The sequence below is a fragment of the Paenibacillus sp. FSL K6-2393 genome (assembly GCF_038002545.1).
Taxonomy (GTDB): domain Bacteria; phylum Bacillota; class Bacilli; order Paenibacillales; family Paenibacillaceae; genus Paenibacillus.
Genome location: NZ_JBBOCU010000002.1, coordinates 403,700 through 519,042 on the forward strand (window position 1 = coordinate 403,700; position 115,343 = coordinate 519,042).

109 protein-coding genes and 1 riboswitch (2 of these 110 running past the window's edge) are annotated in these 115,343 nt (G+C 46.9%); of the genes, 68 read left to right on the forward strand and 41 right to left on the reverse strand.

The annotated features are described in order from the left end of the window. From MHI14_RS29010 to MHI14_RS29035, 6 genes are all read right to left on the reverse strand, one after another. Positions 1 to 133, reverse strand: partial view of an Lrp/AsnC family transcriptional regulator gene (locus tag MHI14_RS29010; protein ID WP_062837151.1) — the 5' end (the start) only. 362 nt of this gene lie to the left of the window's left edge; the window shows 133 of its 495 coding nt (coding positions 1-133); it begins with the start codon at positions 131 to 133; its stop codon lies beyond the left edge, outside the window. 265 nt (positions 134 to 398) lie between these two features. Further along, positions 399 to 1,514 (reverse strand): PAS domain-containing sensor histidine kinase, encoded by a 1,116-nt coding sequence (locus MHI14_RS29015; RefSeq protein ID WP_341131875.1) that lies wholly within the window; start codon positions 1,512 to 1,514, stop codon positions 399 to 401. Beyond that, positions 1,507 to 2,157: a response regulator gene (locus MHI14_RS29020; RefSeq protein WP_017691068.1), complete on the reverse strand. Its 651-nt coding sequence runs from the start codon at positions 2,155 to 2,157 to the stop codon at positions 1,507 to 1,509. The genes MHI14_RS29015 and MHI14_RS29020 overlap by 8 nt, the downstream gene beginning before the upstream one ends. 121 nt (positions 2,158 to 2,278) lie before the next feature. Beyond that, positions 2,279 to 3,277: an ABC transporter substrate-binding protein gene (locus MHI14_RS29025; RefSeq protein WP_341131876.1), complete on the reverse strand. Its 999-nt coding sequence runs from the start codon at positions 3,275 to 3,277 to the stop codon at positions 2,279 to 2,281. A gap of 117 nt (positions 3,278 to 3,394) precedes the next feature. Continuing rightward, entirely contained in the window at positions 3,395 to 5,005 is a 1,611-nt protein-coding gene (locus MHI14_RS29030) for an AraC family transcriptional regulator (protein ID WP_339311832.1), read from the reverse strand. Between the two features lie 214 nt (positions 5,006 to 5,219). Next, positions 5,220 to 5,651 carry a GAF domain-containing protein gene (locus tag MHI14_RS29035; RefSeq protein WP_339311834.1) on the reverse strand — a complete coding sequence of 144 codons (432 nt, stop codon included), beginning with the start codon at positions 5,649 to 5,651 and terminating at the stop codon, positions 5,220 to 5,222. Positions 5,652 to 6,029: 378 nt separating this feature from the next. Here MHI14_RS29035 and MHI14_RS29040 point away from each other — a divergent pair, with 378 nt between their 5' ends. Continuing rightward, a complete protein-coding gene (locus MHI14_RS29040) occupies positions 6,030 to 6,806 on the forward strand; it encodes a Crp/Fnr family transcriptional regulator (RefSeq protein ID WP_339311836.1) in 777 nt (258 codons plus the stop codon). A gap of 119 nt (positions 6,807 to 6,925) precedes the next feature. On the opposite strand, the gene MHI14_RS29045 is transcribed toward MHI14_RS29040, so the two are convergent. Both MHI14_RS29045 and MHI14_RS29050 read right to left on the reverse strand, forming a co-directional pair. Next, the gene (locus tag MHI14_RS29045) at positions 6,926 to 7,480 is read right to left on the reverse strand and encodes a GNAT family N-acetyltransferase (RefSeq protein ID WP_091038066.1); all 555 of its coding nucleotides are present in this window, start codon (positions 7,478 to 7,480) and stop codon (positions 6,926 to 6,928) included. 328 nt (positions 7,481 to 7,808) lie between these two features. After that, positions 7,809 to 7,964 (reverse strand): hypothetical protein, encoded by a 156-nt coding sequence (locus tag MHI14_RS29050; RefSeq protein WP_017691064.1) that lies wholly within the window; start codon positions 7,962 to 7,964, stop codon positions 7,809 to 7,811. Positions 7,965 to 8,452: 488 nt separating this feature from the next. On the opposite strand from MHI14_RS29050, the gene MHI14_RS29055 reads away from it, so the two are divergent. The 4 genes from MHI14_RS29055 (at position 8,453) to MHI14_RS29070 (ending at position 14,499) form a co-directional block, all read left to right on the forward strand. Further along, a complete protein-coding gene (locus MHI14_RS29055; protein WP_240768295.1) occupies positions 8,453 to 9,967 on the forward strand; it encodes a DUF6359 domain-containing protein in 1,515 nt (504 codons plus the stop codon). 213 nt (positions 9,968 to 10,180) lie between these two features. Then, positions 10,181 to 10,810, forward strand: coding sequence for a sporulation-specific diadenylate cyclase CdaS (gene cdaS / locus MHI14_RS29060; protein WP_091038069.1), 630 nt, complete (start codon positions 10,181 to 10,183; stop codon positions 10,808 to 10,810). Positions 10,811 to 11,099: 289 nt separating this feature from the next. Next, positions 11,100 to 12,206 carry a Glu/Leu/Phe/Val family dehydrogenase gene (locus MHI14_RS29065; RefSeq protein ID WP_091038071.1) on the forward strand — a complete coding sequence of 369 codons (1,107 nt, stop codon included), beginning with the start codon at positions 11,100 to 11,102 and terminating at the stop codon, positions 12,204 to 12,206. 226 nt (positions 12,207 to 12,432) lie between these two features. After that, entirely contained in the window at positions 12,433 to 14,499 is a 2,067-nt protein-coding gene (locus MHI14_RS29070) for a methyl-accepting chemotaxis protein (protein WP_091038072.1), read from the forward strand. A 154-nt stretch (positions 14,500 to 14,653) separates the two neighbouring features. Here the strand turns inward: MHI14_RS29070 and MHI14_RS29075 are convergent, their stop codons facing one another. Continuing rightward, the gene (locus MHI14_RS29075; protein ID WP_091038074.1) at positions 14,654 to 15,517 is read right to left on the reverse strand and encodes a LysR family transcriptional regulator; all 864 of its coding nucleotides are present in this window, start codon (positions 15,515 to 15,517) and stop codon (positions 14,654 to 14,656) included. Positions 15,518 to 15,682: 165 nt separating this feature from the next. Between MHI14_RS29075 and MHI14_RS29080 the strand changes: the two genes are divergently transcribed. Further along, entirely contained in the window at positions 15,683 to 16,735 is a 1,053-nt protein-coding gene (locus MHI14_RS29080) for an oxidoreductase (RefSeq protein ID WP_341131877.1), read from the forward strand. 132 nt (positions 16,736 to 16,867) lie between these two features. Further along, the gene (locus tag MHI14_RS29085) at positions 16,868 to 17,236 is read left to right on the forward strand and encodes a VOC family protein (protein WP_091038078.1); all 369 of its coding nucleotides are present in this window, start codon (positions 16,868 to 16,870) and stop codon (positions 17,234 to 17,236) included. A 142-nt stretch (positions 17,237 to 17,378) separates the two neighbouring features. Here MHI14_RS29085 and MHI14_RS29090 read toward each other — a convergent pair whose 3' ends face one another. Further along, positions 17,379 to 18,587, reverse strand: coding sequence for an MFS transporter (locus MHI14_RS29090; RefSeq protein ID WP_091038356.1), 1,209 nt, complete (start codon positions 18,585 to 18,587; stop codon positions 17,379 to 17,381). A gap of 295 nt (positions 18,588 to 18,882) precedes the next feature. Between MHI14_RS29090 and MHI14_RS29095 the strand changes: the two genes are divergently transcribed. Further along, positions 18,883 to 19,461 carry a TetR/AcrR family transcriptional regulator gene (locus tag MHI14_RS29095; protein ID WP_091038080.1) on the forward strand — a complete coding sequence of 193 codons (579 nt, stop codon included), beginning with the start codon at positions 18,883 to 18,885 and terminating at the stop codon, positions 19,459 to 19,461. A 100-nt stretch (positions 19,462 to 19,561) separates the two neighbouring features. Here the strand turns inward: MHI14_RS29095 and MHI14_RS29100 are convergent, their stop codons facing one another. Next, positions 19,562 to 20,686 carry an LLM class flavin-dependent oxidoreductase gene (locus MHI14_RS29100; RefSeq protein ID WP_091038082.1) on the reverse strand — a complete coding sequence of 375 codons (1,125 nt, stop codon included), beginning with the start codon at positions 20,684 to 20,686 and terminating at the stop codon, positions 19,562 to 19,564. A 264-nt stretch (positions 20,687 to 20,950) separates the two neighbouring features. Between MHI14_RS29100 and MHI14_RS29105 the strand changes: the two genes are divergently transcribed. From MHI14_RS29105 to MHI14_RS29155, 12 genes are all read left to right on the forward strand, one after another. Further along, positions 20,951 to 22,336, forward strand: a complete 1,386-nt coding sequence (locus tag MHI14_RS29105) for a transcriptional regulator (RefSeq protein ID WP_341131878.1) — start codon at positions 20,951 to 20,953, stop codon at positions 22,334 to 22,336. 257 nt (positions 22,337 to 22,593) lie between these two features. Beyond that, positions 22,594 to 23,961, forward strand: coding sequence for a transcriptional regulator (locus tag MHI14_RS29110; protein ID WP_341131879.1), 1,368 nt, complete (start codon positions 22,594 to 22,596; stop codon positions 23,959 to 23,961). A 128-nt stretch (positions 23,962 to 24,089) separates the two neighbouring features. Further along, entirely contained in the window at positions 24,090 to 24,257 is a 168-nt protein-coding gene (locus MHI14_RS31175) for a Spo0E family sporulation regulatory protein-aspartic acid phosphatase (RefSeq protein ID WP_445670382.1), read from the forward strand. A gap of 40 nt (positions 24,258 to 24,297) precedes the next feature. Then, the gene (locus MHI14_RS29115) at positions 24,298 to 24,822 is read left to right on the forward strand and encodes a pyruvate kinase (protein ID WP_341131880.1); all 525 of its coding nucleotides are present in this window, start codon (positions 24,298 to 24,300) and stop codon (positions 24,820 to 24,822) included. Between the two features lie 310 nt (positions 24,823 to 25,132). Beyond that, positions 25,133 to 25,321 (forward strand): aspartyl-phosphate phosphatase Spo0E family protein, encoded by a 189-nt coding sequence (locus MHI14_RS29120; RefSeq protein WP_223868875.1) that lies wholly within the window; start codon positions 25,133 to 25,135, stop codon positions 25,319 to 25,321. Positions 25,322 to 25,594: 273 nt separating this feature from the next. Continuing rightward, the gene (locus MHI14_RS29125) at positions 25,595 to 27,418 is read left to right on the forward strand and encodes a sensor histidine kinase (protein ID WP_341131881.1); all 1,824 of its coding nucleotides are present in this window, start codon (positions 25,595 to 25,597) and stop codon (positions 27,416 to 27,418) included. Positions 27,419 to 27,423: 5 nt separating this feature from the next. Further along, the gene (locus MHI14_RS29130) at positions 27,424 to 28,191 is read left to right on the forward strand and encodes a response regulator transcription factor (RefSeq protein ID WP_341131882.1); all 768 of its coding nucleotides are present in this window, start codon (positions 27,424 to 27,426) and stop codon (positions 28,189 to 28,191) included. Positions 28,192 to 28,294: 103 nt separating this feature from the next. Further along, the gene (locus MHI14_RS29135; protein WP_341131883.1) at positions 28,295 to 29,590 is read left to right on the forward strand and encodes an ABC transporter substrate-binding protein; all 1,296 of its coding nucleotides are present in this window, start codon (positions 28,295 to 28,297) and stop codon (positions 29,588 to 29,590) included. A gap of 30 nt (positions 29,591 to 29,620) precedes the next feature. Beyond that, positions 29,621 to 30,331, forward strand: coding sequence for a hypothetical protein (locus MHI14_RS29140; protein ID WP_133386962.1), 711 nt, complete (start codon positions 29,621 to 29,623; stop codon positions 30,329 to 30,331). Positions 30,332 to 30,413: 82 nt separating this feature from the next. Beyond that, on the forward strand, positions 30,414 to 31,328 hold the full coding sequence (locus tag MHI14_RS29145) for a carbohydrate ABC transporter permease (protein ID WP_133386961.1): 915 nt from the start codon (positions 30,414 to 30,416) through the stop codon (positions 31,326 to 31,328). Then, positions 31,312 to 32,166, forward strand: a complete 855-nt coding sequence (locus MHI14_RS29150; RefSeq protein ID WP_036616638.1) for a carbohydrate ABC transporter permease — start codon at positions 31,312 to 31,314, stop codon at positions 32,164 to 32,166. Before MHI14_RS29145 ends, MHI14_RS29150 begins: the two co-directional genes overlap by 17 nt. A 41-nt stretch (positions 32,167 to 32,207) precedes the next feature. Then, positions 32,208 to 33,563, forward strand: a complete 1,356-nt coding sequence (locus tag MHI14_RS29155; protein WP_341131884.1) for an FAD-dependent oxidoreductase — start codon at positions 32,208 to 32,210, stop codon at positions 33,561 to 33,563. A gap of 503 nt (positions 33,564 to 34,066) precedes the next feature. Here MHI14_RS29155 and MHI14_RS29160 read toward each other — a convergent pair. From MHI14_RS29160 to MHI14_RS29175, 4 genes are all read right to left on the reverse strand, one after another. After that, complete coding sequence (locus MHI14_RS29160) at positions 34,067 to 34,717, reverse strand: amino acid ABC transporter permease (RefSeq protein ID WP_036673117.1); 651 nt, start codon at positions 34,715 to 34,717, stop codon at positions 34,067 to 34,069. A 224-nt stretch (positions 34,718 to 34,941) separates the two neighbouring features. Continuing rightward, positions 34,942 to 35,664, reverse strand: coding sequence for an amino acid ABC transporter permease (locus MHI14_RS29165; RefSeq protein ID WP_289390953.1), 723 nt, complete (start codon positions 35,662 to 35,664; stop codon positions 34,942 to 34,944). A gap of 101 nt (positions 35,665 to 35,765) precedes the next feature. Continuing rightward, on the reverse strand, positions 35,766 to 36,596 hold the full coding sequence (locus MHI14_RS29170) for a transporter substrate-binding domain-containing protein (protein WP_017691036.1): 831 nt from the start codon (positions 36,594 to 36,596) through the stop codon (positions 35,766 to 35,768). Positions 36,597 to 36,635: 39 nt separating this feature from the next. Next, positions 36,636 to 37,364 carry an amino acid ABC transporter ATP-binding protein gene (locus tag MHI14_RS29175; RefSeq protein WP_051449904.1) on the reverse strand — a complete coding sequence of 243 codons (729 nt, stop codon included), beginning with the start codon at positions 37,362 to 37,364 and terminating at the stop codon, positions 36,636 to 36,638. 480 nt (positions 37,365 to 37,844) lie between these two features. On the opposite strand from MHI14_RS29175, the gene MHI14_RS29180 reads away from it, so the two are divergent. Then, positions 37,845 to 39,458, forward strand: a complete 1,614-nt coding sequence (locus MHI14_RS29180) for a glycoside hydrolase family 28 protein (RefSeq protein WP_341131885.1) — start codon at positions 37,845 to 37,847, stop codon at positions 39,456 to 39,458. A 153-nt stretch (positions 39,459 to 39,611) separates the two neighbouring features. Here MHI14_RS29180 and MHI14_RS29185 read toward each other — a convergent pair whose 3' ends face one another. Further along, a complete protein-coding gene (locus MHI14_RS29185; protein WP_017691033.1) occupies positions 39,612 to 40,463 on the reverse strand; it encodes an AraC family transcriptional regulator in 852 nt (283 codons plus the stop codon). Between the two features lie 257 nt (positions 40,464 to 40,720). Here MHI14_RS29185 and MHI14_RS29190 point away from each other — a divergent pair, with 257 nt between their 5' ends. Then, entirely contained in the window at positions 40,721 to 41,182 is a 462-nt protein-coding gene (locus tag MHI14_RS29190; RefSeq protein WP_017691032.1) for a cupin domain-containing protein, read from the forward strand. A 147-nt stretch (positions 41,183 to 41,329) separates the two neighbouring features. Here the strand turns inward: MHI14_RS29190 and MHI14_RS29195 are convergent, their stop codons facing one another. The 3 genes from MHI14_RS29195 to MHI14_RS29205 all read right to left on the reverse strand — a co-directional run bounded on the left by MHI14_RS29195 (position 41,330) and on the right by MHI14_RS29205 (position 43,802). Next, positions 41,330 to 42,184 carry a hypothetical protein gene (locus MHI14_RS29195; RefSeq protein ID WP_341131886.1) on the reverse strand — a complete coding sequence of 285 codons (855 nt, stop codon included), beginning with the start codon at positions 42,182 to 42,184 and terminating at the stop codon, positions 41,330 to 41,332. Continuing rightward, a complete protein-coding gene (locus tag MHI14_RS29200) occupies positions 42,181 to 42,699 on the reverse strand; it encodes a sigma-70 family RNA polymerase sigma factor (RefSeq protein ID WP_091038104.1) in 519 nt (172 codons plus the stop codon). The genes MHI14_RS29195 and MHI14_RS29200 overlap by 4 nt, the downstream gene beginning before the upstream one ends. A 275-nt stretch (positions 42,700 to 42,974) precedes the next feature. Further along, a complete protein-coding gene (locus MHI14_RS29205) occupies positions 42,975 to 43,802 on the reverse strand; it encodes an aldo/keto reductase (RefSeq protein WP_249912974.1) in 828 nt (275 codons plus the stop codon). A 332-nt stretch (positions 43,803 to 44,134) separates the two neighbouring features. Here MHI14_RS29205 and MHI14_RS29210 point away from each other — a divergent pair, with 332 nt between their 5' ends. Further along, on the forward strand, positions 44,135 to 45,391 hold the full coding sequence (locus MHI14_RS29210) for a DUF445 domain-containing protein (protein WP_339311866.1): 1,257 nt from the start codon (positions 44,135 to 44,137) through the stop codon (positions 45,389 to 45,391). 84 nt (positions 45,392 to 45,475) lie between these two features. Here MHI14_RS29210 and MHI14_RS29215 read toward each other — a convergent pair whose 3' ends face one another. Genes MHI14_RS29215 through MHI14_RS29230 form a run of 4 tightly spaced genes read right to left on the reverse strand, consistent with a single transcriptional unit; the run spans position 45,476 to position 48,269 of the window. Next, positions 45,476 to 45,829, reverse strand: coding sequence for a YxeA family protein (locus tag MHI14_RS29215; RefSeq protein ID WP_091038110.1), 354 nt, complete (start codon positions 45,827 to 45,829; stop codon positions 45,476 to 45,478). Positions 45,830 to 45,858: 29 nt separating this feature from the next. Continuing rightward, positions 45,859 to 46,590: an ABC transporter permease gene (locus MHI14_RS29220; RefSeq protein ID WP_339311869.1), complete on the reverse strand. Its 732-nt coding sequence runs from the start codon at positions 46,588 to 46,590 to the stop codon at positions 45,859 to 45,861. 12 nt (positions 46,591 to 46,602) lie between these two features. Next, complete coding sequence (locus MHI14_RS29225) at positions 46,603 to 47,352, reverse strand: ABC transporter permease (RefSeq protein WP_091038114.1); 750 nt, start codon at positions 47,350 to 47,352, stop codon at positions 46,603 to 46,605. After that, entirely contained in the window at positions 47,352 to 48,269 is a 918-nt protein-coding gene (locus MHI14_RS29230; protein WP_341132037.1) for an ABC transporter ATP-binding protein, read from the reverse strand. The genes MHI14_RS29225 and MHI14_RS29230 overlap by 1 nt, the downstream gene beginning before the upstream one ends. Positions 48,270 to 48,425: 156 nt before the next feature. On the opposite strand from MHI14_RS29230, the gene MHI14_RS29235 reads away from it, so the two are divergent. The 8 genes from MHI14_RS29235 to MHI14_RS29270 all read left to right on the forward strand — a co-directional run bounded on the left by MHI14_RS29235 (position 48,426) and on the right by MHI14_RS29270 (position 58,982). After that, positions 48,426 to 49,139 carry a response regulator transcription factor gene (locus MHI14_RS29235; RefSeq protein WP_074093207.1) on the forward strand — a complete coding sequence of 238 codons (714 nt, stop codon included), beginning with the start codon at positions 48,426 to 48,428 and terminating at the stop codon, positions 49,137 to 49,139. Next, complete coding sequence (locus tag MHI14_RS29240; protein ID WP_341131887.1) at positions 49,139 to 50,521, forward strand: sensor histidine kinase; 1,383 nt, start codon at positions 49,139 to 49,141, stop codon at positions 50,519 to 50,521. Before MHI14_RS29235 ends, MHI14_RS29240 begins: the two co-directional genes overlap by 1 nt. Before the next feature lie 277 nt (positions 50,522 to 50,798). Then, on the forward strand, positions 50,799 to 50,981 hold the full coding sequence (locus tag MHI14_RS29245) for a type A2 lanthipeptide (protein ID WP_074093209.1): 183 nt from the start codon (positions 50,799 to 50,801) through the stop codon (positions 50,979 to 50,981). A gap of 104 nt (positions 50,982 to 51,085) precedes the next feature. Next, a complete protein-coding gene (locus MHI14_RS29250) occupies positions 51,086 to 54,433 on the forward strand; it encodes a type 2 lanthipeptide synthetase LanM family protein (RefSeq protein ID WP_341131888.1) in 3,348 nt (1,115 codons plus the stop codon). Beyond that, the gene (locus MHI14_RS29255; protein WP_341131889.1) at positions 54,426 to 56,645 is read left to right on the forward strand and encodes a peptidase domain-containing ABC transporter; all 2,220 of its coding nucleotides are present in this window, start codon (positions 54,426 to 54,428) and stop codon (positions 56,643 to 56,645) included. The genes MHI14_RS29250 and MHI14_RS29255 overlap by 8 nt, the downstream gene beginning before the upstream one ends. A 380-nt stretch (positions 56,646 to 57,025) precedes the next feature. Beyond that, positions 57,026 to 57,307 (forward strand): hypothetical protein, encoded by a 282-nt coding sequence (locus MHI14_RS29260; protein ID WP_091038121.1) that lies wholly within the window; start codon positions 57,026 to 57,028, stop codon positions 57,305 to 57,307. 15 nt (positions 57,308 to 57,322) lie between these two features. Continuing rightward, positions 57,323 to 58,657: a hypothetical protein gene (locus MHI14_RS29265; RefSeq protein ID WP_249912979.1), complete on the forward strand. Its 1,335-nt coding sequence runs from the start codon at positions 57,323 to 57,325 to the stop codon at positions 58,655 to 58,657. A gap of 52 nt (positions 58,658 to 58,709) precedes the next feature. Beyond that, complete coding sequence (locus MHI14_RS29270) at positions 58,710 to 58,982, forward strand: hypothetical protein (RefSeq protein WP_341131890.1); 273 nt, start codon at positions 58,710 to 58,712, stop codon at positions 58,980 to 58,982. Between the two features lie 227 nt (positions 58,983 to 59,209). Here MHI14_RS29270 and MHI14_RS29275 read toward each other — a convergent pair whose 3' ends face one another. The 4 genes from MHI14_RS29275 to MHI14_RS29290 form a co-directional block, all read right to left on the reverse strand. Further along, entirely contained in the window at positions 59,210 to 60,004 is a 795-nt protein-coding gene (locus MHI14_RS29275) for a YcnI family copper-binding membrane protein (protein ID WP_341131891.1), read from the reverse strand. A 387-nt stretch (positions 60,005 to 60,391) separates the two neighbouring features. Next, entirely contained in the window at positions 60,392 to 62,107 is a 1,716-nt protein-coding gene (locus tag MHI14_RS29280) for a copper resistance CopC/CopD family protein (protein ID WP_341131892.1), read from the reverse strand. A gap of 208 nt (positions 62,108 to 62,315) precedes the next feature. Then, the gene (locus MHI14_RS29285) at positions 62,316 to 62,972 is read right to left on the reverse strand and encodes a response regulator (RefSeq protein ID WP_017691021.1); all 657 of its coding nucleotides are present in this window, start codon (positions 62,970 to 62,972) and stop codon (positions 62,316 to 62,318) included. A gap of 1 nt (position 62,973) precedes the next feature. Further along, the gene (locus tag MHI14_RS29290; protein WP_341131893.1) at positions 62,974 to 63,804 is read right to left on the reverse strand and encodes a sensor histidine kinase; all 831 of its coding nucleotides are present in this window, start codon (positions 63,802 to 63,804) and stop codon (positions 62,974 to 62,976) included. Positions 63,805 to 64,109: 305 nt separating this feature from the next. Here MHI14_RS29290 and MHI14_RS29295 point away from each other — a divergent pair, with 305 nt between their 5' ends. Continuing rightward, positions 64,110 to 64,277, forward strand: a complete 168-nt coding sequence (locus MHI14_RS29295; protein WP_017691019.1) for a hypothetical protein — start codon at positions 64,110 to 64,112, stop codon at positions 64,275 to 64,277. 133 nt (positions 64,278 to 64,410) lie between these two features. Here MHI14_RS29295 and MHI14_RS29300 read toward each other — a convergent pair whose 3' ends face one another. From MHI14_RS29300 to MHI14_RS29310, 3 genes are all read right to left on the reverse strand, one after another. Beyond that, complete coding sequence (locus tag MHI14_RS29300; RefSeq protein WP_133386953.1) at positions 64,411 to 66,243, reverse strand: bifunctional diguanylate cyclase/phosphohydrolase; 1,833 nt, start codon at positions 66,241 to 66,243, stop codon at positions 64,411 to 64,413. A gap of 309 nt (positions 66,244 to 66,552) precedes the next feature. Next, on the reverse strand, positions 66,553 to 67,143 hold the full coding sequence (locus MHI14_RS29305) for a DUF5317 domain-containing protein (RefSeq protein ID WP_091038128.1): 591 nt from the start codon (positions 67,141 to 67,143) through the stop codon (positions 66,553 to 66,555). A gap of 242 nt (positions 67,144 to 67,385) precedes the next feature. Then, the gene (locus tag MHI14_RS29310; RefSeq protein WP_341131894.1) at positions 67,386 to 68,807 is read right to left on the reverse strand and encodes a hypothetical protein; all 1,422 of its coding nucleotides are present in this window, start codon (positions 68,805 to 68,807) and stop codon (positions 67,386 to 67,388) included. A gap of 276 nt (positions 68,808 to 69,083) precedes the next feature. On the opposite strand from MHI14_RS29310, the gene MHI14_RS29315 reads away from it, so the two are divergent. From MHI14_RS29315 to MHI14_RS29345, 7 genes are all read left to right on the forward strand, one after another. After that, positions 69,084 to 70,115: a BMP family lipoprotein gene (locus MHI14_RS29315; RefSeq protein ID WP_017691014.1), complete on the forward strand. Its 1,032-nt coding sequence runs from the start codon at positions 69,084 to 69,086 to the stop codon at positions 70,113 to 70,115. A gap of 293 nt (positions 70,116 to 70,408) precedes the next feature. Further along, positions 70,409 to 71,908 (forward strand): ABC transporter ATP-binding protein, encoded by a 1,500-nt coding sequence (locus MHI14_RS29320; RefSeq protein ID WP_249912983.1) that lies wholly within the window; start codon positions 70,409 to 70,411, stop codon positions 71,906 to 71,908. After that, on the forward strand, positions 71,905 to 72,972 hold the full coding sequence (locus MHI14_RS29325; RefSeq protein WP_062837193.1) for an ABC transporter permease: 1,068 nt from the start codon (positions 71,905 to 71,907) through the stop codon (positions 72,970 to 72,972). The genes MHI14_RS29320 and MHI14_RS29325 overlap by 4 nt, the downstream gene beginning before the upstream one ends. Then, positions 72,956 to 73,879, forward strand: coding sequence for an ABC transporter permease (locus MHI14_RS29330; RefSeq protein WP_062837194.1), 924 nt, complete (start codon positions 72,956 to 72,958; stop codon positions 73,877 to 73,879). The genes MHI14_RS29325 and MHI14_RS29330 overlap by 17 nt, the downstream gene beginning before the upstream one ends. Positions 73,880 to 73,925: 46 nt before the next feature. Beyond that, positions 73,926 to 74,597 carry a sulfite oxidase-like oxidoreductase gene (locus MHI14_RS29335; RefSeq protein ID WP_210109989.1) on the forward strand — a complete coding sequence of 224 codons (672 nt, stop codon included), beginning with the start codon at positions 73,926 to 73,928 and terminating at the stop codon, positions 74,595 to 74,597. Position 74,598: 1 nt separating this feature from the next. Continuing rightward, positions 74,599 to 75,357, forward strand: coding sequence for a nucleoside phosphorylase (locus MHI14_RS29340; RefSeq protein ID WP_341131895.1), 759 nt, complete (start codon positions 74,599 to 74,601; stop codon positions 75,355 to 75,357). Positions 75,358 to 75,611: 254 nt separating this feature from the next. After that, the gene (locus MHI14_RS29345; protein WP_221823887.1) at positions 75,612 to 76,223 is read left to right on the forward strand and encodes a hypothetical protein; all 612 of its coding nucleotides are present in this window, start codon (positions 75,612 to 75,614) and stop codon (positions 76,221 to 76,223) included. A gap of 65 nt (positions 76,224 to 76,288) precedes the next feature. Here the strand turns inward: MHI14_RS29345 and MHI14_RS29350 are convergent, their stop codons facing one another. Next, positions 76,289 to 76,474 carry a hypothetical protein gene (locus MHI14_RS29350; protein ID WP_091038138.1) on the reverse strand — a complete coding sequence of 62 codons (186 nt, stop codon included), beginning with the start codon at positions 76,472 to 76,474 and terminating at the stop codon, positions 76,289 to 76,291. A 162-nt stretch (positions 76,475 to 76,636) separates the two neighbouring features. Here MHI14_RS29350 and MHI14_RS29355 point away from each other — a divergent pair, with 162 nt between their 5' ends. The 9 genes from MHI14_RS29355 to nfsA all read left to right on the forward strand — a co-directional run bounded on the left by MHI14_RS29355 (position 76,637) and on the right by nfsA (position 85,114). Next, positions 76,637 to 76,822 (forward strand): hypothetical protein, encoded by a 186-nt coding sequence (locus MHI14_RS29355; protein WP_036616704.1) that lies wholly within the window; start codon positions 76,637 to 76,639, stop codon positions 76,820 to 76,822. Between the two features lie 177 nt (positions 76,823 to 76,999). Next, positions 77,000 to 77,434, forward strand: coding sequence for a GNAT family N-acetyltransferase (locus MHI14_RS29360; RefSeq protein ID WP_341131896.1), 435 nt, complete (start codon positions 77,000 to 77,002; stop codon positions 77,432 to 77,434). A gap of 56 nt (positions 77,435 to 77,490) precedes the next feature. Then, positions 77,491 to 78,642 (forward strand): phosphotransferase, encoded by a 1,152-nt coding sequence (locus tag MHI14_RS29365; protein WP_091038141.1) that lies wholly within the window; start codon positions 77,491 to 77,493, stop codon positions 78,640 to 78,642. Positions 78,643 to 78,742: 100 nt separating this feature from the next. Next, positions 78,743 to 79,144 (forward strand): metal-sensitive transcriptional regulator, encoded by a 402-nt coding sequence (locus tag MHI14_RS29370; protein WP_283945829.1) that lies wholly within the window; start codon positions 78,743 to 78,745, stop codon positions 79,142 to 79,144. A gap of 58 nt (positions 79,145 to 79,202) precedes the next feature. Further along, positions 79,203 to 79,403 carry a copper ion binding protein gene (locus MHI14_RS29375; RefSeq protein ID WP_017691004.1) on the forward strand — a complete coding sequence of 67 codons (201 nt, stop codon included), beginning with the start codon at positions 79,203 to 79,205 and terminating at the stop codon, positions 79,401 to 79,403. Between the two features lie 217 nt (positions 79,404 to 79,620). Then, the gene (locus MHI14_RS29380; protein WP_431523261.1) at positions 79,621 to 82,110 is read left to right on the forward strand and encodes a heavy metal translocating P-type ATPase; all 2,490 of its coding nucleotides are present in this window, start codon (positions 79,621 to 79,623) and stop codon (positions 82,108 to 82,110) included. Between the two features lie 352 nt (positions 82,111 to 82,462). Then, positions 82,463 to 83,623 (forward strand): YhgE/Pip domain-containing protein, encoded by a 1,161-nt coding sequence (locus tag MHI14_RS29385; RefSeq protein WP_091038143.1) that lies wholly within the window; start codon positions 82,463 to 82,465, stop codon positions 83,621 to 83,623. A 155-nt stretch (positions 83,624 to 83,778) separates the two neighbouring features. Then, positions 83,779 to 84,378 carry a TetR family transcriptional regulator gene (locus MHI14_RS29390; RefSeq protein WP_091038144.1) on the forward strand — a complete coding sequence of 200 codons (600 nt, stop codon included), beginning with the start codon at positions 83,779 to 83,781 and terminating at the stop codon, positions 84,376 to 84,378. After that, positions 84,371 to 85,114, forward strand: coding sequence for an oxygen-insensitive NADPH nitroreductase (gene nfsA, locus MHI14_RS29395; protein ID WP_341131897.1), 744 nt, complete (start codon positions 84,371 to 84,373; stop codon positions 85,112 to 85,114). The genes MHI14_RS29390 and nfsA overlap by 8 nt, the downstream gene beginning before the upstream one ends. A gap of 322 nt (positions 85,115 to 85,436) precedes the next feature. Here the strand turns inward: nfsA and MHI14_RS29400 are convergent, their stop codons facing one another. The 7 genes from MHI14_RS29400 to MHI14_RS29430 form a co-directional block, all read right to left on the reverse strand. Then, on the reverse strand, positions 85,437 to 86,267 hold the full coding sequence (locus MHI14_RS29400) for a TatD family hydrolase (protein ID WP_341131898.1): 831 nt from the start codon (positions 86,265 to 86,267) through the stop codon (positions 85,437 to 85,439). An 85-nt stretch (positions 86,268 to 86,352) separates the two neighbouring features. Beyond that, entirely contained in the window at positions 86,353 to 87,252 is a 900-nt protein-coding gene (locus MHI14_RS29405) for an ABC transporter ATP-binding protein (RefSeq protein WP_341131899.1), read from the reverse strand. 37 nt (positions 87,253 to 87,289) lie between these two features. Beyond that, positions 87,290 to 88,048, reverse strand: coding sequence for an ABC transporter permease (locus MHI14_RS29410; RefSeq protein WP_341131900.1), 759 nt, complete (start codon positions 88,046 to 88,048; stop codon positions 87,290 to 87,292). Further along, positions 88,048 to 88,338, reverse strand: coding sequence for a thiamine-binding protein (locus MHI14_RS29415; RefSeq protein WP_017690996.1), 291 nt, complete (start codon positions 88,336 to 88,338; stop codon positions 88,048 to 88,050). The genes MHI14_RS29410 and MHI14_RS29415 overlap by 1 nt, the downstream gene beginning before the upstream one ends. Positions 88,339 to 88,592: 254 nt before the next feature. Continuing rightward, the gene (locus tag MHI14_RS29420; RefSeq protein WP_341131901.1) at positions 88,593 to 89,633 is read right to left on the reverse strand and encodes an ABC transporter substrate-binding protein; all 1,041 of its coding nucleotides are present in this window, start codon (positions 89,631 to 89,633) and stop codon (positions 88,593 to 88,595) included. Between the two features lie 221 nt (positions 89,634 to 89,854). Further along, positions 89,855 to 89,967, reverse strand: a riboswitch (TPP riboswitch). 145 nt (positions 89,968 to 90,112) lie between these two features. Then, positions 90,113 to 90,868, reverse strand: coding sequence for an NAD-dependent epimerase/dehydratase family protein (locus MHI14_RS29425; RefSeq protein ID WP_091038153.1), 756 nt, complete (start codon positions 90,866 to 90,868; stop codon positions 90,113 to 90,115). A gap of 17 nt (positions 90,869 to 90,885) precedes the next feature. Then, positions 90,886 to 91,272, reverse strand: coding sequence for a VOC family protein (locus MHI14_RS29430; RefSeq protein ID WP_341131902.1), 387 nt, complete (start codon positions 91,270 to 91,272; stop codon positions 90,886 to 90,888). A gap of 173 nt (positions 91,273 to 91,445) precedes the next feature. Between MHI14_RS29430 and MHI14_RS29435 the strand changes: the two genes are divergently transcribed. Next, positions 91,446 to 91,955: a hypothetical protein gene (locus MHI14_RS29435; RefSeq protein WP_371129103.1), complete on the forward strand. Its 510-nt coding sequence runs from the start codon at positions 91,446 to 91,448 to the stop codon at positions 91,953 to 91,955. A gap of 427 nt (positions 91,956 to 92,382) precedes the next feature. Here MHI14_RS29435 and MHI14_RS29440 read toward each other — a convergent pair whose 3' ends face one another. Next, positions 92,383 to 93,618, reverse strand: coding sequence for an MFS transporter (locus MHI14_RS29440; protein ID WP_091038155.1), 1,236 nt, complete (start codon positions 93,616 to 93,618; stop codon positions 92,383 to 92,385). A gap of 387 nt (positions 93,619 to 94,005) precedes the next feature. Here MHI14_RS29440 and serS point away from each other — a divergent pair, with 387 nt between their 5' ends. Next, entirely contained in the window at positions 94,006 to 95,304 is a 1,299-nt protein-coding gene (gene serS / locus MHI14_RS29445; RefSeq protein WP_341131903.1) for a serine--tRNA ligase, read from the forward strand. A 64-nt stretch (positions 95,305 to 95,368) separates the two neighbouring features. Here the strand turns inward: serS and MHI14_RS29450 are convergent, their stop codons facing one another. Together MHI14_RS29450 and MHI14_RS29455 are read right to left on the reverse strand one after the other, a co-directional pair. Beyond that, positions 95,369 to 95,986, reverse strand: coding sequence for a hypothetical protein (locus MHI14_RS29450; RefSeq protein WP_091038159.1), 618 nt, complete (start codon positions 95,984 to 95,986; stop codon positions 95,369 to 95,371). Positions 95,987 to 96,002: 16 nt separating this feature from the next. Continuing rightward, entirely contained in the window at positions 96,003 to 96,206 is a 204-nt protein-coding gene (locus MHI14_RS29455) for a hypothetical protein (protein WP_076253873.1), read from the reverse strand. Between the two features lie 181 nt (positions 96,207 to 96,387). On the opposite strand from MHI14_RS29455, the gene MHI14_RS29460 reads away from it, so the two are divergent. From MHI14_RS29460 to MHI14_RS29545, 18 genes are all read left to right on the forward strand, one after another. After that, positions 96,388 to 97,494: an Ig-like domain-containing protein gene (locus MHI14_RS29460; protein WP_341131904.1), complete on the forward strand. Its 1,107-nt coding sequence runs from the start codon at positions 96,388 to 96,390 to the stop codon at positions 97,492 to 97,494. 375 nt (positions 97,495 to 97,869) lie between these two features. Further along, complete coding sequence (locus tag MHI14_RS29465; protein WP_339311903.1) at positions 97,870 to 98,421, forward strand: GrpB family protein; 552 nt, start codon at positions 97,870 to 97,872, stop codon at positions 98,419 to 98,421. Between the two features lie 52 nt (positions 98,422 to 98,473). Beyond that, positions 98,474 to 98,833 (forward strand): ribosomal maturation YjgA family protein, encoded by a 360-nt coding sequence (locus MHI14_RS29470; protein WP_340910838.1) that lies wholly within the window; start codon positions 98,474 to 98,476, stop codon positions 98,831 to 98,833. 28 nt (positions 98,834 to 98,861) lie between these two features. Further along, positions 98,862 to 99,419, forward strand: a complete 558-nt coding sequence (locus tag MHI14_RS29475; protein WP_133386932.1) for a GNAT family N-acetyltransferase — start codon at positions 98,862 to 98,864, stop codon at positions 99,417 to 99,419. Between the two features lie 51 nt (positions 99,420 to 99,470). Next, positions 99,471 to 99,800: a DUF952 domain-containing protein gene (locus MHI14_RS29480; protein WP_091038169.1), complete on the forward strand. Its 330-nt coding sequence runs from the start codon at positions 99,471 to 99,473 to the stop codon at positions 99,798 to 99,800. A gap of 68 nt (positions 99,801 to 99,868) precedes the next feature. Further along, positions 99,869 to 100,459, forward strand: coding sequence for a DUF1572 family protein (locus MHI14_RS29485; RefSeq protein ID WP_091038170.1), 591 nt, complete (start codon positions 99,869 to 99,871; stop codon positions 100,457 to 100,459). After that, a complete protein-coding gene (locus MHI14_RS29490) occupies positions 100,456 to 101,046 on the forward strand; it encodes a histidine phosphatase family protein (RefSeq protein ID WP_091038172.1) in 591 nt (196 codons plus the stop codon). The genes MHI14_RS29485 and MHI14_RS29490 overlap by 4 nt, the downstream gene beginning before the upstream one ends. 3 nt (positions 101,047 to 101,049) lie before the next feature. Next, positions 101,050 to 101,883 carry a DUF2785 domain-containing protein gene (locus MHI14_RS29495; protein ID WP_289390990.1) on the forward strand — a complete coding sequence of 278 codons (834 nt, stop codon included), beginning with the start codon at positions 101,050 to 101,052 and terminating at the stop codon, positions 101,881 to 101,883. Between the two features lie 38 nt (positions 101,884 to 101,921). Beyond that, positions 101,922 to 102,638 carry a 5-oxoprolinase subunit PxpB gene (pxpB, locus tag MHI14_RS29500; protein ID WP_341131905.1) on the forward strand — a complete coding sequence of 239 codons (717 nt, stop codon included), beginning with the start codon at positions 101,922 to 101,924 and terminating at the stop codon, positions 102,636 to 102,638. Further along, a complete protein-coding gene (locus MHI14_RS29505) occupies positions 102,635 to 103,666 on the forward strand; it encodes a 5-oxoprolinase subunit C family protein (RefSeq protein WP_341131906.1) in 1,032 nt (343 codons plus the stop codon). The genes pxpB and MHI14_RS29505 overlap by 4 nt, the downstream gene beginning before the upstream one ends. Beyond that, positions 103,666 to 104,439, forward strand: a complete 774-nt coding sequence (locus tag MHI14_RS29510) for a LamB/YcsF family protein (protein ID WP_341131907.1) — start codon at positions 103,666 to 103,668, stop codon at positions 104,437 to 104,439. The genes MHI14_RS29505 and MHI14_RS29510 overlap by 1 nt, the downstream gene beginning before the upstream one ends. 86 nt (positions 104,440 to 104,525) lie before the next feature. Next, a complete protein-coding gene (locus tag MHI14_RS29515) occupies positions 104,526 to 104,984 on the forward strand; it encodes an NUDIX domain-containing protein (RefSeq protein ID WP_091038181.1) in 459 nt (152 codons plus the stop codon). Positions 104,985 to 105,657: 673 nt separating this feature from the next. After that, a complete protein-coding gene (locus tag MHI14_RS29520; RefSeq protein WP_036673192.1) occupies positions 105,658 to 106,074 on the forward strand; it encodes a pyridoxamine 5'-phosphate oxidase family protein in 417 nt (138 codons plus the stop codon). Between the two features lie 477 nt (positions 106,075 to 106,551). Continuing rightward, positions 106,552 to 108,801, forward strand: coding sequence for a bifunctional 2',3'-cyclic-nucleotide 2'-phosphodiesterase/3'-nucleotidase (locus MHI14_RS29525; RefSeq protein WP_341131908.1), 2,250 nt, complete (start codon positions 106,552 to 106,554; stop codon positions 108,799 to 108,801). Positions 108,802 to 109,014: 213 nt separating this feature from the next. Continuing rightward, positions 109,015 to 110,073, forward strand: a complete 1,059-nt coding sequence (locus tag MHI14_RS29530; protein ID WP_091038185.1) for an EAL domain-containing protein — start codon at positions 109,015 to 109,017, stop codon at positions 110,071 to 110,073. Between the two features lie 173 nt (positions 110,074 to 110,246). Then, entirely contained in the window at positions 110,247 to 112,334 is a 2,088-nt protein-coding gene (locus MHI14_RS29535; RefSeq protein WP_091038187.1) for a methyl-accepting chemotaxis protein, read from the forward strand. Positions 112,335 to 112,520: 186 nt separating this feature from the next. Beyond that, positions 112,521 to 113,813 (forward strand): arsenic transporter, encoded by a 1,293-nt coding sequence (locus MHI14_RS29540; RefSeq protein ID WP_341131909.1) that lies wholly within the window; start codon positions 112,521 to 112,523, stop codon positions 113,811 to 113,813. Between the two features lie 651 nt (positions 113,814 to 114,464). Further along, positions 114,465 to 115,343, forward strand: partial view of a phosphate ABC transporter substrate-binding protein gene (locus tag MHI14_RS29545; RefSeq protein ID WP_091038188.1) — the 5' portion only. Its footprint extends 48 nt past the window's final position; the window shows 879 of its 927 coding nt (coding positions 1-879); it begins with the start codon at positions 114,465 to 114,467; its stop codon lies beyond the right edge, outside the window.

Genomic DNA, 115,343 nt, shown 5'->3' on the forward strand with positions numbered 1-115,343 from the left:
CAATCTGTGTACCCAGGTCCGTGTAGGATATCCGGCTGTTCTTGTGAAGCGCGGCGATGATTTTGCGATCCATCTCGTCGAGATTGTACATTTGTGGAATTTCTCCTCCTTTGGAGGAGCGTTTCTCTGACATGTTGACCATCCTTTTCTCTCGCTATATGAAATGAACAATGAAATTTTACTGAACATACAATGTGTATGTGGCAATCATAGTTTAATGACGAATCGTAACAGGAGTCAATCTATTTATCATAATTATTGAATTTAACCGATTTTGAGCCTTCATTTTGTCATTTCGACTAATCGGAAAGAAAAAAGCCACTCGCACAGTCCAATAGCGAGCAGCCGGTTAATAAATAGCTGGAGTGAAGCGAAGAGCATAATACGAAGAAATTCGGTTATGCTTGGGCTGTCTTGGGCAGTAAAAGGGTAACGGTAGTCCCTTCGCCAGGCTCGGAAGACACTCTTAACGTTCCTCCTGCACCACGGGCACGCTCTTCCATACTGAACAATCCAACACCATTGCCAGCAGTTGCTTCGCTGAATCCGGCACCCTGGTCTTCAATAATAACCATCGTCATGTCCTCAGCGTCTTCTATAGTAACACGTGCCTCGGCAACATCGGCATACTTCGCGACATTCGTTAAGGCTTCCTGAATAATTCGGTAGATGGCTATCTCCCGGTTCATCTCCAGTCGTTTGCGCAAATTACATTCCAGATCAACTTCGATCCCGTAGTGACGGGTGTAATTCTCGATATACGTACGAATCGCCGGAACAACACCCAGGTCATCCAGAACGGACGGTCTCAGCTCCCATGCCATACCACGTACATCTTCCATAATACCCGTGACCTGCTTACGAAGTGCTTCAACCCCGGGTTGAGGCTGGTCGGCCAGCAGTCGGTCCATCTGAATCACCAGAGAGAAGAGACTCTGTCCAATCCCGTCATGCAGTTCACGCGAGATCCGGCGTCGTTCCTCTTCCTGAATATTCATGACCTGGGACATCATCTTCTGCAATTCGGCTTCAACGGATTTCAGCTTGGTGACCTCACTACGTACAGCCAGGTATTGATATGGCTCGCCGTCGTTATCAAGGAAAGGCACGATGGTGGTGTTGACCCAATAATGACTGCCATCTCTGGCACGATTGCGAATTTCCCCGTTCCATACCTTACCTGAGGATATCGTGTCCCACAGGTTTTTCATAAAGCTTTTGCCATGGTATCCGGAATTAATGATTCGATGATCTTTACCGATCAGTTCCTCGCGCTCATACTGTGAGATTTCACAGAATTTATCATTCACATATTGGATTTTCCCTTTGCGGTCCGTGAGGGCAACAATGGAGGACTCATCCAGAGCAAATTTCAAATCACTCAGTTGATGCAGGGAACCCTTTAACCTGCTGCGAAATTCATTATCCGTAATGTGATTATCGATTTCGTTCAGCAGGAGGCGTACGGGCTGGTCTGCGAGTCCACTTAGTCTGTTCTTGCGTGCACTACTCAAAGTTCAGCAACCCCTTTTTCATGGCGAACTTCACCAGTTCCGGTCGTGTACGCAGGCCAAGTTTCTCCATCAGATTGCTTTTGTGGGATTCGACCGTTTTGACACTGATGATCAGATGTTCGGCGATTTCCTTGTTGGCGTAACCTTTGGCAATCCAGGACAAAATCTCTTTCTCCCGCTCGGATAACGTGTCATACGGTCCGGCGTTTTCCTGTTTGGCTTTGTCCAGGTATTCACTCATCAGCCGTTTGGTCGCACTGGGGTACAGATAGGCGCTACCCTCTGCTACGGAACGAATCGCAGCAAGCAATTCTTCATGCGGCGCACTTTTGAGTATATATCCGGATGCTCCTGCATGGATGGCACGGAACAGATATTCTTCATCGTCATGCATGGTTAGTATCAGAATGGAGACATCTGGCATCAATTTCTTCAATTCAGCAGTAGCGGTCAGACCGTCTTTGCCTGGTGGCATGCTGAAATCCATCAAGACCACATCTGGTTTCAACTCTTGAGCCTTGGCAATGGCTTCATCGCCATCTGCGGCATCTCCAACGATATGTATATCATTCTTTCCTTCAAGTAAGGCGATCAGCCCGGAACGCACGACAACATGGTCGTCTACAACTAATAGTTGAATCACATGATTTCCCCCTGTCCGCTTCCTTAGTTCTATCTATATCATAACAAAAAAAGAAGCCATTCAGAGCTTTAATCTCCGAATAGCTTCTTTCTCTCAGCTTGTGGGATAGAAACATTGAACCTTAATGTTCTGTTTGGCCGAAACGTTCCTGAATCATATTGGCAATCTCCTGGACCTGTGCCTCCACGGCAAGAGGATCATAAGGCCAGAACCGTTCCCCATCCAGCTTAAACACTCGATTGTTCTTCACAGCGTCCAAGGATGACCAGACTGGTGAACTTTCATCCAGCGAACCTCCATTGGATAAATCGAGGAAAATATAATCACCTGCATAATCCGCCAGTTTCTCCTCGGATACAGTTACAGTATCTTTATCCTGATCAATCAGTTCCTTTTGCACAATGTCTGGTGCTTTCAGTCCGAGCTGTTGGTAGATGGCTTGTCCACCGCGGTTGACACCATCTCCGTTGATGTACCAATCCTCACCAAAGAGACTGAAGTTGGAGAAGGTCGTACCTTCCTTGACCAGCCCTTGAATGGAGTCCTTGGCTGACTTCACTTTTACTTCGAATTGGGATAACCAGTCTGCAGCTTCCTTTTGTTTGTTTAGGATTTCCCCAAAGGCAGTGATTTCCTCATGCACATTGTCGTATGTACCATAAGGGATGATGAGGGTTGGTGCGATTTTGCGATATTGCTCATTCAGCTTCTCATCCCCACCTACAGTGACGATCAGGTCGGGCTCAAGCGAAAGAATTTTTTCGACTGAACCGCCGTCGATACGACCAATGTCTGCTACGCCTTCAATCAGATCAAGCACATAAGGGCTTTCCAGCTCATAATCCGGTGCGCCTACTGGCTTGACCCCAAGTGCGAGAAAATCAGCGAGGTAACCCTGCGTCACAATCCGCTGCGGGTTCGTGGGTATTTCAACGTCTCCATTGACGGTGGATATGATCTGCGTTTCTGCGGCGCTGTCTGTCGTTTGTTCTTCTGTAGAAACAGGTGAGGAAGGTTTATTTTCTCTTGTTTCATCCGCTTGGCTTGAGCAGCCAATAATTCCAATCACCAGTACCAGGAACATAAGCCCAGTCCACCATTTTGATTTAACCCCTGTCATTCTGCCTCTCCCCAATCAATAATGATTATCTTTCTCAATAAAACCTCCTTAGTATCGTAGCTTTTGGATACAAGTATCGTCCATCTCAAAATGTGACCTCTTGAGCATGGACAATGGTTACCTGTTCTTTTCACCATTCTCCCGAATCAGGATATCTACCATAAGCTGAAGCTGCTTTTCCAGAGCCAGCGCATCATTACACCAGAATTGTTCCAGCTTGAGCGGATATATCCGGCTATTTCCGTTATTCATAATCTTGTTCCAGTATGGTCGTTCCCTGAGTTTGACTTGTGCATCATGATACAGACCGCCTTCATGTGAGGGAAGCACGAGAAACATATGGTTTGCCGCATAATCCGTCAATTGATCTTCCTGGATAAACTGATGATTGTGGGATTCCAGAACGTCACGCAGGATATTGGGGGCAGGTGTAAGATTGAGTCCGTAATATACGTTGTATGCTGCTCTGGCCGTTACATTCCAGATACAGATCGTGCCGTCTTCCCAGAGTTCATATAACCCAACGGTTTCATCAGGCTCGATTGCAGCCCCAAGTCGTTCAGCTTCACTGCTGACCAGTGCGGTGTAATGCTCTATCCAGTCTTCGGCAGCCTGCTCTCGACCTATAATTCGTCCGATGAGTTGAACAGTCTCCAGTCGATTTAACTGGTCCCATGGCAGGACCATAACCGGAGCAATCTGTTCCAGTTGTTCGAGCTTATGGGGCAAATAGTATAGATAATCTGGCGCAATGATCAGATCAGGTGGTTCAGTTCGGAGGACTTCTTCCACACCATGTTCATCCAAATCCAGCACATCATGCAACTCGTCTTGGATCAGCGGTGACATCGCCCAGGGTAGGAATGAGGCGGCAATGGGTTGAACGCCTAAGGCTAACAGATCTCCTGTGTACTGTACGGTAGCAATTCGTCTCGCACGGGGCTGTAGTCGGTATTCACTTGGGCTAATCCCAGTAAACTGCTTAAATTTTCGACTTAAATATAAACCATCGGAGTACCCCACAAGCAGAGCAATTTCATTCAAGGTGGCCTGCGTAGACAACAGATATTGCTTCGTCTTGTCCATACGAACTCGGGTCAAGTGAGCCTGGAAGCTGCGTCCAACCTGTTTTTGAAAGAACCTGGAGAAGTAGCTCGCATTAAACCCGGTTAATCTGGCGAGTTCTTCACGGGTGAGATGGCTGTCATAGTGATGGTTAATATAGCGAAGTGCTTCACGAATTATACTGTCTACCATCTCTGTAGAAGGTTTAATCGCCAGCTTGAATAATTCAAGCAATTCACTCAGCAGATAATGGGATCTGGCTTCTTCGGTCTGGGCACTTCCTGTCCTCGTTTCGGAAAGCTCCTGGATGATTGCGAGCATTCGCAGAACCTGTGGACTTGCTCCGGTCTTCGAACCATGTGAGGGCAAGTTCACTGATGTAAGCTGATAAACACGCTTGTCAGGACTCTCTTCCGTTAATGCGTAATCCTGAAAACCGATATGATACAAGGTGAAGGCAGAAGGCGGGATATGGATAAGCTCCAGGGAGCACTGGGAATGTAGAAAAAGTAACTGCCCTTTATGTAAAACACCGTGCTCATTACCATATCTATAGTCCACCGTCGCTGTGCAGGTAACCAATGAAGGCGTTTTTATGGAAATGGTACTGTTGTGCTGTGTGGATTCCCATGGAATAACACTGGCATTTGTCAGTACAAACATATCTGTAGCCTCCTTAGCTGTATATACTATCTATGAATATATGAATGTATGGACTCGATTATATCAATCTGTGTGAGTGACGTCGATGTATACAGATGAGCGAAGACAGGTGAACAGACTAAGGCTTGCTCCGCTGTGAATAACGATAATAAAAAAGCCTTGGTACTCCCCTAAGGAAATAACAAGACTTCTTCCATATTAAAGACAGATGTCGTTATCCATATACGTGCGGCTGAAGATGTAGAGCGACTTGCTCCGTCTGCCGGACCATGTCCGATGAGAAGGTGCAAGGCAGTCTGCTGCCAACGAGCAGCACGGCGCCAGGCACGCTTCCTTCCTGGAACACAGGTACCGCTATGGCACTTACCAACCGCTCAGCAAGCATTAACGGGCAACGACCGGGTGTATGCTCCCCGGTGGATTGTGCATCAGATCGGGCTGTGCGTCCAGTCCGAAGGGCTGTGCCCACCAGATCTTGTCCGGGGCGCATTTCCATGCGTTTCACCCGTTCATTACTAGCCCCGGAGGTATACTTCCAGCGTAGCATCGTCCCGTTCAGACAGGCAAGTCCACAGAAGTCGCTGGATGTGTTCAGGCGCAGGCCGTCGATCATCTCCTGAATGCCAGATGGCAGTTCATCATGCATGAGAGGACACTTCCTTTTTCGGATTATATCGATCATTCCTGTGTAATTAATATCGGTAACCTTGGTTCAAGGATCATCTTCCAAGTAAGGGTATTAGGATGTTAGTTCTATTGTAGACCCTTTCTCGTACATTGTAATTCAGGGAAAACCCCTATTTCCGTTCCGTAATTTACTGAACTTGGGCAGTGGAGGACTCCTGAGTCAGGTGCACCAAGGGATTGAAGAAATGCGAAGGATGAGACATATCGGTGAAATGTGACTTTTCTCACAGCAAATTCAGGGAATTTCTCGTTAAGGATCAGGTAATCCCCCGATAACCCTCGCGCTACTTTCGCGGTATGATGGATACATAAGGAATCACCGAGGGGGACGAAGGTTATGGGTACAGTATTTGTAGAAAGAACAACCCAAAGAGCAGAGCAGAAACAAACGGAGGCGGGCAAAATGACACGAGAAACAGGCGGAATCCTTTCGTTCGTTACATCTGAGCAATGGGACCTGATTGAAGCAAAAATGCAACCCAAACGGGTGAAGTCGGGATATAGTCTCTTTCTCGAAGGCGATGAAGCCGGATATCTGTACTACATTCGTTCGGGACGAGTGAAAATGACCAAGTCGACGGAGGATGGCAAGGAAATTATTTTATCCATTCAGCAAAGCGGCGATCTCATCGGTGAATTCGGTGGCATCGGCGGATTGAATCATAGCTACAGTGCAGAGATGGCGGAAAAAGGGGAACTGGCCATTATCTCGCTTAGCGATCTGGAAAGTATACTCAGCAAACATGGCGACCTTGCCTTGAAATTCTTGCAATGGATGGCACTGTCGCAGCGGATTACCCAGTCGAGATTCCGTGATTTGCTGCTCTATGGCAAGGCGGGTGCCCTCGCTTCGACACTGATCCGTGCCAGCAATTCGTATGGCAGGGTTACACCGGATGGTATTGTGCTGGACATGAAGCTGAACCATACCGATCTTGCCGAGATGATTGGAGCTACCCGGGAGAGCGTAACGCGGATGCTGGGGGCATGGAAAGAACAAGGTACGCTGGATATGATGGACGGCAAACTGATGATTCGGGATCTGGCAGCCTTGCGTTGTATGTGTGGATGTCCGACATTCCCGAGCTGTCCGGTAGAGCTGTGCCGACTGTAAATTAGTTTGTTCAGAGGCTTCACCTCCATTGGCGATTGGGGTCGTTACGGAGAAAAAGAAAAGAAAAGAAAAGAAAAGAAAAGAAAAGAAAAGAAAAGCTGGCGTCCCATATATGGGAGTCAGCTTTTTGAGTTTCCGTGAAATTGTTCATGTGCATATTCCTTTGCAAGAATCGAATATAGATACGAATCATGATATTCCCCTTTGTAAAACCAATGCTCTCGCATCAGACCTTCACGCTGCATACCGATCTTCTGCATAACGTTCTCTGAAGCCTTGTTGTTCGGGCGGCATTTCGCATAAATTCGGTGTACACCAATTGTATTGAAGCCAAAGCCAAGTATGGCTCGGGCTGCTTCGGCAGCATACCCTTTTCCCTGATAAACGGGATTAAGGACGTAACCGATCTCAGCGTTCGTGTTTTCGATGTGAAGGCCAACACCACCGATCAGTATGCCCTCACTTTTCAAACATATCGCCAGTTCATAGCCTTCTCGTGGTTTTGTCTGCTGCATGTCCAACACAAACTGCACGTATGCTCGAGTATCCTCTTCGGTATTTGGTCCCCATGCCGTGTGCTGAGTAACTTCTGTCATGGATGTGTAGTTATGTATACTTTCCCAGTCTGTATCCAGAATATCCCTGATGATGAGTCGTTCGGTCTCCAGTTGCATCGTTGTTACCCCTCCTATATAAATTGAACTTAAGAATATTACACTTGCCACTCCGATGACAGAACAACCTTCCGATCGCTGTTATCCCCAGATTTTTTGGATACCCTTTTTCAAAGGGAAAATCCGGGGATAAAGGCGAGATGTATGCTTCCGAAGCAGCTTTCTTTCAGAAAGCTTTTAGCTCCGCTTCTTCAGGTTATTTCTGTCCTCTCCGTTTCTCGTGTAAATGTTTAGTTCAATTACATTGTACAACAAAAATAGCCCATAACAGATTCAACGAATGAATCGGTCATGAGCCATAATGTAGATTTATGATGTATGTGGAATGCTATTGTGGTTGTTTACATTGAACTGCGGGATAAGTATAAGCCAGCTTACGGATAATTTCCTTTTGCCATCTCGTATCACCAAGATTGGTTGCCAGGTTCAGAAGATCCAAATAATCGTCAAGCTGCAGATCAGCCTTTTGCAGAGTTGTATTCATTCGATGTTCGTTCCCCTTTATCTATAAAATCGTAAAATCATGTGCAGTAGAAAGTTACAAAGAGACAAGTTCAAGAATGATAATCATTATCACGTTTATATATTCATTATGCAATGAACGCTGGCAAAATGCAATCCCAAGTCCGCAACGAATTTAACTTTTTTCTGAAAATAGGCTCATCCACAGCACATAGGGAATGTATACACCGAGATATGCAGACGGATACAAGAACCAGCCATTCAGCAGGAGCAGAAGAAATATAGAAACTTCATATAGGTCTCCTTTGGGATACTTTTGTTAATCAGTATGGGCCAATAGACTCAACTTCTAAACTTTTTCATAAACTTTACAAAAAGAAAGAGGAATTCAGCATATGAACAATTAAATTAAAGGAGGATAACCCATTATCAGGTAATTTGGAGGAGGAGAAAGGGAATATGAAGAAGGCGTTATGGCAGCACTGGATCGGGGCATTCCTGGTCTTTATCATGATGGCAACCGCACTGCTGGGGCCGGGTTCGCAAAGTCCGGTACAAGCTGCAGCACCACTTACGGTATCTCAGGCCATCGCTGCCCAGAGCGGTGGAGGAACAGCAACGGTTGAAGGAATCATTGTTGGACATGCTACCGGGTCGCTTACCGCGAAGTTTACATCTCCGTACGCCAATGATTTTAATGTTCTGATTGCAGATTCAGCGTCAGAGCGAACTAACGCCAGATTATTGGATGTACAGATTCCCTCATCTTTCCGTTCGCAATATGGATTGGCGTCCAACCCCAGTCTTGTAGGCAAAAAAATCATCGTAACCGGAACCCTCGGTGCCTACAACAGCTATGCAGGAGTCAAAAACCCAACGTCCATTACATTTTCCTCCGGAACAACCAACCCTGATCCAGAACCGAACCCAGGTACAACATTACCGGACGGTACCGGCAAAAAAGTATTGTTTGATAATACCCACGCCCAGACAGCAGGTGCTGCCGACTGGATTATTGACGGGGCATTTTCGGATTTTGCCAATGGTTTGCGAAACGCAGGCTTTGCCGTGGATCAGCTGGAACGCAGCATCCCGTATACATTCGGTGAGCAAGCCATCACCTATAATAAATTGAAAGATTACGACGTCTTTGTCATTGGCGAAGCCAATGTGCCGTTCAAAGCGACAGAGCAGGCTGCGCTGGTGCAGTACGTGCAGAACGGAGGAAGTGTGTTCTTCATCTCCGACCACTATAATGCAGACCGCAACAAAAACCGCTGGGATTCTTCCGAAGTATTCAACGGTTATCGCCGCGGTGCCTTCCTGAATCCGGCCAAAGGCATGTCTTCGGCTGAAGCCGAATCACCAGCGATGCAGAGTGTGACTAGTTCAGACTGGCTGGCGACGAACTTTGGTGTCCGTTTCCGCTACAATGCCCTTGGAGATGTAAATGCATCGGATATCGTTCCATCTGCACAATCCTTCGGCATTACGGCTGGTGTTAATTCTGTAGCCATGCATGCGGGATCGACCATTGCGATTATAGACCCGAACAAAGCCAAAGGCTTGGTGTATGTACCAAGTGGTGTGTCCAAGTGGGGCAATGCCGTGGATCAGGGCGTATATAACGGTGGTGGACGAGCTGAAGGAGCCTATGCAGCCATTGCAAAGGTTGGTGCGGGCAAAGCCGCATTTATCGGTGACTCTTCACCTGTGGAAGACGCGACTCCGAAATATTTGCGTGAAGAGACCGGTGCTACCAAAAAGACCTATGATGGATTCAAAGAAGTGGATGATGCAACGTTCCTTGTGAATACCGTGAAATGGCTTGCGGTCAAAGAGAGCTACACCAGTCTGGCACAAGTGCCAGGACTGACATTGGATACGGCCACAAGCCTGCTTTCGATGGAAGCTCCGGCTGCATCAACCGAGCCGCAACTTGAGCCATGGGCTGCACCTGCGGCAGGGTACAAATGGTATGATCCGACTACATTTAAGGCAGGTTCATACGGAAAAGCACAATAAGTGAAGTAGACATCAAAATCAATGCGAGAATAGGGCCTGCCCGTGGAAAGTTCGTTTCGCGGGCAGGCTCTTTTTCTGCTTGTTATATCAGTTACATTCATGAACATGATTAGTTCATACCGCCCTGCCATTGCATAAATATCTGCTCCAGAGGGGAAGGTATGGGTACTAATGATGTGGCGTGAAGCCCAAGCCAACCAGAGGAGGCGGCGAATGATGACTCAGCAAGCAGACTGTGACAGTTCCTCGATGAGGCAGAAGCTCAAGGCAGACCTCCATCGTGTAGCGGATCGAATGAACATGACGTTATCCCGTTTTGAAAATGACAGTGTCTGTCTGCTAGGGCAATTTGCAGAGATTCGAGCGGAGATCAAGCAGATTGAGGTGCTCGCCTCTTCGTTTTATCTGGATTGTTATCTGTCACCCTTTACCGAGAAGTTTGCCGAATTAACATCGAGCGTACAGCATCTATCTGACCGGAGATATGGTGCGTTGATTGTGATTGAACGGGAGATTCCGTTGGAGTCGATCATTCACTCAGGCGTGACTGTGGATGCAAGAGTGACACATGCGTTGCTGGAATCGCTGTTTATTCCCGGTGCGCCACTTCATGACGGGGCTGTGTTGATTCGTGGCAATCAGATTGTATCCGCTGGTAATGTGCTGCCGTTGTCGCAAGCGGAAGTGCATGAACGAAAAATAGGGACTCGTCATCGGGCAGCACTGGGACTCAGTGAATTGACGGATGCGGTTGTGCTGGTTGTCTCCGAAGAGACGGGGCAGGCCTCATTCGCTGTAGATGGCGATTTGCATCCAATCAATGTGGTTGAGACGCTCCCTTAAATGTGAACGATCAAGTGGCCTACTTGGGGCGATTAAGATGAGGCTGTTGAGGGAAGTGTACCTTTGTCCTGTAAGGGAGAGAGGTTTTTCTATTGATAGACGATAGAATTATAATCTGAAATTCGACAGCTTTGCTCTCGCAATGTCAGAGAAACATCGATCGATGTTTCTCTGACATTGCGATGTGATTTTGCACAAACTGGGTATTCATGGGTACAATAGAGGATGGTCAATGAATAGAGAACAATGCGATTAGATCGCAAAAATGGTTGGAGGAGACGGTTAGCACATGAGTTGGTTTGAAGCAATGGAGCATCACGATTATGAGGAACTGGTTCTGTGCCAGGATCGAAATTCAGGGTTAAAAGCAATTATCGCCATACACGACACAACACTCGGCCCTGCGCTGGGAGGCACACGGATGTGGACTTACGCTTCAGAAGAAGCCGCCATTGAAGATGCCCTGCGCCTTGCCCGTGGTATGACATATAAGAATGCGGTATCCGGACTGAATCTGGGCGGCGGCAAAACCGTTATTATCGGAGATCCAAGGCGCGACAAAAACGAAGCCATGTTTCGAGCGTTTGGACGATATATTCAAGGGTTGAACGGACGTTATATCACGGCCGAAGATGTGGGAACAACGGAAGAGGACATGAACCTGATCTATCAGGAAACGGACTATGTGACAGGCATCTCACCGAGCTATGGTTCATCCGGTAACCCATCACCTGCAACGGCTTGGGGTGTATATCGGGGGATCAAGGCAGCAGCCAAAGAAGCATTTGGTACCGACCTGCTGGAGGGTAAAACGATAGCGGTCCAAGGTGTCGGCAATGTGGCGATGCATCTGTGCAAATATCTATATGAGGAAGGTGCACATCTGATCGTTACGGATATCCATAAGGACTCGGTGAAACAGGCTGTGGATCGCTTCGGCGCGACAGCTGTTGATCCCGCAGACATTACTAGTGTGGAGTGTGATATCTATGCACCATGTGCACTGGGCGGTACGATTAATGACGATACGCTCAAGACACTTAAGGCGAAGGTTGTAGCGGGCTGTGCCAATAATCAGCTGCTGGAGACCCGTCATGGGGATCAGCTGTATGATATGGGCATCGTTTACGCGCCTGACTATGTTATCAATGCAGGTGGTGTAATTAACATTGCGGATGAGCTAAACGGTTATAATGCGGATCGAGCATGGAGCAAGATCGGAGAGATCTATTCCAATCTGGAGAAAATATTCGAAAGCTCACGTACCGAAGGCATCGCAACCTATGTTGCCGCAGATCGTCTGGCTGAACGACGGATTGAACAGATGAAGAATACGCGCAGTACATTCCTGCAGAATGGCCACCACGCGCTAAGTTCTCGGAGATTGCGTAAGTAAACGTAATTGAATCATTACCAAATTTAAAACGGTCTGTTAGGTAACGGCAACATCCATTCCAAAGATGGATAGTCGATCTGACAGGCCATTTTTTTATGTTGCTATCAGAAAAAAAGAAAACAGTGGCAATATCTCCCTAAATGATCAATTCTACTATGGATTTTTCCGATAATGTATGTACATCGTTCAGATGCATATGGTTCAGGGAAGTGGGGAGAAGTGGGAAATGGGGAAAAGAAAAGGGTTAGGGCATAGGATCAAAAATATGTCGCTTAAAATCAAACTGCCTTTCATGATCAGTGTATTGGTTGTTTTGGTTCTGCTTGGTGCAACGACCACAAGTTATATGATTTCATCTGATGTTGTGGTCAGGAAAAGCAAGGATGAGATTAATGTGATGGCTGACCGCCTTGGGGAAGGGCTTTGGACAGCGATGCAACTTCAGCAACAATTGAGTCATGCGATATCCGTACATAATACCTTCAAGGAACTCTTGGAGCTGCGTAATACAACTGACATGACGGATGAAGAATTTTTCTCGGACGAGAACCCGTATTTCAATAAGGCCAATACGATCTTGACCGACAGTATATCGGAAACGGAAGGAAGCAAGCCAGATCTGTTCGTGTTTGATAAGGAAGGAACCATGGTGGCGGGAACCATGCCAGAAGTCATTGGGCAGTCACGGGGAGATCGGGAATATTTCCAGGAGTCTATACAGGGGAAATCCTTCATCAGTGACGCGGTCGTCTCTAAGACTGGCAAGAAGCTCATTATTGTATTCTCGGAGCCTATCATCGATGAACAGGGGAATATCCTGGGTGTGCTTGCTATGTCGGTGGACAGCAGCTTTTTCCTGGGGCAACTGGGAGACATTAAAATCAATGCCCAAGGCAGAGTTGAAGTGCTGAGCCGGAGCGGCATCATCATGTATGATTCACTGGACCCTTCCATTGTGGGACAAACGCTGGAAGAGGACAAGGAAGCCATGGAACTTATGGAGGCCAGAGCTACCGACAAAGTGAAAATCACTTCAATGGATCGAGATGACATCTACTATCGTATTAATCAGATTCCTGGTGCAGATCTCTCCGTGGTGATTATTGACGATTATGATGATATCAAGCGCCCAATAGAGGATATCCAACGTCAAATGCTTATCGTGACCTTGATCGGAGTTGCTCTGGCTATCGGTGTGGGATTGCTGATTTCTCGTAGTATTACAAGACCTATCATTCGTCTGATCGGGCTGTTCCAACAACTTGCTCAAGGCAATCTGACCGTTAAGGCCAATGGCAGATATAACAGTGAATTCAAGGATCTGGCGGAGAGCTTTAATGGTATGGTGGAGCAGAACAGGAACCTCATTACCGATATGAATAATTCAATCCATGTCCTTCAGGCCAGTACTCAGGAATTGGAGGAGACATCCAGACAGACGGCAAGATCCATTGATGAGACCTCGGCGACGTCCATGGGGATTGCAAAAGCGATGGAGGCTCAATCGGAAGATACCGAGCAGATTGCAAGTAAATTCAACACCTTTGGCGATAAAGTGGCTGCCATGAACAGTAGTGCACAGGATGTGAAGGCAAGAGCGGATGAGATCGAAACGGTATTCCACAATGGGAATGAAGTCGTGAATGAACTGATGCGTATTAATGAAGTGAACGAACGGGAAGTGGAGAAAATCTCTGAGATTACCGTCAAACTTCAAACGAGTTCGGGCAGTATTAGTCAGATCACGGAAGCCATCAGCCAGATTGCGAAGCAGACCAATCTGCTTGCATTGAATGCTTCAATTGAAGCATCACGGGCGGGGGAGCATGGCAGAGGATTTGCGGTTGTGGCCGAGGAGATTCGCAATCTGGCAGAGCAGAGTTCCCGCCAGTCCAAGGAAATCTCCAGCATTATCGAGCAGAATCTGGCCGATGTCGCCGAGAACAACCAAAGTGTTGCAGAGATTCACACCATCTCGTCCAGACAGGATGAGCTTGTCTTGCAGACTCGTCAGGCGTTTGATGTGATTCTGGAGAAGGTATCGGTCATTAATCAACAGATCGCTACAATGGCAGGACAGATGCAAGAGATGTTGCAGAACAAGGATGTTGTACTGGAGTCAGCCCATAGTTTGTCGGCTTCAGGAGAGCAGGTATCTGCTTCGGTTGAAGAGGTAACAGCAACCATGATGGAGCAGTCTTCCACGGTGCAGCAGTTGGCAAACATGGTCGATACGATCGATCAATTGACGCAAAAGCTGGCCGAATCGGCTGCGCGATTCAAGGTGGAGTAAGGGTTAATTGAATAGCTATAAAGGGTAAGAAGGCACAAAGTACTCTTAATGAGTACCTTGTGCCTTCTTTTTTTATGGTCTCGATCAATGTGCTCTAGTCCATTTAGTGATCAAGAAGTTCAGCGGTTGAAAGTGGGGGACTAAGTTATCTATATCAAAACGTAATGCACTTCTGGTTCAGCAGCTTCATGAACTGATCCAGCGCACTGCTGACATACCGATCCTCACCGCGGACAAAGGTTGTCGTGGTATGAGTAAAGCGATCTGCCAGATCAAATACGGAGAAATCATCCGGTTTCTTGTGAATAACGTTGCACGGCATAATGGTAAAAGCAATTCCAGACTCCACACAGCTGAGCAGGTTTTCCATCGTACTCACTTCGATGATATTACGTGCGGACAACCTCTCTTCCTGCAAAAATTCTTCGGTCATTTCACGGTACGGGCAGCCCTCGGGGAAAACAACCCACGATACTTGGCACAGGCTTTCGGGTGGTATGTCTGTCTTCTTGGAGATGATATGAACGGTGTCCTGCATCTCGTATTCCACCTTCAAACCTTCTTTCACACAAGCCCCGCTGATAAAAGCACCATCAATCTCATAGTCCTGTATTTTCTTGCGCAGTACTTTGGGTGAAGTGGAGTTGACGAGTGAAATGGACACCTTCGGGTAGGTTATTTGATATTCATTCAGAATTTCCATAAAGCGGCTGGATGCCGCCGTTTCTACAATGCCGATTTTCAGCGTGCCTGAAGGTTCACCGGGATCGGTCATATCCTGCTTCAGATCGTGCAAAAGGTTGTGAATGCGTGTGGCGTACTGGACGAACTGTTCTCCTTTGGAGGTCAGTACAACACCTTTGGGAAAACGGTTGAACAACTGGATTCGATATTCCTGCTCCAGTTTTTTGATGCGCGTAGTGACATTGGATTGCGCGTAATTCAGTTCTTTGGCAGCCTGTGAGATTTTCCCTGAACGTGCCACCGCGAGAACAATATCGATATCGGAAAGTTCCATGCTGTATCCTCCTGAACGTGGATTAACTTACATTGCTTCCGCAGATGTTGATGTCAGGTATCTCTCTGAGAGATACAACTATATATTTCAATCATTTTACGATATATCAGAGCCACCGTACAATATCCCTAATGACAAAGAGAGTAGGGATATGACATGGATAACATGAATACACGTTCAACACTATTAAGCCCGGTAACGATTCATCAGTGGCAATTAAGGAACCGAATGGTGATGGCTCCGTTGACCCGGGGATTTGCTGATGATCGGGAGGGGACCGTGACGGATGAGATGGTGGCGTATTATGAGCAGCGTGCCCGAGATGGCGTGGGACTGATCATTACCGAGGGTATTAACCCGAATCTGGCAGGCAAAGGCACTTACGGCATCCCCGGTTTATATACAGATGAACAGACGACTTCTTGGAAAAGGGTAACGGATGCTGTTCACAGACATGGCGGCACCATTATTGCTCAACTGTGGCATGTCGGCAGGTTGTCCCATTCCGATCTGATCGGAACCACTCCAGTGGCACCTTCCAGCCTTGCGGCAGAGGGAAGAGTGCATAAGCTGCATAAGCCGTATCAGGTGCCCCAAGCGATGAGTACACAGGATATAGCGGATACGATTCAGCATTTTCAGACGGCGGCCCGCAATGCAGTTCTGGCAGGGTTCGACGGGATCGAGCTGCATGCTGCGCATGGGTATCTGATCGACCAGTTTATTAATGAGAAGACCAACCACAGAACAGATGAATATGGAGGAGACACTGAGGGTAGATTGCGGTTCCTGCGGGATATTATTGTGGCTGTAAAAAAAGGGATCCCTGTGGATCGCATATCGGTACGATTTTCAGAGAAAAAGGATGATGATGCATCCTATGCTTGGGCAGATAAAGCTGGGATGATCGATGCATATCTGAACTTGTTCCGTGAGACGGGAATTACGATCTTGCATCCCTCAACAGATCATTATGCAAAAGCGTGGGATGGTGAGCAGTCCTTTCACGAGCGGATTCGAAGTCAGTGGGATGGAATCATCATTGGTGTGGGGGATCTGGATATTCAGACCGCAGAGCACGCGATTGGTAAGGGAAGCATAGATCTGGCTGCATTCGGCAGACCATTTATTGCAAACCCCGATTTGGTGCGTAAATTGCATGCCGGTGAGCCGTTGGTGGAGTATGATGCAGCTACGCATCTGCCTGTGTTGGTGTAAAAGAAAAAAACGAGTAAGAGAAGAAATCGAAAAAAGGTAAAAACACTACTGACATACTGTTGGCAAGAGCGGTCTTGTATGATCAAGATAACCTAAACAACCAACCCCATATATAAAGGAGATCATTACATTATGTCAGTAATCGGACCGGATTTCATTTCACTTCAAGTGAGCAATCTTGAAGGCTCTGCCGAATTTTATCAAAACTATCTTGGCCTGGTACGCTCACAGGCGGGACCACCTCATGCGGTGGTCTTTGAAACCAAGCCTATTGCATTTGCTCTACGTGACCTATTGCCAGGAACAGAACTCGGTTCAGGTGCTCAGCCAGGACTTGGTGTCGCTCTGTGGCTTCATGCTCCTGATACGCAAGAAATCCACGACAAGCTTGTTGCGGCAGGCGTACAAATTACATCTGCACCAATAGATGGACCATTCGGACGAACCTTTACATTTGCCGATCCAGACGGGTACCAAGTTACCCTTCACAGTAAAGCCTAATACGTAGATGAATCCATCTTAATAACAGTGATACCTTCCTGTCACAGGGAGCCAAGTGAGTATTACAACAATAAGGGCAGAGCTAATCTTGATGATTAGCTCTGCCCTTATTCCGTTATTCGGATTCAGCGATATATTCATTCTATTCATTGCTGACAACTACCGCTTTCTTTTCCGTAAAGTAATACACCAAAGCGAGCAGCGGCATGATCAGGCCAATCAGCGTTGTGAGACTCCAGCCTCCGTGAGCATAAGACCAGCTTCCAAGAGATGAACCAATCGCACCGCCGACAAAAAAGATCGACATGAATATACCATTCACACGCCCTCTCGCTTCACTTCCTAAGGAGTAGATGATGCGTTGACCCAGCACCAGATTTCCTGAGACAGCCATATCCAGTGTGATTGCCACGATAACAAGCAGGATCAATGCAAACGTGGAGTGGCTCTGGAACACATAGGCAAGACCGAATGAAGCAGCAGCGATCACCATGGCAGCACCCGTCAGAATACGCGTTAGTCCGCGATCAGCCAGTCTTCCGGCAATGGGAGCGGCAATAGCACCTCCGACACCAGCCAGAGCGAACCAGGCAATGCCTTGCTGTGACATGCCAAAATCGTTAGCCAGTCTCAGCGGAACCGTGGTCCAGAACAAGCTGAAAGCACCAAACAGACTGGCCTGATAAAACGCCCGGCGGCGCAGCAGCGGCATCGTTCTGAACAGTGTGCCCAAGGACACGATTAATTGCCCGTATTTCAAGGTGGGTTCAGGCTGGCGAGCAGGAAGAGCACGTGACAGAAGCAGCATTAGAAGTGTTATGACAATGGCGGAGAATACAAAGACGGTCTGCCATCCGAAGAGGCTGGTGATAAAGCTTGCGACAGGACGAGCCAGCATGATGCCCAGCAACAGACCACTCATTACATTGCCAACAACCCGTCCGCGCTGTTCTTCGGAAGTAAGATATGTCGCATAGGGCACCAGAATTTGAGCGACCACAGAACCTATACCAATGAATAGAGAGGCAGTCAGAAATACAACAGCGGTGGGTGAGAAAGCCGCAGCAATCAGGGCAACGACCAGTGCGATGAGGAAAAGCACGACCAGACGCCGATTCTCGGTAATGTCACTGAGCGGCACGATGAATAACAAACCAATAACATAACCAATCTGAGTCAACGTTACGATCAATCCGGCAGCGGCAGAAGAAAGACCCGTGGTTATGCTGATCGGTCCGATAACGGTCTGAGCATAATACAAGTTTGCCACGATCAATCCACAAGCGGATGCCAACAAAAAAATAATCCATGTGGGCACAGGTGCCTTCTTCACTTGTTGTCTCATATCCATATCCATATCCATGATAATCATCCTCCACAATTCTACATTTGTATTCGCAATAAACAGTTAATATTAAAATCGTCAATTACTAAACGTTGTGTTCATTAATTACAAATATATAATAAACTAAACGTATAGTATTGTAAATAGGCTCTACATATTTTAATGAGAAAGTTAATGAGGATGAAAAGGTGAGCGGAGGATGGAATTGTGTGTACTCATCGCATTTTAGTATAATGAACGTATCGTTTTTATGAATATTACTGATGATTAAATATACTTTATACATCCAGGAGGGCTCAAGATGACTGCCAAAAGAGGACGTCCACGTAACATGGAAACCCAGAATGCCATTCTTACAGCATCGTATGAGTTGTTGTTGGAGCACGGATTCGGGGCGGTTACAATCGAGAAGATTGCTGAACGTGCACAGGTGAGCAAAGCGACCATCTACAAATGGTGGCCGAACAAAGGGGCCGTTATCATGGACGGATATATGTCTGCGGCAACGGCAAGATTGCCAGTGCCGGATACAGGCTCGGTATTGGAGGATATACGTATACATGCGAGTAATCTGGTTCGTTTTTTGACCAGTCGGGAAGGAAAAGTGATTACGCAGATTATTGGGGAAGGGCAGTCGGATGAAGGGCTTGCCGAAGAATACCGCACAAGATATATCCAACCACGTCGGCGTGAAGCTCGGGGAATTCTGGAGAAGGGCGTGGAGCGCGGCGAATTGAAGGCAGGGGTGGACAGTGGACTGTACATTGATCTGATCTATGGGCCGGTGTTCTATCGTATGTTAGTGACGGGGGAAGCGATGGATGATGCGTTTGTAGATGTGTTGCTCCGTTCCTTGTTTGAAGGCATTCAGGCCAAATAGGTACAGAGAGAGCGGCGATACAACTGGGAGGAAGAGGGAAGAGGGCGATTCGTAGGAATCACCCTGGAAGGAGCACGTGTATATTGTACGTGGGAGATTGTTAGACCTGGAATATAGGTGAGATGGCTGTGGGCCATGAATCTGTAGCATTAGAGGAAAGGAAGGATGAGTGCTGGGTTAACACCGGGGGTTCATTCCATACCGAACTGGGCAGTTCGCGGCGTAATACAGGGGCAACTTCCTTGGCAAAACGCTCCACTTGCTCCAACTGCTCGCTATGCGTCAGTCCATCTACGCTGATACTCAGCACCTGATGTCCGTAAGCGGCATGATAGTCCAGAATTTTCTCAATGATCTGCTCCGGACTGCCGATTAACGCAGGGCCTCGTGCAATGTTATCCTCCAGATCGGTGAAGGGAGACTGATTATGCTGTGCGGCGGCAGTGGCATGGAACGCTTCATAATATGGCTTATAACGGCGAATGGCTTCTTCACCCGTATCCGCCAGATAGAGACTGCCGGCACCAGAGCCAATTACGGCTTGCTGCGGATCATGACCATAATAATCGAGGCGCTCCCGATAATGATCAATTAACGCTTTGTATTTGGCCTGAGGGTGAAAAGAATTCGACGTGAAGAGCGGCTCGCCATATTTGGCAGCGAGTTCGGTCGAGACCGTGCTGGACGCGCTACCATGCCAGATCGGGATGGATTGCTGAAGCGGCCTGGGCCACGTGGTCACTCCCTCAAGAGGAGTGCGATACGTTCCCTGCCAGGTTACATTCTCTTCAGACCAAAGTCGTTTTAGCAAATGATAGCGTTCATCAAGTGAATCCCATTGTTCCTCTTCGCTTATGCCGAACAGCGGATAGTGCCGAGGGTCATTGCCTTTCCCGATGATCATCTCCAGCCGTCCGCCCGATAATTGATCCAGCGTGGCATAATCCTCGGCAACCCGGACCGGATCAAGTATACTAAGAACAGTAACGGTGGTTAGTAACCGAATGCGTGTGGTTGCTGCGGCTATTGCGGTTAATACGACAGGTGGCGAGGAAGATAGAAAAGGCGCACCGTGTCGTTCACCGATTCCATAGGCATCGAATCCCAGTCGTTCAGCCAGCTTTGCTTGCTCTAATATATTGTGGAATTTCTGCTGAGTCGTCAGAGCTTCCCCGGTTACGGCATTAGGCAGATTCATCATGAGACTAAACAAGGCAAATTTCATCTGACCTTCTCCTCGAACTGAATTGATAATTCCTGTGTCGTATAATCCTATTGAAATACTAGGATATGTAAGTTGGATTAAATGTATCACGTTCTCACGGATTCTTCTAATGGATTTTTTCTATAAGCAGGAACAATCAGGCATAATTGCATACATGTGAAGGAAATTGCCACGATTTTTATTGACCGCTGTAAAATTTAGGATTAAAATTGTGCTTATCATATAAATTCAAAATTATGGATTTTCATTGTGGAGGTGGGATACATGGAACCTACAACTACGATACGCTCATATATTGAGGATTACATCAGGAAACAGGGGTACACCCTGCAGTATTTTGCCGATATATCGGGAGTTAACGCTGGAACGCTTAGCGCAATTATTAAGGGGACTCGGCCCATCGCTATGGCGCAACTGGATCTGATTACCCAAGGCATGAAGCTGGAAGAGGGGTATTTCTACGAGATTTATGGGGCTGAATGTTTCGTGGAATCGGCACCTCATTGGAGGAGACTGGAACCATTCCTGCAACGCTGTGCTGAATTGGACAAGCTGGAATGTATTCATAAGGTTATCCAGGAAGTGACGGATGATCGCTCGTATATCTCGGAGTTGTTCGAGATGGCGGAAGGCATGCTTGAACGTGGACAGACGAAGGCTGCACGGATGTTGTACGAATGTGTGGCGGAATGTGAGAAATATCAACATTCGGAACGTCTGGCTCTGTGCCAGTATCGCATCTTCACCCTCTCGCTTGGTCAGAATCAACATGATAACCTGCGGGCCGCTGTGCACTTTGAGCCATATATTAATCGGCTGGATGAGGAACGGCAGTTGGATGCGATAAAAGACCTGGCGAATACATACTTGGCTCTAAGATACTGGGACAAGGTATTTGACTTGGCCGAAGACCTGGAGCAGAAAACTAAAATTTTGCAATCCTATACAAAGAAAAAAACGGATAAAAGTGATCGGATAACGGCATATCCTTTGTTTGTATATAGAGCATATTCAAATTTGCTGAAGTCTTCCGCATGTGAGAGACAAGGACGCTACGAAGAAGCTCTACAATATACAGAGCTCTACGCCAGTCTAACAAAAGTTGCTGAACCTGATGAAGAAGATCAGATTTATATTGATAAATTCAAGGGCTGGACGGAAGCAAATACCTATCTGTATAAGTTAATGATGGGAGATCAAGGTATTTTGCCGGCTTACGTGAATTATATAGAGCAAAATAAAATGGAATTGCTGCCCGCAATGATAAATATTTTAGAGGCAGCTAATAAATTTGATCATAATATTGATGATATCATCTACAAGTTCAGTGACCAGATTACTTCAGAAGTTACGCGATTAAAGGGATATACTGAACAGGTGGAATTAGATATGTACATCACGTTTTTACTTGAACGGACCATCTACCATCTCAATCGTTGTGAATATCCAGAAGGTCTGAAGCAGCTGATGCATTGTTTGAGGGAAGCCGTCAAAATAAAAAATCAAACAGATATTATCCATTGTGTAGCGTTATATGAGAAATATAGAAATATCGCAAATGCTGAAATTGAGCATCAGTATAAATTAATAATGATGGAGGTTCAGAGATATTATGATAAAAAAGAAAATCCTGCATTTAATCTTGCTTAGCTTTATTGTTATTAACGTTAGTCAATTGGTTACTCTCGATGATGTGTCACCTATTCAAGCATTATTCCATGTGCATGGAGGCGGCGGTCTGTAGTTATTAAATCAGAAATTTGTTGATTGCTATAAACTTACTTCCGGAATTGGGGGTGAGTTTTTTTGTTATGCGGAGATTGACCAATGTAACACACAAGATTAGAATTACATTTATTATAAATTATTGAATATTTAATTCCATTTGGTTGATGGAGGTGGGAGAATTGAAACTTGCACCTACGATACGCACATATATTGAGAATCACATGAGGGAACATGGATTTAAATTGCAACAATTCTCTGATATTACTGGTGTTAACGTTGGAACGTTGAGTGCCATTCTTAAAGGCAGCAGACCAATGTCTATGAACCAACTGGATCAGATCACTTCAGGCATGAGATTGGAAAAAGGTTACTTTTATGAAAGTTACGGAGTAGAATCCTTCATTGAATCTGCACCTCACTGGAGACGATTAGAACCATATCTATATGGGTGTGCCGAACTTAACAAGCTGGATTGTATTCAACAAGTCATTATTCATGTGACAGACGATCGATCGTACATTGAAGAGTTATTTGGTGTGGCTGAAAGTTTTTTTACGAAAGGGTTCAATGAAGCTGCACTTATTTTATATGAATGTGTGGCAGAGGGAGAAAAATATCAGCATTCGGAGCGGTTGGCTTTATGTCAGTACCGTATTTTTTTGCTCCATAAAACCATTAAACAATTGGATAATCTAAGTGCAGCGATAAAATTTGAGCCATATATTGAGAAGCTCGATGAAGAGATCCAATTGGATGCAATCAAGGACCTAGCAAATGTTTATAACACAATACATCATTGGGATAAAGTCGATAAATTGGCGGATGCACTTGAACGGAAAGTTGATTTTCAGCTCGAACTTCAATCTCGAAGGCTGAAAAATATTAATAGGGTTGCTTTTTATCCCATATTCACATACAAAGCATATGCAAATTTATTGAAGGCAAGTGTATGTGAAGCACGTAAGGAATTTGAAAAGGCGCTGGAATACACAGATGTTTATGCAAAAGTTGTTGAAGTTTCTAACCCGACTGAGGAAGAGCAGATATTAATTGATCGGTTCAAAGGATGGGCAGAAGGGAATCGGTATTTATATCGTTTAGGTAGTGGAGAGCATGAGGTTATTGAATCTTATTTAGATTACCTTGAATCCAATCCTCAAGAAATCTTAATAGCATTCGTAAATATTGTTCAGTCAGCCAATCAACACTTGTTGAACATTGATTTTGCATTGGATAGATTTGATTCGTATATTCAAGATTTTAATACGGAGAGACATTTAGAAGGAACCTACAACCAGCAGATGTTAAACCATAGGTATATACGCTTTTATTATGAGTTAGCGAAGTACAGACTCAACCAGCAAAAGTATACGATTGGTATTGAAGCTTTGCTGACAAGTTTGAAACTAGCTTCAAGTAGTAGTGATGATCTTATGTCTATTAAATTGATTGATCTTTATGGGAAGTTTAGAAGTCAAGCAACAATTGAACAGGAAGAACTGTACACTGGACTAATAACAAACCGGAGTATAGAAAATTATATCTAAAATCCTACTCTACAAAGCATATGAGCTCGTGGTAATGCACATAAACTTCTTTAAGGTTTTGCAAAGTATTCGATTATCTATTGTTTAGAGAAAGTACCCTAGAATAGGTTGAAAAAGGGGTGCATGCAGTGAGTGAACTGATACAGATCAGAGACCAAATAGAACAGAGTAAACAACATCTTTGTCTCTTGGTAGAAGAACATGGCATGCAAGACTATAAAGTTCTTCAACAGTCTAGGGTTCTAGATGAACTAATTAATAGATATATTCGACTTACTAAGAGTTTAAAGTTATAGTAGCTCATTAAATATGGTATAACGAAAAGAGGATTCGCCCTTGCAGATTGATATTCAGAAGCTTTACGACAAATATATAACTTTGGACATTCCTAATCCATTCACTTTAGAGCAGATTCATGATCGACTCACACAGAAATACTACGCTGAAAAGGTAGATTTAGAGGAGTTTTCCGACTTACGCAACGACCCATATGCCGGATTTGATCAGGCGGTTGCAGCTTATGTATTTAAGGATGAGAGGGGAACCAAGCAATTAATTAGCCTGAACAAGGATGAAGATATCCATGAGCCACTGGAATTTGCATGGATAATCAATTCCACTGTGCGAGGATTTTCTCTTCTATTAATTCTTGAAATCGAAGTATTATATGGAATGGAAGAGAGTGAGATGACTCTTGGCAATAAACGTTTTGAGGAATATCTGATCCTACTCTATTTAACAGGTTACATTGAGTTTGAGAATGACTCCTTCATTAATCCATTGCGTGCTCGTTATCGAGAGGGCTACAGACTTCGTTATTTTGGTATGCAGAACGGTGATGAAAATTATCTATACAAATAGATTACTTTTCGATAAATTTATTAACTTCTCGCGTGAGAAAGGTGCAAGAGATACTTAGGATAAAATGGATAATATGTCCATAACGCACTTTAACGGTAAAGGATTCGTGTATTCTCGAATACGATATGTAGACATGTTATAATTTTCTTTGCCCACATCTTGTAGAAAAGAAGAGACGTCAACTCTCTATGCAAATTGCTTGATGTTGAAAGTATCTCTATGTAAATAAATATTTTATTCTGCAAAGGAATATAATATGAATTTTTTGGCAATGTATCCTAAAATGTTATACAAAGAGGGGGTGCATGCTGTGAGTGAACCGGTACAGATCACAGATAAAATCGAACGGAACAGGCAAGAGTTGAGTCGTTTGGCGGAGAATCATGGCATGCAGGACAACCAAGTCCTCCGACAGTCCATGGTACTGGACGAGCTTATTAATGAATATAATCGATTCAAATATAAAAGCCATCTCAGGAACAGACAACCGATTGCATAATGCAGTCGGTTTTTTGTTTTACTCAACTGATTGTTTTGCTAGATTAACTTAGCGGATGTGTTCTATAGAAATAGCGTAGTCGACTGTAGCGATACAGTCGGCTTTTTTGCGTTCTTCTGAAACTAATGCGGATAACTTGAAATTCCGTACCAATTCCAGGATTGGCAGGATAGCGGATGATCATTAAAACTGGATATGATGACCCCAGTTATATCCAGATTGATCTGTGAAGGGGGCTCATACAATGATCGGGAGAGGGAGGGATGAACGGAAATGATGGACAAGATACACAGTTATTTCGGAAAAAATGTAAACCTGCGCACCAAGTTGCTCCTGTTGTTCCTGGCGCTGACGTTGCTGCCGCTAAGCTTGCAGGGAGTGATGAACTACAAGCATTTCTCGCAGACGATGGATCGCAAGACCGAGCAGTTCACCATTGATATGGTTCGCCAGATTAACGCTAATCTGAATCGGCTGCTGAAGGACTTTGAGCGGTTGTCGCTCTTGCCGCTTTACGATCAGATGGTGCTTGGCATTCTGGGCAAATACAACGCTTCAATGGGTTCGGGTACATGGGCGAGGTCTGAGGATTATCTGAAAATGAAGCTTTACACATCGGGTCAAGCTTATGACCGGCCCGAGATTCGTGGAATTCATCTGATCAGCAACAGCGGCATTTTGTTCTCCAATCTCGATTCACTGGCGGTCAAGCCGGTATGGGACAGCAGGCAGGATGATTGGTTTGCAGAGCTTGAAGACTCGGAAGGGACATGGCGCCTGCTTCCTCCACATCAACCCAGCTATTACACGGGCGGTCAGCAAGAATCGTATATATCGGTGGGCAGAGTGCTTCGAGATCCGAGTACGCTCCAGCGATTGGGGTACATTCTGATTGACATCCGTCTGGAGGCTTTCGGCCAACTGTTATCCAATCTGAATTATGAGCAAGATGCAAGCCTGATGATTGTAGACAGCAAGCAGCGTCTTCTGTTCGAACGAACCTCAACCGGAGGAATGTCTGCGTACGACCAGTTGCTAATGCAGGGACAGCTTCAAAGCTATGCAGGAAACCAAAAAGTTGTTCTGGATGGGCAGCCCTATCTCTATGTACAACACCATTCCAGCTATTCCGGGCTTTCGGTGATCAGTCTTACACCTATTGCCGTGATTCAAAAGGAGTCGGGTGAGATGCTTACCTTTACAATATGGTTCGCAGTGTTGTGTATGGCGGGTATAGCGATTCTGGCGGTTCTGTTATCCTATCGTATCACCCGGCCACTGATTCGACTGAAGCACCACATGATTCGGGTAGAGCAGGGAGATTTTAGCCAGCGGGTAGCACACTTCAGTAGTGATGAATTCGGACAGATGAGCCGGGGCTTTAACCGAATGATGGAAGAGATTCATCGACTGTTCAATGAGGTGTTCCTGCTGGGCATTCAAGAGCGGGAGGCAGAGTTGTCAGCGTTACAAAGCCAGATGAATCCCCATTTTATATACAACACGCTGGAGTCCATTAACATGATGGCCATTCGCCAGAAGCATGCTGAGGTGTCGAACATGGTGACGGCGCTTGGCAAGTTGCTGCGCTATACGATTGATAAGGTGGACCGGATGGTTCAACTTGGGGAAGAACTGGCTTTTGTACAATCCTATGTACGCATTCAGCAGGTACGTTATGACGGCAAGTTAGAGATTATCTATGACATCGAAGAAGGGATAACCGAGTATTTGATTCCCAAGCTGGTACTGCAACCGCTGGTGGAGAATGCCGTCTACCATGGCATTGAAGGGCAGGAAAATGGAGGAGTAATCTGGGTATCTGCCTTGACATTCGACCAGGAGCTGCTGATTAGCGTACGAGACAACGGTAAGGGAATGACTCAGGCAAAGATTGACGAGTTAAACGAATCCATATCGAAACAGCCTTCCAATGAGGCATTACGTTGCCATGCCGGGGACAGTCTGGGGCTTAACAATATCGTTCAGAGGCTTCGCCTCATGTATGGAGAAGGCGGCAGCCTAAGCATTGATGGAAGTCCCGGGCAGGGACTGGTGGTCACGATATCCATTCAACTTCTACCGAAAGGGGATTGAAGCGCATGTATAAAGTATTGCTTGTAGAGGATGAGATGGTCATCCGTCAGGGACTAAGGGAGCTGATCGTACAAGCGTCTTCCCAGTTTCAGGTAACGGGCGAAGCGTCGAGCGGTACCGAGGCATTGAATTTTCTGAGATGTGAGGTGCCGGATGTGTTAATCACGGATATCCGCATGCGTGAAATGGACGGACTAACTTTGGTAAGCAAAGCCAGAGACATGTACCCTGAATTGTTAATGCTCATCATTAGCGGCTACGGCGAGTTTGAATATGCACGCAGAGCGATGGAGTTTGGGGTGTTGAACTACCTGTTGAAGCCAATCGATCGCTATGAACTGGCATTATGCATACAAAAGATTCAGTTGCTACTGGATCGCAGATACGGTATTTCAACCCTTTCTATCCCTGAGTCATCTGGGAAAACAGAACACGCTGGTGGAGATACGCGGAAGATTATCCGAGATGTGAAGGAGCACATCAAGCAGCATCCCGATGGAGATCTGCGACTTCAGACGATAGCAGACCTCGTTAACTTGAACCCTACTTATTTAAGCCAGTTGTTCAAGAACGAAATAGGCATCAATTATTCCGAATACATCACTGAGGCACGTATGGAGCGGGCCAAGTGGTTGCTGATCAACACGGGTCTTAAAATCTATGATGTGGCACGGTTATCCGGGCATCAGAGCCCCAAACACTTCATGCTGGTGTTCAAGCAGCAGGTGGGATGGACCGCAGGAGAATATCGAGACCGATTCAGTATCTCTTGAAAAACCATACCATTTCTGTAGTTGACGTGATTTATGAGGGAACGATGCTTTCGTTATACTTTGGTTGCACATGTATACCACGACGTCCATAAGGGGGATTTCCATGAAAAAAGCAGGACTGATACTGGTGTTTGTACTCATGATGATGGCTTCAATCGCGTGCGCAAGCTCCAATTCTAACAGTGAATCTGGCAGTTCAAGCGGAGAGAATGGAGAGGTCGAGCTGAAGTTCATGATGTGGGGCAATCAGGCGCATATGGATGTATACAACAAGCTGATCGATGACTTCACCAAGGAAAATCCAGGCATCAAAGTAACGATGGAATCCGTACCTTTCGCAGAATACCAGCAAAAAATTTCGGTGCTTGCCGCCGGAGGCTCTCTTCCCGATCTCGCCTGGGTATCGGAGCGAATGGTGCCACAATTCAAGTCCAACCACATTCTGGCCGATGTATCCGAGTTCAAGGGTGATGCACAGTTTAAGCTGGATGATTATATTCCAAGTACATTGGATTTGTTCCGTGATGGCGACCAACTGCTGGGGCTACCTTTTTCTACACCTCCGGTGGTCATGTTTTACAATAAAACGCTGTTCGACAAGGCCGGCCTGACTGATCCAAACACACTTGCCACCCAAGGACAATGGACATGGGAACAGTTCGAAGAGTCCGCCAAAGCCATTGCCAGTAAGGATGCGACCAACCGAGTCTATGGCGCCAACTTTTTTCGCGACTGGAAGACCTGGGCGGTGCTCTCCTCCTACTCCTGGTCCAATGGAAGCGGTCCATTCGACGAAGGCATGACAACGTTCACCTGGAACGATGCCTATGGCATACAGACCTTTGAATTACTGGAGCGCATGATGTTCACCGATGAATCACACCCGAAGGCGGGCGAACAGGTCAGCTTTGATGCGGGTAATGTGGGCATGTTCTTTGATAATTACAGCTATGTTTCAAAAACAAGGGAAATTACGGATTTTGAATGGAGCATCGCTCCTATGCCTTCCGGTTCTCAAGGCAGTGTGCCGATGCTGGGGCAGGCCGGATATGCCATGTTCAACGACAGCAAACATCCAGAGGAAACGAAGAAGCTGTTGAAGTATTTTGCCAGTGAGCAGGGGATTCAGGCGACAGCCACCTACTTTGTGCCTCCGCGTACCTCTGTTCTGAATTCAGACGCATTCATTCTTCAGCCGAATAACCCGAGCAAAGAGCATATCGTGCAGGCCGTTATTGATGAAATGCCAAAAGCGCGATTAATTCCCGGTCATATCCGTTGGCAGGATATCGACAATGCGGTATTGCAGGGATTTGACCGACTATTTGCAAAAACAGCGACAGCTGAGGATAACCTGAAACAAATGCAGGAAGAGATCCAAAGTGTGTTGCAACCCTAAATCATTCGATCGAAACCGGAGGTGAGAACGATGGGCAAATTCAAAGAATTACTTGAACGGAAACCGCTGTCGCTGGTGGTCAGTCTGCCTGAGAATGATATTGGTTTGGCTCGGGCAGCCATGGAAGAGGGCGCTGATGCACTGAAGGTGCATTATAATGTCGGTCATCGCGCCAGCGGGAATCATTTTGGTCCATTAGACATGTATGCCGAGGTGTTTCGGGCGATCCGAAGTGAGTTTGGTGGTCCGCTTGGGGTCGTACCTTCTGGCAGTATTGATGGAGCAAGGCGAGAGGATGTGGAGGGGCTTTCCGGGCTGGGCTTTGATTTCTATTCCATCTATGCACATCACTTGCCTTCCTTCATGCTCAATGACTTGGGGCTGGACCCAACGTTTGCGATCAATGAGGAATATGATGCTTCCCTCGTAACATCGGCAGCTCACTTCGGCTTCACCGCTCTGGAGGCATCCATTGTACCTGGAAAAGAATACGGTACACCGCTCAGCTTCGCGGATGTGCTTAAGTATCGCCGTCTGGTCTTGCAAGCCCAGGTACCGGTATTGGTTCCTTCCCAGCGAAAGCTGGTGCCGGAGGATGTTCGGGTGCTGCGCGATACCGGGGTAAAGGCGATTATGCTTGGAGCGGTCGTGACTGGCAACACGGAGGAACAGCTGCGAAGGGCTGTGAATGAGTTCCGCAATGCGGTGGACTGTCTGAACCGTCCAGACTATATAAGTTGAACTAAAGAATATTTACACTTGCCACTCCGATGCCAGAACAACCCCAGCTTCAGAGGAAAAGTCTAATAAAGGAGGGCTGATTGTGACCCATTCACGCAAGCGCAAAAGAGGGGGGCCGCTCGCCAGAGAGGCCCAGATCGCGGGGTGGCTTTTTGTATCGCCGATGGTGCTTGGGTTTACCCTGCTGCTGTTATTTCCCATGGGTCTCGCGTTATACATGAGTCTAACCGATTGGCCGCTGCTGGGGGATCATCATTTTATTGGAATGGATAATTACCGGAATATTATGACAGACGCCATGTTCTGGAAAGTGCTCGCCAATACGGTTTATTTCACAGTGGGGCTGGTACCGCTTAATATTGTGCTCGCCCTGCTGCTCGCGTTGCTGCTATCTAGAAATCTGCGGGGCATCGGAATTTTCCGGACAGCAATCTTTGTTCCGGTCATGACCTCGTTGATCGTGTGGGCCATCGTGTGGAAGCTGATGTATGCAACAGAGTCAGGATTGATTAATCAGCTTCTGTTGATGGCCGGCATCAAGGGTCCGGCCTGGCTATACAATGAAGATTTGGCAATGCCGGCGGTGATTGTGACAAGTGTGCTGAAAAATGTAGGTCTGAATATGGTGCTGTTCATTGCAGCCATTCAGCAGGTACCGCGTTCACTGTACGAAGCAGCAACATTAGACGGGGCGGGCAAAAGGGGAACCTTCTTTCACGTCACGCTGCCCATGATCACGCCAACAGTGTTTTTGACAGTGGTCATGACCGTGATTGGTTCACTCAAAGTATTTGGGCAGATCTATGTGATGACCCAAGGCGGGCCGAGCAACAGCACAAAGGTATTGGTTTATTATATCTGGGAAAAAGCATTCAAATTATTTCAGTTTGGCTATGCTTCTGCTCTCGCATATGTGCTGTTCTTTATCGTGCTAATTCTGACGCTGCTGCAATGGCAGCTCCGAAAGAGGTGGGTATTCAATGAAGGCGATGCCTAGTCCTTCGGGGCGCAAGATAGGAAGTACCCTGGGGACGTATTTGTTGCTGACTCTGATTTCCCTCATTATGATTGTGCCATTTATCTGGATGATATCGACATCATTCAAGGAACCCCAGAGCATATTCACCTATCCACCGCAGTGGATACCGGATACTTTCCGATTTCAGAACTATATCGATGTCTTTCGATTGATTCCGTTTCACCGTTTTTATTGGAACAGTATCTACATTTCTGCGTTGGTTGTGCTAGGAACAGTATTTTTTGCTTCCCTCGCCGGTTACGCATTCGCCAAAATTCCGTTTAAAGGACGTAATGTGGTATTTCTCATCCTGCTAAGTGCGATGATGATTCCCCATGAGGTGACGGCGATACCGATGTTTCTGTTCATGCGGCAGCTGGGGTGGATTGATACCCATCTTCCGCTGATATTATTGCCGATCTTTGGCGCGGGTGGTGTGTTTGGCATCTTTGTGATGCGGCAGTTCTTCATTACGGTGCCAACGGAACTGGAAGAAGCGGCGATGATTGACGGCTGCAACCGATTCCGGATATATGCGCGAATTATGCTGCCCATTGCCAAGCCGGGTATGGCTACGCTGACGATCTTTACATTTGTGACGATCTGGAATGAGTTTTTTGATCCGTTGATCTTCATTAACTCGCGTGATCTAATGACGCTGCCGCTTGGATTATCCCTGTTTACAGATGAAGTGGGTACAGCCTGGCAATATCTGATGAGCGCCACCGTCATGGCGACCTTACCACTGTTAATTGTTTTTTTCCTGGCACAACGGCGCTTCATTGAGGGGGTTGCCATGACGGGACTGAAAGAGTAAGCCTTGCAATACGTGCAATAGAACGGAAGGAGGGACAACATATGCGTGAACAGATGAGCATGAAAAAGGAAGAAGCAGATGTCGTTATTGTGGGAGGGGGCCCTGCGGGGATAGCGGCAGCCATTGCGGCTGGACGGCAGGGTATACGAACAGTACTAGTGGAGCGATACGGATTCGTGGGCGGGATGTCAACTGCCGCTATGGTCTATCCCTGGATGACTTTTCATACGGAGCGTGGGGAGCAGGTCATTAAAGGCATTGCGCAGGAGATCGTTGAACGATTACAGGCGCGTGGCGGCTCCCCGGGGCATTTGCGTGATACGGTTGGATTTGTGCATACCGTAACGCCGTACCATCCAGCCATCTTTCAGGTGGTTGCGGCAGAGATGTTGCAGGAGGCCGGCGTCCGGCTGTTATTGCACAGTTTTGTGGATGAAGTGGTCGTTGTAGATGATCGGGTGGAAGCGGTGCGAGTGACAAACAAGTCTGGACGAAAGGAGTTCCAGGCGAACGTATTTGTAGATGCAAGCGGCGATGCAGATCTGGCTTATCTTGCGGGTGCTTCTGTGGCAAAGGGACGAGACGGCGACCATCAGTCGCAGCCGATGACCATGAAATTCCGCATGCGTGGTGTCGATCTTGGACGAGTGAAACAATACATGCTGGAGCACCAGGAGGATTTCTATGTGAAAACCCCCTTTGCTGAACTGCACAGCATTCCATTAACCGGGGTGAGTGGTTTCTACTCCCAGTGGAAAAAAGCAGGTGTGCCGATTAATCGCGACCAGGTATTGTTTTTTACCGGACCGGCAGAAGATGAAGTGCTGATTAATTGTACCCGGGTACAGGGACTTGATGCGACAGATGCCGAGGATCTGACCTCTGCGGAACAGGAAGGCCGGAAGCAGGTGCTGATGATCGCTGAGTTTTTGCAGCGTGATGTGCCTGGCTTCGAACGAGCTTCGATCTCGGCAGTAGCGCCGCAGATTGGCATTCGTGAATCGAGACGAATCATAGGTCATTACGCATTGACCCGGACGGATGTAGTTGCAGGACAAAAGTTTGACGATGTAATTGCCAGAAGTGGTTATCCGATTGATATCCATGACCCTTCGGGTCAAGGTGTGGTGGCTGCCTTTATAGAGGGGGATGGGGCGTATGATATTCCGTATCGCTGTCTGATCTCTAGCAATATCCGCAATCTGCTGGCGGCAGGACGCTGCATCTCTACCACACATGAGGCGCATGCAACGACAAGGCTGACTCCAAGCTGCATGGCTACCGGGGAGGCCGCGGGGACAGCGGCTGCACTAACAGTGAAGATGAAGCTGGACCCGGTGGAACTGCCGATCGAGCTGCTACAGGCGGAATTACGTCGTAAGGGAGCGGCGATCTAGCGGATGAGCTGAGTCTGGGCTAAAATGGGCGAATCGGGCGAATCATTAATAGTGGGAGTGGGTGTTTATTTAATTCGCGGTGGCTTAAGTTTTAACGAACCTGAGACGACTAATGTGGGGCTATAAGCTGAAATGAAAAATGTAACGAATCTCAGTGAAGTTATTTTACTCAAAACTCTGAAATAGGGGGTAAAAGTGGGGGGAATCGGAAGAATAGAGCGTCTACGATTCGTTAGATTAGAAACTATCCCAAAAATAGCTAAATAGGCTTCCCTCAGTTCGTTAGAAATTGGTGGGAAGCTTGTGAATTGATGAGCAAAATTTTAGCCCCAAAGAATCCAATTCCACTGCTAGGTGGGTTTAGAGTCTTTGGGGCGCTCTCATTCTTTTCATCTATTAGGTTCTTTCCTTCATGCCTAATCATATCTGATCAATCACGGGGTCTCGGTTCGTTCATGTTCCTTTATGTGTCGTATTCTTTCATGCCTTATTCTCTCCGATTATCAATTCATCCGTGCCTCAAGTCGCCTTGCGACAATGGACAGCGCGTAGTTGATGACAAAATACAATACGGCTGCGAGCAGCAGGGCCGGGATAATGTAATCGAAACTTTGACCGCCAAGGATCTGCACGTTGTGCATCAGCTCCGGCAGAGAGATGATGATCGCCAGTGAAGTATCCTTCAGGAGTGAGATGAACTGGCTGACCATCGGTGGGGACATGCGACGTAGCGCCTGTGGCATGATGATGCCACCGAGTGTCTGCATGTAGCTGAGGCCCGAGGAGCGGGCAGCTTCCACCTGACCGCGCTCAACGGACTTCAGACCGCTACGGACGATCTCGGCGATCATCGCGCCTTCAAACAGACTCAGTCCAACAACTGTGGACCAGAAGACGGACATTTTAATCCCGAGCTGTGGAAGTACCATGTGAATGAAGAAAATGATGAGCAACAGCGGCAGATTCCGGATCGTATCCACGATCACTGCGACGATCTGTGACAGAACAGGGATACGGGTAAACCGGATCGTACCCAGCACAGTGCCAAGCACAAAGCTGAATATAATGGATAGCCCTGCTACCTGCAGGGTAATCAGGAATCCATGAAGCAGGAAACGAAGGTTGGGCCACGCATAGGCCCCGCTAAAGTCCATATTTTATTAGCCTCCTTCTGTATGCAGGAATGGAATATTGAAGATCAATAGATGGGGCATGGACTGTGTATAAAGCAACTTAAGCACTGTAGCAGTGAATTACAATATGCACTGTGACATGATCACCAATGCCAGCAAAACACAGACGATCCAGTACTCATTTAAACCACATGGACAAGCCAATATATCTCCCTAAAAATCTACGCCAGGTACAAGTCGATCTGTTACATGGTAACCTGACCTGCCGGTTTGTTCTTTTTCGGTTTGCCTTTGGTGTTGCGCGCCTCTGCATCGCTCTGTCCAAACCTGCGCTCCATATAATGCACCAGGAAGCTAAGTGGTAGTGTCATTACCAGATAGAACAGCGCAACAATGGTGTACACACTTAGCGGCTGGAACGTATCCGAGTTAACCAAGTCGGCAAAATACATAAGATCCATGCCGGCGACAACGGCAAGAATGGATGAGTTTTTGACCAAATTGATGAACTGGTTGCCGATGGACGGCAGTACAATCTTGATGGCCTGGGGCAGAATGATCAGGTTCATGGCCTGTACATAGGACAAGCCGGAAGACCTTGCTGCTTCCAGTTGTCCACGCGGCACTGTCTGAATGCCCGCTCGGATCGCTTCGGCAATGAAAGCGGCGGTGTAGATGGTCAGACCCAGAGTACCGGAGACAAACCCATCCAGCGAGATGCCTAGTGCAGGCAGTCCAAGATAGAAGAAAAACACAACCAACAGCAATGGGATGTTTCGGATAAATTCCACAAAAGCCGTGCCAATCCAGTTCAGCGGTTTCACAGGGGATATCCGAAAGATAGCCAGGATTGCGCCAAGGATAAAGCTGCCAATGAGAGCCATAATGCTCACTTGAATCGTATTCAGGAACCCTTCCAGAAAACGATCCGAGTGTCGCATTAGTACGCTGAAATCCAATGTGCCCATATAGGCGAAGCCTCCGTTCTCCAGATGTAGAAACGGCGATTACGTCTGCTCATGCTTCGCATCCAGCAGACGAATTCGCCGCTTACCTATCTTAATTCGGGTTACTCGGGCTTGGAGCCCAGCCATTTCTCATGTAAAGTGTCATATTCCCCGCTGTCTTTCATGCTTTTGAGCAGCGTGTTGACTTCCTCCACGAAGGCAGTGTCGCCTTTGCGAATGGCCATACCATAAGGTTCGCTTGTGAAATTGCCACCAACCAATTGGAAGCTGTTATCCGTCTGTTGCATGCCGATGAGGATGATGTTATCTGTGGTCAGCGCTTCGCCTTTACCTGCTTTGAGAGCAGTGAATGCATCCTGATAGTTATCGAATTCAAGCACCTCAGCATCCGGGGCTTTCTCGCGAATATTCTGAGCGGATGTGGAGCCTTTCACCGCGAGTACTTTCACCCCGCTGAGGCTTTCCAGGCCGGTAATTGCACTGTCGTTTTTCACCAGCAGGGATTGGCCTGCTTCAAAATAAACATCACTGAAATCTACCTGTTCCTTACGCTCATCCGTAATTGTCATTGTGGCGATGATGATGTCGATGTCTCCATTTTGCAGCATGGGAATACGTGTCTTGGAAGTGACCTCTTTCAGTTCAACCTTTGTCTCATCTCCAAGGATCTGTTTGGCGAGTGCCTTGGCGATATCAATATCGAATCCTTCAACGTTGCCACTTGCGGGATCTTTCAAGCCAAACAGCTTCGTATCGTATTTCACACCGGCGATGAGCTTACCGCGTTCCTTAATCCGCTCAATCGTGCCTTTTGCCTCGGCATCGCCACCACCGCTCGCTGAAGGTGTATCTGTACCTGTACTACAACCTGACAATACAAGGGAGAGAATGAGGACAAGCATAAATGATGGCCATTTCAATAATTTCTTCATGAATAAAGACCCCTTTCAAAATGGAATAGTGGATTATTCTCAATGATGAATCAGACGGCTCAGGAATTGCTGTGCTCGTTCTTCTCTGGGGTTGTCAAAAAATTCGGCAGCGTTGGCCTCTTCTACAATTCGGCCTTCGTCCATGAAGATGACCCGGTCCGCAACTTCGCGGGCGAATCCCATCTCATGGGTAACAACGACCATAGTCATGCCATTATGGGCAAGGGAACGCATAACATCGAGGACTTCCCCGATCATCTCGGGATCGAGAGCAGAGGTAGGTTCGTCAAAAAGCATGATTTTGGGCTCCATGGCGAGTCCTCTGGCGATGGCTACCCGTTGTTGCTGTCCACCGGACAACTGGGAGGGATAACTGTCTGCTTTGTCGGCAATGCCCACTCGGGTCAGATACTTCATTGCTGTTGCGGCTGCTTGTTCTTTGGGTTGTTTGCGCACCTTCATGGGTGCAAGGGTAATGTTATCGATGACTTTTTTGTGAGGATAAAGATTGAAGTGTTGAAATACCATGCCGATGTCACGGCGGAAGAGGTTAATGTCCACCTTTTTCTGATGTAGAGGAATCCCACTGACGACAAGTTCACCTTCGGTAATGGTCTCCAGGCGGTTAATACAGCGGAGTAACGTGCTTTTGCCGGAGCCGGAAGGTCCGATAATGACGACGACCTCTCCTTCTTCAATGTGAAGATGGATATCCTTGAGGACATGAAAATGACCGAAATGTTTCTGGACACCCCTAAATTCAATCAAGAGTACACCCCATCCTTTCTGCAACGTCTGTGTGTAAAAGGAATAATAAGGAATAAATTGAAACTAGTTATTTAATCATACATAGTCATCCTGCTTATGGCAATTGGTTTGTGATAAAACATGACATAAGTAATGGGTTTTCTAGGGCTATAGCCAGTAAATGTGTTACATATCTGTCATGTTATTAAATGTCTTGTGACGAATCCTGACAGAAAAATGAATCCATTCTCCTAGTTGTTTACCAACCTTTGGAATAGTTGTATAGAGTATACTGAAAGTGATGTTTGATTTATGACTCTGATTAACAAAACAAATAGCATCAAGTTCCACGTGTACATGGCAAGAAAGCTCAACCCTACACGTCATGCCATTGATATGATGGAGTGAGAGAGCGTCCGTTTGAACGTAAGTAAGGAAAGTAAAAGCGATGTATTGATCCCATAACCATTCCATTACATGTAGAGAGGATGATTCTGCACGATGAATACATATCACTCCCCAATATCGACAGGAGCAAGTGCCCAGTCCGATGTTCGAGCTTATGAAGCCGATTTGCCTGTCATTCCTGCTCAGGATTTTCAGCTTACAGACTATGGAGCTGTTGGAGACGGCGTAACAGATAATACGGAGATGTTCCGACTTGCCATCTCTTCATGTGCTGAAGCAGGAGGTGGAAGAATCGTAATTCCTGCCGGGGTATGGCTCACAGGTCCGATTGTAATGCGCAGCCGTATCGAACTACATGTGGAAGCAGGGGCACTGGTTACGTTTAGCCGAGATTTTGATCAATACCCATTAATTGCATCAAGCTTCGAAGGCTGGCAGGTGGTACGTTGCCAATCCCCGATCGATGGTGATCAACTGGAGGATATTGCGATTACTGGTGAGGGGATATGGGATGGGGGCGGTGAGGCATGGCGTCCGGTAAAACGCTCCAAAATGACCACTTCACAATGGAACCGATTAGTCGCTTCTGGTGGTGTTGTAGAGCAATCCGGTGAAGATGAAGAAATCTGGTGGCCTACCACAGCTGCACTTGAGGGCGGTACTATCGCGAATCGGTTGCATCAGGAGCAGGTACGTGATGTCTCTGCCTATGAAGAAGTCAGAGACTTTTTGCGTCCCAACATGGTCAGCTTGCGCAGATGCAAACGGGTATTGCTGGACGGTCCAACGTTCCAGAACTCGCCTGCATGGAATCTGCACCCCTGGGCATCTGAGCATGTCACCATTCGTAACGTGAGTGTGCGAAATCCGTGGTTTTCTCAGAATGGAGATGGGCTGGACATTGAATCCTGTCGTCATGTAGTGGTGGAGAAGAGTGTATTCGATGTCGGTGATGATGCGATCTGTCTGAAATCAGGCAAGGATGCCGAAGGCCGTGAACTGGGTCTTCCATCGGAGTACATCACCATTCGGGATTGCACGGTGTATCACGGTCATGGCGGGTTTGTAATTGGCAGTGAAATGTCCGGTGGTGTGCGGCATGTGCGTGTGTCGGATTGTACGTTTATCGGCACGGACATTGGACTTCGCTTCAAAAGCGCACGTGGGCGCGGCGGAGTGGTTGAGGACATTCAGATTGAGCGCATATATATGAAAGATATCATTATGGAAGCGATCTCGTTTTCCTTTTTCTATGCAAATCAGGAAGGGTCTGCCCGGGGCAGTGATCTGTCTCAGGAGATTAGCGAAGAGACGCCAGTGTTCCGGGATATTCGAATATCGGATGTGGTCTGTGCCGGTGCCGACACTGCGTTGCTTGTGAGTGGATTGCCGGAACTGCCTTTGGATGGGGTGATCATCCAGCGTTACAACGTGCAAGCTCGCAGTGGTATCCAATGTGCTCATGCAAAACATCTGCATATCGCTGAATTGCAGGCGCAGATCACTGAAGGTCCGCTGGTTCATTTGCACCAGTGCAAAGGGGCAGAGTTAGAGAGCATTCAGGGCAAAGGCGCAGATGGGCGACTTCTGATGGTGACCGGACACGAGTCCGCAGGCATTGTATGTCGTGAAGTCGATGCTGACACAGACGGTCGTCAGATCTCTGTGGGTCCCGAGGTACGAAGTGGTGTGATCATTCGCAGATAAAAAGTATGTAGTAGGGTTAAATACAAGTTGGTCCAATTCAGCCGTAGTGGTGCAGCCATAGATCCAGTAATCGCGATGCCTTTTGATATAAGGAGTACGTAATCTCTGGAGCGAGGCTACCCACTCGGCTTTTATATGAAGTTATCTGATGATCTACCGGTGTTCCTTACGATAGCGCAGCGGTGTTGTACCGGTAACCTGTTTGAATGTTTTGTTAAAATGAGCCGTATGCTCAAATCCTACCTTCTCTGCGATCATCTGGACACGCTCTTGTGTGGACAGCAATCTTCGTTGTGCTTCCCGGACACGAACAACTCGCAAATATTCGCTAAATCGAAACCCGGTAAACCGGCTGAACATTCGGCTCAGATAAGATGGACTGATATAAAAACGATTGGCTGCACCCTCCAGCGTAAGTGGTTCGGTATAGTTTTTATTCACATAAGTGACAATTTCACTGATTTTGTCCTGCATCGGATGCAAGGGACCGGGGCATGACTGCCGAATGTTCTCCTCTACCCGATGAATACGGATCAAAAGTTGAGCAAGCAGACTTCTTACGGCGATCTCATAGTGAGGGCGTCGCTCTTTGCATTCTTGCAGCATCTGCCACAATATACGCTCCATCTCGGGCTGTTCCGCTTCAGGCAGGCGAAGGAGTCTAGAACAATTAAAAGGCAGCAGACCACATATGCCAAGTTCCATCCCCGTTGCAAAAGCAGGCGAAAAACCGATTAGAATTCGTTCGAAGCCGGGAATGCTTCCTTTGGAGGTGGTATGTACATCGTGTGGATTAATCAGAATGAAATCACCCTTGCGGGCGGACAGAATCTGACCATTCATGGAATACACTCGTTCGCCTTCAAGTAAGTAATACAGTTCGTAGAATGGATGAGCGTGAGGTTGTGGCATACCGTTCCCATCATGTCTTCGCATATGTTCAATGGTAAATGAATGTTCACCGATTCGATATTTGGGTCCAATCCGATCCTCTATGAGACTCATGGTACAGCTCCCCTCTGCTTCACGGATTAACAACGATATCCATATCATAACGGAAAATCCATCTTTTTGTAAACGCTATCATTGGAAATGAAATATTCCTTTAATCCTATCGTTAAATACCGAGAGAACGAATCTGGCATGACCCATATGTGCTGTCAAGGTGACAAAACTTGAATGATGTTTTAGAGTAGGGGGAGAGAGGCGAAACTCTGGTTAAGGAGTGTCTCCAATATGATTTGGAAGGAAGGAAACAGGTTATGACGACACATGAATTATCGCCATTGGTTGCTGCGCTCAATATGCAACCTCACGTTGAAGGCGGTTGGTATAAGGAAGAATGGAAGGCATCTTATCAGATTCCACAGTCCGTTCTGCCGGATACATACTCCGGCCCACGATTCTCGGCAAGTTCCACGTATTTCCTGCTGCACGCACATGAAATCTCCGAGTGGCATACGGTTCTGTCCGATGAACTTTGGCTGTGGCACAGCGGCAGTCCGGTTGAACTGAAGCTGGGTGGCAATGGGGAGAACCCGGAGAACGAGGAAGTTCTTGTTCTGGGGATGGATATTGCTGCGGGGCAATCACCCCAGGTGCTCGTTCCTGCCGGCGTATGGCAGACAGCGCGCCCGTTGGGCGATGAGCCTGTACTGGTAACTTGCGTAGTAGCGCCAGGTTTCCACTTTGATGATTTCAAGCTTGTATCCAAAAGCGAATAGGTTTTGATATGTAAAAATCCCGATCCGAGATGCTGAGGGCATCCGAATCGGGATTTTTTTGGATTGAGCGTATTAAGTATGCTGAGGTCTGTACCCAGTTCAGGGATAGATCATTCCCTTTTGAATAAGCATCACTTTTGGCAATGACTAATCACTTGGATTCTCGTTACTCATCCAGCTGTCCACATAAAACTCCTCATGATAATCCGGTTGCTGAGCGAGTTCTTTGAGCTTCTGTTCAGCTTCTTCAGCGGTAAGATATTCTCCAATAACTGCTGTAAACTCACCAGTGGACGTTTTGAGGAAAGAGATGTCCTCATCCGGATAGGATTCTTCAATTATACCCATCGATTCTCCAAAAGGCATTGATTCTGTGCGGAGAGAGTATACCTTCCGAGGTGTGACCGGTTTGCCGTCGGAAGTCAGTTTCACTTCCAGGTATCCAGGGTTCTTGAATTCCGTTACGGCATACTGTACCCCTTCTGTTAAAACAACTACGAATCCGACGGAAGAGTCGTCTAAAATCATGGAACCATAAACATCTTTCACTAAAGGCTGGGTCATGAAGTCGGCTTTGACTTTCTCTATATCCATGTAACGTGCACCGCTAAAAGTAAAGAGGATACGATTCGGTGCTTCTTTGTGTACTACATTATAATGGGGTGCATCATTAGTCTGATCTTGCTCGTCGGTGCTAAAATTGATTTTAAGCGTATTTTCGGTTGCTTCCGATCCCACAGTTACTCCATCGGTAATCTTGCCGCCATCGCCGAATTGAAGTACCTGAACAATCGTTCCGACCACAGGTATTTTGACCATGGCGTTTGCGACAGTAGGAATGTTGACTACGAACAGAAAAGCGGCACATGCTGCCAGAATGGAAGCAGAGCGAATGATACGGGAGGAGCTTTTGCGAGCGGCAGCCTTTTGCTGGGCTTGACGAATAACATCTGTAAGTTGAGCTGGAATTTCAATGTTTTCATAACGTTCTTTACCTGTCATAGATCTCCAACCTCTCCTTCGATTAAATCCATTTTTAATTTGTTGATAATCCGATAGAATTTTGACTTAACGGTATTCTCCGACAGGGAGAGCACTTCAGCCATCTCTCGAAAAGGCAGATTCCCAAAGAATTTTAATATAATATAGGCTCTTTCCTCGGGGATAAGCCGATCCAGTGCATCATACAGATCCATTTTCTCTTCCACGGATGCCCCTCGCTCTGGAGCCACAAACTCCTGCACATGATCCTCCATATAGGTCACTCGCTGGTTGCGTCGTATATGATCTATCGCTGTGTTAATCACAATTCGTGACATCCAGGAATCAAAATAAGTCATGGACTCCATCTTTCCATAAGCGACGTACCCTTTATAGACCGCTTCGGATACGATATCCAGCGCTTCTTGTTCATTTTTAACATAGCAGTATGCCAGTCGATACAATTTATTTTGAATCACTGTTATTTTTTCGCTGAACTGTTCTTCTTTTGTTTTTCTATGGTTCAGTCTAACCACTCCTGATCCCCCCTGATAAACCTAAATATTCAAGTCACCGCTCGTTCCAGGCCTGGATTCTATATAAGTGCTTGAGTTCGCTTGACACTCGTTAGACTGATGAGGAGACGAAATAGTTCTAAACGGTCAAAAAAACTTTTTTTCTTTCGGCCCTGAATAGGATAACGAACCTCGCCTTCATTCTTAACAACGAATAGTTGGCCTATAACATCACATACCAAAACACCCGCTCTTCTAAGATCGAAGGCGGGTGTAATCGAATTAATCTGCTTATATTAGAAGTTAAAGTTGTCTGGATCAGAACCAAAGCGTTTGTTCTCGTTCAGGCCGTTAATCTGCTCTAATTCTTCCGAAGTTAACTCAAAATCGTAGAGATCGGCATTCGCGCGAATACGCTCAGGCGTGACGGATTTCGGTATGGTCACGATGCCGTTCTGCAGATCCCAGCGCAGAATCACTTGTGCGGGGGACTTGCTGTATTTGGCGGCAATATCCTTCAGCAACGGATGATCCATCAGATGACCTTGTCCGAGTGGAGACCAGGCTTCGATCTGAATCTGATGTTTGTTGCAGTACTCACGAAGCTCTGACTGAATCAGTAGTGGGTGAAGTTCCACCTGATTAACTGCTGGTTTGATCGTGGCATCGATCATCAAGTCTTCCAGATGGTGAATCTGGAAGTTGCTCACACCGATCGCCCGGATTCGTCCTTCTTTATGGAGTTTCTCCAGCGCTCGCCATGTATCTTTGTACTTGCCCTTAACCGGCCAGTGGATGAGATAGAGATCCAGATACTCCAGTTCGAGTCGTTCCATACTGGCTTCAAAGGCAGCTAGCGTGGATTCATATCCCTGATCGCTATTCCATACTTTAGTGGTAATGAACAGATCCTCACGAGCTACTCCAGATTCACGAATACCCTGAGCGACACCTGTTTCGTTGTTATACGCTTTGGCAGTGTCGATGCTGCGATAACCGGCTTGAATGGCTGTTTTGACAGCATGAACGACTTCGTCTCCGTCTTTAACTTTGAATACCCCAAAACCCAGCCATGGCATTTTGACTCCGTTATAGAGCGTGGTTGTGTCCTGCACGTGTTTCATGGTCCGAAACTCCTCCTCTTATTGATTCATTGTTCCACTATGTAATTACCCTGCTGTTCAGCAGCCAATCGATATCGAAGGGCCGTCTTGAATGATTATACTAAAAATTTCCTTATATTAAAAAAAGCACGACCCATCTTGCGGAATAGACGCTGCTATTATCCTTTTTCTTCAACCAGAGGTTTGGTTTTGACGCTTGTGGGTGATAAGATGAAGTATACGAAATATGGAAGTTAAGACTTCGCTAGTGGAGAGTTTACATAAGAAACGAAGAAGTGCGGGATCGGGTACAGTCCAGACCGTACGATTAACGATAAAGGAGCAAGAATACAATGGCTAAACCTAAACAAACAAAAAAAGCAGCTGCCTGGTCTCTCGTAGTAATGGGAGCGGGATTTGCTGCATCCTTGCCGTTCCAGGGCGTTCCTGTGGGCAAGTTGCTGGTAGGATCATTTGAAGCGGGACTCGTGGGTGGACTTGCGGACTGGTTCGCAGTTACCGCACTATTCCGTCACCCGCTCGGCATTCCAATTCCTCATACGGCATTGCTGCCGAAAAATCGTGATAAAATGACGGAAGGTCTGGTCTCCGCAGTAGAGAATAACTTACTCAACAAAGACAGCATTACCGAGAAAATTGCAGATTTCAAAGCAGCAGAGACGGTGCTCGATACGTTGACACGTGAGCTTCACAGTGACGGGATCAAGATCATGATTGATACGCTCTGCAAACGAATTCTGGCTGGTCTGCCTTTAGAGCAGATTGCTCCGCTCGTAGCACGTGAGATCAAGTCACAAGCGGGCGCCTTTGATCTGGGTCCGATTCTGGAACGAGCTGCCCACCAGATGACAGAGCGGGGTTACGACGCCAAAGCGCTGGACTACGGACTGAAGCAAGCCGAGGAGTGGCTAGTTAAGCCCGAGACGATTATGTTTTTAGGTGAAAGCGGCATGAAAGCCATCAGTGGCATTCAGATGAACGGATTGATGCAGTTTGCGATGAATGCATTCCTTGGTTATATGAACGAGGAGCGTCTGGGTGGCATTTTACAAGGATATCTCTTCGATCGGGTAGAGGATATGAAACGTGAAGGCAGCGCTCTAAGGTACAAGGTGCTTGATATGGTACGTACCCAGACGGTGCGTCTGGCAATGAGCGAGGCTATGCAAGATGGAATCAACAGCTGGAAGAACAATATGCTGGAGGGCTGGAACGCAGAGGAAACGGTGCTGAACAAACTCACCGAACTGAGAGACAAGGCGCTCGCCGCGATGGAAGATGGACAGTATGTAGATACGTATGCACTGCCTGCCATTGAGCGGGTATTGGTTGATCTGCGGACAGATGAAGAGTTGATGACAGGCATGAATGCCAAGATCGTAAATGGCGTCACAACACTGCTGGAGAAAAACCATTCCAAAATCGGTAAACTGGTACGCGAAAATGTGGACAAAATGGACAATGCCACTTTGGTTTCGATGATTGAGGATAAGGTTGGACAGGATCTGCAATGGATTCGGATCAACGGAGCGGTTACCGGATTTGTTATCGGGATTGCGCTGACTGCGCTGCAGATGGCATTGGCATAACCTAAAAGAGCCACCCTTGAAGTAATGGGCAAGGCTCTTTTTGTTATGCAAATATCAATGGAGATATAGAGACGCATCTTTTTTCTATTTAGAGGTTAACTGCTTGGCTTGCCCTGGCAGATCGTCCGCTGTGACCTCTTCCCAGTGTGTAACACCACGCAGCGTGGATACATATAGTTTCAGATAGGCCCCATTTTTGAGTAGCTTACTGGTAGAGAAGCTGAGTGTTTTGGATTTTCCTTCGTCTGTATAGCCGATCAGTTCATAAGCATATCTGCCATTGTCATCCTTGTTGACTGTAGTCTGATTCACAATGGTATAGTAGGTTGTTTTGCCGGCAGGGTTATCGGGAGTCAATTTAGCAGGGTCCATGAAGAAGAGCCACAGGCAAGTTAGAATAACAAGTACCAATGCGAGAATGGTGAATGCTTTTTTCATGTTCTTGTCCTCCTTTGATCTCGGTAAATTTAGGACGATGCGATGTCTTTATATTTCAGGCGGCGGATCGACCAGGTAGCAAACAGAAGGATAAAGAGACTGTTCATGAACAGAAAGACGATATTCTCTGAGGATGTCAGTCCCTTTTGACTCAGAACGCCCATGCCTATAGTTAACAAGGAGTAGGGGAATAACATGCCGATTTTCAGCACATACATGCCTAGTCCCAGAAAGACTGCACAAAGGCTGATGCCAATTGGCGTGGCAAAGCTTCTTATCCGGATCGACAACCCTAGTTGCAGTGCAGCAATAGAGATAGAAGCAAACCATCCTCGCATGCTCCATACGACGGTCTCCATCGGGAACGGACCTGGAATGACGAACAGTTGGCCTGCTACCCAGTACATGAGCATGAAGAAGGTTTGGGCCGAGAAGATCAATATGCCAACAATGACCAACTTGGCAACAAATAGGCTGGTGACTGACACTGGAGAAGCCAGAATCATATTCCAGTTGCGATTGCTGTGTTCCAGGCGGCATACAAAGGCACAACAGATAGCGATCAGGATAGGTAGAAAGAATTCCCCGTAAAATAAACTGACCTGTGTCCACAGGCTGTACCACCCGTTTTGTAAAGCCGCTTGATTGAAATAAAAGTTAAAGCATCCGATAAGCAGGCTGATAATAGGCAGAATGGCCAATACCAGACTGATCCGGGAATGCCGAAGTTTAAGCCATTCGGCGGAAATGCTCCTCAGCATGTGTTTCCCTCCTCAAATCTCTTTTCTTGAAGCATGAATATTCCCTGCAAAATAGAAGATGGCAGCCATCAACAAGGCGGCTAAGAAAAGACCGACAGGCAGCATACCCGATACATAGGTACCCGAAGTTGCGCTGTAAATGTAAGTGACTGGATTCAGATCCATGTAGTAAGACCATATGAAAAGGTGACGTACACCTGCAGGAAACAACCCCGATGTTGTACCAATGAATCCGCCCAGCATACCCAGACATAACGCAAAAGCCTGATTGCGTACCGTAAGAGACAGCCATTGCTGAAGAGCGGTTATCGCGAGTGTAGTTAGTAGTGTGCCTATAACGAACTGCACCAGCAGGGAGAATGGTAGCGGGCCGGAAATGTTTTTGGATAGACCGAAACCGACAATGAACACAGCTTGCGCAAGAATACCATACAGAATCAGACTGTTCGCACATATGTACTTGGCTGTGTAGACATGATTACGTCCGATGTTGGTCGTCATCAGCATCTTCCATGTGTTCCCCTTATGCTCCATGTCACAGATGCGGGACACAACGATAGCCGATATAATGGGCAGGAACAGTCCGTTCATGGAAGCGATGCTGAAGATCAAGGCTTCCCAACTCGCATTGGCTGCACTTCGGGAGATGGAGATGCTCATAGACATGGAGGCCCAGATCATTTCTGCGGCCAGAAAAAGGGATAGCATTACCCAGATCCTTTTGCGGCGGATTTTATAATACTCCAGGGATAGAGCTTTCATTACAGGCTCCGCTCCTTTCCGGTCAAATCCAAGAATATGTCTTCCAGACTTTTCTTGTGTTCCTCGATCCGGATCACGGGGATATCGTGTTCTACCAGCACCTTGTTCATCTGAGAGACTTCCTCGTCACGAAGATAGTTGAACACCAACTGTTTTCCATGAACTGTGGGCATGTAGCCTTGAGTCAAAAGGATTTTCTCTGCCCTTGTCGTGTCTGTTGTCTGAAAACGAATGGTGGTCTTGTTATTGGCTTGAAGGCTCTGCATGGTTCCCTGAAACAGCAGCTTGCCATCACTGATAATCCCGACCGAGGTAGCAATCTGTTCGATCTCGGACAACAGGTGGCTGGATAACAGGACTGTTATGCCATATTGACCCGGAAGGGACTTGATTAATTCCCGGATCTCACCGATTCCGGCCGGATCAAGTCCGTTTGTAGGCTCATCCAGAATAAGCAGGCTTGGGAAGGCAAGCAGGGCCATGGCAATACCGAGTCGTTGCTTCATCCCTAGGGAATACTGATCGGCCTGCTTATGTTTTTGATTTTCGAGCCGGACAATTTTGAGAGCTTCATCAATATTTTTGTTCGGTACGTTCCGCAGTCGCTGCATGACTTTCATATTCTCAAGTCCAGTCAAGTGGCCGTAATAAGATGGGGATTCGATCAGTGAACCTGTCTGATTCAGAATGGAAGGGCGATGTTTATTCAGATCTTTGCCGAACACCTTCACAGTGCCTTCGGTGGGTTTGATCAAACCCAACAGCATTTTTAATGTGGTTGTTTTGCCTGCTCCGTTTGGACCCAGGAAGCCAAAAATCTGTCCCTTCTCAACTGCCAGATTAACCTGGTGTACGCGGTTAGTACCGCCATAAGATTTGGACAGGTTATGCGTTTCCACGATGGGGGAAGAATTTATCATTGATCTCAACTCCATTTCACTAATATCTCAGTTGCTCTAAATATAGATCAGGCTTCTTGCTCGTGGCTGAAGATAACCTTACAATTACCTTAAATGGAAATGGAAAATATCGGATGAATGCCTTTGTGATGTATAATAAAAAGGGTGATATCAATGGAATTATTGAAGAATAAGAAAATATTGATCGTAGATGATGAACCTGAGATACGGGAAATGATTGAACGTTTTTTACGTAAAGAAGGTTTTTTTCGGGTCTATACGGCCGATAACTTCGTGAATGCGTTGGCAGTATGCAGGCTTGAAAAGCCGGATGCAGCAATCCTGGACGTGATGCTTCCAGATGGGGATGGGTTCTCTCTGCTCTCTTCGATCCGGTCATTCTCGGACATGCCTGTTCTGTTTCTGTCGGCACGTGGTGAAGATGAGGATCGATTGCTCGGTCTGGGGCTGGGAGCGGATGATTATATGGTCAAGCCCTTTCTGCCAAGAGAGTTGATTCTCAGGCTGATGGCTATTCTGAAGCGGGTATATGCCTCCAATACGGTGGAGAGATTGCCTGTATTCCGTTTAGGTGAACAAACCATTGATCTGGAGAGTGCTGTTGTGCAGGGGACAGACAGGGAGCTTCCATTGACAGCTAAGGAGCACGCCATACTGATCAAGTTGTATGAGAATCAAGGCCGGATTGTAACCAGCGATGCCCTGTGTCAAGCCGTATGGGGAGACGAGAGTTATGGTTATGAAAATACACTGATGGTGCATGTTCGGCGAATCCGGGAGAAGATTGAGGAAGACCCATCCAAACCGGTATTTTTGCTAACCGTTCGGGGCCTTGGTTACAAACTGATGGCTCAGGAGTCTAGGTGATGGATGGCGTTGTTCGAATTCTAAGAAAGTTTGTAGGATCTACCATTCTGGTATCTGTGGTGCTGTTATTGTTCAATCTAATTCTGCTAGGTTCGCTGATCTTCAAGGAAATTCATGAGGGTCCTTCCCCCGGTGCGGTTGTGAAACAGATGGCCAGTGGTCTGAGTAAGGGCGAGCAGGGGGACTATGCGCTAAACAGCGATGGAATGCAACTGCTGGATACATATCAGGCTTGGGCGATGCTGCTCGATCCCCAGGGCAAGGTACAGTGGAGCGAACGGCTTCCGGCTGAAGTCCCGCGCTCTTATGACGTGACGGATGTTGCGAAGTTCTCGCGATACTATCTTAAGGAATACCCGGTGTACGTATGGGAACGTGAAGATGGATTATTGGTCGTAGGCTACCCTAAGAATACGTACGGAAAATACCAGTTCGACTTTCTGGCAGAGTGGCTCAAGTCATTGCCTATTCGGATCATACTATTGTTGGTGTGTAATGTGGCTCTTGCTCTACTAGTGTCCATACTCATTGGAACGCGAGTGATCCGTAGTATTCGACCGTTAATCCATGGCATTCACGCATTGGCAAAGGAAGAGCCTGTTCACGTCGAAACCAAAGGTATATTTAATGACCTGTCACAAAGCATCAATTCAACATCCCGTATGCTTCAGGACAAGGAAGATGCTCTAAAAGCGAGAGATGAAGCGCGATCCAACTGGATCGCAGGCATTTCTCACGATATACGGACACCCTTGTCCATGATTCTGGGTTACGCGAGTGAGTTGGAGGAGCAATCGGATTTGTCAGCTGAGCACAAACAGCAGGCCTCCATTATTCGTCGCCAGGGTGAACGCCTGCGGTCACTGGTCAGTGATCTAAACCTGGTATCCATGCTGGAGTATGAGATGCAGCCTCTACAGTTGAAGTCGATTCGACTCTCGGTACTAGCAAGGCAGGCTGTGTCGGATTTTTTGAATAATGGACTGGATGAGCGTTATCCAATCTCGCTTCATGTTCAGGACGAGAGTCTTCATGTTATGGGGGATGAACGATTATTGTATCGTGCAGTAACGAATTTGGTACAAAACAGTATCACGCATAACCCGGAGGGGTGTGCAATTGTGCTGGAAACGATGCGTGCAGCAGAGGATGTATGTTGTGAATTTGTGGTGTCAGATGATGGAAAAGGAATTCCAAAAGAGTATCTGGACGATGTGGTGGTTCTCCCCTATGCGGCAGGGCGCGTACGGCCTTCCCGTCAGGGACATGGCTTAGGGCTTCCAATGGTATCAAGGATTGCGCAGGCTCATCGGGGAAAGCTTATTCTTGAGAGTGATAGTGGGGAAGGGCTTAGAGCTGCTTTGCAGTTGCCTGCTACTTAGAAAAACACCTGTCTTGGACAGGTGTTTAAAATTTTGTGCATTTAACAACGAAATAACACAATTTTGTTGTGATTCTAGTAAAAGCGATTTATTTTGTCAAATGGTGGTAAAATCCCGAAAATGGATTTACAAAAACTAGCAAATTATGCTAGAATAAATATATAGAAAATAATTACATAATTTAAATATTTTACAATATCCTGCGGTTGAGTTCAACATTGGTGTTTAGCTTTTTATAAGCTATACATATAAAAAAATTCGAATGGAGGTTTTTTCAATGAAACAATTCAATCTCGAAGCATTGCGAGCAATCGAGGACATCAGTGATGACGAGCTTATGGTCATTACAGGGGCGGTATCTGTAATTGATGCTCAAGCTAGTGGCGGTGTATTTTGTACGGTAAGTCATGAATGTCATTATAATTCGGTTTCACCTTCTTCCTGGCTTACTTGTTGTTAAATTTTACTCTCATCTTCAAGCACATAGCTGATTTCAGTTATGTGCTTGATTTTTTTATGTGAGATTTTGGACACCAAACCATCCAATAGAAGGGGAATGAAATGATGAGCATACAGGAGCGATTACATGACTCCCGCTGGAGTGATGCACTCTACTTAACAGAGAAATACAAACAGTTTGTGCAGCGATATACTGCACAAGTTCCCAACGTTCCGAATGTGGACATGCCTGTAGAGCAAACGGATTCAGGAAGAATGCAGCAATGGCTTGACAAGTTTTTTCAGGACCAGGAGCAATTGTCGAATCGCTTCCAGGCTGAATCCATGAATGTGGATACGGTGCAGGCTATGTTTAATGATGCAGGTTTTATGTACGACTTTGCTGAAATGACTTGGCATCAGGAACTCCGCAGAACATTTCTTGAGAATGAGCATCTGGAGATCGAATACTTTATTGAGGGCGATACGGATGAAATTCCGTTCTTTGAGTTTTCCAAACCCTTTCTGCAACGATCCATTCAGATCATGACCGAAGGCCTGAATGAAGGATATGACTGGTTGGACAAACGGCGTGTTACAGGGCTTGTTCTGAAGACGGTCTCGGATAAAGTTTTCCACATGTCTGCCAAGACACTAATCTATGAGTTAAACAAAGCGAGACTACAAGATGAATTGAGAGGTGAGGATTCCCGGCAGCGGTATCAGCACTTTGTGAGCCAGAACATCCAGTCCAGAGAACAGATTCTCGCCTTACTGCTGGAATATCCTGTTCTTGCCCGAGGACTTGTTGAGCACACTCTTCGGATCAGTCTTAATATGATGCGTGTTCTGGAGCGCCTGACGAGAGATCGTCGTGAACTGGAGTCTTTTTTTGGTTTCGAGCTGGATAAGCTGGAGGATATCGTATTTCTCGGGGATTCGCATAATGGTGGAGCCAGTGTATTGCGGTTAGCGTTTGCGGGAGGGGGCAATGTCATGTACAAACCAAGGAACATGGCCATCGACACCGCTTTTGCCAGACTGTTGCAATGGTTTAACGATCAGCAAACGGGGTTGCCGTTCCGTATTGCCAAATCGCTGGATCGCTCCGAATATGGCTGGCAGCAGTTTATACCCTATGAGGAAGTCACCAGTCTGGAGGCAGCGGAACGTTTTTTTGAACGGCAGGGGCAGTATCTCGCTATTCTGTATGCCGTTAACGCAACGGACATGCATATGGAGAACATCGTTGCCCAAGGTGAGCATCCATTCTTTGTCGATCTGGAATCACTGCTGCACAATCAGCCCTTCAAATATGTGGAGGAGAAGGAATACTATACGGCGCTGGAGAAGACCCTTTCGATATTGAATGACTCCGTGTTAAAAACGAGCATGCTGCCCACGCTGGACTCCAATGCCTTGTATCACAGTGATCTAAGCGGGCTTGCGGGGGACGTAGATCAGGTACTCAACACGTATGAGATTCACGATAAGAATACAGATACCATGAGAATACAAAGAAGCAAAGTAAGTGTGAGTCGGTTCAGTCATTTGCCTTCATATGAACAGACCCCCATCAAACCTGAACGATATATCCAAAGTTTGAAGAAGGGTTTCTATCGTATATACAACGCCATCATGGAGCAAAAGGAGTCGTTTATCTCCATCGTTTGCAATTACTTTTATGGTTGTGCTGTACGAACGATCGTTCGTCCGACTGTTACATATTTTACGCTGATTGAAGCCAGCTCCCATCCCAAATATCTCAGAAACGGGCTGGATAAGAGCTTGTTGTTCGACATGATGTGGATGATTGTACGACAGGATCGTATGCGTGAAAAGCTCGTGAAATATGAATGCTACGATCTATTGCACGGAGACGTACCTATGTTCCAGACCTGTATCGGCCAGGACATGTTGTTTCACCACCACGACAACCAAGCCATTGCCGGCGTATTTTCCTCTGATATTTTAACGCAGACTGCGGATAAAGTGCGGGCAATGAACCCAAAAGACATGGACATGCAGTGGGAATTTACCGAAAGGACACTTCAGACCAAGTATGTGCTGGAACGTTCATTTGCTATGGAGAAGAGTACCGCAAGTGTGCAACCGGCACAGTTGAATGAACTTCGAATACCCATGACAAAAGAAGAATATTTGCATGAAGCCGTAAGGATCGGGGATTACATAAAGGATATTGCCATTATGGGAGATGAAGGTCTTTCGGTGTCATGGATCAGCATGGGTATGGATGCAGACGAGAAGTTAATCTACAAATCTTCGGAATTGGGGTTATATAACGGGGTAACGGGCATTGCCTATTTCTATCTGTATCTGAGTCGGGAGACAGGTGACCACAAATATATGCAGATGGTTCATCTGTGTATTCAGACAGCCTGGGAGATGATCCGCAAAAAAATCGATAAAAACATCTCATTGTTCACTGGCTATGGATCACTTCTCTATTTACTGGTTCATAAAGCCAACGTATGTTCCGAACCGGGGATTAACCCGGATACGCTGGAATTGCTCGATATCCTGGACGATATGATTGATAATGATCAGCAATTGGATGTGATCTCAGGTTGTGCAGGTACATTGATGGCTTGTGTGGACATGTATATGAACTTTCAATCGCAAAAAGCGCTGGACGTGGCTGTTCGATGCGGAGATCGTTTGCTGAAGCTTGCGCAGCCGATGGATCAAGGTATGGCTTGGGTGACGTCAGCGATTAATAAAACGCCACTTAGCGGCATTGCACACGGGAACGCAGGCATCTGTCTGAGTTTGGCCCGTCTATACAGTGCTACAGGCAACAAAGCCTATCTTGAAACCTGTATGGAAGGACTGAAGTATGAGGAAGCCCTCTACAGTCCTGAAGTGAACAATTGGAAAGATCTGCGGTTCACCGATGGCAGCATGCCGGAAGAACATTATGTCATGTACTGGTGTAATGGCGCACCTGGTCTAGGGATCGCCCGTATAGGGTTAGCGCAGCAATTGAGGTCATTAGGAGCTATGGATACAGTTGAGAAGGATATTCGCAGAGCGTTAGCCAAGACGATGGAAGAAGGGTTCACAGAAGTTAGCTATTCGCTCTGCCATGGGGATATGGGCAATCTGGAGTTGTTCCTACTCGCAGCCGAATATTTGCAGGATGAAGAGTTGAAGGAGTACTCAGTTCAGATAGCAAATTACATTGTGACACAGGTGAGACATGATAACCATCATTGGAGATGCGGCATTCCGGGTCGTCAGCAAATCCCAGGACTGATGCTAGGGCTTGCCGGCATTGGATATCAATTGCTCCGACTTTACAATCGTGACCTGCCTTCGGTACTCATGATGGAGGGACCAAAAGGCAAGGAAATAAGGGATATGGCGCAGACATACGCTATGGAAACGGCATCCGCTCAGCAGCAGATGGACACAATGGAACAGTCACCCCATATGGGGCAGCATTATGCCTGAACGGCCTGTATTCCGTCTGCGCGGAAAGAGACAACGCAAAGTCCCTGTCAAACTGCAAATGAATCAATATGATTGTGGCCCTAGTTGCCTACATATGTTACTCGCATATCACGGCTACGAAGCGGATTTCACGGATCTGAAGGAACGTTTTGCAATGCTGGGGAACGGTCGGGATGGCAGTTCCATGCTCAAAATGAAAGAGGTTGCCCAGACCTATCATTTGAAAGGGATAGCTAAAAAAGCGCCTGTTGAATCACTCAACAATGACTTTCTGCCAATCATTTGTTTCTGGGAAGACAGCCATTTTGTCGTGCTTGAGCGGATCAAGACGGGTGGTCAGTTCATTATTGTCGATCCGGCTTTGGGCAGGCTGGTTATCAGTACGCAGGAGTTTGCGGAGAAATATTCAGGTATTTTTTTGCTCGTATATCCGGATGATGGCTTTGTACCTTTGTCCGAGAAAAAGATTAGTAAAGTGGCGTACTTCAAGGATTTGATTCGCAGTAACAAAAAATATTTTGGTTGGACCATTCTACTTGCTCTGGGGTTGCAGTTGGTTTCGGTGGCCTTTCCGTTCCTGATGCAAGTTTCAATTGATGCGGCTACTAGCGGTGAGGGTTACTCGTTATTTCCTGTCCTAATCACCAGCATTGTGCTGTTAACCCTGTTTCAGATCGGCTTCAGTTATATGAAGGATATGTGCATTGTACGGCTTCAGGAATTGCTGGATTCCCAACTGACGACAAACTTTGTCTCACATATGCTCAGACTGCCTTATCAATATTTTGAAATTCGTTCACGTGGGGATCTGATGCTGCGAATTAATAGCAACACAACCATTCGGGAAATTTTGTCCCAGAAGATGATCTCTACGCTGATCAATCTATTTTTAATTGTTGTTACATTCACATATATTATAATCCAGTCCCGTTTGATCGCTTTCACACTGCTTGGTGTAGGGCTGATACAAATTCTTGTTTTTGTATACACACGCAGCAGATTCAAGAAGCTGACACAAACTCAGATTGTCGCCCAAAGTCTGGCTGGATCATTCATGACGGAAGTGTTGGAAGGCATCTCGACCATCAAATCACTAGGGATTGAAGAGCGTACCGCGGAGAAATGGAGAGCGTTGTTCAAGCGTCAACTCGCAACAGTCAAGGAAAAAGCGATTTTTCAGACGAGAGTGAATACCGTGACCAATACGCTGAACTTTATGACTCCGATGCTCATTCTACTGGTGGGATTATATCAGATTATGCAGGGGAATATGACCCTCGGTATGCTCGTTTCATTCCAGTCTCTTGCCGCGCTGTTTCTGGGGCCGTTGAACTCGCTTGCTTTGATGCTCAATGAGTTCGTGATGGCGGATGCGCTACTGGATCGAATCTATGATGTCATTCAAGCCGAGGAAAGTAATAAATTCAAGAAAAAATCAACGCCACCCCTTCATGGCGTGAAGCTAAATGGGGATATTACAATTGATCAGATCAGCTTCAGGTATACGGACTATGGTGAAGATGTGCTTAAAAATATCAATATTGCAATCAAAGCGGGGCAAAGGATCGCTCTGGTTGGCAAATCAGGATCAGGAAAGAGCACCTTGGCAAAATTGCTGGTAGGGCTGTACACGCCGACCCAGGGCAATATCTATTTTGACGGGATGAATGTAGAAGAACTGGAACAGCAGGATATTCGCAGCCAGATCAGTATCGTGCTTCAGGATAACTTTGTTTTTAACAATACTGTTCATGACAACATTAGGCTGCACGCAGCGGATTCAACCCTGGAGGATGTGATGATCGCAGCGAAGCTGGCTGATATTCATGCCGATATTGAGAAGATGCCAATGAAGTATAATACACTGATCTCTGAGGCGGGATCGAACCTGTCTGGAGGGCAGAAGCAACGGGTAGCTCTCGCACGAGCATTGGTGAGCAGACCCAAAGTTCTTCTGTTGGATGAGGCAACCAGTGCTTTGGATACCGTTACAGAGGCGACCATTGCCCATAATCTGAACATGTTGAAATGTACCCAGATTATCATTGCCCACAGGCTAAGTACGATCCGAAGCGCGGACACCATATATGTGCTGGACCAAGGTGAACTCGTTGATGCTGGAACACATGATGAATTGATTGGGCGGTGTAAATCCTACAATGATCTCGTGTGTGAACAACTGGACGAAACCGGGGCCAGACAGTATGGATGAGGCTAGTGAGGATGATGTTCGCGGAAGACAAAAGGCTTTCTTTTCTACACAATATGTGTTGAAAAGGATGCTTTTTTGTTATATATGGAAAGCCGAGAAGCTAAACTGATGCAAGAATTAGGAAAGTGGGTAATGTACACCAAAGTGTCCTATTTGAATCATATAGGAAGAAAGTTACATGAAAACGATCCTGTTAGCCGATATGGCTCATGTTGATTTTGTACTATGATGCAGGTAACAGATGAATAGGGTGTACTTCACATATAGTGAATGCCTCGATTCTACCAAGAGGGGGGATTCGTATTAAACGTGCAGGATGGTTGAAGGGTTTATTCACACTAATGATAGTGTTTACTATATTTCTGGGAGGTTGTCAGAACATGAATGCAAGTGAGAAGGAAGCTTTATACCAAGAAGCTGAAGCAACCGTAATTCAGCACTTCAAGCAGAAGTTTGAACTGGATGTTGTGATTACAAGCAAAGAGTTGTTGCCGGAAATGGCAGTGTCCCAGATTGGTCTGAAAGGCCATGTGAAGGATCATGAAGATCAGAGCTTTGGCATTTCGTACGACTACAAAAAGAAGGTAACCAAGAACCTGGTCATTAGCCCTGAGATTGAGAAAGTGATGATGGCCAAGGGACACGATCCATACGCCAAATAAAGGGAGGTGTAGTTATTGAGTAACGGGTCCAATATTGATGATGAAACGTATAAAACGATGTCTGATCTAGCCTACCAGGATCAAAAGGCTGGAGACAAATTAACGGAACTCCCCGGATGGGAGGTCCTTGAGGGGACGGAAAGCAACAAACTTTCCGGTTTTGATGCCGTAACCTTTTATAATCCCGAGACCAAGGAAGCGGTCATTGCTTATCGTGGTACAGAAGGAAGTGCGTCCTTGGATCGGTCTGTACCTGACTTTGTCATGGATGGCCGTATTGGGGGCGGAGAGTTGATTCGTAAGGGTCAGCAGGAGGCTGGGAATTTTGTTAATAATCTTACGCCGGATTGGCTCGACAAAGGGGTCCAAGGCGTCAAGGACTTCACAGGCATATCCAAAGTGGAGAATTGGGCTGGTGACAGGGTAAGAGACGTGGAGAACTGGACGGGTGATCGCGTAAAAGATATTGAAAAGACCGTTTCCCCTACAGGCTGGGCCAATCAGATGTATCAATCCGAAGACTACGCAAATCACATGCAGAACAAGCATAAGGACCTGAATTTCTCGATGACCGGACATTCCTTGGGCGGGGGAAATGCACAATATGCGTCTGCTTATACAGGAATTCCAGCCGTGACGTTCAGTGCACCATCGGTAATGGGGAATTTGACTCCAGAAATGCGGCGCCGGGCTGAATCGGGTGAGTTTGACGGGCAGGTTGTGAACTATGCCAATCCCAGTGATCTGGTAGCCAGCGGAACATTGGGAGGATATGACCGGCATGTAGGATCGACCTTCTACATTAATTCCAATTATGAGGATGCCAATGATGGAGTGGGCATTATCGATAAGGCCAAGAACTCATTTGGCGGGGAAAACTATCACAGTCTGGATCAATATGATTTCAAAAATGGTTACATATCCAATGACCTGTATGATCCGATCACCGGAGAGAGAATCCGCTATTCACCGCGCCTTATGGATCACATGGGACCGTTCAGCAAGAACTTCGGTCCGTTACGTTCCAAGTCTGGCGGCGGTATGGCTGCAGTGGGAGGCGCTTCCGGTTTGATTCAGGTAACGCCCGAAGAACTGAAAAGTGTCGCTTCCCGGTGGAAACAAAATGCACAGCAATGCAATGCTGAGCTGAATCAGGTAAGGAGCCGCATGGCTCAATACCTGCATACAAGCCGTAGTCGCAGGCTGGAGCCAATTGTCACCCAACTGGACGCGTCGATTCAAGAACTTAGCACATGGCATATGAAACATACCAGCCAGTTCCTGAACTTTATTGATGAGAAAGCAGATGCCTTCCGGCAGGCCGACGAGAGTCCGGTTCATTTTAATTAGGAATCAGGTTGGTTAAATGTCGCTATCACGTACATGGGGGAGGGGAACGCAAGTGGGTGGACAATTGCTGGTGGAATTGAATGATCTTCGAATTGCGGAAAAAGAACTGACACAGCTGCTTGCCCGTCTGCAAGCCGATGAACAGGAAGCGAGGGCGCTATACAGTCGCCTGAACGATTGGAAAGGGCAGTCTGCTGATTATACAAGGCAGCAGATTGAAGAGTTTTTTGCGGGCCTGTCCAGACGTATTCAATCCATCGAACAGCAGAAGAAAAGCTTGCTGCAATACATTGAGATCATGATCCAGACGGATCAGGAACGCTAAAGAGTGGTAAGGCTGATGCCATATTGCGGATGGTAATCAGCGTGGATATTAATGTGACCGTGGAGCGGCATGATTAGTGCCTAAACCACGATTGTAAAGAACATGGATAGCCAATCAAGATGATGATAGCTAAAAAAGCCTATGGCATATCGGGTTTGATCCCGACACCATAGGCTTTTTTCTAATCTCAACTTGTCTCAGGTTTTCGTAAAAATGTAAGTTAGTTCTTAACGTTTTTTGCGACGTGTAGCCAACGCGATCCCCAGGAAGGACAGAATCAGAGCCAGAATGGATACGATCAATGTTGCTTGTTGAAGTTTCAGTGTACCCGGGTCTGTATCCGTGTTGTTTGGCTCACCTGTAACGGTGTCATTGAGTGCATCGCCCAGCGTGGTGTCATCGTTTGCTTTGCTATCGTCGTTTGCTTTGCTATCGTCGTTAGCCGCGTTATCACCAGTGCCTGCTTCTGTACCTGCACTATCATGCCCTTCATTGGCATGACCTCCACCTGCCGCAGCATTACCAGCAGCAGCCGGATCTTCACTAATCGTCGTGATACTGTGCGGATTGGCGTCACTTGGTTGGCCTGTCCATTCTACGATGCTGCCATCACTGTAGTATTGGAAGGCATCCCAAGCTACTTCAGCTTCCGCCTTAGGGTTCTGTGCAACGAAGTTGAACTGCTGGAATTGTCCTGCCAGAATGCCTTCGTTATCGCCGTCAATTTCCCACGTAATCGATGTTACTTCATTGGAATCGTTCTTCTCTGTAGTGATTTTCCAGCCTGCCAGTGGTTGATATTGCTTGAATGCAACACCTTCCGGAACTTTCATGGTGATCTTGGTTGTAGGCAGTTCTTTCTCGGATGGAATCTTAATCGTGTACGTCTGCCATGCGCTTGTCTGTGCAACGGATGGGCTAACGGTAACGTGAGCGCTCGCGAATCCGGCGAATAACATGAATGCTGCGGTACCTGTTGCGATAGTGGATGTTAGTTTGGAAATCCATGATGTTTTCTTCAAAATAAATAACCCCTCTCAGTTCTTATCATATATGATGCGGCCCATTTTCTTAAATGAGTGTCTACATTCTGCAAAGGCACGGTTCGGTTACGAATGGTTCTTTCGAGTGATTAAAAGCAGGTTACACTTGCTACTTCGATGACAGAATAACCTTCCGATCGCTGTTATCCCCAGATTTTTTGATTCCCTTTTCTTAAAAGGTAAAATCCGGGGATAAAGGCGAACGCTTCGCTTCTTCACGCTATTTCTGCCCTCTCCGTTCTCGTGTAGATCAGAAAGCTTTTAGCTTCGCTTCTCCAGAATCAACTTCGTTTCCTTCACTACATTTGCAGTTTGTAGAAACACTAATTTTAGATTGGGTCACTTTTCAATATAAACGTTGTGTAACTATGGCTTGGCGGTGTCGATCTCAAATTCGGCATCCAGTGCATCCAGCGTTTTGGTCAGAAGATGTACCTTGATATTCCAACGTCCAGGCATGGAGATGTAATCTTCAGCCTTGTACACACCAGGGTCGTTTTTCGGAATGGTAATCTCATATATCCCCATATCCATGTCCAGATGTGTGAGTGACAGTGTGATCTGTTCCAGATCGTTAACGATACTGCCATCTGCACGTTTCACATCGACTTCAAATTGGTTCTCTCCCGTCACATTGGGACTCACCTGAAGTGTGATCGCTGAGCCATCTTCCGTAGTCTTTGTCTCCTGATACGGACCGACTGCTGCTGGTTGTCCCGGAGACAGGTGTGTTAGTACGGCAGCAAGGGCGAGAATCACAGCACCAGTAGCAAGCTCGGCTTTCAGGCTGCCGGATAATCTGCTCCCCGTTGCTGCTCTTGCTAATCTGGCATGACGCCATGCAAAGAGAACCATCACAATAAGCAGGACGATCTTGCCGATCAGGACAAGGCCATAAGCTGTAGTGAACAAGGAAGTCAGCAGAGGTGCTGGTAGAATAATCAGACTGCTGTATATTCCTGTAGCAACCAGAGCGGCTACGGCGCCAATTCCCCAGGCGGTAAACCTGCGAATAGCAACCCAGTAGACCTCTCCCCGCACCTTCGATGGCAGCTTATCCGCCAGTGGAGGCAGACATATCGCCATGGCGGTTAGTGCGCCAATCCAGAAAGCAGCACCAATTAGATGTATGAAATCCATGGCAATCGCCAGCGCACGTTGATCCGCCGCAGCCGGATGTCCCGTCATGGCATGAGTGAACAGCCATCCAAGCACGAGCACGAGTGACCCGTAAGAAGACCAGATGCGAGCACGGATGGATCGATCGCGATCATATCCGGAGAGAATCGTGACGGCCAGCAGCATTACAAGGAGTATCTGTAACATCCAGATCTGGCCAAAAGACGTTAGTTTGAGCGCACTTCCAATAAGTGCCCAGCTTAGTTCGCTCAGAGCCACACCAGATTCATATAACGTATTCAGTGGCAGGCTGACCAGAGCGGCAAAGGAAGCAGCAGCATAGCTGATCCATAACAATCTGTAGCTGCCCGGAACGTCCATAGGTTCTCTTGTCATGGATGTCGGTGCAATTCGTAGCAGCAAGAATGCCAGTGTCCCCAGAATAACAGACAGCCCGAGATACTGAATCCAGTCTGTCAGGGATACGATCCATTTCAGCGGCCCGCCTGTTGAACCGGAACCGGATGTTAGATCACTTAGCCCAGCAGGCGATCCGGAAGGTTCACCGATATGAAAAACATATGCCCCTTGAATTGGGTGCCCATCGGCAGACACAGCTTTCCAGTTAACGGCATAAGTCCCGTTCCCGAGTCCAGCCCGCAGGCCAGTCTCCAGAATATGAGGGCGATCCACATCAATTTGAACTTTTCCATCGTCTGCTTGAGTACCGTCAGGACCGGTAATTTTGATATCATAAAAAGCCGTCTGCAAGGATTCGTTGAACTCCAGCGTCAGCCGTTCCGGAGCAGCTACGAGGATCTCATTTTCTCCTGGCGAAGCCTTAACAATATAAGCATGGGCAGATGCCCACTGTGGCATAACAAGGCAGCACACGAGCAACAGACAGGTGACCAATGCCCAGTGCCGTTTGCCCCAATTCAGGGTAAAGCGTGTAAAAATCAAAAAATCATCACCCTCAGGTTATAGATTTGTAGTCATTCATGGTCCTTTAAACACAATCTAACCCATTATAACTTTGTCCAAAATGACTGCGTATGACTACATTGGGCTATAAAAAAACGATTTGGTCTACATAATTGTGACAAAAGCATGAATGCTATGTCATTTCTCACCTATGTCTGAGGCATCTGTGAATCCGAAGCAACAATGTTTATTTGCGAAGTTTACGTCCTGCAAGCCCGCTCTCTAGCGCATAGCGGGTGAGTTGTACCCGGTTTTCAAGCTGGAGCTTCTGCAAAATGTTTTTGAGATGATTCTTCACCGTCTGGTCTGAAATACCGAGTTGATCGGCGATCTCTCGATTGGTATATCCCGCGGATACCCATTGCAGAATCTCAAGTTCCCGCGCTGTTAGCGGGTTATCTTGCACATCTTCACTGCGTGGTGCGGGAAACTCCTGCAAAATCCGGTAGGCCAGTTCCTTACTGAGCGGTGCATCGTCACTGACGATGGCGCGCAGGTATTCAAGCCAGGTGGAAGGCGTTAGATTTTTGAGCAAATAGCCTTGAGCGCCTTGTTTCAATGCTTCGAACAGAAAGGTCACATCATCCGATACCGTGACCATAACAACAATAACATAAGGGAATCGCAGCTTGATCTGACGGGTGGCTTCCAGCCCATCCATATCCGGCATCTGCACGTCCATCAGGATTAGGTCAGGCATCCATTGCCCGGTGAGCTCCAGCGCTTCCTGTCCATTCGAAGCTGTACCAATCACTTCAAACAGGCTGTCCTCGGATAAAATGCTACAGATCGCTTCACGCGCATGCGCATGATCATCAACCACCAGTACACGTACATGTTCCATATTAAGAATGCTCCTTTCCTATCGTCATTCGTGTATGCCCCGGTCTTGAATCGAGGGTAAAAGACCAACCCATCTCGGCAGCACGCTCCTTTGTAATTCGCAGTCCGTACCGATCCTTCAGATGAATAGGATCTCCACTTAGTCCATTCCCATTATCCTGAATATAAATGAACCAAGCAATTGGGTTACCTTCCGCATGAACCTGAACGCGGGTAGCCTGCGCATGTTTGCGTACATTCAGTAGTCCCTCCCGGATACAGGCGAGCAGTTCCACTTGTTCCTTGGCAGAGAACGTTACACCCCTGAGGTCCCAATGAATCTGTGCACCAGGTACCGTTTCCTTGACGAGCACTTCGACCTGCGCATGCAGTGAAATAATCTCGGGTGCCACCGTAGAGGAGGGAACAAAACGCAACTGGGCAATAGCTTGCCTTACATATGTATTGACTTCATGCACGGTTTTTTGAATCTCCTGGATCTCATGCTCATGTCCGCTCCCTGCCAGACTACGGCCTGCTTTATCGGTCTTCACTGACAGCAGGAAAAGAGACTGAGATATGCCGTCGTGAAGTTCCCGTGCCAATTGGTCACGAGCTTCCAGCGCTGCTTTCGCCGCACGTTCCTGCTCCAGAGCAGCCCTGGCACCTTCGAGCATGTGGAACAATCGGCTGAGCAGTGTCACGCTGACGAGGTAAACGATAAGGGGTGTTAACCAGTTTCCTGCATCCATCGATAGGTATGGCATCAGAAACTGATGGCGAATGTATTCCCAAATGCCAACCGTGAATGTGGGGATCAGCAGAATCATCCATTTGATTTGTTTATAGGACATGAATGCAGAACTCCTTTGATCTAGGATTAGCTTAATTAGGTACTTTATTTATACAGGGATGGGACCATTATAACGCAAGGTTGTCCAAGACCCTAGTCTGTGTCTTTGGGGAATGCTGGGGAGGATCAGGGAGTATTTAGAAGGATATCTAAGAACGATAAGGGGTGAAATGTTGTCACGCTAGGTGAGGGTTGGTGTGACCAGCTGAGGAAGGCTGAGTCCGTTTTCCCTATCGGAGAAGGTCCTCTATACTTAATATAGAACGTGAATTCATTACAAAACATGTTAAGGAGTGACGCAACAACATGAGTCAAGAAGTATTGGAACGTCGCAGTGAATTGCTCAAAAAGAACATTCATCAGATGCTTGTTCAAGACAATCAGCACGGTATCAGTCGCCAAGACAACATGTTTTTGCAGCAGATGATTAAAGAGCTGCATCAGACCTCACATGAGCTGAATACCAAATCTTAATGTAGAATCTGCACGAGAATGAAGTTGTCTGGTGTACGATTCATTCCATGAAAATGAAAATGGCGCTATCTCCGATCAGACCGGGGATAGCGCTTTGACTTTTTCAGGGGGGATAGAAGAAGCTCCATTTATTTTACTGCAACTGTTGCTGAGCGGTTCTTTTCTCAATATATTGAATGAACAACTCGGCTAGCTCCGGATCGAACTGTGAACCCGAACATGAGCGTAGCTCCCGAATCGCTTCTTCCACGTTCTTGGTTTCCTGATACGGCCGCTCTGTCGTCATGGCATCAAAGGAGTCAATCACGGTCAGCATCCGGCAGAGCCGGGGAATCTCGTTACCCTTCAGGCCGTAAGGATAGCCTTTGCCATCATAACGCTCGTGGTGAAGTTCAATATACGGAATCAGATCGGCGAAGCGATCGTTCGTGATCACCATTTTTTTGCCCCAGGTGACATGTCCTTTGATCGTTTCCCATTCTTCTGCGGTGAGCTTGTCCTTTTTGTTCAGAATGGACCAAGGAATCTCCAGTTTGCCGATGTCATGAATCAGTGCTCCCAGCACGAAACGACGTTTTTCCGCATTGTCCAGTGCGAGCAATTCACTGATATCCAGTGCATATTTGTAGACCCTTTTGGAATGTTTAAACGTATCCATATCCTTGTATCTGAACAGATTGAGCTGCTGCTCGATGTCACGAACGTCCTGTACCAGATCAATCTCATGTTCCATGCCATCATTGCTGCCGTGGCGGTGCACGTTGTTCTTGCCCTGTTTTTTCGCATAATACAGTGCTTTATCCGCCTGATCCACCAGCTGGGATTTGTTATACATATCCACCTGATAGGGCGCGACGCCAGCAGAGAAGGAGAGACAACCGTGTGGAAACACTTCAACGCCTTCAAACGGCGTGTCGTTCAGTTGTTTACGCAGTTTGTTCATGAACCTGTAGGATTCGTCCAACTCCATGCCTGGCATGAGCAAAGTAAACTCTTCCCCTCCATAACGAAAGGCGGTAACAGGTGTGCCTTCCGTCTTTCGCATCAGAAAATCCCCCAGCAGGGCTAGCAGACTGTCACCTTGAAGGTGGCCAAACCGATCGTTATACTTTTTGAAATCATCGATATCAATAAGCCCCAGACAGAGCGGCGTTCCCTGCGTACGAGCGGTAGTCAGTTCATTTTCCAACATACTTTCAAAATAACTATGGTTGAACAGACCTGTGCGTTGATCCGTGTTAGCCTTCTCCTCAATGGTCTGATACATAACAAACAACTGCTTGAATGCATGGGAGAGCAGAATACTGAGACTCAGATACAACAACAGACCGAGCACGCCATTGTGTACAACCAGAATCGTCAGGACAAGTGCCAGAATCAGCGTACATAAATAAACCAGCAGGGATTCGGTAACGAATGCCCGTTTCATCTGCTGTAATGCATCCTTTGTTGAGAAATGAAAGAATAAGCCAAGTGTGATCGTGTTGATGATGAAGTAGGCTGCGAGCGCTGCAAAATAAGGAATCAGATTATAGCCATCCAGAGTTCCCGATTGCCCGCCAGTCCACTCAAAAACGGCAGCTGCTCCCGTAATCATAAGACTGTAGATGCTGAAATTGACAATGTGTTTCCACCAGGTGAGCTTGCGCTCTTTGATTAACAGGATGATGGAGACAGGAAGCAGTACAGATAAACTGAAAGCTCCGCCAAACATGAATATACAGGCAAGGTATACCGATGAATCCATGGATTGCTGATTGCCTTTGGGTGGAATCTGGAACGTGAAATAATCCAGAATTAACGCCGCACCCAGCATGGTGTAGACCATGACCCAATCCGCCGTGGTTAGATGAAGGTAAGACCACTTGTTCATGTACAGAAAAACACCGATCCCGGTACAACTAAGCAAAATAACATACAGACTGCTTCGATCTGCCTTATGGATAAGGTTACGAATAAAGTTCATAAAAAATCTCCTGCTTGGGTTTAGTCTACTCTTGATGTGTATATAATTGGTGTTCTTGTATCGGTGTATACTATATAGATGTATAACATACCAAGTTGCCTGACAAAAATCCAGAAAGAAAAAACAGGCCGCTGGCAGCCTGTTTGTCTTGTTTGGCGGTATGGATACTAGCCGCCCAGCTTGTATCCCGAAGTTAACGCTACAACGACAGAAGCCACGATGATTGCGTTGATGACAATGCGGGAATATTTCACACCTTCAAATTTTTTCATGGAGAAGACCTCCCTTCCTTGGAGTCTACCTGTTTCTTCAAGCCTGATGAGTTTTAGCTGGTTGCACAGCCTTTTTGTCCCGATTCACCATCATGTATTGGATAAAAAGGAATATGCCAACGTTCATGACCACATCACCGATACTGATCACCTGAGTCCGTGGATAAGGGCTGGAGAGTGGGATGATATCACCGAGAAAAGGCAGATTTGTAGATGCATCCATCATAAAATGCTTTGATACGGCGCCGCCTTCCCGGAGCATGTCTACATAATAGGGTCCCAGTACAGCGGAGGCTTCCACAGAAACAGGCATGCGCCCACCGTTTACTGCCATCACGGCAAAATTGAGAAATACCCCAACCCAGATGAGCATGAAACCGGTATGGTGTCTGTTGAGCCACAGGAAAGCGAGCCCTGTGATGTAGACGGCAGCAAAGAGATATCCATTAATGGATGCCACCCATTCGAAACGTTCCTGGAGATAGAAAATAAAGAACTGGATTAGCAACAATACAGGGAAAATCCAGCCGCTTCGCAGCTTGAGTGCTGCAAACTGGTTGAGCCCATGCCGCAACCCGCCCCGAAAAAATCCAACGATCAAGCCTAGTAGAATACCGTCATATACCATGGAGTAACTCCTGTTCGTGCGGAGATATGCAATATGATTGCGTGTTTGTGTACATATAGGATTCGACCTTATATTGGTAATTCCTGCATGGGGAAAATGATTTTTTAGAAGAAATTTGCAAAATGCTGAACAAAAAACCGCCTTTACGAATCCAGGGGGCGAAATCCCTGTAAAATTCGGTAAAGACGGAGGTTTATAATGGCAAAATACGAGCTTTAATTCGGTTGGAGATGGAACTTATCTTATTCGGAACCACCGTTCAGATAGTTGAAGAAAGGTTGGTCGACCCAGAAGTCATACGTCGTAATGTCTGCATCGGGTGCCAGCTTCAGGAAACCTTCCCGAATGGCTTTGGCATTCTCTTTCAGAGAGAAGGACTGAGCATAGTAATTGCCAAGCGCGATCTTATTATTGGAAATGACCGGATAGTTCGCCAATGCGGTTGGTGAATAATACAACGGTTGCCACCAGGAGCTGAGAATCAGTGGAAAGGTACTGTCACTGTTCTTTTTAGCATATTTCAGCACAATGTCATTGAAGCGAACTTTGTCTGCCACATTGTTGAACTCAAACTGAATATCATATTCCTTCGCAGAAGCGATATAGTTGCCGTTCTCGATCTGTGTCACTTTATAATCAGGCGTTTCCTTTGGCTCGCCCCATTCCTTCAAATAAATGAAGGCAGATGTCTTCGGCTGGAATTGCACATCAGCATCAATACCTTCGCTACGCAGCAAACCAACCAACTGTACAGCATGTTGAATATTATCGTGGCCGTAGGTAAGTGTCAGTTCATCGATAAAGTTGGAATCAAAGCGGCTATCCTTCAGATTGTAACCTGTTACGAGATCATCTCGCAGGGCCTGATCCACAATTTTTCTCAGCTCAGGTGATTCGATCAGATCCGCTGTGCGATATGCAGCATACAATTTGGAATAGATGTCCGCATCGCCGGAACGCCCAATCTCATGTTTGTATTTCCCTTGACTGACCAGTACGCGTCCAAGCAAAGTATTAGCGAAATCTTTACTTGCTACGCCACCCTTAAGGAGAGCGGGGTACAGGCTTTCGGGAATGAGGCCTGTATCAATAGCCGCAGCCAGTTCCTGTGCGGCTTGTCCCTGAACACGGTTCGGGTTAATGCCAGCTTTGGCAAGCGCTTTGGCTGTTTTCTCTGTGGGATATGTATAAGCGAGTTCCTTGAATCCGGCTGCTTTCACCGCGATGAAGACGGCAGTATAAGTGCTCAGTTGATCCTTGGCACGTACTTCTGTGCCTGTAAGAACCCCACTATTGAATAAGGATACGGCAGCATCATATGAAGAATCACCAGAAGACAGATCGGTAAAGACAGGAGCTTTGGCTTCACTGTCACTTGCTTGAGTTGCTTCCGTGATGGCTGCAATGGCTTGAATGAAATCACCTTTGGTAATCTGTTGCGGCAATTGAATGTTGTATTTCGCTTGCAAGAATTGAGCAAAATCCGCTGCGCTTTCCGTGTAAGCAACTGGCGCCTGAGCTACCGGTCCTTTGACACTTTGTGAGGTGGTGGGTTTAGCCGGAGTTGCAGATGCTGCAGAAGCGGAAGCGGGCAAGCTAAGACTGCCTAGTGTTACCGGAGCGGCGAGTAGGGCCGCCAACGTGATCTGGGTGATTTTTTTCAAATGAATAGCCTCCTTAAAATGGGTTGGAAAATAATCAGCTTTGGGTTATAATTCTGACAATTCCTATCAGAATAGAATAATTGGATTGACTTTAGCACGGAGACGCGCTGGATGTCAACGAAAAAAAGCTTGATACAGAACGGTTTCCAATGCTTGGTAGAAAGCGAATTGTCAATTATATTCTATTTGAGTGTATACGCTCAAAGATTTATTGACAAGGATCGACAGTATCCGCTAGGATAAGAAAAAAGAATGTTGAAAAGGGGTATTTTCAAAATGAAAAGAGGTTTATCGTTCGTCTTATCGATCATCATGTTGGCTATTTTGTTGGCAGCTTGTGGGAATTCGGCTTCCAAAGACGAACAATCCGCCCAAGGCAGTGATTCGGAGAAATCTCTTCGGATGGCCCTTGTACTTCCCGAAAAAATAGGGGTTAACCCTTTCTTTGTACAGATGGATGAAGGTTTCAAAAAAGCAGGCGAAGAATTCAAAGTAGACACCAAGACGATTGAATCGACAGATCCGGCAGCATTTGAACAAAATCTGCGTGCTGCGGTTGCCGAGAATTATGATCTGATTATTACAGCCACTTTCCAGGCAGAAGATGCATTGAAAAAAGTCGCAGCAGAGAATCCGGACAAGTCCTTTGCGATTGTAGATACAACCGTTGATCTTCCTAACGTTCGTAGCGTTGGTTTCCGTGAATATGAAGGGGCGTACCTGCTCGGTGCAGCTGCTGGATTGTCCACCAAAACAGACAAAGTCGGCATGATTGCAGCAATGGATGTACCATTGATCAAGAAATATACGGAAGGTTTCAAAGCTGGGTTGGAATCCGTGAATCCGGATGCAGAATTCCTCGTGAACTATGTAGGTGGATTTAATGACCCGGCCAAAGCCAAAGAATTGGCGCTGGTACAATTCGGCAAAGGCGCTGACTTCATCGCTGGCGCATCCGCTGTAGGCGATCTCGGCGTGTTCGAAGCAGCCAAAGAAAAAGGCTTCTACACTTCCGGTCAGGATACGGACCGTACTGTTGAAGACCCGGAACATATCGTATTGTCTCAATTGAAATCAACGGATACCGTTGCTTATGAGACTGTGAAAGATTTTGTAGAAGGCAACTTCAAAGCAGGTGCAGTAAACTATGGTTTGAAAGAAGACGGTGTAGGCCTGACGTACGTTACACGTGATAGCGAATCTCCGCTGAATGCTTTTGTTGGACAAGAAGTGATCGACAAGGTTAAAGCAATCAAGGATGATATCGTATCCGGCAAAATTGTAGTCAAAGATCCATTGCAACAATAGTTTTGAATGTTCTTTTCAATGAATGAGTGATGGAATTGATCAGCCGGCTGCCCGATCAGGCAGCCGGTTTTGCTGCTATTAAATGACCAGTATATGTTCAATTTATCGTTTACACGGTAACGAAGAGGACAGAAATAACCTGATGAAGCACAGCGTTCGCCTTTATCACCGGATTTTCCCCTTTATAAAAGGGAATCAAAAAATCTGGGGATAACAGCGATCGGAAGGTTGTTCTGTCATCGTAGTGGCGAGTGTAACCTTTTAAGTTGAACTGAGGGGAGCGAACGCGAGATATGCTGTTGGAGATGGAGCACATTACGAAGAAATACGGCGGCTTCACCGCTAACCGTGACATCCGTTTTAATTTGCGTGAGGGAGAGATTCATGCCCTTGTAGGTGAGAACGGGGCCGGTAAAACAACCTTGATGCGTATGTTGTATGGTATGGAACAGCCTACGTCGGGCACAATCAAAGTCCGTGGACGTGAGGTGAGCTTTGCCACGCCGTCTCAGGCGATGGCAAGTGGCATCGGTATGGTGCATCAGCATTTCATGCTGTTCCCTTCCTTTACGGTGGCGGAGAACATCGTGATCGGACGTGAACCGGCTAAGGCAGGCGCATTTGACCGCAAAAAAGCAGCGGCTCAGGTAAATGAGCTGGGCAGACAATATGGCATGCCGGTTGACCCGTGGAAAAAAGTATCCGAGTGCCCGCTTGGCATGCAGCAGCGTGTTGAAATTCTCAAGGTGCTGCATCAGGGCGCAGACATCATTATATTGGATGAACCTTCGGCGGTACTGACACCGCTTGAAGTGAAGGAACTGCTGGCGAATATGAAATCTCTCGCCAAGCTGGGCAAAACCTTTGTACTGATCACGCACAAGCTGCAAGAAGTCATGGATGTAGCAGACCGGATCACGGTGCTTCGGGATGGTCAGGTGACAGGTACGTTGGAAGCGAAGGATACACATGTGGAGGAATTGTCCCGTCTGATGGTTGGTCGTGAACTTGTGCGCATGGACAAGCAGCCATCGGTTCCAGCCGAAGCCGTGCTTCAAGTGGAAGGGGTTAATCTGTCCGGAGCGAAGGATCGTTCGGCGCTCAAGGAGATCCATATGGAGGTTCGAAAAGGTGAGGTCGTTGGTATAGCGGGTATCTCGGGTAACGGCCAGTCGGAACTGATTCAGGTCATTGCCGGACTACGTAAGGCGGATAGTGGTCGCGTTGTGCTCTCCGGGCAGGATACAACCAACTGGCCAGTACGGCGAATAAGGGAGCATGGACTTGCTCATATTCCGGAAGATCGCTACATGTGGGGAGCGGCCAAGGATGCGAGCGTTCGCGAGAACGGGATAATGGGACACCATCATCGCTTACAGTCACGCGGCATTATCAAAGCCAAAGCAGCAAGAACGATGGTAGAGAGCTGGATCAAACAGTTCAGTATCAAGACAGGTTCTGCGGAAACCAAGGCACAGTTCCTGTCCGGAGGAAACTTGCAGAAGCTGATTGCTGCCCGTGAATTTGCACAGGATACACCGTTTCTAATTGCAGCCGAACCAACACGTGGTGTGGATATCGGTGCTATGGAGACGATTCATGCCGAATTGCTGCGCAAACGCAGTGAGGGCGCTGGCATTCTGCTCATTTCATCGGAGTTGTCGGAGATTTTGCAATTATCTGATCGCATTATTGTCATGTATGAAGGCGAAATTGCCGGAGAACTGAGAGCAGAAGAAGCGACTGAGGAACAGATCAGCTTGTTAATGGCAGGAGGGAAAGAGCGGATATGAATCGGGTAAAAGAAACACTTCGCGGACTCGTACAGCCGCTGCTTGCCGTATTCATCGGTCTGCTTGCAGGTGCTGTGGCGATTCTGATCGTTGGCGGTAATGTGGTGGATACGTATGCGGAGATGTGGAAAGGGGCCTTCGGCAACTTCTACTTCTTCACCAATACGTTGGCTCGTTCCACACCAATCATCTTGGCGGGACTTGGCGTAGCATTGGCATTCCGTGCCGGATTTTTCAATATGGGAGCCGAAGGTCAGATGATTCTTGGCGGGCTCAGTGCGGCGCTCACGGCGCTTTATCTGCCAGGGCCAGGCTGGTTCGTGTGTATTGCTGCGATTGTGGCTGGTATTGTTGCCGGTGGAATCTGGTCCCTGTTTGCAGGTTGGCTGGATGCTCGGTTTGGCATGAATCTGTTGATTACAACCTTACTACTTAACTATATTGCCATTTATTTTGGTGGATACATGGTCTCCTATCCATTCAAGGATCGGACTGGATCTGCAGCGATGGCTCAGACACCCATGATTGATCAGAGTATCTGGTTGCCGAAGTTGTTCCAAGGCATGGGGCTGCATGCCGGCTTCATTATTGCCATTGTAGCGGCTATTCTGATCTACTGGTTCACACATAAAACGGTGACTGGTTACGAGATCCGCATGCTCGGCAGCAACCCATCCTTTGCAACCTACGGTGGTGTTCGCCGCATTCGCATGATGATGTTGTCCATGGTCATTAGTGGTGGACTTGCTGGACTCGCGGGTGCGGGGGAAGTGCTCGGTACACAGTACCGTTTCCTTGATGGCTCATTGTCATCGGCGAGTTACGCATGGAGCGGCATTATGGCAACGCTGCTTGCCCGCTCGCATCCACTCGGTACAGCTGTGGCAGCTATTTTGCTGGCTGCGTTACAGACAGGTGCCATGGGGATGGAACGGAATACGGATGTGCCGTTGGAAGTTGGCAGTGTCATCCAGGCTGTATTGACGTTATTTGTATCAGCTCAGATCGGTTATTCATTCCTGAAGCGGAGAAAGGAGAAAAAGTCCAATGCAACAACTGTTTGATGCAGCCATGTTTGGCTCAACCTTGCGGATTATGACTCCAATCCTGCTTGCAGCGCTCGGTGGGGCTTTATGTTCTCGTGTCGGTCTGTTCAACGTGGGTCTTGAAGGACTGGTTCTGATCGGTGCATTCTCCGCCATTGTTGGTAATTATCTGTTTGGCAATGTGCTGTTGGCTGTACTCTTTTCCATTATTATAGTGATGTTATTCTCGGCGCTCTTTGCCTTTATAAGCATTAATCTGAAGGCCAACGCCATCGTGGTCGGGATCTCGCTCAACTTCCTGGCTGCGGGGGTGACGACCTTTGCACTGCGTGCGATTTTTGATGTAAAAGGTGCATACTACGACAAAGACATGGTGGGACTTCCCAAGTGGGATATTCCGCTGATTAAGGACATTCCGTGGGTCGGCGATGTAATATCGGGACATAGTCCCCTGGTTTACCTCGGCATTGTGCTCGTGATTGGACTACAATTCTATCTGTTCAAAAGTGTATCCGGCTTCCGCCTGCGCTCCGTCGGGGAGAACCCGATTGCAGCACAGAGCATCGGGATCAAGGTACGCGGCATCCAGTATGGTGCCGTTCTGATGTGCGGTGTGTTGTGTGCACTGGCTGGCGCACAGTTGTCGCTCGGTCAGGTGACGATGTTTACTGAAGGCATGACCGCTGGTCGTGGTTTTATCGCGTTGGTAGCAACGATGCTGGGACAAGCGAATCCGCTGGGCGTTATGGGCTCCAGTGTGCTGTTCGGCTTCATGGAAGCATTGAGTATTCGTCTGCAAGGCTTCTCCTTGCCAACTCATTTCACATTGATGTTGCCGTATATTGTGACGCTGGTCGCAATGTTCTTTTTCAAAGACCGTACCTATGCACAGGATGCACTAAAAGCGGGCGGAAGCTCGCGTTAATTCCTGAATGCCGATGAAGAGGCAGCAAAAGAAGGAGGAATTCCACTTGCATAACAAGGCTGAACGTTTGAAAAAAGGAAAAGCCCCGGCACCCAAAGCGGGCAATGATTATGGAGATCGGCTGCCGCCAGGACAGATGCTGACGGAGAAATTCCCGATTCTGCATGAAGGGGAAGTGCCGGAATATGACCTGTCCACATGGGACCTGAAGGTATTCGGCGAAGTGGAAGAGGAGAAGGTGTTCTCCCTAGCTGAGTTACAGGCGATGCCTCAGGTGAACACGGTGAGTGATATTCACTGTGTCACACGCTGGTCGAAATTCGATACGCCGTGGGAAGGCATTCGCTTCTCCGATTTTGTGAAACTTCTGGGTGTTAAACCGGAAGCAAAATACGTCATGATCCATGCGGATCATGATTATGAGACAAATGTACCGCTTGAAGAATTGATGCATGATGACGTACTGCTTGCATTCAAATATAACGGCGAGCCACTAACGCCGAAGCATGGTTTTCCATTGCGTATGGTCGTGCCACAACTCTACTTCTGGAAGAGTGCGAAGTGGATACGTGGGCTGGAGTTTATGACAGAAGACCGTAACGGCTTCTGGGAAGTGAATGGTTTCCACCATTTTGCCGATCCGTTCAAGGAACAACGCTTCTCGGGTGAAGATCTGCCGATTCCGGAAGACGAGTGGACGAAGAAGGAGTTTGATTGATATGTTGATGCCTATTTTGCAGATTCATTCGGAAGACATGCCGGCATACGCCATCGTCTGTGGTGATCCGGCACGTGCGGAGAAGATTTCACGCAAGCTGGAGCAGGCGAGAGAACTGGCGTTCAGTCGAGAGTATCGTACATTTGTTGGCTTGTATGAAGGGGTACAGATCGCTGTGGTCAGCCATGGTGTAGGTTCACCTGGAGCAGCTGTCTGCTTCGAGGAATTGATTCGCGCGGGTGTAACAACTCTGATTCGTGTAGGTACAGCGGGATCGTATACAGCCGATTATCCGGCAGGCAGTGTGATTGTGAGTACAGCCGCTGTTCGTACGGACGGATTGACTCGCCAACTGGTGCCGGATGGTTTCCCAGCGGTAGCGGACATTGGGGTGACGCAAGCGTTGATCGAGGCTGCTCGTGAGCAAGGTAGCGTGGATGATGCAACATTTGCAGGCAAAGTGGGCGTGGGTATCACCGTAACGCTGGATGCGTTCTTTGCAGGCGTGGAAGAGATTCCACACCGCAAGTACAAGCAGGCTGGAGCACTTGCGGCTGAGATGGAAATCGCGGCGCTCTACATCGTCAGCACCTTGCGTGGCGCTCGCGCCGGAGCGATTGTCGCGATCGATGGATTCGCGGACAGTGATCTGGCTGCCGAGTATGATCCGCATACGGATGCGGTTGGACAAGCGGTGGAGCGCGAGATTAATGCAGCGCTACATGCGCTAGTCGCGCTTGCTCGTCAGGATCAGGCTTAGGTTGGTTAAAACAAGTATGCATTTTTGCTCAGTGTTACAAGCAAACCAGTAGATGATGTCCATTTGAGGTGGATAATATAAAAAGGGCGTCCCGTAAGGTCATGAATATGACCCAAGGGGCGTCCTTTCCTTTTAAGTTTTCCGTTTATAGTTAAGTGGCGCCTTTTTAAATAAACTGAAAAAGAAGAGGGGATGCAGGTACAGTAGCGAATTGTATTTCATGGCATGTTATTAAATTAGGAGAGTGATTAAATATGGGCTGGAGTGAATTACGTGAAATTCCTAATGAATACAGCGATGAGGTACAGCGGATTGATGAGCAACTTTTGAAACTGGTTGCAGCCAGAAAGGACATAACCGGAGCAGTCCAATACCAACCTCCTCAAAATACCATCGATGAATGGGTGAGCTTACTGGATATGAAGGAGGAAGATATCCGATATGTTCTCCGTAGCGTGCAACCGATGCCGCAAAGACACTATTTTCCAAGTGAACCTCTTCAATTGACAAGTGTGGTGCCGATTATGAAGAAAATGATTAAAGATTCGTGTGAGTATATGATCACGCATTCGATGCAATATGAAGGCGAAAGCCTCGTATATGTGGAGATTCAATATAAGGGGAATGAAGCTGAGCGTATACAAATGGTTCCACATTTGGCTCTGGAAATATTCAGCGAACAGAGACATATCACCATGAGACATGGCAGTCGTGGAGGAGGTGGGGAGACTCAAATTAGTTTCCGAGTGGTTCCTGCTCTTCCTTCTTCTCTGGAAAACGTTCGATTCTCCTTGATTCCCTCAATACCAGAGATGGAATACAAAGTAGAGGAAATCATTTTGGATAAACAGGTTGATTTCGATTAACGGGGAACAGGATATATCATGAAAAATGACGTATGGATAATGCGCATGTATTAAGGGCGCAAAATCTATACGTCATTATGTTTATCTGGGTAAATAACACCTTGTTCTTTCTCAAATTCATCAATATGTTGTTCAATAAGATACTCAATCTGCATTGCAATAGATCGTTTGTTTTTGTCCGCAATCACTTTAATTTTCTCAAAATTCTTTTCTCGCAACCTAAGTGTAAAAACTCTTTTATCTGTAGCCATGAAATAAAATCTCCTTAAAAAGTAATGTTCATATTGTATCATTAATTCAAGTAACACATAACTTGGGGACGGCCTGATCCTCAAAGAGAATGATAATGCAGAAAGTGGGCACGTTATATAAAGGAACATCAACCATGAATACGAAAAAGGGAGGACTCTATGATGACACAGAACAATCAACCTCAGGACGAGGCGGAAATTCGCAACAAGCTGGATGAAGACGGGGATTCCTTGATGGAGAAAAAGAAGATTTTGAGCGGAGTGGACATTGAGCCGCAGGCGGATGAATGGGCCGCGAAGCCATCACCTGTTGCTTTTAATGAAGGAAATACTTCTTCGAAAAAATAAGCAACATGAGCATCACATTCGCTTTGTGGAATGAAAATAAATTTAGCGAAGCAGGTACCCTTATGGTATCTGCTTTTTGGTTGTATAATAATGTAAAATTCAGTAGATGAAAGAGTGATGGGGATGAGTACAGGTACGATTAACATCAGAAAGGCAGAAATGAGGGACTACTCTGGCGTGTCATTATTGATGGATGAGTTGCACCAGATGCATGTCGAGGGGCGGCCCGATCTATACAGAGCGTTAGAGACCAGAATGGAGGAAAAGGAGTTCACCGAACTGCTGGAAACGGATAAGCGTTACCTGTATGTTGCCGAGTCTTCGGAAACGGGTTTGATTCTGGGTTACGGGAGTGCGCAGTTAAGTGTTATTCAAGATAACTCGTTGATGGTGGATCGCAAGTTGCTGTACATCCATGAACTTGTAGTGGATACCAAGCATCGGGGCCAAGGAACAGGCAAACAGTTACTACAAGCATTCATCGAGCTAGGGAGAGAGCTTCAGGCAGACAGCGTGGAATTATCCGTGTCGACTTTTAATTCTGGGGCACAGGCTTTCTATGAACAGATGGGTCTGGTCGTACGCAGTAGCAGGATGGAGTATACCTTGTAAGGCACAACCAGTGGAGTGAAAGGAACATCGGCATGGAGGGGAGGGGAACGAAGGATATGGGAAGTATTAATGAAAAAGAACAACTTAGCGAGAATAACATTTTGCAATCTTCTGAGGATGTGGAATATCTTGTTCGCAGTGTGCAGAAACTGTTGGAAGAGCCTGACGCAGTAATACAATCTTGGGAAGTTGAACCCATCAATCCGGGACGTCTTAATTTCACCACATCAGGTATTTATCGAATTCGTGGAACAGCTACTGCAGCTGGAGCATTACTATCATGGTCACTTATCTTGAAATGTATTAAACCGGACTCAGCAGAGAAGGAAGATGTTACATACCATAACTATTGGAAAAGAGAAGCTGAGATATTCTCATCAGGAATACTGGATCATTTGCCGGGACGTATCATAGCTCCGCGTTGTTTCTCTGTACAGTACAGATTGGACCACACCATTGGGTTGTGGATGGAAGATGTGTCTTGTCATTCGAAGTGTGATCATGTCTGGCCCCTGGATGATTGGGGATGGATTGCGGAACGCCTTGGTGAGTTTCACGGAGCCTATCTGACGGGAGCACCATTACCTCAACAAGAATGGATCTGCCCGAGTTGGCTCAAATCTTGGGTTAGGGGATGTCGTCAGTATGCTCCTGTAATCCAAAAGCAAGCCCATTCAATCTGGCAGTGGTTCAACCAATATAGCGAGCAGTTGGACAAGGTTATAAATACACTGGACCAATTACCACGAGTATTGTCACATCAGGATTTGGGGCAAGGCAATATATTTATGCCAACAGAACGTCTGGACGATAGCGTACTTACTCTTATTGATTGGCAATTCATGAGTATTTCTGGTGTTGGTGAAGAATTAGGAAAGCTATTTGGAGTTAATGCAAGTTTGGGTCATATTGCAGCAGAGGACATATTTACAGCTAAAGAGGAAATGTTCGATCGCTACATGTATGGACTTCGGACAGCGGGGTGGATGGGCGATGAAAGACTTGCAAGGTACGGCTACTGTGTCGCCATTGCAGCTCGAAGTATGTGGGAAGTCCCTGAGTGGTTGAAATGGGTGGAACAGTCCCAGTCTGTTTCAGATATTAATGATGAGTTTAATCGGAAAATGAGTGTCCGTAGTCAGATCATTACTCTTCAGATAGAGATGTCATTCGAGGCAGCTGAACTATCTCATGCTCTATTTAATTAGGTAGGGATTCATCCATTTTAATAAAATATCAGAATACTCTTGAATACCCCCATGGGGTATGTTACTCTTAGAAAAGAACGAAAGAAAAGGGGTGTTCATGATGGATCATCAGAGCCATCCCGAGGAACCTTTGCAATCCTCCAAGTCCGATTCAACGGAAGCTTTGGCTACAGTTCAAGAAGAAGCGGTATCCTGTCATGCCGAGGGCAGTGATGGGAAGCATGTGCGCAAGAGTCACCATTCGCAGGAGATGAAGAGTAACCTGGTTTCTCGTTTGAACCGTGTGGAAGGTCAGATTCGCGGGATCAAGGGATTGATCGAGAAGGATACGTATTGTGATGATGTGCTGACGCAGATTGCGGCGGCTCAGTCTGCTCTTAATTCAGTAGGCAAACTTTTGCTTGAAGGCCATATGAAGAGCTGTATCGTTGAGCGTATTCAGGCTGGTGAACATGAGGTTGTGGATGAACTGCTGGTTACGATGCGGAAGTTAATGAAGTAAGCTGAATCAATTCACCTATTTAATTTATCATTTAATATACCCCAAGGAGGAATTTACAATGTCTAATGTTACGTTGAACGTTACGGGAATGTCTTGCAATCACTGTGTGAAGTCGGTTGAAGAAGCTGTGAAGAATACCGGTGCGAGTGGTAAGGTTGATCTGGCAGCGGGAACAGTAGCGGTGGAATATGATGAGCAGACGGTGAACGTGGATCAGATCAAAGCTGCGATTGAAGATCAGGGATACGATGTAGTCTAACGGGATCACAGGCTTAAACCGAACATGCTCATGGGCGAAAACGAGGTCAGAGTACCTTTTTCCAAGAGTCAGGTTTAAGCCTAATTTTCTGTCTGATATATACCCCTTGGGGGTATAATGCAATGCAACATACAAAAATTGAATTGACATGAAAGGAGCTGACATGATGGATAACTCAACGAATAAACCAATGGATAGATCATCCGAACCCACACCAATGCCACCTATGGCAGAAGCACCAGGACTAAAGGCAACACTGCACATCACGGGAATGACTTGTGCTGCATGTTCGACGCGAGTGGAGAAGGGATTGACCCGCATGGAAGGGGTACATGAGGCCAATGTGAACCTTGCTATTGAACAGGCAACCGTATCTTATGATCCGAAGACAACCAACGTGAATGCGTTGCGGGATAAAGTAGAGGCTCTTGGCTACGGTACGGTGTCCGAATCAGTTGATTTGAACATCACCGGTATGACGTGTGCCGCCTGTTCTGCCCGGATTGAAAAAGGTCTTTCCCGACTACCGGGGGTATCTCAGGCGAATGTTAATCTGGCGCTGGAAACAGGGCATATCGAATATGCCGCTGGTGCATTGAAACCTTCGGATATTACCGCCAAGATCAAGCAGATGGGCTACGGTGCTGAACTGCAATTGACGCAAGAAGAGACCACATCGGTTCGTGAACGTGAGCTGCAACGCAAAAAGTGGAAATGGATGATCTCTGCGTTGTTATCGATTCCTTTACTGTGGGCAATGGTGGGGCATTTCTCGTTCACATCCGGAATCTATGTCCCAGATCTGTTCATGAACCCTTGGTTCCAGCTGATTCTGGCAACGCCAGTACAGTTCGTGATTGGATGGCAATTCTATGTGGGGGCATACAAAGCCTTACGTAACGGCAGTGCCAATATGGACGTTCTCGTGGCACTGGGTACCAGTGCAGCGTTTTTCTACAGTCTGTATCTGACGTTATCCAGTGGGTACTTACCTTCTACGACGACGATGGATCACGGCGCAATGGGAACGAGCACAGCCGCCATGCCTTCGGTAGAACTCTATTATGAGACAAGTGCAATTCTAATTACGTTAATTTTACTGGGAAAATGGTTCGAAGCTGTGGCGAAAGGTCGCTCTTCACAGGCAATCAAAAGCCTGATCGAACTGGCTCCACGTGAAGCCCGTGTCATCCGTGATGGACAGGAAGTTATGGTTCCTGCCGCATATGTTGCGGTGGGTGACTTGGTTCTGGTGAAGCCGGGTGATAGCATCCCGGTGGATGGTATTGTTGAAGAAGGCCAATCCTCAGTAGATGAATCCATGCTTAGTGGAGAGAGCCTTCCCGTGGATAAAAAACCGGGAGATGCCGTTACAGGTGCTACGCTGAACAAAAATGGGGTATTACGACTTCGTGCGACCCGAGTGGGATCGGACACGGCTTTGTCCCAGATTATTAAAGTAGTCGAGCAAGCTCAGGGCTCCAAAGCACCGATCCAGCGGATTGCAGATGTCATTTCAGGCATATTTGTTCCCATTGTTGTCGGCATAGCTGCGCTGACATTCCTGATCTGGTATCTGTTTGCAAGTCCGGGTGACTTCGCTGGTTCCCTTGAAAAAGCGATTGCTGTGCTTGTCATTGCCTGTCCATGTGCACTGGGGCTGGCAACACCGACCTCTGTCATGGCTGGATCAGGACGTGCGGCTGAATATGGCATTCTGTTCAAGGGCGGCGAACATCTGGAGTCGGCACAACAGATTCAGACCGTGGTGCTCGACAAAACAGGTACAGTGACCCAAGGTAAACCCGTCCTTACTGATGTTGTTACGGCTCCGAATTGGACGGAATCCGATCTGCTTGAGCGAGTGGGAGCGGCCGAACAGAGTTCCGAGCATCCGCTGGCAGAGGCGATTGTTGCGGGTATCCGTGCCAAGGGTCTGGAGTTAACCCCAACAGAGAAGTTTGAGAACATACCGGGATACGGCGTGCGAGCTTCATTAAAAGGACAGGAAATTCTGGTCGGCACACGGCGGTTGCTTGCGGATGAACAGGTGAATGTCTCAGAGGAAACTGTTCAGCAGATGAACCGTCTGGAGGAACAAGGGCGTACAGCGATGCTGGTAGCGGTGGATGGTCAGTGGGCAGGGATCGTGGCTGTGGCTGATACCATCAAGGATACCTCTCGCGAAGCCATCGGTCGTCTTCAGGCGATGGGGATCGATGTTATCATGATCACGGGAGACAATGAGCGAACAGCTCGCGCTGTAGCAGAACAGGCAGGGATCGGTAAAGTTCTGGCTGAGGTTCTGCCGGAGGGTAAAGCTGCGGAAGTGAAGAAACTTCAGGAGAGTGGCCTGAAAGTCGCGATGGTAGGTGACGGCATTAATGATGCTCCGGCACTTGCTACTGCTGATATTGGGATGGCCATCGGAACAGGAACGGATGTAGCGATGGAAGCGGCGGATATTACGTTGATGCGTGGTGATCTGAACAGCATTGCAGATGCCATTGAGATGAGCCGGCGCACGATGGGTAACATCAAACAAAACCTGTTCTGGGCACTCGGATACAACGTTATTGGTATTCCCATTGCGGCAGTTGGCTTCTTGGCTCCATGGCTGGCAGGGGCGGCGATGGCGTTCAGCTCCGTATCGGTTGTCCTGAATTCCCTACGTCTGCAACGCATGAAGCTGAAGAGAAATGACTGACCGACCTTTGCTTGGAGATATATTCAACGCCTTATTGCAAATGAAGTGAGGATGAATAAATGCGCGGTTCGCTGCAGCGGACCGTGTTTTTTGTTGAGAAAAAATACAGTTGAGTTGCCAGAAAGTAAGCCTGAATCGTTGGTATAGATGTTCTTTTCTACAGAGAAATGATAGTATAGTGCTCTTTTGTGAAAATGGATCGATTGTATTCATGAATAAAGCTTACGTTTTCTGAATTTTTCAAAAATGAGTTGACAATATGGACATATTCACATAAAATTTAAACGATCGTTTGATTCAAACAACTGTTTAAATCAAATTAGAACTATTTGAGTAATGGAGGACACCTTTTATGTTACAGGCTTTACGTACATTGTTTAAAAAACCGCCAGTGATTGTAGGGATCGTAACAGCACTTATGTTCCAAGTGATCTTTAGCGTGATCTGGATGACCGCATATTCTGGAGTAAATGACCGTACGAAAGAATTGACGGTTGCGATTGTGAACGAGGACGGCGAAATGTCCAAAGGCATCGCGGATTCCCTCGCAGGAACACTGCCTTTCCACACCGTATCCAATCTGAGTGCGGCTGAAGCGTTGGACCAGCTGAATCATCACCAAGTACACATGGTGCTCGATATCCCGGCTGGATTTAACGAATTGCTTCAGACGGCTGGCTCAACCGCCGAGATTAAATACACCATTAATGAAGCGAACCCGGTTACGATCAAAAGCATGATGCAAGGTGTATCACAAAGTGTGACAAACACAATTAACAAACAAGCTACAGCACAAGGGGTACAGACAGTGTTGACCGCTTCAGGCGCGCCTGCCGAACAGGCTGCTGAAGCCGCTACAAACCTGACTACCCGAGTGGAAGGAACGACAACGTCCATCAACCCGGTTAACGGGATGAATAATCAGATGGTGCCAATGATGATGGTACTGGCTTCCTATGTAGGTGCCATGATCATGGGGATGAACCTCCAGACAGCCATGGGTATGCTGTCATCTACCTATTCCCGATTGACTTTGTTTGGCGCAAGAGTAGTCATTAACGTGGGTTCTGCATTGGTCGTTTCCTTGCTGGGATCATCGCTGATCGTGGCACTGGGAGGACAGATTGCACAAGGATTCGTTGCATTCTGGTTGTTCCAGGCGCTCTTCCTGTGCACGTTCATGTTCTTCTCCCAGTTCTTCCTGATCTGCTTTGGACCTGCAGGAAGTCTGTTCAACATCATTTCACTGTCCTTGCAACTGGTATCTTCCGGCGCAATGGTACCGCGTGAATTGCTGAACAGTTTCTATAGCGGCATTGGGCAGTACCTGCCTGCAACATACGCCGTTCAGGGTATTCTGAGCGTGCAGTTGGGAGGCCCAGGAGTTCAGTCTGCTGCGGGCTCTATCGTGATTGTACTGTTGGTTGCAGTTGCGTTGTCACTGGTCGTGACGTTGTTGAAAAAACAACGCATGCCAGCTATGGCTCCAAGCCCTGCTCAAGCAAACAACTAATACAGCAGATGCATACCATTGCATCATAGGATAGGACAAGCACCCCGATGATTTTCATCGGGGTGCTTGGTGTAATATAATAGACAGATGAATCGCTGGCTGCAGTCCTTGAGCTGGAGCGAATGAGATGAACGGACAAGAGGGAGCGGGACGGAATGACGGAACCGGAGTTGGATATCAAAACGAGGATATTGCTTGCAGCCAAAAAGCTTTTTGCACAGCAAGGGTATGACGGGACGAGTGTTCGTCAAATATGTGATGAGGCAGGTGCCAATGTGTCGTTGGTGTCTTATCATTTTGGCGGCAAAGAAAAGGTGTTCGAAGCATTATTTGAGCATTTTTTCCCGGGGCATATGATGAACTCGCTGGCGGAAGAGTCGATGTCCTCGCCTGTGGAAGGTATCCGCCGAATTATTGGTGAAGTTGTGAAGTTCACGATGACGGATCGGGAGATGAGTGATATTGTGCAGCTTGAAATTACACTGCGTACACACCGTACAGCTACCGTATTTCGTTTTCTAGACCCTGTCTGGACCCGAGTGAGGGAACTGCTGCAAGAGGGTAAGGATCAGGGATTGTTCCAGGTCGAGTCCGTATCTTATGCGATGCTTCAGGTTATGGGCGTGGCTTTGGCGCACAAACGGGCCAAGAATTCACGATTTGGCTTTGATTATCAGGATATGAATACAGACGAGCTCGCTGAGCAGACGATTGAGTTCGTACTTCGAGGATTGGGAGTGAACCACCATGAATGAAACCATTGAGTTGATGATGAAACACCGTTCTGTACGCAAATTCAAGCCAGACCCGGTAAGTGAAGAGCAGCTTGCAGCCATCGTAGCGGCTGGGCAGATGGCTTCCTCTTCAAGTAGTGTGCAAGCATATACTGTAATTGCTGTGACTGGCTTAGAGCAAAAAGCCAAGCTGGCTGAATTGGCAGGCAATCAGGCCTACGTCAATGAATGCCCGGTGTTTCTCGTATGGTGTGCTGATCTGTATCGGCTGAGTGATGCTGCGAAACGTCATCTTCCTGAGAAGGAATCGTATGCCGATTCAACCGAGAATTTCATGGTAGCCACGATTGATGCTGCTCTGGCTTCCCAGAATGCCGCTCTTGCAGCAGAGTCGCTTGGTTTCGGAATCGTATATATCGGCGGGCTTCGGACCCGGATTGAGGAAGTAGCCGAGTTGTTGGGATTGCCGGAAGGGGTATATCCGGTGTATGGCATGTGTATTGGTGTTGCAGATCAGGAAACGGGGATTCGTCCACGTCTGCCACTGAATGCAGTTCTGCATCATAATCGCTATAATGCCGAGCAGAGCATCAAGGGTGTTGAGCAGTATGATGAGACAACGACGGCCTACATGAAAGAACGGACTAACGGTGAAAGAACAACTCCATGGTCCGAACTGATGGCGAAGCGTCTGACTGAGCCGACAAGGTTGCAAGTGAGACCGTTCCTGGAAGGCAAAGGATTTTTGAAGCGTTAAGTTGAACTGAAGGTAGTTACACTTGCCACTCCGATGACAGAACAACCTTCCGATCGCTGTTATCCCCAGATTTTTTGATCCAATTTTTGTGAAGGTGAAAATCTAGTTATAGCGTATGCTTCCGATGTAGCTTTCTTTCAGAAAGCTTTTAGGCGAATGCCCTGCTTCCTCAGGTTATTTCTGCCCTCTACGTTCCTGTTTAAAAATTCAGTTCAACTGATATATATATGGTAAATTAGAAGCCAGTCGGAGCGAAACCGACTGGCTTTTTTGTGCTTTGTTTGCACGGCAAGCGAGAGTGCTTGCTGCTACCAGCTGGTAATCAAGTTAAGCCATAGAAACGCTTTGTGTTCTGATAAAAGAGACGGGCGGCCCGCTCGGTTCCCATGCCAGTGATCTCACTCCATGCCTGGATGACCTGTCTGGTCATGGCAGGGTGTGTCATTCGTCCCTGAAATGGTCCTTCGAAGGGCCAAGGTCCGTCGGTCTCGGCCATCACTTGTTCCGATGGATATTGCCGGGCGAGTTCGCGAATCTCTTCTTCATACAGAATATCCGGCGTGAAGGAAATGAAATAACCGTTGTCCGCCATGCGCCTTACGGTTTGGCGAGAACCTTTGAACCAGTGGAAATGAGCACGTCGGAACTGATATTGCTCCAGCAGATCACAGACGATATCGGCATCATCGTATACCGCATGAAGGACAAGTGGTTTGTTGTGCTTTTTGGCAAGTTGGATGAAACGTTCGAGCAGTTCGATATACCCGCTCTGATCGAAGTGCTGTCCTGCCTGCTCAGCCTCTAGACGATTGTAATAGGGAAGGCCAACTTCTCCTATGGCTGTGGCTTGTCCCATATGCTTCTCGATCCATTGGAAGAACAGGTCCATTTCTGCAACGGACGGCAGTTCCTGTTCCGGATGGAAACCGAAGGCCGGATAGATGTTGCGTGGATGTTGCTTTGCAAGCTCCAGGTTGGCCTGGGCAGAAGCGAGATTCATGGACACGGCGATGACTGCCTCGACTTGTTGAGACGGGAAAGATAGCAGCATCTCGCGTTGTTCGTCAGGGGTATACTGATCGAAGTGAATATGAGCATCAATTAATGGTGCAAAAGCTTGAGAATGCACGCGGGAATTCCTCCTTGTGGTCATTTATATTCTAACTATGTTACGCAGAATTTCTTATGGTGGATCACCCAATAAAGGAAAATAATAACTTTAAAAACCCGCGCTATTATTATAGGCGGGCTTTCTGCTGTTCTTCTCTCATCCACTGAGCAATCTGCCGTTTACGCTCCAGAAAAGCGGATTCCTCCGTAATTTCTTCTCGTCTTGGGCGATCAAAAGGAACAAGTACCTCGTGCAACATTGTTGCAGGTCGGTTGGATAATACATAGACCCGATCCGCTAGCAGTAATGCTTCTTCGATATTATGGGTGATGAACAGCACCGAGCGGCGGTTCTGTTCCCAGATATCAAGTAGCCAGCGCTGCATGTCGCTACGTGTCAGTGCATCCAGTGCGCTGAAGGGTTCGTCCAGTAGCATCAGCTCCTGCGGACTGAGCAGGGCGCGCAGAAAAGCAGCACGCTGCTGCATTCCGCCCGACAGCATATGAGGATAGGCCTGCTCAAACCCGGCAAGACCCACGCTGCTTAACCACTTACGAGCTTCCGCAAGTGCTTCGGCCCGAGGGGGAGCACTTGAAGCTACTTCACCAGCAAGCAGTACATTGTCTTCAATGGTACGCCAAGGGAAAAGAGCGGGTTGTTGCGGCATATAACTAATCTTGCCACGCTGTCCCGTTACATTCTGACCGTTCATAAGCACTTGGCCTTCCTGTGGCTTCAGCAGACCACCGATGATATGGAACAGGGTGCTTTTGCCACAGCCAGAAGGTCCAACGATAGCAACAAACTCGCCTTGCTCCACAGTCAGGGACAGGCCGTTCAGAACCGGTAACCTGCTCCGCCGTTCACGGAATGATGCATGAACATTAACAACGTCCAGTGCAGGTGGAACCGGAGCAGGAGTGGCAGGTCGATCAGGCGTAGCCGGGTGGAGTTTTTCATCGTACTCTGGCTCCATTACACTTGCTCCTCGTCCAGGCTGGACTTGTTTGTCCTGTTGCCGATTCATATGGTCATCACTTCCTAATATACAGATTACATCTTTACTACCGCTTCTGTGGCCGCCAGCGCACGAGCAGCTTCTCCAGTAGTGCAATGAGCAGGAAGAGCAGTAAGCTGAGAGCGACAATAATCATGATTGCCACGAATAAACGATCGGTGCGATAAGCCGACTTTTGCAGCATCATATAATAACCAATACCCTTGTCTGCACCAATCCATTCGGCAATGATGGCACCCATCACGCTATAGGTAGCGGCGATTTTGACACCGGAGAACACGGATGGCAGCGCATGGGGAAGCTCCAGCTTCCAGAAAATCTGATGACGTTTCGCACCAGCCATGCGCATATAGTTCATCATCGCCGCGTCAGTACGGGTCAAGCCATCCATCGCCGCCACTGCAACAGGGAAGAAGCAGACGAGGATGATCGTAATCAGCTTGGGCAACAGCCCGAATCCGAACCAGATTAACAGGAGTGGCGCGAGCGCGATGGTCGGGATATTTTGACTAAGAATAAGTAAAGGGTACAGGGCTGACTTGAGAAAAGGGACCAAATGCAGCACCATCGCTATCAGTAATCCGACCGCTGTGCCAGCCGCGAATCCAATCAGCGTTAACTGAATGGTTGCGGAAGCGTGTATGCCAAGCCGTTCGGCCTGGGTTGCCGCTTCGCGGGCGATGTCGGACGGTGCAGGCAGCATCCATTTCTCAATATGGAAGAGGGAGACGGCTCCCTGCCATATCGCTATAAAGAGAATAACCGCCACAATGGGCGGCCATACACTTTTGAAATAGGCAGGCATTAGCGATACTTCTCCGTCAGGGTGTCCATGCTGAAGCCGGTAGGGCTATGGGCGATTTTGATCTGGGAGATGATGCTTGGGCTACCAGCCTCCACGAGTACCTCGTGCATTTTACGGACAACCTCCAGCAGTTCCTCCAGTTCCCCCTCCATCGTGGTGTCGAGCGCGTTCACCTGATATTTCAGGCCGGATTGCTGAATAACTTCAATGGCGCGATCTACATAAGGGTAAGAATTCTCGCCATTTGGCGTTTTGGGAATAACCTGAATGCTAAGTAATGTGCTTGCCATGAGAGATCACTTTTCCTTTCGTGATAAATTGCATGAATTGAACCAGGTTTACACTTATCACTCCGATTGCAGTACCCTCTTACGATCACTGTTATCCCCGGATTTCTTTAATGAATTTCAATGGAGGAAATCCGGGGATAGCGTATGCTTCCGATGCAGCTTTCTTTCAGAAAGCTTTTAGGTGAGCGCTTCGCTTCTTCAGATGGGTTCTGCACTCTTCGTTCTTGTGTAAAAAAGTTAAACTTAAGCAAATTTTATTGGGGTAAAAACTCGTTTGTATATGCTTTGCTCACATCGATCTGTTCATCCAGCAGTTTTTTGCTAAACATCCAGTCGGTGTAGTTCTGCCACACTTCCTGCTTTTGCTCACCCCAGCGCGGGGCGTCATCCGTGTACTTTGGACTAAGCCATTTCTGGCTTGCCAGTACCAAGTCTTTATCTAGATCCGGTACGGCCTTGATCAGAATGTTCGCTGCGTCTTCGGGATGATCAATCGCATATTGATACCCTTCTGAAGTGGCTTTCAGGAATGCTTTCACCAACTCAGGGTCGTTTTGGATCGTCTGCTCGTTTGTTACAAGGACAGGTGTGTAGTAATCCAATGCATCTGAATAATCCTTCACATATAACATGTCGATCGGTTCTCCGCGCAGTTCGGCTTCAATACCTGTCCAGGCGTAGAAAATCCACGCGAAATCAATGTCCCGTTTCACTGCGGTGAAAAAGTCAGCGTCACCCATGTTAATGTTTTTCACTTTGGATACATCGGCTCCGTCGCCTTCCATAATGGATTGCATCACGGCTTCTTCGACTGGGGAACCCCAACCGCCATAGGTTTTACCTTCAAAATCTTTCGGTGATTTGATATTCCGATCCGCCGGAGCAGCGAACCCGGATGTATTATGCTGAATAACTGCTGCGATGGAGACCAATGGAACACCCTGTGTGCGGGCTTGAGTTACACTCTCCTGATAACTTACGCCAAACGGTACTTCATTGGAGGCAACCATCGTATCTGCGCCACCGGCACCTGGTTGTACAATCTCCACGTTCAAGCCTTCGGCCTTGTAAAAACCTTGATCTACAGCCGCATATAGGCCGGTATGATTCGTATTCGGTGTCCAGTCGAGCACCACTTTAATATCTTTCAGGGCGGCAGTGTCACCTTTGTTACTGCTTTCCGCATTTGTGTTGCTGTTCTGTTCTGCCGGGGCAGCTTCTTTGCCGCCACATGCGGCTACAGTCACCATAAGCACGCATAAGAGCATCAATCCCATCGTTTTACGCCATTTCATCTGTAATTCTCTCCTTCGATATGTCCGGCCGAGTGGCACGGGGTACTCCTTGGCTTCATATCCAATCATCTTGCATAAATCAACAGATTTATACCAGTTGAGATCTGAATAATGTCACTTTTTTTAGCTCTCTGGCTATATAAAAGAACATTAAAAAAGCGTCCCGTATTCCGGGACGCGTGCAGGCGTTAGAGAGGTGGCGTTCAGCCATAGGGCTGTGCCATTTCGATATACTCCGATTCCTACGCTGGCATGATCCAGATCAGGTCTAAGGGTTAGTATCTTGGTGGGATACACTCTCAGCCGGCCAATTCCGACTCCCCTGGGAAACTATGAAGTTACGGGCATTACTAGGTGTAATTATAGGCCAGCGGGTGGAACGTGTCCAGTCAGGAACTGGATGGGGACACGTATGAACTTATCAAACAGGCCGTTATACATATGTATATCAGCCTATTTAGATGTGTTATTTTCATTAATTATCGTGGCGAATCATATAAGGCAATCTGGCTGAGTGCAAATGCATCGGATTTGGGGGCATAACCTACCTGTTTCTGAGTGGTTTCCAGATTCAATCGTTTAAACCGATTATTCGAGATCCCATGCAGTATGGTGAAGGGCTCCAAATTGGTAGCTGTAATTGCTTTGAACATCAAATCACACAAGTCAGCCGGACTAATATACGCGCTCATATCCCTTGCTTCCAGCGCTGGTCCGTCCGGTTGAAAATCATCATATGCACCTATACGTATTGCTACACTTTGTAAACCTTCGGTATACGCAAAATAGGAAGCGAGCGATTCTCCAAAACATTTGCTAACCCCGTACAAATTCCGTGGGTGTGTTGGCATGTCCGGATAGACTTGAGCATCAATGGGATACCCCTCAATCGTCTGTGCACTGCTCGCCAGAATGACTCTTTGCACACCTTGGTCCTTAGCTGCACGGAATACATTAAATGTACCTTTGATATTGATGTCCAACAACGATTCATAGAATCCGGCATTCGGGGAAGGGTCTCCCGCCAGATGTACTACCACATCCATGCCTTCGCAAGCATGCTGACAGGCTTCAGGGTCTGTCACATCCAGTGTCATGATCTCATGGTCGGTTTCTTGATACGTATGCAGTCTGTCGATATTCAAATCCGTTAGTCGCAGGTGATATGCTTCTGACAAGTGTTGGGACAAGTCCCGGCCAATTTTCCCGGCTGCGCCGGTAATTAAAATGTTCATGAAATCAACTCCAATTCTTAGCGCTGGAAGAACTCAATCCATTCCTTTTCAGGTCCATAGATGAAGAAATAGCGGTAACCGTTAGGCAGTGTAATAATCTCTCCATCAATAAATACGGCTTTGGTGGCTTGGATGTGTTTGTACTCAGAATCAAGGTCATCTACATGGATCGCAAAATGGTGTACCGTACCTTCGGAAGGCAGCTTGTCGCTGTATCCTTGAATTAACTCAATCTCAGTCTCATTACTTCCATTGAAGCCGAGAAAGGCGAGCTGAATGACGCCGTTGGTATGCGTCACCCGGTCTTTCAGTTCCAATCCAACAACCTCCGTATAAAAACGAAGTGTAGTATCCAGATCACGGACGGCAATGCCAACGTGGTCGATGCGCTTTTGAAAACTCATAATCAAAATCCTCCTTATATAATGAATGTTTCTACCATTTTAAGGGATATCATAGGGCTGTACTACGGGGTTGTCAAATCGGATTTTAATTTGAAAAAATCATAATTGTTCACAGAATGTTCACTTATGTGAGGGATTCCTCATCTCTATAATTACGAAGGTAAACAGAGAGGATGAGAGAATTGCCAACAAGCAAGAAGGAACAAATTATTTTCGGATTAATGATGTGTACAGGAATGGTCTTGGTCATGATGTTCTTCAATCTATGGCACAGTGGGTTACTCGGCAAAATGTCCCCGCTTGAGATACTGCTTCAATTCATATTATGTTTTGTCATCGCGTTTCTGGTGGAGTCTTTCATTGTTGGCCCTGTGGCGAGAAAGATTGCATTTTCTATGCCCTTCGACAAGTCCAATAAGATTCTAGGTGTGCTGGCTATGTCATTTTTTATGGTGATTGGCATGGTTCTGATCATGTCTTTGTATGGAATGATCTCGGCATATCTCGCTGATCAATTAAGTGGGTCATCCGTACTCCGTACGTATCTCCATACAATCGCTCGTAACTTCAGCCTGGCGCTTCCATATCAATTGATCATTTTGGGACCACTCGTACGATATGTATTTGGTAAATTCATCAAGGATAACGGGCCCGTAATGCCTGTCGTTAACAAAAGTGTGTGATTCGGTTGGCTATAAGTATTTCCTGGGCAATCTTGTGCAAAAGAATAGATATTATTCTCACCTTTAATGAAAGGTGAGAGAGAGGCAAAGATAGGGCACTTGCCACGATGATTACAGCGCTAACGAATCGAGGACACCTTATTAGTCCAGTTTTTAGACAATAAAAAATCTAACGAATCTCAGCGGCGTTATTATGCAAAAAACCTCCAACGAGACCTTGAATTTGAGATAATTATCTATAATAACGTCTCTAGGATTCGTTAGATTTCAAATATCCTGAAATGCAGATAAATAGCGTGTGCTAGGTTCGTTAGAACAGAGTATCGCTACAAAAAAATGTCCACTGTCAGGTCATGACAGTAGACATTTCAATCTCATCTCAATAATAGGTAATTCTAATTCTCAGGACTGCAACGACACATAACTGTTAAGTCGCTGGATCGACCACATGTTTGTTCTGCCATTGATACGTGATCACGCTAATGACAAGCAGGCCAACTGCAAAGATCGCAAGCATCCATGCAGACTGATTAACTGCCAGATGATCAAGACTCCATCCCGTAGTCAAAGGCAGAATGGCACCGCCAACTCCACCTGAGGCAATCAAAATGCTGGGTGTGGATTCTTCTGTTCCGGGCAGCAGTTTACTGGCGAAGACAAGGGCAATGGAAAAAATACCTGACATCGCAAGTCCAAGCAGCAAGATGATGAGAAATGCAGACCAGATTTGGTTTGTAAATGGAAATACCATTAACAAAAGAACAGATGCAAGACAACTGTACAGGACATAGACGCGGTATTGGAATTTCTCTGCGATATACCCGGCGAAGAGTCGCCCCACGGACATGGCAATCCAGAAACAGGTGACACTAAGCGCTGCTCCGGCTTCCTTCATGTTCATTTTCTCAATCAGAATCGCTGGCATGAAGTTCGCAAGACTCATCTCTGTGCCAACATATAGGAAGAAGAACAGGACGAATAATACCAGAAGAGTTCTGTTACGGCCACGATAGGTTGGACTGGATGTACTTGCAGATGCGGGATGCATCTCACCCGATGTCCCAGCAGTGTGGGCATGTACTGAACCGTTATTAGAACTACGTCGCTCCAGAAACTTATCGAGTTCACCGAATGATCCTTTTGCCCAGAAAACAAAGGTCAGCGCGGCGCAGATCGCAACAACGAGAAAAGAAAGGCGCCAGTATCCGGCAGCAATCAGACCGCTGGCAATGAGCGGCATGACCATCGCTCCGATCCCAAATAACACTTCCAGTCGACTCATAGCAACGGCTGTATTGTCTTTGATTGCAGCGATGATAATGGTGCCAATAACAGCTTCAACCATTCCGAATCCAAAGCCGGCAGCGGGTGCAATGACGAACATCCAGCCCCATGGTGGCAACAACATATAGGATAATTCTGCAATGCAGAGCAACGCTGTGGCGATTAACAGGCCTCCCCGTTTACCAAAGCGTCTGTTCAGCCATGGAGATAACAATACACCACCGAGGAATCCGGCAAATTGAGCAAAGATCAGCGTTCCGCCTTGGCTATAATCTTTGCCGTAATGTTCAAGTGCAACCGGTAAAATGGAACCGAGCACAACGTGGGCAAGTCCAATCAGGAAATAGGACAGACATCCGATCCAAAGTAATTTTTTCATAAAGAACTCCTTCTACTTATATACATAAATTGAGGATCACAATAAAGCGCAATCTTGAAGACAAAGTCTATCATAACAGGACATGTTACGATGTGCCATGAATTCCTGATCGATACAGAAGGTTGCAATTTGGTCCGGCGTTCGTATATACTGAGACCAACAATTACAGATCGGACCATGCCGTTGAAGAGCATCCAACTCGGAGGCGTTTTCGCCAGGGGAGCGATATTTCCCCAAGTTAACCGGAACCGCCCGTTATCGCGGACCAAGAGGCTGGAAGCAGGATATTCTGATTCAGCAAGTTGGGTGGCACCGCGAGCAGAGCGCTCCTCGTCCCAAGGGATGAGGGCGCTCTTTGCATTTTTACAGCCAAAGGAGACGGTGACCATGTTGGAAATGAAGTGGATTCGTGCACATGAAGAAGAGGTTCAGGCGGCAGCAGACGGGAAAAAAATTAATATTAGCATTCGCACATTGTTAGAGCGTGATGAAGAACGTAGAACACTTTTGCAGGAAATGGAAGAAGGTCGCAGATTGCGCAATACGTTATCTGCAGACATTGGCAGACTCATGCAAGCTGGGAATCGGGAACAGGCAGAGGGTTTGCGGGCCCAGGTGAAACAGATCAATGAACAGTTGGAATACGTGGAAGCGAAGCTTGCCCCTGTGCAGGAGGAAGTAACCAAGCTGCAATGGCTGGTACCCAATATCGTATCCCTGGATACCCCGAAAGGCACGTCGGATGCGGATAATGTGGAGCTGCGACGTGTGGGAGAGGTGCCAACGTTCGAGTATAACACCAAAGATCACGTGGAGCTTGGGGAGTTGCATGATCTGATCGATATTCCTCGTGGAGTTAAGATTGGCGGTACGCGAAGCTATGTACTGAAAGGTGCGGGCCTGTTATTGCATCGGGCAGTACAGCAACTTGCGCTTGATCTGCTGCTAAAGCACGGGTTTACACCAATGGAGGTTCCGCTGATGGTCAGGGAGGATGCGCTGGTGAACACCGGATTCTTCCCAACCGGTCGAGATCAGGTCTATGAACTCGAAGGGGAGAACAAGTGGCTGGTGGGAACTTCTGAAGTGCCGCTGGTCTCGTATTATGCCGATGAGATTGTTGATGTTCAAGAGCCTGTGAAGCTGGCCGCGGTATCGACGTGTTTCCGCAGTGAAGTTGGCTCCGGCGGACGGGATGTACGCGGATTGTATCGTGTGCACCAATTTGCCAAAGTTGAGCAGGTCATTCTCTGTGCCCCTGATGCGGAAGAATCGGAGCGCATGTTGCAAGAGATTACAGGACACGCTGAAGAATTGCTGCAATTATTGGAACTGCCGTATCGTGTTGTCGCTGTATGTACCGGGGATATGTCGCAGAAAACGTACAAACAGTATGACATCGAGACCTGGATGCCAAGCCGCGGTGCATATGGAGAAACGCATTCGTCGTCGAATCTGCATGATTTCCAGGCTCGCCGTTCAAATATTCGTTGCCTCGATGCCGAAGGCAAGTTGGCCTACTGTCACACGCTCAATAATACGGCGGTGGCATCGCCGCGTATCCTGATACCTTTGCTTGAGAATCATCAGCAGGAGGATGGAAGCATTCGCATTCCGGCAGCCCTGCGGCCCTATATGGGCGGGGCCGAGAGCTTGATTTTGCCAGAGCAGGATGAAGTGAAGTAGAGAGGTTAGGTAACGCTCTAGGAAGTGAAGAATCAGCAAAGGAACCCCTTGACAGGGGTTCCTTCTAATTAAACATATGATCTGTTACCCACTGGTACTCTTGTTCAAGTCGAGCTGCCAATTTGGGATCTTCTTCGGCTGCAACTTTTCTCATGTATGTTAAATCAATCGTATCAAATTGACTGTAAATCAGGTAACGTGCCCACTCCAAGCTTCGGGCATCTGTCCAGTACTCGGAGGCTCTCAATCGATCCAAAATAAGGTCGTCTATTCCAATTACGTAACAGTAGCCTTCAGGTGTTAATAATTTGATAATCTTGTCTTTTGAACCTTCCAGTGTATCAGAAGGTATTTCGATAGGGATGTCCATTTCGGAGACATAATAATGTCTTCCTTCGTGAACGAAACCCAGATGATCAAATAAACTTCGGGCCAAATCATCTCTGATCATGACCAGATCAACATCAGCTGTCTTGTAACTTCCAGAAGTGTATAGTTCAACAGCATGTCCTCCAACAATAATGGCTGGATCTGCATCTAAATCATCAAGAATAGGAGTAATAATACCCATCACATAGAACTCTTTTAAATCACTTTTGGTCACATCAGCTGCAAGTTCCTTCAATTTTTGTTTAGCCCATTTAATTCTTTCCTGCATTTCTGGTGTTTGAATACGTTCCATGGTTCACCTATATTCTTTAACGCAGCTTCCATTCACGCTCGTTAATGATTTCAATTTGTCCAGATTCAAGGGCTTTTTTGAAACGATTGCGGGCTGTTTTCATCAATAGAACCATTTCGTCTTCAGGACGAATCTTGGTGGATGTCGAAGTGACTATAGCTTTCATACGTTTACGGTTATTTTTAGGTGAAACCATATCAAGCAAATTCTTTTCGATCATACATACCCCACCCCCATCTTTTAGGTTTATTAAAACAGTATTACGCGGCCTTCCCATATTATACAATGAAAATCATGAATTGTTCCAAGACTCTCACTTAGGACATTCAACTTTATGCAATTCATATCCGATATAATATAATAGAAGTAAAATATTGGATTATGGGAGTTGGAAATTAAAAATGAATAGAATCAAACTGGCGCTTCGAGGCACGCTTGCTCTAATTATGGCATTAACAATACTGGTCCCTTCGTTGGCCTTGGCGGCTACTGGTGACGTGAAATCGATTGAAATAACCAATAACAGTCCTCAGAAGATGAGCGTCTCAGAAACAGCTACGCTACAGGTAATGGCAACGGTAGAAGGTTTTGATAACAAGCAGGATGTTACCGAAGGCGTGACATGGTCAACCAGCAATGCAGCAGTTGCGACGATGGTGAAAGGCAAAGTCAAGGCTGTAGCCGCAGGCGAAGCAACCATTTTTGCAGAGGTAGACGGGGCTAAAGCCCAGTTGGTTGTCCAGGTGCAGGAGAAGATCAAAAGCATCAAAGCTTCACCGAAATCCTACAGTTTTGTAAAAGGCAGTGAAAGCACCCTTCCGAAAGTAAGCATTACCCGTGCGAATGGGAAGGAAGAAGACGTAACGTCCGAGATTGTGTGGTCCGTATCCACTTCTTCGGCTGTGCTGGAAAACGGTAAAATCAAAGGCGTTACACCCGGCAGAGTAATGCTGCAAGGCAAATACGGCTCAGAGACAGTGAAAGTTCCCGTTGCCGTGACGGACGAGATTACCAAAGTTGAGGTCACTCCTGCCACAATGCAGTTGAACATCAAGAAGTCCAAGGCGTTGAAGGTCATCGGCACCTATGCGAATGGCAAAACCATTAACCTTTCGAAACAAGTGATATGGACCTCTTCCAATACAAATGTAGCTATCGTGAAAAATGGAGCAGTCAAAACGCTGACAGAAGGACAAGCCACCTTGACAGGAACTTATCAAAATCAGACAATAAAGGCAGAGGTTACCGTTGTACCTTTGCTCAAAAAGTTGATTACAGGCCAGAAAAAACTGGTTTTGTCCCCACAGGGAAGTACAACGCTGAGTGTGATGGCACAGTATGATACGGGTAAAACCACTGTTGTGACGAACAGCGCGGTGTGGAGCAGCACAAAGCCGGGCGTAGCGACAGTAACAAATGGCAAGATCGTGGCTGTAGGCAAAGGTAAAACGTCTATCACGGCCAAGTGGGGCAACAAAAAAGTGACGATCCCTGTTACGGTAAAATAAATCTTCATATAATGAAGTGCTTTGCATCAATTCAAAGATAAAATCAATACATGACATCGTTAATATCATCAATGTAACAGACAACCAGGGGCGTAGACATACGCTCCTTTTTGGATATATAGAAATATGTATCTGGAATGCCTTCTGCTTGAACAACAATATAACGGGATTGGATGGGATGAATATGAAAGCTTCGATAATAATCGCAGACCCTAACTCTAGCGATCTGGCTTACCTGAAATATCTTCTTTTATCCCTAAGTTCCATACTTACATTTCAACGGAGTACTACGATTGAGTGCATGAAGCAACGCACCTATGAAAAATACAGAGAAGGTTACCATTTAAAATGTCATGGTCAAGAGGAGGTACCTGAATGACAGATCCATTGCAACCGGAAAACTGGCCTGCCTGGGCGACAGAGTCGGTAGAGATTGCTCCGGCCAACCTCAATTGGGATGCACAGGCTCAGGAAGAAATCCGGCAACTTAAACACCTTTTACAGCAGTTGAATATCCATCAATTCGAACATATCGGAAGCACATCCATTCCAGGGTTGCTCGCCAAACCCATTATTGATCTGATGGCAGAGGTACAGTCCTGGGATGACATGGATCTGATTGCCGATCAGCTGAATCCGTTGGGCTGGAACTATGTTCCGCCTGAACTGGATGGCCGGGATTATCGACGATTCTGGGTGAGAGTTAAGGATGGCAAGAGAGCTGTACACCTTCATCTAATGCGCCCGGGAGAGGACCGTTGGGATCGTCAAATTCGGTTTCGGGATGTGCTGAGAAAACGCCCAGATCTGGTGGAAGCTTACGCCGTCCTAAAGACGAAGCTTGCTGATGAGAATAAGGAAGACAGGGAATCGTATACCGCTGCCAAAACGCAATTTATTTTACAAGTGCTTGATGAAGGCTTGTGATCAATTGAAAAGCGTACATATCAGAGAAAGGCTGATCTATTTCCTCGCAGTCATGATGACCATGGCGGCAGGACTCGCATCCAGACACTTTGGTGATCGATTGCCGGATTGGGTGCATGAACATTCCGGAGATGCATTATGGGCGGGCATGATTTATTTCGGAGTGCGCATGGTGTGGCCTCGTCGCAGCTTGGTATGGGCGATGAGTTTGAGCTGTGTATTCAGCTGGATGATTGAGTTCTCACAGTTGATTCAGACGCCTTGGCTGATTGAGATACGCTCAACCGTATGGGGTGCTCTTGTTCTGGGACATGGGTTTCTGGTGATTGATCTGATTCGATATACGGTCGGAATTCTGTGCATGGTGATGATAGATCGTTATTTCCTGAGAAATAAGATGGCTGGATCATGAAATCAAGTGAATCATGGAGGTGTGCTGAATGAATGTAGAAAAACTTTTTGCCGAATCGCCGGAATTCGAAACACAGCGGTTAAAGCTGAGACGCCTTGCGATGGATGATCTCGATGAATATTATGCATTTGCCTCTGATCCGCGAGTGAGTCAGCAAAGCTTGTGGAACTGTCATGAGACGGTGGAGGATTCAATTCAATATATTCAGCGGGTACTGGATAATTATGAACGGAAAACGGTACATATCTGGGCTTTTGTCCTGAAGGAAACAGGGACCTTGATCGGGAGAGGTGGCGTCTTTCATCTCAACGAACCCATGCAGAGTGCTGAATTGGGGTACGCAATAGCCAGCAGTCACTGGGGTAAGGGTCTTGCAGCAGAAGCAATGCAACCTGTCGTGGATTATTGCTTTCGGGAATTGGACTGCAATCGGCTGGAGGGCAAATGTAATGCAGGCAACATAGGCTCTGCACGCGTAATGGAGAAGCTGGGCATGTCGTACGAAGGTTTGTTACGCAAACAGTTGAAGATCAAAGGTGTATTTACGGATCAAAAAGTGTACTCCCGTATCCGGGATGATCTATAATACTTCCAATGACACATAGGGTACATCGCAGAAATTGAAGGAGGCGGAACCATGATCTATAGTATTATTTCCCGTTCGTTGTGGGAGCAAGTGTCAAAGGGGAGTGAGTATGCACCAGATAGCCTGGAGACGGACGGATTCATTCATTGTTCCACCAAGGAACAGATCCCATGGGTAGCCGGGCAATATTATGCAGGCCGCACGGATCTATTATTACTTAGTATTGATGAGAAGGCGTTAAAGCCAGAGCTGGTATATGAGGATCTCTACGAATTGAATGAGCTATTTCCACATATCTATGGAGAACTCAATCTGGATGCGGTGCGTAAAGTCATTCCATTTGAACCGAATGCAGACGGCACATTCTCATTTCCTGAATAAATAACATGTGACGCTTCTGTTTGGACGTGATCAGGGGACAACATACTTTTCCGAAGGGTGGTTAACGGATGGATATGAATCAGGTTTTTCTGGAGACAGCGGAGAAACAATTCCTGTATTACAAGCAGCTCGGGGAAAAAGCCATGGCACAACTGGAGTCCGAGCAATTGTTTCAATCCTGGAATGAAGACGCGAACAGCATTGCGGTAATTGTAAAACATCTATGGGGCAATATGCTGTCCCGTTGGACGGATGTACTGACAACAGATGGTGAGAAACCGTGGCGTGAGCGAGATGCTGAATTCGTGAATGATATTACATCCCGGGAAGAGTTGCTCGCTAAATGGGAAGAAGGTTGGACATGCCTACTCGAAGCCATTCGTTCGTTTACCCCGGAACAATTGTCTCATATCATATACATTCGAAATGAAGGTCATACCGTCATGGAGGCAATTATTCGGCAATTGGCGCATTATCCGTATCATGTCGGGCAGATTGTATTTGCCGCGAAAATGCTTAAAGAAACAGCTTGGGACAGTCTCTCCATTCCGAGAAACGGGTCTTCTCAATATAATGGCGGCAAATTTGCCAAGCCGAAGGCACGCAAACATTTTACAGAAGATGAACTTCATATAGAAAAAGGTGAGGAACAACAATGACTCAAATTGCATTGATTCGCCATGGAAGCACAGCGTGGAATAAGGAAAAACGTTCGCAGGGGCAGACGGATAACCCGCTGGATCAGGATGGCAGGGAACAGGCCGTTTTACTTGCTGCGAGACTAGCCGAAGAATCCTGGGATGCCATCTATGCAAGTGACTTGGAGCGTGCAAGTGAGACGGCTCGCATCATTGGTGATCGCTTGGGTATTCAAGAGATTCATCTGGACCCTAGACTTCGCGAGATGGGCGGAGGACAGGTCGAAGGAACGACGGAAGAGGAACGGTTAGCCAAGTGGGGAGTGGACTGGAGTACTCTGGATCTGGGACGTGAGCTTGCAGATGCAGGGACTGTTCGAGGCAGTGCGGTGCTTGAAGATATTGTACAGCAGCACCCCGATGGAAGAGTGATCGTTGTCAGTCACGGAGCCGTTCTGCGGAATACACTGCGAGGTCTGGTGCCTGAGCTTGATATCAGCGTGAAGCTGTCCAACACATCCATTACCCGGATTGCCAAGAAAGATGATACGTGGCAATGCGAACTGTACAATTGCAGCGTGCATTTGAATTCGCCCAGGGAGTCTTAAGAGATGGATGCTCTGACGTTAAAACAAAAATTACAGCATATTCAGTCGTCTAATCATTCCATTGATCACATAGAACAGCCTTACGAATTGGCACTGCATATGATGCAGCATATTGGTAGTACTGACCCTGTCCTGCGGGATGAATTGATCTATGTTACGTTTGCAACCTGGATTGGACAGGGTGTATTTTCGGAAGATCAGCTAAGGCATGTGTTGCAGTTGGCGCTGGACGATCAGCACCTGTTCTATGGGATCGGAGAGCAGGGAACGGATAGTGTGTTTACGCGGACGTTCTCCGTATTGTTACTGCCTCCAATTCTGAATGTGGATCGTCAGCGACCTTTCCTGGACAAAGAGGATATCGCAGGGATTCATCATCGGTTGACTACATATCTGGAATGCGAAAAAGATCTTCGCGGCTACGCCGATAATAAAGGCTGGGCGCATGCCTCTGCACACGCGGCGGATGCGGTTGAAGACTTGGCACAATCGCCATATCTGGAGCGAGCGGATCTGCTGGAACTTCTGCATGCACTCGCTGTAAAAATAACGGAATCAAGTGTGGTTTATATCCATGATGAAGATCAGCGAATAGCGCATGCTGTAATTACTATTCTGCGTCGCAATCTGTTGGAGCAAAAGGATATTACGGCGTGGATCGATTCCCTTCATCAAGGAGACCATGCGGTGAACAGATCACTTCTGGAAAACAGTCATAGGAGCCTGAATGTACGTCTGTTTTTGCAGACACTGTATCTTGCGATACGTACAGAAGAAGACGAGCCTTTTTCGTTGGTTCGTTCACTGGTATTGCAGGCATTGGAGAGAGATAAATAACGATACGCTAAACGTGTGGACAAAAGGGGAGATGGCGCATGACCAAATTGACGTATGCATGGACGGAAGAGATCTTATCTCCGCTGGGTGAGACAGCAGTTATCATTCAGTGCGGAGATCAATTGTCTGACGCGGTGCAACGCAGAGTGATGTCTGTATGTGCTTTGCTGGAAAAATGCACTCTGTCAGCCATGATCGAATGGGTGCCTTCATATACGTCCGTTACAGTATTTTATGATCCGTTCATCTCCCCGTACCCCGAGTTATGCCGTATTCTGCTTCAGCAGTTGAATCAAATGAAGGAATCCGTCCAAGACAAACCCAGAACGGTCACGATTCCCGTATGTTATGGTGGCGAGTGGGGGCCTGATCTGGACTACGTTGCCAGTGAACATGGACTGACCCCAGAAGACGTTATTGCGATTCATACATCCGGGGATTATCTCGTTCATATGATTGGATTTGCACCGGGTTTTCCTTATCTCGGCGGGTTGTCTGAACAGATTGCTACGCCCAGACGTGCAACGCCAAGGCTTCGGGTTGAGGCGGGCACAGTAGGTATTGGTGGCAAACAGACGGGAATCTATCCAGTGGACACACCCGGAGGATGGCAATGTATTGGACAAACGCCACTCCGGTTGTTTCGGCCGGATGAGAACGTACCGAGTTTGCTGGCAGCAGGTGATCGGGTTCGATTTGAACAGATTACGAAGCAGGACTATCTGGCGTTGAAGCGGAAGGAGGGCGAACGATGAGTATCGAAGTGATTCGCCCTGGTCTGATATCTACCGTTCAGGATGAAGGCAGAACCGGCTATCGCCGGTATGGTATTCATCCTGGCGGGGTCATGGACACCTTTGCAGCCAGAGCAGCCAATATGCTTGTGGCCAACTCCCGACATGCGGCAGTGCTTGAGATGACGATGACGGGGCCAGAGCTTCGATTTCAGGAGAGCCAGCTTATCTCATTATGTGGGGCCGATCTGACGGCAACGGTGGATCATCTGCCTGTACCTTTGTGGCGTCCGGTGCTGGTGCGGGCTGGAAGTGTACTGAAGTTTGGTCAATGTCGTCATGGTTTGCGTGGATATCTGGCGATTGCGGGTGGAATAGCTGTGCCTGAAGTGATGGGCAGTCGAAGTACAGACCTCAAGACAGGTCTTGGCGGTATGGATGGGCGAGCCTTACGCGTGGGGGATCTGTTATCCATAGGTGAACCTTCTGGTGAAGCGCAAGGTTGGATGCAGCGTATGGAGCAACAGGTAAAGGAGAGTGAGCGGGACCACCGAATATTGGCGCCTGCGTGGCTTTTATCTGAACGGGAAAGACCTGACTATTATGGGCAACCTGTTATTCGTGTGATGGAGAGCAAGGATAGTTCGCTGTTCAGCCAAGAAAGTCTGGGACAATTCTATGCCAAAAAATACGTGATCACTTCACAATCCGATCGGATGGGCTATCGCTTGCAAGGCTCCAGACTGGAGCTGGATCAGGCCCTGGATCGGCTGTCAGAAGCCGTTACCTATGGCACAGTGCAGGTGCCACCTGATGGCCAGCCCATCATCTTGATGGCGGACCATCAGACGATTGGAGGTTATCCTGTCATTGCACAGGTAGCTCGGGTGGATATACCTATCCTGGCTCAGGCTAGGCCAGGAACCCAAATTTCTTTTAAAAAGATTATGCATGATCAAGCTGGACAGTTGTATATGCAACAGGAAATCAATATGCAGCTCATGGATAAGCTGATACGCAGAAGAATGGCAGGATTGGAGGGCGCTTAATGAATAACCCGAAAACCTTGGATATCAATTGTGATCTGGGCGAAAGTTATGGTATATATCGCACTCTGTCTGACGAAGCCATTCTACCCTTGATTACATCAGCCAATATTGCCTGCGGGTTTCATGCAGGAGACCCGGCTACAATGCGGCTGACGGTGGAGAGGGCATTGGAGCATCGCGTTGCGATTGGAGCCCACCCCGGGTTGCCGGATTTGCAAGGGTTTGGCAGAAGACGTATGGACATTACCCCACGGGAAGCATATGACATGGTGGTATATCAGATGGGTGCGCTGGATGCCTTTGTCCGTGCAAGTGGGGGGCACATGCATCACGTAAAACCACATGGTGCCTTATACAATATGGCCGCAGAAGATGCGAAGCTTGCTGAAGCCATCGCCGAGGCGATCTATCAAGTAAAGCCTGACCTGTATTTGTATGGTCTGGCGGGCAGTGAGTTGATTCACGCTGCGGATCGCATCGGTATGCGCAGTGTGAGCGAGGTGTTTGCAGATCGAACCTATGGGGCGGATGGTAAGCTAACCTCTCGAAGCCAAGCAGGAGCTGTCATTGAAGAGTCGGGACAAGCGATTGCTCAAGTAATCCAGATGGTGAAAGACGGCGTGGTTGTATCCACGGACGGTACGCTGGTTCCCATTAAGGCAGAGACGGTCTGTATCCACGGTGACGGAGCGAATGCTCTCGCATTTGCTCAAGAGATTCGTCGTGTGCTGGAATCGGAAGGCATTAAGTTATCCACGCATACAGCTGGATGATACGCCTGTTCAGTAGAACAATAGTAGTATCAGGTTGTTCGGATTGAACTTTGAAATCTTGGAATGACAAGGAGTGAATGAACAGAATGAAACCCATACGCAACTCGGCGAAAGCTGTCATTGTGCAGAATGGACAATTGCTGGTCATCCGGCTGGAAGATCAATATGGTACTGCTTATGTGTTCCCAGGTGGAGGACAGGAGAAAGGTGAAGAACTCAAGGATGCGGTCGCGCGCGAATGTCTGGAGGAGATTGGTCAGGCCGTGAACGTGGGAGAGCTGTTACATATCCGGGAGTATATCGGAAAAAATCATGAATTCGCCGAGTGGGATGCAGACATCCACCAGGTTGAATTTTATTTTGCGTGCAGCCTGATAGATCCGGAGGCAACCGTTTTTGAAGGCTCCAATCCAGACGACCACCAAGTCGCTGTGGAATGGATTGCACTTGAAGAGCTGTCCCAGATTCGTTTATATCCAAAAACAATTGGCGAATTGCTTCTTAAATCGGATTCTTCATCAATCTATCTTGGAGATCTGAATTAAAAAGATCCTAGGAACAATACGGGATAATCCCTTTATGTAAACATTTTAATAATCAGCTTTGCCGATTTTGTCACGTTTGCGTACAGGTTTAAGGGATTCACCATAGGTGAGGTGGGTACACTATAAGTACAGGCTTATTACAGAGTTGCATTAAGCTGTCTCTAGTTATAAGCGATTAATGAACTGTCATTAAACAAAAAGAGATAGTAACAATTACACTTCTCTTTGTACTTTTATTAATCAACCTTAATTGGGAGAACGGTAGACGTAGTGGAGGGGACGGAATCGATTCTGAGGAAGCGAAGTGTTCGCATGTATCTTGGATTTTCAATCATATATCCTTTGGAATTAAGCATTCACACGATAACGGAGAGGACAGAAGAAACCTGAAAAAGCGAAGCGATCGCCTAAAAGCTTTCTGAAAGAAAGCTACATCGGAAGCATACGCTATCACCGGATTTTCCCTTTAGAAAAAGGGAATCAAAAAAATCTGGGGATAACAGCGATTGGAAGGTTGTTCTGTCATCGTAGTGCCAGTGTGAATGGGAATGCATATGAGGAAGAGATCAGGATCATTGAGAGATAACAGCGATCCAAAGAACGATCCGTACCCGAAACGGCCGCCTACAAGAGTCCCCCCAATATCCCCCCAAAACCGAAAGGAGCACTTCCCATGAACCAGAATGAATTGGAACAAAACATTGTAAAAGCATTGGAAAACAACCCTTTTTGCAGCTTCTCAACTGTGGAGAATGGTAAACCGAAATCCCGCTATATGGCGCTTTTCAACGATGGACTGAACATTCATCTGGCAACGAACCGCCGTACACACAAAGTAGAGGAACTGGAGAATAATCCGAATGTTAGCCTGCTACTTGGTTATGAGGCTGGTGGTTCCAAGGAAGTAGTTGAGATTGAAGGAACCTGTGAAGTGACAAAGAACGAAGGTTTGCGTGAGCAAGTGTGGAACGATGAACTGAAGGCGTGGTTCGATGGACCTAATGATCCGAACTATGTCATTCTGGACATCACCCCGACTCGTATTGAATACACAGGGAAAGATCATGAGCATCATGTGTGGGAACAATAATCCGAATATGAAAATAACCTCTGCAAAGTAGCGTCCTTATGCGAAAATACGCGCAGAGTTTAATCCAACCGTGAAAGCCATTATGGTTTCACGGTTTTTGGCATGGATGAATAAAGCTGAATTGGATATACATGTAAGACACATGTAATATACGTATTTTAAAGATAATAAGCACTATATACCTACTAAAATGTTGAAAAAATTGTCGAAATAACGCATGATAATGTAAACTCGCCTAGGTATGTGCGTGTAATGTAAAAAATAATGCTTTTCAATGGCTGAACATTGCGTTATGATTTGGAATGTAAACGACAAGCACAGACATAAATAGATGTTCATGTGAGATAAACTTACCTGAAATTCCGATGCATGTCATCAGAGCGTCAGTACGCACAACCCATGAAATCTATCTTTTTTCTGCGCTCTTCGTTTGCCCATTAATGCATGATTCAATGTACATAACCGGGAGGGGTTATTTTGAAAACGAGTAAAAAAGTATTATCAAGCCTGACTGCCGCTTTGGTTGCATTAAACGTGCTTGCGGTGTTTCCGGTACCTGTATCGGCTGCGGATGCTGCCAAAGTTAAACTGCGGATCATGGAAACCACAGACATTCATACCAATCTGGTTAACTATGACTACTATTCCGACAAAGAGACAGACCAGTATGGACTTGCCAAAACAGCTACACTGATTAAGAAAGCCCGTGACGAGGCGAAGAACAGCCTGCTGTTTGATAACGGGGATCTGATTCAGGGGAATCCGCTGGGAGACTACTCTGCGAAAATTGATCCACTGAAAAAGGGTGAGACTCACCCTGTATATAAAGCGATGAATCTGCTCGATTATGATGCAGGTAACATCGGTAACCATGAATTCAACTATGGTCTGGATTTCTTGGACATGACGCTGGAGGGAGCAAACTTCCCTTACATTAATGCCAATGTCTATGTAGACGATGGTGATGATGATGAGACAAATGACAAGAATTACTTCACGCCGTATGAGATTTTGGATAAAAAAGTAACGGATGAGACTGGCAAAGAACATACGATCAAAGTGGGTGTGATCGGATTTGTGCCGCCTCAAATTATGCAGTGGGATAGCGCTAACCTTGAAGGTAAAGTAATCGCCAAGGATATTATTGCTACCGCGAAAAAATTCATTCCAAAAATGAAGGCTGAAGGTGCCGACATTATTGTAGCTATTCCTCACTCCGGATTTGAGGAAATTCCTCAAACGGATCTGATGGAGAACTCCGTACTGTATCTGAGCCAAGTTGAAGGCATTAATGCCATTCTATTTGGACATGCCCACAAAGTGTTCCCAAGTGCTGATTTTGCCGGCAAAAAAGGGGTAGACCTGGAGAAGGGCACCATTAATGGCGTTCCTGCGGTTGAGCCAGGGTTCTGGGGTGATCACCTGGGGATTATTGATCTGGATCTAGAACAAGTGGATGGCAAATGGAAAGTGGTCGATTCCAAAACGGAAGCACGCCCAATCTATGACACAGCCAACAAAAAACCATTAGTAGAGGCTGATCAGGACATCATTGATGCGGTTCATGAAGAGCATGAAGGTACATTGGAGTATGTTCGTGGTCCGGTGGGCGAAACGACTGCACCTATTAACAGCTTCTTCGCTCTGGTTCAGGATGATCCATCCATTCAGATCGTAACGAATGCACAGAAATGGTATGTCGAAAAACATATGCAAGGTACGGAATATGAGAAAATCCCTGTATTGTCAGCAGGTGCACCATTCAAAGCCGGTGGACGTTCAGGCGCTTCGTATTACACGAATATCCCTAAAGGCACCATTGCGATCAAAAACGTTGCTGACCTGTACGTATATCCAAATACGGTACATGCTGTAATGGTTAACGGCGCAGAACTGAAAGAATGGCTGGAATGGTCTGCAGGCCAGTTCAACCAGATCGACCCGGCTAAAGGTGGACAACAACAACTGATCAACAATGACTTCCCAACGTATAACTTCGATGTTATTGATGGTGTAACGTATCAGATTGATGTGACGCAACCAGCCAAATACGATAGCAAAGCTACGATCGTTAATGCATCCGCAAGCCGGATCAAGGACCTGAGCTTTAACGGAAAACCGGTTGACCCAGCTCAAAAATTCATTGTAGCGACAAATAACTACCGTGCTTCTTCATCCAAACTGGCTAACCCGGACGGCAAACGGATCGTTCTGGCTGCACCGGATGAGAACCGTCAAGTGATCATCGACTACATCCGTGAGAATAAAACGATTAATCCGGCAGCGGACGGCAACTGGTCCCTGGCACCAATCAAACCATCTGCGGGTGTAACCGCAGCAGCACTGAATGATCTTGAAGTTGTGTTTGCTTCTTCCCCGGATGCGAAAGGTCTGGTTGAAGCGAACCCGGCGATGTCATTCATCGGTACAAACAATGAAGGTTTTGCAGAGTATGGCTTGAAACTGACAGGTGAAGCAACGACAACACCTGAAACAGGTACGGAGCCAGCTCCAACGCCTAAACCAACGCCAACACCGACGCCTAAGCCACAACCTGAGAAACCGGCAACCAACAACAAGGTTGTATATGTCGTGAAAAAAGGGGATAACCTGTACCGCATTGGTTTGAAATATGGTGTGGACTGGCGCAAACTTGCGACAGCTAACAAAATCTCAAATGTGCATAACCTGAAAGTTGGACAGAAAATCGTGATTCCCGCTTCTTAAAGTTTAATAAGTGGTGAGGAGACCGACAGTCATCAGACTGTCGGTCTTTTTTTCTGCAAATTTGAATATATTTGTTCCAAGAACCGTCATACAGGAAGTCATTAAAACAGTAGAGATTAATTTTAAGACCCATGATATAATATTTACAAACTTTGGGTATATACAAGTGAACATTAATGGACATGGAATCTAAATTGGCAAGGGGGGTCCTACATGAATTGCAGTGGCTGCAGTCCAATCTATCCTATAGAGGGCCAAGGTACCTTGTACTTGCGTCCCATTTCCCCCGCTTTGCTGGAAGCGCTACAAACGCCGGGAAGACTTATCGAGACGTCGGATGACATGATGTGGATGCATTTTTCAAATCTGGAGACGGTTCAGAGCTTAATTGAAAAGATCGGCGAAATTGATCCGACATTACGTGATTCCCTAACTGTTCAGATTATGCCTATATACGAACAGGCTAATGAAGAAAGCTGGATTAGTCTAACCATGCAGGAGTCCCGTTTCAAACATGCGGAGCTTGTTTCCATTATTCTGGAGCATCAATTCAGCAGTCATATGCAACCCATCGTTGATGCATCGGAGCAGATTATCGGATATGAGTTTTTGCTTCGTCCTGCTGAGAATGGAAAATCCTTCAGTTCCTATGAATTATTTGAAGTTGCGCGTGAGACCGGACTACATTCTTTTCTGGATCGATTGGCGCGTATTACTGCTATTGAGACCAGTGCCCTTTTTCTGCCGCATGGTGTCAAACGCTTCGTAAATTTCCTGCCTTCCTCCATATATAATCCCGAATATTGTCTGACACATACGTTTGAAGCGATTGAACGCCTTTCGCTGGACCCTAAAGATTTTGTGTTTGAAGTCGTGGAAACAGAGCAGATTCAGCATATGCCCATCTTACAGCAAATATTTGAGGTATATCGTTCCCGTGGAATGTCGGTTGCACTGGATGATGTGGGTGCCGGATATTCGACAATAGAGTTGATGAATCGGTTAGAACCGGATTTTGTCAAAATAGATCGAAGTCTTATTGACCGTTGTGATCAGGATTCGACCAAACAACAGCAAATTCTTCATATTGTTGAGATGTCGAGTCGATTTGGAGGGCAAGTCCTTGCCGAGGGGATCGAACGGATGGAAGAGTTTGAATTCTGTCGTTCCATAGGTATTGAGCTTGCCCAGGGCTACTATTTTGGTAAACCCTCGGCACAACCGCCAGGCGGCCCGTACTCCAATACTTCATCTAATTCATGGAATAATTAGTAACCTGTACCTTGTACAAGTCGCTTCTGATCAGAGGTGGCTTGTTTGGCGTGCCTGCACATTTTTCTCTCAAATAAAAACCCTCATTTAGCCGATATATAAGATAAGCCTTTTAGATTGATCCATACATACAAAGAAAGAGGGCATTTTTACATTTTGAGGGGGAGAAAGACATGAGTGAAACTCAGGATAATAAACCAATGAAAGCAGCGAAACCTGCCAAACCAAAACATAATCAAAATAAAAAGAAGAAAAAGAAAGGTTTTGTCTGGAATATAAGGAACAAACTATTGGTCTCCTTCCTGGCCGTTCTACTCCTGCCAAGTTTGGCAATCGGCTTGATCACACTAACGATGGCTGAAGATGGCATACAAGAACAATTAGTGGATAGTGCCATGCAAAGTGTGAGCACTGCCAATACCATTGTAGAAAGCCAAGTGAATTACAAGATTCATGACATTAACTATTTCGCGGATGCCCTTGATCCGAGCCTGATCAAAGGGGAGAACGATAGTCCTGAGCTTCAGGTGAAGCTGGAGCAATACCTGGGCTTGCATCCCGATGCCATGAATATTTTTGTAGGAACAACAGATGGAGTCATGGTTCGAGGTAAACCAACAGCGAGCAGCACACGGGGAGATGCATATGATCCTAGGGAGCGGGAGTGGTACAAACTAGCGATGGACAAGCCAGGTACAGCTGTTGTATCAGCTGTGTCTGTTAATACCGATGGTGTTGCAGTTGTATTTATCTCCAAAACATTAAAGGATCAATCCGGTGTTATCGGTTTATCTCTGGACCTGACAGACCTGCAAGAGCAGGCATCCATTAAGGTAGGTAAAGAAGGCTACGTTATTATTATGGATGCAAACAAAAACTATGTCGTATCCCCTGTAGCAGATGCAGGTACGCCGGAAACGAGTGGCTTGCTGGATGAGATGTATGAAGGTCCAGAAGGTCAATTCGATTATGTGTTCAACGATCAACCGAAGATGATGATTTTTTCAACAAATGAAGCAACAGGCTGGAAAATTGCCGGCACGATGTTCAAGAGTGAAATAACTAATGCAAGTAAGGATATCCGCATGGTCACATTTATTGTTATTCTGGCGGCTACGTTCCTTACACTCCTCTTTATTATCTGGTTTACACGCTCCATGCTGCGTCCAATTAAACGACTGCAGGAATCAGCCAGAGCTGTAAGTAAAGGTGACTTGACCGTGAAAATGGAAACAGGACGTAAAGATGAAGTCGGAGAACTTGCGAAGTATTTTGAACGAATGGTCGATAACCTGCGGATGATGATTCTGGGCGTACAGGAAACGACAGAGCAGGTATCTGCTTCTTCTCAAGAGTTGTCTGCCAGTGCAGAACAAACCACCAAAGCGATTGAACATTCAACACAGGCCATTCAGGAACTGGCTGAAGGTGCAGAGCAGCAGGTAAACAGCGTGAAAGACGGATCGGGACAGATGAGCCGAATGGCAGAAGATGTTCGAATGATGTCGGAGCGTGTGCAATCGATTACGGCCAATATGCGGCATACGTCCGGAGCGGCTTCTTCTGGGAATGAGGCAGCAGGACAGGCTGTGGAGCAGATGAACAGTATTCAGGAAACGGTGGAGCAGCTGGGAACGGTGGTTCAATCTCTGAATGCCCGTTCCGTTGAGATTGGTAGCATGGTTGATGTCATTGCATCCATCTCCAAACAAACGAACTTGCTCGCATTAAATGCTTCTATTGAGGCAGCAAGAGCGGGGGATGCGGGTCGTGGGTTTGCAGTTGTAGCCGGTGAGGTACGCAAACTGGCAGAAGAATCCGGAAGTTCGGCAGCGCAGATTGGTGAGGTGGTTCATAATATCCGTCAGGACATGGATGCCGCTCTAATCGCCATGAATGCGGCTCAGACTCGGGTAGGAGAAGGAATTCAGGCCGTGAATACGTCAGGACAATCCTTTGCTCAGATTCGGGAGGCAGTGGAAGATGCTGTTCATACATTGGATGACTTGTCCGCAACAACGAAGCAACTGGAGAGTGGTGCATCCCACGTTGCCAAGGCGATGAGTGATATTTCGAATGTGACCCAGGAATCGGCTGCAAATACAGAATCCGTGTCTGCATCTTCGCAAGAACAACTGGCATCGGTAGAAGAGATTGCATCATCCTCGGCACATCTGAATAGCATGGCGGAACAATTACAAGGACTGCTTGGCATGTTCAAGATGGTAGAGGATACACCGAAAGATAAGGGCAAAGAGTAAATCCTAGTATTTTAACACCACAATTTACCACACATTTTATAATAGAAGAAAATAAAGATAGACAATGTTCCTGTAGCCCTGTATAAATATATCGTCTGGTTATTCCGCGCATATAGCGGTGTAATCTAACAATATAAGATTGAATTAACGAATAATATATTGATACAGGGTACAGCAGGAGGCTTTATGGTATACGTAGCAATACTGATTTTTGTAGTGACAATCACCTTGGTAATCTGGCAACCTCGTGGGTTGGGCATCGGTTGGACAGCCTCAGGTGGGGCATTACTTGCCCTGTTGTGCGGAGTCGTCAGCTTGAACGATGCCTCGGATGTGGCATCCATTGTATGGAATGCAACGCTGGCCTTTGTCGGCATTATTATGATTTCTCTCATTCTCGATGAGACGGGTTTCTTCGAATGGGCTGCCCTTCATATGGCAAGGCTGGCTGGAGGAGACGGTCGCAGACTATTCTTCTACTCCATTCTGTTGGGAGCGGCGGTGTCTGCCTTGTTCGCAAATGACGGTGCCGCGCTAATTCTGACGCCAATTGTGCTGGCAATGGTGCGTGCATTGAAGTTTGATGAGCGTATGGTGCTGGCTTTTGTGATGGCGAGCGGGTTTATCGCGGATACCACATCATTACCGCTGGTCGTCAGCAATCTGGTTAACATTGTATCGGCCGATTTCTTTGGCATTACATTTGTGGAGTATGCGGTACGCATGGTTGTGCCCAATCTGTTCTCAATCGTAGCGAGTACGGGGATGTTGTTTTTGTTCTATCGCAAAAGCATACCTCTTCGCTATGATATTTTTGCAGCGCGTGATCCGAAGGAAGCAATACGTGATCCGCGGATGTTTCGAATCGCTTGGTTCATGCTTGGGCTGTTACTCGTGGCCTATGCATCCAGTGAGTTTCTGCCGATTCCCGTGTCGGTTATCGTTGGCTCCGTTGCGCTGCTGTTCGCTTTATTGGCACGCAAGAGCGAGGCTGTTGATCTGAAACGGGTAATCAAGGAAGCACCTTGGTCGATTGTGGTGTTCTCGGTGGGCATGTATATCGTCGTATATGGACTGCGTAATGCAGGGTTAACGGATCATCTGAGCCGCTGGCTGGATGCCATAGCAGAGCATGGTCTGCTGGCTGCTTCGCTCGGGATGGGCATCATCGCTGCTGTATTATCATCGGTGATGAACAACCTGCCGACCGTGTTGATTAACCTGCTAGCCATCCAGGGCGCGCATACCGAAGGTATTATTCAGGAAGCATTGATCTATGCCAATGTCATTGGTTCCGACCTGGGTCCCAAAATGACCCCGATTGGATCTCTTGCCACATTGCTGTGGCTGCATGTGTTATCCCGCAAAGGTGTGAAGATTACATGGGGGTATTATTTCAAGGCAGGCATCATCCTGACCATTCCGACATTGTTAATTACCCTAGCCGGGTTGGCATTGTGGTTATGGATTCTGGGTTAGTAAAATTAGATTTACATTAAGCATTAATAAGATAGTCTATTGTAATGTAAAAGGCTGCTCTCACAGCTGGTGCTAAGCACTGGCAGTGAGGCAGTTTTTTTGTTTCTTCTATAGAAGAATTGAATTCTCTATTTCAATTAAGCAGTTAAGCATTTACATAAGGCCAGCCCATTGTAGGGCTGGCCTTCTTTGCCTACTCCCCAGGCAGGAGATTGAAATGCCTGAGATCCAACGAGCGCTGACACAGCGAAGGGAACGGAATCGATTCTGAAGAAGCGAAGCGTTCGCCTGAAAGCTTTCTGTAAGAAAGCTGCATCGGAAGCATAAGCTGTCTCCTAATTACAACAATTAAAATTATTAATCAAAGAAATTTGGAGACAACAGCGATCAGAAGAACGATCCGTAACCGGAACGGCCACTCATGGTATGAGCTACTTCACAATACGGATTGAAACAACGTCCGTTCCCGTAGCGACCACTTCAGCGCAATTTCTCTCAGATAAATTTCAATATACAGCCGATATTTTTAACATTGCGTTTACAAAACATTGATTTTAAGATGACATACCGAAACTACAATGAGTAAAGAGTTGATGGTGAACAAACAAATTCACAAAACGCCATCACTACATTGGGGGAGGAAAACAAAACATGTTTAAAAAGTTGCCGTTTATTTTGATGACCTTAACGTTCGTACTGGTTCTCGCAGCATGCGGATCGAAAAATGACGCTGGTACAGAGGGTGCCGCAAGCAATGGATCAGGAGAAGCTGCTACTGAGCTTAGCGGTAACATTCTGGCAGTCGGATCGACAGCATTGCTACCTCTGGTAGAACAAGCTGGACAGAAATTTATGGCAGTTGATGAATATAAGAACGTAACGGTTCAAGTTCAAGGTGGCGGTAGTGGTACTGGTTTGACACAAGTATCTGACGGACAAGCTACAATCGGTAACTCTGATGTATTTGCAGAAGAGAAACTGGAGGACGAAGCCAAAGTAAAAGAATTGGTTGACCATCAAGTAGCAGTAGTAGCTATGGCGCCAGTTAGCAACAAAGATGCAGGGGTAGAAGATTTGACGAAGCAACAACTGATCGACATCTTCTCCGGTAAAGTAACGAACTGGAAAGACGTTGGTGGTGCGGATCAAGCAATCGTTATTGTAAACCGTCCAAGTAGTTCAGGTACTCGTGCAACTTTCGAGAAGTATGCATTGGGTGCAAAAATGGATGATATCCAAGGTTCGATTCAAGAAGATTCTTCTGGTAACGTAAAAAAATTGGTATCTGAAACGCCAGGTGCTATTGGTTACCTCGCCCTGTCTTACTTGGATGACAGCTTGCAAGTGTTGAAATACGAAGGTGTAGAAGCAACAGTTGAGAACGTAGAAGCAGGAACTTATCCAGTATGGGCTTACGAGCACATGTACACAAAAGGTGAGCCTGATGCAGCAACAAAAGCATTCTTGGACTACATCTTGAGTGACGAAATTCAACAAAACGACGTGACAGAACTTGGATACATTCCAATG

Bases quoted from the DNA above. Each gene is read 5' to 3' on its own strand.
- MHI14_RS29025 (WP_341131876.1), bottom strand. From the start codon at position 3,277: ATGACAGGGGTTAAATCAAAATGGTGGACTGGGCTTATGTTCCTGGTA.
- MHI14_RS29030 (WP_339311832.1), bottom strand. From the start codon at position 5,005: ATGTTTGTACTGACAAATGCCAGTGTTATTCCATGGGAATCCACACAG.
- MHI14_RS29035 (WP_339311834.1), bottom strand. From the start codon at position 5,651: ATGCATGATGAACTGCCATCTGGCATTCAGGAGATGATCGACGGCCTG.
- MHI14_RS29040 (WP_339311836.1), top strand. From the start codon at position 6,030: ATGGGTACAGTATTTGTAGAAAGAACAACCCAAAGAGCAGAGCAGAAA.
- MHI14_RS29045 (WP_091038066.1), bottom strand. From the start codon at position 7,480: ATGCAACTGGAGACCGAACGACTCATCATCAGGGATATTCTGGATACA.
- MHI14_RS29050 (WP_017691064.1), bottom strand. From the start codon at position 7,964: ATGAATACAACTCTGCAAAAGGCTGATCTGCAGCTTGACGATTATTTG.
- MHI14_RS29055 (WP_240768295.1), top strand. From the start codon at position 8,453: ATGATGGCAACCGCACTGCTGGGGCCGGGTTCGCAAAGTCCGGTACAA.
- cdaS (WP_091038069.1), top strand. From the start codon at position 10,181: ATGATGACTCAGCAAGCAGACTGTGACAGTTCCTCGATGAGGCAGAAG.
- MHI14_RS29065 (WP_091038071.1), top strand. From the start codon at position 11,100: ATGAGTTGGTTTGAAGCAATGGAGCATCACGATTATGAGGAACTGGTT.
- MHI14_RS29070 (WP_091038072.1), top strand. From the start codon at position 12,433: ATGGGGAAAAGAAAAGGGTTAGGGCATAGGATCAAAAATATGTCGCTT.
- MHI14_RS29075 (WP_091038074.1), bottom strand. From the start codon at position 15,517: ATGGAACTTTCCGATATCGATATTGTTCTCGCGGTGGCACGTTCAGGG.
- MHI14_RS29080 (WP_341131877.1), top strand. From the start codon at position 15,683: ATGAATACACGTTCAACACTATTAAGCCCGGTAACGATTCATCAGTGG.
- MHI14_RS29085 (WP_091038078.1), top strand. From the start codon at position 16,868: ATGTCAGTAATCGGACCGGATTTCATTTCACTTCAAGTGAGCAATCTT.
- MHI14_RS29090 (WP_091038356.1), bottom strand. From the start codon at position 18,587: ATGGATATGAGACAACAAGTGAAGAAGGCACCTGTGCCCACATGGATT.
- MHI14_RS29095 (WP_091038080.1), top strand. From the start codon at position 18,883: ATGACTGCCAAAAGAGGACGTCCACGTAACATGGAAACCCAGAATGCC.
- MHI14_RS29100 (WP_091038082.1), bottom strand. From the start codon at position 20,686: ATGAAATTTGCCTTGTTTAGTCTCATGATGAATCTGCCTAATGCCGTA.
- MHI14_RS29105 (WP_341131878.1), top strand. From the start codon at position 20,951: ATGGAACCTACAACTACGATACGCTCATATATTGAGGATTACATCAGG.
- MHI14_RS29125 (WP_341131881.1), top strand. From the start codon at position 25,595: ATGATGGACAAGATACACAGTTATTTCGGAAAAAATGTAAACCTGCGC.
- MHI14_RS29130 (WP_341131882.1), top strand. From the start codon at position 27,424: ATGTATAAAGTATTGCTTGTAGAGGATGAGATGGTCATCCGTCAGGGA.
- MHI14_RS29135 (WP_341131883.1), top strand. From the start codon at position 28,295: ATGAAAAAAGCAGGACTGATACTGGTGTTTGTACTCATGATGATGGCT.
- MHI14_RS29140 (WP_133386962.1), top strand. From the start codon at position 29,621: ATGGGCAAATTCAAAGAATTACTTGAACGGAAACCGCTGTCGCTGGTG.
- MHI14_RS29150 (WP_036616638.1), top strand. From the start codon at position 31,312: ATGAAGGCGATGCCTAGTCCTTCGGGGCGCAAGATAGGAAGTACCCTG.
- MHI14_RS29155 (WP_341131884.1), top strand. From the start codon at position 32,208: ATGCGTGAACAGATGAGCATGAAAAAGGAAGAAGCAGATGTCGTTATT.
- MHI14_RS29160 (WP_036673117.1), bottom strand. From the start codon at position 34,717: ATGGACTTTAGCGGGGCCTATGCGTGGCCCAACCTTCGTTTCCTGCTT.
- MHI14_RS29165 (WP_289390953.1), bottom strand. From the start codon at position 35,664: ATGGGCACATTGGATTTCAGCGTACTAATGCGACACTCGGATCGTTTT.
- MHI14_RS29170 (WP_017691036.1), bottom strand. From the start codon at position 36,596: ATGAAGAAATTATTGAAATGGCCATCATTTATGCTTGTCCTCATTCTC.
- MHI14_RS29180 (WP_341131885.1), top strand. From the start codon at position 37,845: ATGAATACATATCACTCCCCAATATCGACAGGAGCAAGTGCCCAGTCC.
- MHI14_RS29185 (WP_017691033.1), bottom strand. From the start codon at position 40,463: ATGAGTCTCATAGAGGATCGGATTGGACCCAAATATCGAATCGGTGAA.
- MHI14_RS29190 (WP_017691032.1), top strand. From the start codon at position 40,721: ATGACGACACATGAATTATCGCCATTGGTTGCTGCGCTCAATATGCAA.
- MHI14_RS29195 (WP_341131886.1), bottom strand. From the start codon at position 42,184: ATGACAGGTAAAGAACGTTATGAAAACATTGAAATTCCAGCTCAACTT.
- MHI14_RS29205 (WP_249912974.1), bottom strand. From the start codon at position 43,802: ATGAAACACGTGCAGGACACAACCACGCTCTATAACGGAGTCAAAATG.
- MHI14_RS29210 (WP_339311866.1), top strand. From the start codon at position 44,135: ATGGCTAAACCTAAACAAACAAAAAAAGCAGCTGCCTGGTCTCTCGTA.
- MHI14_RS29215 (WP_091038110.1), bottom strand. From the start codon at position 45,829: ATGAAAAAAGCATTCACCATTCTCGCATTGGTACTTGTTATTCTAACT.
- MHI14_RS29220 (WP_339311869.1), bottom strand. From the start codon at position 46,590: ATGCTGAGGAGCATTTCCGCCGAATGGCTTAAACTTCGGCATTCCCGG.
- MHI14_RS29225 (WP_091038114.1), bottom strand. From the start codon at position 47,352: ATGAAAGCTCTATCCCTGGAGTATTATAAAATCCGCCGCAAAAGGATC.
- MHI14_RS29235 (WP_074093207.1), top strand. From the start codon at position 48,426: ATGGAATTATTGAAGAATAAGAAAATATTGATCGTAGATGATGAACCT.
- MHI14_RS29240 (WP_341131887.1), top strand. From the start codon at position 49,139: ATGGATGGCGTTGTTCGAATTCTAAGAAAGTTTGTAGGATCTACCATT.
- MHI14_RS29245 (WP_074093209.1), top strand. From the start codon at position 50,799: ATGAAACAATTCAATCTCGAAGCATTGCGAGCAATCGAGGACATCAGT.
- MHI14_RS29250 (WP_341131888.1), top strand. From the start codon at position 51,086: ATGAGCATACAGGAGCGATTACATGACTCCCGCTGGAGTGATGCACTC.
- MHI14_RS29255 (WP_341131889.1), top strand. From the start codon at position 54,426: ATGCCTGAACGGCCTGTATTCCGTCTGCGCGGAAAGAGACAACGCAAA.
- MHI14_RS29260 (WP_091038121.1), top strand. From the start codon at position 57,026: ATGAATGCAAGTGAGAAGGAAGCTTTATACCAAGAAGCTGAAGCAACC.
- MHI14_RS29285 (WP_017691021.1), bottom strand. From the start codon at position 62,972: ATGGAACATGTACGTGTACTGGTGGTTGATGATCATGCGCATGCGCGT.
- MHI14_RS29290 (WP_341131893.1), bottom strand. From the start codon at position 63,804: ATGTCCTATAAACAAATCAAATGGATGATTCTGCTGATCCCCACATTC.
- MHI14_RS29295 (WP_017691019.1), top strand. From the start codon at position 64,110: ATGAGTCAAGAAGTATTGGAACGTCGCAGTGAATTGCTCAAAAAGAAC.
- MHI14_RS29300 (WP_133386953.1), bottom strand. From the start codon at position 66,243: ATGAACTTTATTCGTAACCTTATCCATAAGGCAGATCGAAGCAGTCTG.
- MHI14_RS29305 (WP_091038128.1), bottom strand. From the start codon at position 67,143: ATGGTATATGACGGTATTCTACTAGGCTTGATCGTTGGATTTTTTCGG.
- MHI14_RS29315 (WP_017691014.1), top strand. From the start codon at position 69,084: ATGAAAAGAGGTTTATCGTTCGTCTTATCGATCATCATGTTGGCTATT.
- MHI14_RS29320 (WP_249912983.1), top strand. From the start codon at position 70,409: ATGCTGTTGGAGATGGAGCACATTACGAAGAAATACGGCGGCTTCACC.
- MHI14_RS29325 (WP_062837193.1), top strand. From the start codon at position 71,905: ATGAATCGGGTAAAAGAAACACTTCGCGGACTCGTACAGCCGCTGCTT.
- MHI14_RS29330 (WP_062837194.1), top strand. From the start codon at position 72,956: ATGCAACAACTGTTTGATGCAGCCATGTTTGGCTCAACCTTGCGGATT.
- MHI14_RS29340 (WP_341131895.1), top strand. From the start codon at position 74,599: ATGTTGATGCCTATTTTGCAGATTCATTCGGAAGACATGCCGGCATAC.
- MHI14_RS29345 (WP_221823887.1), top strand. From the start codon at position 75,612: ATGGGCTGGAGTGAATTACGTGAAATTCCTAATGAATACAGCGATGAG.
- MHI14_RS29350 (WP_091038138.1), bottom strand. From the start codon at position 76,474: ATGGCTACAGATAAAAGAGTTTTTACACTTAGGTTGCGAGAAAAGAAT.
- MHI14_RS29355 (WP_036616704.1), top strand. From the start codon at position 76,637: ATGACACAGAACAATCAACCTCAGGACGAGGCGGAAATTCGCAACAAG.
- MHI14_RS29365 (WP_091038141.1), top strand. From the start codon at position 77,491: ATGGGAAGTATTAATGAAAAAGAACAACTTAGCGAGAATAACATTTTG.
- MHI14_RS29370 (WP_283945829.1), top strand. From the start codon at position 78,743: ATGGATCATCAGAGCCATCCCGAGGAACCTTTGCAATCCTCCAAGTCC.
- MHI14_RS29375 (WP_017691004.1), top strand. From the start codon at position 79,203: ATGTCTAATGTTACGTTGAACGTTACGGGAATGTCTTGCAATCACTGT.
- MHI14_RS29380 (WP_431523261.1), top strand. From the start codon at position 79,621: ATGCCACCTATGGCAGAAGCACCAGGACTAAAGGCAACACTGCACATC.
- MHI14_RS29385 (WP_091038143.1), top strand. From the start codon at position 82,463: ATGTTACAGGCTTTACGTACATTGTTTAAAAAACCGCCAGTGATTGTA.
- MHI14_RS29390 (WP_091038144.1), top strand. From the start codon at position 83,779: ATGACGGAACCGGAGTTGGATATCAAAACGAGGATATTGCTTGCAGCC.
- nfsA (WP_341131897.1), top strand. From the start codon at position 84,371: ATGAATGAAACCATTGAGTTGATGATGAAACACCGTTCTGTACGCAAA.
- MHI14_RS29400 (WP_341131898.1), bottom strand. From the start codon at position 86,267: ATGACCACAAGGAGGAATTCCCGCGTGCATTCTCAAGCTTTTGCACCA.
- MHI14_RS29405 (WP_341131899.1), bottom strand. From the start codon at position 87,252: ATGAATCGGCAACAGGACAAACAAGTCCAGCCTGGACGAGGAGCAAGT.
- MHI14_RS29410 (WP_341131900.1), bottom strand. From the start codon at position 88,048: ATGCCTGCCTATTTCAAAAGTGTATGGCCGCCCATTGTGGCGGTTATT.
- MHI14_RS29415 (WP_017690996.1), bottom strand. From the start codon at position 88,338: ATGGCAAGCACATTACTTAGCATTCAGGTTATTCCCAAAACGCCAAAT.
- MHI14_RS29420 (WP_341131901.1), bottom strand. From the start codon at position 89,633: ATGAAATGGCGTAAAACGATGGGATTGATGCTCTTATGCGTGCTTATG.
- MHI14_RS29425 (WP_091038153.1), bottom strand. From the start codon at position 90,868: ATGAACATTTTAATTACCGGCGCAGCCGGGAAAATTGGCCGGGACTTG.
- MHI14_RS29430 (WP_341131902.1), bottom strand. From the start codon at position 91,272: ATGAGTTTTCAAAAGCGCATCGACCACGTTGGCATTGCCGTCCGTGAT.
- MHI14_RS29435 (WP_371129103.1), top strand. From the start codon at position 91,446: ATGAGAGAATTGCCAACAAGCAAGAAGGAACAAATTATTTTCGGATTA.
- MHI14_RS29440 (WP_091038155.1), bottom strand. From the start codon at position 93,618: ATGAAAAAATTACTTTGGATCGGATGTCTGTCCTATTTCCTGATTGGA.
- serS (WP_341131903.1), top strand. From the start codon at position 94,006: ATGTTGGAAATGAAGTGGATTCGTGCACATGAAGAAGAGGTTCAGGCG.
- MHI14_RS29450 (WP_091038159.1), bottom strand. From the start codon at position 95,986: ATGGAACGTATTCAAACACCAGAAATGCAGGAAAGAATTAAATGGGCT.
- MHI14_RS29455 (WP_076253873.1), bottom strand. From the start codon at position 96,206: ATGATCGAAAAGAATTTGCTTGATATGGTTTCACCTAAAAATAACCGT.
- MHI14_RS29460 (WP_341131904.1), top strand. From the start codon at position 96,388: ATGAATAGAATCAAACTGGCGCTTCGAGGCACGCTTGCTCTAATTATG.
- MHI14_RS29465 (WP_339311903.1), top strand. From the start codon at position 97,870: ATGACAGATCCATTGCAACCGGAAAACTGGCCTGCCTGGGCGACAGAG.
- MHI14_RS29470 (WP_340910838.1), top strand. From the start codon at position 98,474: ATGATGACCATGGCGGCAGGACTCGCATCCAGACACTTTGGTGATCGA.
- MHI14_RS29475 (WP_133386932.1), top strand. From the start codon at position 98,862: ATGAATGTAGAAAAACTTTTTGCCGAATCGCCGGAATTCGAAACACAG.
- MHI14_RS29480 (WP_091038169.1), top strand. From the start codon at position 99,471: ATGATCTATAGTATTATTTCCCGTTCGTTGTGGGAGCAAGTGTCAAAG.
- MHI14_RS29485 (WP_091038170.1), top strand. From the start codon at position 99,869: ATGGATATGAATCAGGTTTTTCTGGAGACAGCGGAGAAACAATTCCTG.
- MHI14_RS29490 (WP_091038172.1), top strand. From the start codon at position 100,456: ATGACTCAAATTGCATTGATTCGCCATGGAAGCACAGCGTGGAATAAG.
- MHI14_RS29495 (WP_289390990.1), top strand. From the start codon at position 101,050: ATGGATGCTCTGACGTTAAAACAAAAATTACAGCATATTCAGTCGTCT.
- pxpB (WP_341131905.1), top strand. From the start codon at position 101,922: ATGACCAAATTGACGTATGCATGGACGGAAGAGATCTTATCTCCGCTG.
- MHI14_RS29505 (WP_341131906.1), top strand. From the start codon at position 102,635: ATGAGTATCGAAGTGATTCGCCCTGGTCTGATATCTACCGTTCAGGAT.
- MHI14_RS29510 (WP_341131907.1), top strand. From the start codon at position 103,666: ATGAATAACCCGAAAACCTTGGATATCAATTGTGATCTGGGCGAAAGT.
- MHI14_RS29515 (WP_091038181.1), top strand. From the start codon at position 104,526: ATGAAACCCATACGCAACTCGGCGAAAGCTGTCATTGTGCAGAATGGA.
- MHI14_RS29520 (WP_036673192.1), top strand. From the start codon at position 105,658: ATGAACCAGAATGAATTGGAACAAAACATTGTAAAAGCATTGGAAAAC.
- MHI14_RS29530 (WP_091038185.1), top strand. From the start codon at position 109,015: ATGAATTGCAGTGGCTGCAGTCCAATCTATCCTATAGAGGGCCAAGGT.
- MHI14_RS29535 (WP_091038187.1), top strand. From the start codon at position 110,247: ATGAGTGAAACTCAGGATAATAAACCAATGAAAGCAGCGAAACCTGCC.
- MHI14_RS29540 (WP_341131909.1), top strand. From the start codon at position 112,521: ATGGTATACGTAGCAATACTGATTTTTGTAGTGACAATCACCTTGGTA.